Source organism: Rhizobium sp. CCGE 510, from assembly GCF_000292525.1.
Lineage (GTDB): Bacteria > Pseudomonadota > Alphaproteobacteria > Rhizobiales > Rhizobiaceae > Rhizobium.
On record NZ_AEYF01000048.1, the window covers coordinates 1 to 111820 of the forward strand.

A 111820-nucleotide genomic window follows, 5' to 3' on the forward strand; every position below is an offset into this window, starting at 1 on the left:
TTTGAAAGCGCCGGCTACCAGTCCTGCCGGGTTGGATGGACGACAATGTCGTTGATCGTGATCTCCGGGGGCTGATCAAGTGCATAGACCACAGCCTCCGCCACCGACGACGGCGGAATACCCTGCTTGTTGAGTTCTCCGGCGATCTTTCTGCCCGTGTCGTCATGAACCTTGTCGGCCCAACCGGTATCGATCACGCCAGGGCTGATCAGAGATACCTGGATCCCGCTTCCCACGCCCACCTCCTTTCTGAGGCTTTCGGTGATACCGCGTATGAAGAACTTCGTGGCTCCGTAAACACCAGCCGCCTCGCCGACATGAAGCCGGCGATAGAGCTCATATTCAGGATGCGGCCGGACCGGCGCTCCAACATCGACGGCAGCACGGCGGCGATCGCATGCAGATAGCCACGCAGATTGGTATCGATCATCTTGTTCCAATCGCCGACGGCGGCATCCTTCCAATAGGAAAAGAGCATGAGGCCGGCATTGTTGACCAATATATCCACCGGGCTGTACGTCGTTGTGGCGAACGCGACGAGCGTCTTGGTGCTTTCAAAGTCCGTCGCATCGGCAACCTGGTAGCTGGCAACACCTCCCGAGTCGGCTATTTCTTCGACAATCTGACTGAGGCGTTTCTGATTGCGGCCGGCAAGGACGACGCGCGCACCTTTTTCCGCCAATCCTCTGGCGGTCGCTGCTCCAATGCCCGAGGAAGCTCCTGTGACGATGGCGACCTTGTCTTTCAGATGTGACATGACGTGCTCCTTCACTGCGGTTGGGTCAGTTCGGCTTGCCGGGCGGCTTTGACAGGCTCGGGGGTTGTCCGGTTTTCCAACACCTGCCGCTTGGTTTCCTGGTCTCCGCCGACGACATGGTCGATGTCGTTCATGAGAGCCTCGAACCCCTGCTTCGCGACGAGCGTCTTGTCGTTTTTCTGTTGGCCACCGAGCTTCGTACCGCCCATTCCAGCGTTCGCGTGGAAGTCGCTATTGGTGGCGCCCGGAAGGAGTGCCGTCACCGTGACCCCGGTCGAGCGCAACTCCTCGCGCAGAGATTCCGCGAACATATAACCGAAGGCCTTCGAAAGGCCTTGTTCATCGCATCCTTGGTCAACTGCGCGGTTCGTCGCGCTGCAGGGATCAGTGGTATCGTCAACTTGAGTGCTGCCGCCTGCGCGAGGACTGGCGAGCGAATCCGTGCGCGGGAAGCACGACATGGCGGGACATTATGGGAAACGAATGCTCCGATAAGTGGTAGAGCGATGAATTTGGTTGCTCTCGCAGAAATCGAGGACCTCAAGGCAAGGCGGAGGTGCCTAAACGCATCGGCGAAATGCAGCAAATTTATTCTCCCTTGCAGATCACAGCTTTTCGGCCACGTCTCGCGGATAACGTCGGCGGGCTCAAATGGGGGTAGCTGGGGGCAGCGTCATTGCGGATGGCGATTGGACGCCGATTTCGATCACACTTCCCTGATTGCTCAATACTAGCGTCCGAACTACCGCCTCGGCAACAGCGCCAAAAAACAGCCTATTTGAAGCCATTGCTTTTTGGCTAACTTCGAAAATCTATGGTCTATCGTCTAACACGGAGGTGCGCTGCTCAGTTCAGTGCTTCACCAAGGTCTTTTGGCTGTGGTTTTTCCGGTCCAACCTATGCCGCCCGAATTAAAGTCATGCAAGTCACACGACGAAACAATCGGCTTTTCTACCTGACTATCCCGCTGGCAAAATTGTCATCTTCGTGCTACATATTGGGCCAATCTGCAGTGCGAAGGTGACAAATGCCTACACCTCATAACCCTCCGGCCGCTGTGCGGCGCGCGCTGCGCAAACTGGGCGCAGACATCCACGACGCACGTCGACGTCGCCGCCTGCCTATGGCGGTAGTAGCCGAACGTGCCTTCACCTCACGCTCAACGCTTCAAAAGATCGAGGCCGGCGACACCAATGTCAGCATCGGCATCTACGCAGGCGTCCTCCAGGCACTCGGCCTGCTAGTTGGGCTGAGCCAAGTCGCCGACATCAGTAACGACAGCGTCGGCCAATCTTTGGCCAGTGCGGAGTTGCCCAAGCACGCTCACCCAAAGCGATCGCCGGGATCGTCACGCGATGGCTGATTTTGAAGTTCATCTCGACCTTCACGGTCACACCCGTCCGATCGGACTGGCGCGAAGCAATCGCGTCCGTGGTGCCGAAACGATCGTGTTTGAGTATGACCGTGCCTGGCTACAGGACCCCGGCCGCTTCTCGCTGGAGCCCGCTCTAGCTCTGAGCCGGGGAGCGTTCGCCCCGCCCGCCGGCCTCGCAAACTTTGGCTCTATTGGTGACTCAGCACCCGATACGTGGGGCCGACGCCTCATGCAACGCTCGGAAAGGCGCATGGCTGAGCGCGATGGCCGGGCCGTTCGCACGCTGGCCCAAAGCGACTATCTGCTTGGGGTCGCCGACGAGACACGGCTCGGCGCGCTCCGGTTCCGCCGGGTTGGCGACGAGGAATTCCAGGCGCCGATCCGTGCCGGCGTTCCCGCCCTCATCGAGCTCGGCCGCCTACTGCAGATCACCGAACGTATTCTGCGCGATGAGGAAACCGACGAAGACCTCCAACTTATCTTCGCGCCTGGCTCCTCGCTTGGTGGAGCGCGTCCGAAGGTTTCTGTTATCGATCAACATGGCCATCTCTCGATCGCCAAGTTTCCTAAGGAAACCGACGACTACAGCGTGGAGACATGGGAAGAGGTCGCTCTGCAACTGGCTGAACAAGCCGGCATTGTCACGCCCCTCCACGAGCTCATCGACGTCGCCGGCAAGAAGGTCATGCTCTCGCGTCGCTTCGACCGTGATGGTGCTGTCCGGATCCCCTTCCTGTCCGCGATGGCGATGATGGGCGCAAAGGACGGCGAGCGTGGAAGCTATCCGGAGATCGTAGACGCCTTGGTCGAACACGGCGCGCAGGGAAAGACCGATGCGCACGCGCTTTATCGCCGCGTCGCCTTCAATGTGCTGATTTCCAACGTCGATGACCACCTGAGAAATCACGGCTTTCTGTGGCGCGGCAAAGCCGGCTGGTCGTTGTCCCCTGCCTATGACCTCAATCCAGTGCCTACTGACGTCAAGGCGCGCGTCCTGACGACCAACATAGGTCTTGATGAGGGCACCTGCTCCCTTGATCTGCTGGAAGAAACTGCCGGGTTCTTCGCCCTCACGCTCGCCCAGGCTCGCGCGATCATTAAGGAGGTCGCGACCTCCACAGCAAGGTGGCGCGAGACCGCAAAGGCGGTCGGTGCGCGGTCAGCCGAGATCAACCGTATGGCCAGTGCGTTCGAGCACGATGATTTGCAGCGAGCGCTAACTCTATGAAGAGAGCCTTACTCCAAAGTTTCGACCCGCCCTCGGCCAGCCCGATCACTGAACCAAACTGCGGCATCGTTGCGTTGCAAAGATCGGATGTCCGATAGTAGCCTTCCGATGGTGCCTCAGTCAGCGTCTAAACCAGCGAGCGGTGGTTGCGAGCCCCTGACGGATCCGCCTTTTGGTCCTCTTTATTGTTGCCTTTTCATTGTAGAGAGCCCAGGTGCGGCCTCTCAGTCACGGACCGCCAAGGCGCGGTCGCGGCCAGCCACTGTCGTGTGCGGGCTTCGGGATCGGGGTTGCGGGTGATATCGGTGACCACGGCAGCGGTATCGGCGCCGTTTTCCAGTACCAGCGGCGCGCGCTCGGCGGTGATCCCGCCGATGGCAACGAGCGGCATCGGTCCGACACGCCGCCGCCAGTTCGCAATGCGTTCGACGCCTTGTGGGGTCCATCTCATCTCTTTGAGCACCGTGGGCCAGACCGGTCCGAATGCCACGTAATCCGGACGGGCGGCCAGCGCCGTCTCTAGTTCCGCTATGTCGTGCGTGGAAAGGCCGAGCTTCAGGCCGGCGCGGCCGATTGCAGCCAGATCGGCTGCCGCCAGATCCTCCTGCCCGAGATGGATGAAATCGCATCCCTCATCGATCGCGAGCTTCCAGTAATCGTTGACGATCAATCGGCAGTCCGCTGCCGCGCAGGCGGCTTTCGCACGCCGGATCTCCTCGCGAAGCACCGGCTCTGGCCGGTCCTTGATGCGCAGCTGGACGAGTTTGACGCCGAGCGGCACGAGACGTTCGACCCAATCGGCGCTGTCGACGATGAGATAGAAGGGATCGAGCTTCATGAAAAGACGGCCTTTCCGATGACGGGAGTGGAAGGAACGGCCATGTCGCGCGGCTCCAGCGGCACGGCGCCATGCGCGATGCGGCCGGCATTGATGGCAAACGCGAAGGCCTCGGCCATGGCGGCGGGATCACCCGCGCCGGCAACGGCGGTGTTCAGAAGAACGGCATCATAGCCGTATTCCATGACGGCGGCGGCATGAGATGGGCGGCCGATGCCGGCATCAACGATGAGCGGCACATCCGGAAAATGTGCTCGGAATGCCCGCAGCGCCATCGGGTTCACCGCTCCCATGGCAGAGCCGATCGGCGCGCACCAAGGCATCAGGACGCGGCAGCCGGCGTCCAGCAGCCTTTCGGCGACGACAAGATCGTCGGTCGTATAGGGGAAGACGTGAAAGCCCTCGCCGGTCAGGATGCGTGCCGCCTCGACGAGGCCGAAAACATCGGGCTGCAGCGTATCGTGATGGCCGATCACTTCGAGCTTGATCCAGTCGGTGCGGAAAACATCGCGCGCCATCTTCGCCGTCAGCACAGCCTCCTGCACGCTGTGGCATCCGGCCGTGTTGGGAAGCACGCGCACACCAAGCTCGCGGATCAGCTCAAAGAAGGCGCCGCCCGCCTTGCCGCCGACGGCCTCGCGCCGAAGCGAAACAGTTACAATTTCGGTCTTCGATCGTCTCACTGCTTCCGCAAGCACGGCCGGAGACGGGTAGCGGGCGGTGCCAAGCAGCAGCCGGGAATGGACCTCGACGTTGTAAAGTTTCAGCATCTTAGCCTCCTTGCATCGGTGAGAGAATTTCAATTCGGTCGCGCTCGCCAAGCATGAAATCGACGCGATCCTCGCGGTGTACCAGTTCGCCGTTCACCGCGGTTGCGAGCCACCCGCCTTCGTAGTCCAGAGCGAGAAGCAGATCTGCGAGCGTCGCGGCCGCGACCTGTTGTTCCTCGCCATTGATGATGAAGGTCATGGCGCCCTCCTTTCCGTTTGTTCTGTTAGAAGAAGCCGCGCCACCTCTCCGGCCATGGCCGGCGCCAGCAAAAAGCCATGGCGATAGAGGCCGTTGACATGGAGGGTGTGTTTCTCCTGCGTCACGCGCGGTAGATTATCGGGATAAGCGGGCCGCACGCCTGCGCCTGTTTCCGTGACACGTGCCTCGCCGAAGGCGGGATGCATCGCATAGGCAGCATTCAGCAACTCCATCAGCGAACGCGCGGTAATCGGCCCCGCATCGTCACTTTCGATCATCGTCGCACCGACCATGAAGCAGTTCTTTTCGCGCGGCACGATATAGATCGGGTGGCGCGGATGCAGCAGGCGGACGGGGCGAGAAAGGCTGACCTCGCGCGTTTCGACGCAGAGCATCTCGCCTCGAACACCACGCAATTCGGGCAGTTGGCCAATCTGGGCGGCACCGGTGCAGTCGATCACCCGGTCATAATGGGCAACGTTCGCATTGCCCGTGACGCCGAACACGAGAAGCACGCGGGCGTTCTCCAGTCCTGCGGCAAGTCCCGAGAGCGCCTGCCGTGGATCGAGGTGCGCTTCCTGCCGGAAGAACAACGCCCTGCGGAAGCGGCCGGCGAGATCAGGCTCCAGAGCTGCGATCGCCGCCTCGTCCAGCCATTCCCATCCGCTTGTGCGGCGGGAAAAGCGGTCCAGCTCGGCGGTATCTCGCCCACCCGCGACCACCAGCGTTCCCCGGCGTTTGACGTGGCCGGGCAATGCTGCCTCCCACCAATCGGCGGCATTACGACCGAGCGTCAGCACCGGTTCCTCCGCACTTTCCCGTTCGCACCACGGGGCGAGCATGCCGCCGGCAAGGCCGGAGGCGCCGCCCCCGACCTTGTCGGCCAGCTCCGTAAGGGTGACGCGGAAGCCTTGGCGATAAAGCTGCCAGGCCACGGTGAGGCCGGCAACGCCGGCCCCCTTGACAAGAACGCGCATGGTCATCCTCCAATCGGTATTTTAGCGGCCTCTACGACCGACATGTAAAGATCGCCGCCCTGTCGGTATTTCGCCGCCATCGCGTCCAGCCCCTCCTTCTGCGCCTCGGCGCGGATGTTGTGCGATATGCGCATCGAGCAGAAATGCGCCACCTTGTGCGCTTCCTTCGGCAAGGTCTCGTCACGGTAGCTGCGGGCGGTGTCGGGATGGGAGGAATCATAGACGACGAAAGGCGGCTCGCCGGCGGTCGGATGGACGCTAATTTCGCGCGTCGGCACGCGGATATGACTGTGGATAACTCCCGGTATGGATCTTCCGCGACACTGGCAGCGGGCCGGTGGTGACGGTTGGGGTGAAGTTTTTTGCGGCAATGTCATAGTTTGAGGCTCCAAATTGAAAGTTGGAGACCCAGTCAGCCGGAATGATGAAAAGACGCCGGCATGGATTCCACGCGTGAATCCGAAGCCTTCGAGCGCTTGCACCGTCCCTACGCCAGTATGAACTGGATCAGGTTCAACGGGTCACTGCGCCACAACAAGCAACACCTTATTGTTCAGCAGTATCTCAGCCCCTTGCCGGGCCCCCCTGGTGAATGCCGCCATGAAAGACCGGAGCTGCCCTTCTGTCAAGCAAGGCCTAACGCATATTTTTCTTGCTCGTCAAGCATGACGGCTTCCCGTCTAAAATCGCCGTTGAAACCGGAAGTCTCTGTGCCTCAGCTAATTGCATTTCACAAGTGCGATATGCGCGCCGCAATAGGAACCTAACTGGCGGATATTCGCCACCTCCACCGAGGCGAGAAATGCCGGGCCCGCCCGTTCCTTAAGACAGGTTCCTTCGGCCCGCGAAGGTGCTTTTAGCTTTGTCGATTGCGCAGGCTCTCAGTGCGCGAGCGCTTCCGCCACCCGAATCCCACCGGCTGGATCCGAATTGACCCCACAAGCAGCGCGATCACGCCGTCCCCGACGATCCATTATGCGATCTTCCTCGTCCAAAACGTGAGCTCCATAGCAACAAGCCGGAGCGCTGGCCTCGAAATCTCTCGCCGTGCCACGACGTAGGAACGTCCTGAGCGGAAGCGAATGTCGACTGTCCTCTAGGTGTTTAGTCCCGGCATTTGATGGTGCATTATTTTCCTTGGCATGGAGGGAAGCACTATGGGCCAGGTTCTACACGGTAGCGCCACGACGACAGAGGCAATCCGTCGAGCAATACAAAATAGTGAAGAGAGTTTGAGAACGCTTTCGAAGCGATACGGGATCAACCAGAAAACCGTGGCGAAATGGAAGAAGCGGACATCGTTGGTCGACCTTCCTACAGGTCCGAAGGACCCACACTCGACGACCCTTTCCCTCGAAGAAGAGGCCGTCATCGTCGCCTTCCGCCGGCATACATTGCTGCCGCTCGATGATTGCCTCTACGCTCTTCAGCCGACCATCTCACATCTGACGCGTTCGTCGTTGCATAGGTGTTTGCAGCGCCACGGCATTTCACGTCTGCCGGAGGTCGGAGGCGACAAGGAGCCGAAGAAGAAGTTCAAAAGCTATCCGATCGGCTATTTCCACATCGATATTGCCGAGGTGCAGACGGCCGAGGGCAAGCTCTATCTCTTTGTAGCAATTGACCGAACATCCAAGTTCGCGTTCACAGAACTCTACACCAAAGCCGGCAAGATGAATGCCGCCCAGTTCTTGCGCAATCTGATCGCGGCAGTGCCCTACACCATTCACACCGTTTTGACCGATAATGGCATTCAATTCACCAACCGAGCTTGTGATCGAAATGCCTTCCAGCACATCTTCGACTGGGTCTGCGACGATCACAGCATCGAGCATCGCCTGACCAAGGTGAAGCACCCCTGGACCAACGGACAGGTCGAGCGGATGAACCGAACGATCAAGGAAGCGACCGTCAAGCGCTTCCACTACGACGATCATGCGCAATTGAAAAAACATCTGGCCGACTTTATCGACGCTTACAATTTCGGGCGCAGGCTCAAGACGCTAAAGGGCCTCACGCCTTACGAGTTCATCTGCAAACAATGGACTTTCGAGCCAGATCGATTCATCATCGATCCGATCCATCAAATGCCGGGACTAAACACCTAGAGCCAATATCGGTTTCTCGGGGGAAGCTTCATGCGGTCGAGGCCTCATTTTTTTGGATATGGTACGCGCGTTGTACTATCTTGGCGGGAAATCCGGAGAGGGGCATGCAATATGGCCAAAGGTTGGTGCTGTGAGCAGCACCTCGGCTGATCATCGGGGCTGCCGCAGTAGGCGCTTCGGGCGGTATAGCCATTGCAGATTTCGAAATTCCTGAACTGTAATCGCCGCGCTGTTTGAGGGCGTTATCATTGGCATGGCCGTTGAGCAGTTCCTAGCTACGATGAGCAAACAGGCTTGGCGGAAGAAAAACAGGTGGCGCTCGGAGGGAACGCGCTGGAATGAGCGTGCCGTACTCGGACCCTGGCTTAAGACACCAGCTGCGGAGCCATTACGGCCGGTCGACGCCGCGGATCAACTGCGTATCGTGATGCGCTCGAAGTTCACCATCCAGCCATTGCTGAACAAGAGCGGAGCCTGGGTAGGTTTCGCATTCGTAACGTTAGCACCTATTTCAAGCTGAGGCTGAACATCAATGATCAAGCGATGACGCGGAACGTTGCATCAGGACAGCGGTTACGCTGGTTCGCTGCCCAGGCGGTTGGTTCATCTGCTGGTTCTTAGCTCTCTACCGGTCGACTTTCTCCGCTGCTTCAAGCGAAAATTCGGCGCGCAATACCGCCTTCTGTGCTCGCGAAAAATCGGCGGCGGCTTGTTCTGCCCGCTCTTGCGCGGCGCGCCGGGCGTCTTTGCGCTGCGCAAGCGATCGGCCGGCATCGGCTTCATGGCTGCGCAATACGGATTGTCGCATCAACGCGTCCTGAAGCTTGGCGGCGGAGATAACGCCGCTCTTGCGCAATTCGTCGACGATAGGATTGCCTGCGGCCCGGCTTGCTGCGATGTCGAGCGCTTCGGAGGCTTTCGCTTCCCGCTCCCGCGCGTTTTCGGCGTCCGCCCGCGCCTCGGAGAGGCTGCGGGAAAGATTGTCCGCCCGCAGGCTGCGGATCTCCAGTAACTGCCTGAGAGACTTCAGCGCCTTCATATCAGCCGCTCAGGCACCGTTGTTCGTCGTCAGGATTTCCAGCTGGCCGCCCTTGATGACCTTGATGCTGTCGGCTTCCTGCCGGCTCAGCACGTCTTCGACGGCCTTGGTGAAGACGGCGGGGCCGCGCACCAGCACCAAGCCGCTGGCGGGATCTTCACGCAGTGCATCGTCCGGCAGTAGCGGGAACAGCGCGCGAATGGCGTTTTGCTCGGTCTTCCAGCTGCGGTCGCCGCGATCGAGGACAACGGTGGAGACCTCCTGCTTAGGCGCGATGATGATGCGGCTGCCGTCATAGGCGACGAAGAGATTGCTGGCATCGCCAAGCTTGACGAAGGCCTTGGCTCCGCTTTCTCGGACGGACCAGTGCTCGACCTTGCCGCTCAGCGTCCCGACTGTCGTGACCGGGATGCCAGACATGAAGGACAGCGTCTGGACGACATCGCCAAGCGGCAGGGAGACGACATCCAGGCGCACCTCCCGCTCGCCGGCGCCGGCTGATGGAGGAATGAAGACCAGCATTCCGATAGCGGCCATGTAAACAAAACGCGCAAACATCTGAGTTTACCTCACGATCCGGATGCCGCCCGACAACTAATGAACGAAGGAAATCAGGGGGCTGCGAAATCCAATCTATTAATGATTATCTGATCTACTGTTGCAGATCATCGGTCCGCTGGGAACAGGACGGATATCCATTTCGCGCAGTTGTTGTACATATTGCGAATTAATAACTTTTTAACATAAGCTATTGAATTCGATCCGGAATTCTGCAAGGTTTTGGCCGCCAAAACCATGCAAGGAGTTCAAGACATGGCTACCAGCACTAGTACTTCGACACTTGATGCGGGTATCGGCTCGGCGATTTCCGCCTTCAAGTCGGCCCAGAACGAAGCGACCGCGCAGAGCCTGCAGGTTGCAACTGAAATCACCAAGATCAACGGCGTCGCAAACGCCATCAAGAAGATCGGCCCAGGCTGATTGAAACAATGGCGCGACGGGTTCGCCCGTCTCGCTTCCCCGCTCTCGAAGACAATAAAAGCCGCTCGACGGACGGTTCGGGAACAAGATGGCTATGAATCTAGATCCCTCTTCGCCGACATTCAGAGGTAACGCCGGCAACGCTGCGTCAGGCCGCGGCGGACCGGTCTTGCGTATCACGCGCGCCGGGCGCAGCTCCATTCTGCCGTTGACGGCGGAGCGGCAGGTTGTCGGCGGCAGCGCCGATTGCGACCTGATCATCCTCGGCGCCAAACCGGAACCCGCCTTTGCCGTCAGTCTGCAGCGCTCCCGCGGCTCCGACGCGGTGTCGTTGACCGCGCTGCGGGATGACGTGGTGATCGATGGTCATTCCATCCCGCGTGATCGAACGATGAGCCTTACAAAGAGGCAGACCATCTCCTTCGACGGCACGGCCTGCGAACTCGAAGGTCTCGGCGCCGGGCGCGGGCGGTTCGCGCCACGCCGGATTGCGGCTGCCGGCCTTCTCGGGCTGGCGGCGATGCTTTTGCTGGCCGGCCTTTACAACAGCGACGCGCCGGCTCACGAAGGCCCGCCCGTCAGGGTTTCCGCCGCACCCGAACCGGCGCCGTCATCGGCGGCGATCGCTGCCGAAATCCGCCAGGCCATTCGTATGGCTCAGATTCCCCAAGATCTGAGCATCGTCGCCACCGCCGACGAAATTCGCATCGGCGAAGGATCGCGACCTCTCGGCCTGCCTGACAAGACGAAGCTGCGTAGCATCATCGCCTCGATGAGCCGGCGCGGTTCCGTTTCCATCGTCGATCTCACCGCCCTCTCTTCCGGTCTCGACGGCTTCGTCGCCGCCGCCGGCTATACGCCAGTCAGGTTCATCATCGGCTCCGACGGCCGCCGCTACGAGGAAGGCGATGTCGTTGCGAGCGGCTGGCGGATCAAGGAGATCGGCAACGACCAGATGATCGTTTCCCGCGACAGTGAGGACGATACGGTCAATTTCGTCTCCGCCGGCAATGCCGAACCGAAGCTCGCCGAAATTTCCAGCAGCGAACAAGAATAGGCGATGGCGTCGGAAGCCGGATCATGAAGGTAAGGTCATCCGCCATCGCCATGCTTGCGCGGCGCACCGATATGCTGCTTGCGGTGTTTTGCGCCTCCGTCGTGACGATGATGGTGCTGCCGCTTCCGACAATCGTTCTGGACGTGCTGATCGCCTTCAATCTCTCCTTCGCTTTCGTGGTGCTGATCACCACGACCTATCTGAAGAGCGTGCTTGAAATCTCGACCTTTCCCGCGGTCATTCTGATCGGCACGCTGTTCCGCCTGGCCTTGACGATTTCCTCGACGCGGCTCGTGCTGGCGGATGCCGATGCCGGCGAGATCATCATGGCCTTCGGCGATTTCGTCGTTGCGGGAAATGTCGTCGTCGGCCTGATCATATTTCTGATCGTGGCGCTGGTGCAGTTCATCGTGGTGACGAAGGGCGCCGAGCGTATCGCCGAGGTCGGCGCGCGTTTCACGCTCGATGCCATGCCGGGCAAGCAGCTCGCCATCGACAGCGACCTGCGCAACGGCCATATCACCACGGAAGCTGCGCAAAAGCGCCGGTCGCGTCTCGAACAGGAGAGCCAGTTCTTCGGCGCGATGGACGGCGCCATGCGCTTCGTCAAGGGCGATGCGGTCGCAGGATTGGTGATCGTCGCCGTCAATCTCATAGGCGGCCTGGCGATCGGTATCTTCCAGAAGGGGCTGAGCTTCGCCGAGGCTGCCCATCTCTATACGCTGCTGTCGATCGGCGACGGTCTGGTGTCGCAGATTCCGTCGATTCTGATGGCAGTCTCGGCCGGTATCGTCGTGACCCGCGTGTCCGATGACGGCAACGGCAGTCTCGGCAGCGATATCGGCCGCGAACTCTTCCGGGAGCCCCGCGCATTGGCGATTGCGGCGGCGCTGGCGATCTGCGCGGGCTTCGTCCCGGGATTTCCGACGAGCGTGCTCGCCGCGATCGGCCTGTGTCTGGCGGGCCTAGCCTTCATGATTCATCGCCGGCGCGCGGGCCCTGCCGCGGCCGGATCGGCGAATGCCGTGGAAAGCGCCAATTCCTATCCGCTCGACAGGGCGAAATATGGCGATCCCGTCATCGCCACCGTCGCGCTGGAAACGCTGGCGCGGCTTGAGGCGATGCGGCTCGGCGAAATGCTGGACGGGCGGATTCGCCTGGCGGCGCGCGCCGTCGGCGTCTCCGTGACAGTGCCGACGTTCAACGCCGATCCCCGCATGGCCGAGGATCTGATCCATCTTCAGGTCGAAAATGTGCCCGCCGGCCTCGTCAACTGCGGTCCTGAACGGACGGCCGAACAGATTGCCGACGACATCGTGCGCATCGTCCGCCGCCATATCGGCGCCCTGTTCAGCGTCGACGACGCGGCACAATGGCTGGGGAGCCTCGAACCGCGTCTCGGCAAACTGGCGATCGACGTCGCCACCCAGGTGCCGCTGATGCTGACGGTCGCGGTCGTCAGGCGCCTGCTGGATTCCGGCGTGACGCTTTCCCAGCCGCGCGGACTGCTGGAAGTGATGCTGCAGGCCGGCACCGATCACGCGCCGGATGCCGTGGCCGAAATGGCGCGCGCCGCGCTGGTCAAGCAGATCGCCTTCGGGCTTCTCGACCGGCGCGGATTGCTGCCGGCGCTGGTGCTTCCGGCCGAATGGGACCACTTCATCCGGTCCTATGATGCCGCTGGAGCGACCGAGAAGATCGAGATAGCCGAAAGACTGCGCCTGCTGGCCGAAAAAGCCAGGCAGGCTCTCGAGGACACCAACGAGCGGGGTTACGATCCCGTCATCATCGTGCCGGGCGAATGGCGCCTGCTCACCCAGACGCTGATGATCCACCACAACTGCCGCATTCCGGTGCTGGCGGCGGCGGAGATCGACAGGGATATAACGATCGAAACCGTCGGAGAGATCGGGCAAATCCGGAACGCTGCCAGCTCCAAACAGAGGCCAGGCTCATAGAGCAGGTGAAGTAGACGAGACCAACTGGGGTGAATGCAATGTGTGGCGTAGATGGACAAAGGCCCATAGACTTCGACAGAACGTCCCGTTTCGACCTTGAGTCCGGTTGCCTTGGCGGCAGCAATAGGGCCGACACGGATTTCACCGCCATCCGAACCCGCAAGGTTTCGCCCTTCGAAGATTTCTCCGGCAACCCGCCGATGCTGACTTCCTATGTGCCGAAGTCGCGGGAAACGTCGGAAAACGGCACTGAGTCCGATCCCAAGGATGTGCTGCGCAAGCACATCAACTGGCAGTCAGACTCCAAGAAGGTGGATCCATCCGACGAGAAACAGGCCACGACGGAAAAGCCGGACCTCTCGAAAGAGGGGAGCGTCATCGTGGTCAATGAGCCGATCGTCGTGGATGGAGGCGTGTTCGACGGCAAGGGGGCGACCTATACGGCCTCGTCCAAGCTCGGCGATGGCGGCCAGTCCGAAACCCAATCGCCGCTGTTCATTTTCAAGAACGGCGCGACGCTCAAGAATGTCAATCTCGGCGAGAATGGCACCGACGGCATTCACGTCTATGGCGGCCCGACGCTCGAAAACGTCAATTGGCAGAATGTCGGCGAGGATGCGCTGACGGTAAAAAGCGCCGGCGACGTCACCATCGATGGCGGGGCGTTCTCCAACGGCAGCAACGTCTTCCGCACCGACAGCTCGCTTGCCGGCGCGACGTTCCTGTCCGAGATCACGCTGGACGATGTGAAGAATTGTACGCGTGTGGGTGACAATCAATCGGGCGTTTGAGACGCCCGACGACTGGAACCGCAAATTGAGACCAAGCGGGCGCCTTAGGCTCCCGCTTTTTCATTGCCGGCCAGGCCCTTGCCTGCGCGGCGAGCTGCTACGCATTTCCGCGCCGATCTGCCGGCGCGCCGATTTCAGCTTCGGGTCGCCCTGAGTATCCTTGTATTCGCGCCGCGCCTCCGTCCTGGTCATCCGGTGTTCGTGCCTGAACAGCGCGCGCGAAATGCGGATATCGAAAAACGCCGCCGCCACCATGATGCCGGCGGCAATGACGAGGATCGAGCCGAGGAGATGGGCTGTCGTGGAGAGCGTGCATGCTTCTCCGCAAAGAGGCGACCAGAAGATGCTGTTGAGGAAATAGAGGATCGCACCGCCGCCGGCCGCCACAAGCAGGACAAACTTGACGAGCCCCTTGACGAACTCCGCGATGCTCGCGAGCGAAAAAAGCCTCTTGATGCCCTCGAACGGATTGAGCCGGTTAAAATCGAAGCTCATATGTTTGAACGATACGGGAAACCCCTGCCCGTCGAGGATCGCGACCAGGATGGTTGCGGCAAGACCCATGGCAAGCGGCAGCCAGATGAGATCGAGCAGCGCCACGCCGGTTTCGCTCAAGCCGACAGTGACGGCGTCGGAGGGGTCGGCCCGCGCGGCGGAGTGTAGGCCGGCATCGAAACTGCGAGTGAAATCCTCGAGGATATCAGGCAAGCCCCAGCTGACGTAGACGGCGATGGCCAGGACGGAGATCGCAACCGGGATTTCCTTCGAGCGGGGAACCTGGCCCTCGCGCCGAAGACGATCGAGCTTCACCCGGCTCGGCGGCAGGGTTTTTTCCTCGGTATCGTCATTTTTGGCCATCGGTCACCTCCAGCATGGCTTTGACCTCGTTGAATCCATCGATCCAGAGATCGTGGAAATAGCTGGAGATGAAGGCCGTGTAGATCACGAGGATGACCATGACCGCGAAGTTCTTGATGGCCGGCAGGCTGTCGTTCAGCGGGAATTGTTTGGACGAGCGGCCGACGAAGGCCAGCGATAATTCAAGCGCGCAGGTGACGATCATGAACGGGGCGGCGAGTAACCCGGCCGCTTTGCACAGCCGGCCGAAAACACCTGATATCATGTCGAGCGGATCGTCGGGGATAGTGGGCATGAGCTTGAAGAGCGGCCAGAGCTCGAAGGACTTATAGAAGATCGTGACCAGATCGATGATGCCGCCGGCGCTGACGAAAATCACCAGGGCGATCGACATCATCAGCGAGCCGAGCGGCGCGGTTTCCAGCGCGTTGATCTGGTCGAAGAGATTGGCGGCATTGGCGCCGCGATAGACATCGGTCATATCGCCCGCCGCCTGGGCCGCCCAGAAGGGAATGCCGAGCCCCATGCCGATCAGCGCCCCGAAGCAAAGCTCCTTCATCGAAAGGGCGGCCAGATCGAACCAGGACGTATCTCCGAGAGCCAGCACCGAATAGGCGAAGGCGACGGAGGGCGCCGAAAGGCCGATTGCCAGGCCGAAACGCAGAATGCCGACGATGCTAAACAGCGAGAAGATCGGGAAGATCAGCAGGATCCCGAGCGCACGGGCGGCGCCGAGCATGGCTGCGGCCGGTGCCGCGACCTCGATGCCGACGAGCGGAAGATGATCCGGCCCCATCCGCCTCGCCTCACTGAACCATGGTCGGGAAGTCGTTGAGGATATGAACAGAATGTTCGATCAGCGGCGTTGCCAGCACCCGACCGAACAGCAGCAGGGTGATGGAGATCACGAAAATCTTGACGATCTGCGCGATGGTCTGCTCCTGGATCTGCGTTGCCGCCTGGAAAATGGCGATGATCAGCCCGAGAAGCGCGGCCAGGCCCAGAATGGGGCCGGCCAAGGCGAAGGTCGCCATGACGGACATGCCGATTTCGGCTGCGACCTGGTCTTCACCCATGACGGCAGGCCTTTCGCGTGGGCGCGGCAGACACCCGATCCAGGGCTTTCGTGAAGGGGCGATGCTCACTGCGCATAGGACAGCACGAGACCTTCCAGCAATCGCCGCCAGCCGTCGATCGAGACGAACAGCAGCAGCTTCAGCGGTGTCGACACCACGGTCGGGGACATCATCTGCATGCCGAGCGCCACCAGAATGGCGGAAACGGCAAAGTCGATCATCAGAAAGGGCAGATAGATCAGAAATCCGATTTCGAAGGCCCGCGTCAGTTCCGAAACGAGGAAGCTCGGCGTCAGCACGGTGATGTCATCGGAGGCAACGGGGGTTGTCGGCGCGTTTGCCCAGATCTTCTGCGACGCTTGGACGAAAAAGTCGCGCACCTCGGCGTCGGAAAATTTTAGCATGAAATCCTTCAGCGGTGCCGCCACCTTGATCATGCCGTCCGCCATGCCACTGACCGTGCCGAAATCGCCGCTATGGGCGAGCAGCAATTGCCAGCTGTTTTGCAGCACCGGGTTCATCACGAAGGCCGAGAGCACGATGGCAATCGCAAAGACCAGGAGATTCGGCGGCGTCTGTTGGATGCCGATCGCATTACGCACAATCAGCAGGACGACCGAAATCTTGGTGAAGGAGGTCGCGATCACGGCAATAACCGGCAGCATCGAGAACGCCGCCATCGCCACGAGGCTCTGGGCAAGAGGAAAGCTCTGTTCCATCAGTCGTGCAGCGCCGTGACGCGAACGGCGCTCAATCCATCCACGGAGATGATTTCGCCCCGTCCGATAACGCGGCCTTGGGCGATGATATCGACGGCGTCCGACAATGGCCTGTCGAGGTTGAACACATAACCCTCGCCGATCGTCTCGAGTGTGCGCAGCGGCAACTCCAGCCGTCCTGCATCGAAGACCAGCTTGATCGGGATGCTGTCGACAGGCGACGGACGCGGCTCGCCCTGCAATTCCTGATCGACGGTTTCATTTGTCATGAAATGCCTCATTGGTCCGGTTGGCGTCGACAGGAGTGGTCCGGTGAGGACCGCGCCTTTGTCCGATCGCATGCAGGTTGCAAGGTAACGTTCACCCGTGATCGCGACCACGGTCTCCGGTGCCCCCCCGTCGATGACGATGCCGTCCCCCAACCGCAGGGATTTGATTTCACTGACCGACAGCACGGCATAACCGCGACGGATGCTGACCGCCGTCGTCAGGACATTGAGCGTGCGGCGCGGCAGGCGGCTTGCCCAGCCGACCAGGCCGGCAAGGGCGGTTTCATCGAAGCGGCCGCTCAAGGGCAGGCTCAAGCCGTTCCAGCCGATGTCGAAGCCGAAATTGCCGCTGACATCCGGCTGCGTCTCGGCGCCGATCTGCAGCAGCGACAGGCTCATGCTGATCCTATTCTCGATTGCCTCGAAAGCCTCGGCGAACAGGTGTTCGAGCACGGCCGCCTTTTCAGACGGCGACAGTTTTTCCCATAGGAGCAGCGGTTCCAGTCTTTCCGCCAGCAGCCGCAATGCGCCGGCCGACGCAATCAGCATCTGCTCCCGTTCACCGACGCGGCAGAGAATGCCGACCGGATCGGTGGTCCGCGCGGCTGCGATATCGGGGGCCAGCGGGCGAACGGAAAGCGTCTGCTCCCGGACCGGAATTTGCCAGGCGGCGCGCATCATCGTGCCGGAACTGGAAAAGAAGTTCCCGGCCATCGATGCGTGGGGCCATGCGGGCGCGGCGACATTCATCGGACAAGCTCATCGAGGGCTTCGACGATCGCGCCGAACGGCTGCGGCTTGCCCTGGCCGTCAAACAGGAAGCGCTGGATGAGGCCGTGTTTGGCGACGGCCTCGTCAACGGCGGCATCGCGCCCCTGGCGATATTCGCCGACGCGGATCAGCAGTTCCACTTCGTCATAGAGGGCAAGCAGGGCGCGCAGCCTGTCGGCTGCCTGGCGATGGCTCTCGCTCACCACCGCGCTCATCGTCCGGCTTCGGCTGGCCAGAACATCGATCGCCGGAAAATTGCCCGCCCGGGCAATCTTGTCGGAGAGCACGATATGGCCGTCCAGCAGCGACCTGGTTTCTTCGGCAATCGGATCGTCCTGCTCTTCGCCTTCGACGAGGACCGTATAGAAAGCCGTCATCGTGCCGTTTGCGCTGTTGCCGGCGCGCTCGAAGATCTGCGGCAAGACGGCGAATACGGAAGGCGGAAAGCCGCGCCGCACCGGCGGTTCGCCGGCAGCAAGCCCGACTTCGCGCAAGGCGCGGGCCATGCGGGTGATGCTGTCGATGACGAGCAGCACATGTTTTCCCTGCTCGCGAAAATATTCGGCGATCGCCGTTGCCGTCATCACCGCCTTGAACCGCTCCAGCGCCGGGCGATCGGATGTGGCGACAACCAGCGCCACATTCGAGGGGACGCCTTCCGGCATGTTGCCGGCAACGAATTCGCCGACCTCGCGTCCGCGTTCGCCGACCAGGGCGCAGACGATCACATCGGCCTTGTTGTTGGCGACGATCTGGGACACCAGCGTCGACTTGCCGGCGCCAGGCGCGCCGAAAATACCGATGCGCTGGCCCTGGCCGCAGGTCAGCAATCCGTCCAGGGCGGCAATCCCCGAGGTAAACGGCTGGCGGATGGGGCGCCGCGACAGAGGATCGACCGGCTGGCCGTAGAGCGGCTGCAGGAAACGCGCGTCCTCGCCGGCGGGGTTGGCGGAGGGACGCAGGATATTGCCGTGTGCGTCGACGATCGCGCCGAGCAGGAAACTGCCGACGGAGACGGCCGGTTCCCGGCCGGTCGGGACGATTTCCGTGCGCTGGGAGATGCCGCGGGTTTCGCCGTGAAGCGAGAGAAGCGCCGTCTCGCCGTCGATGCCGACGACATCGGCAAGGCCGATGCGACCTCGGCCCGGCTCATGCAGTTCACAAAGCTCGCCGATCCTGACCGAGGGGATGAGCGCCCGCACCAGCAGGCCCGAAACACTCTTTACGCGCCCGCTCTGCGGCCGCACGTCCGTTTGTTCGAGTCTCCGCTCCATCCGAAGCAACGCGTCAACCATGGACGAGGGCCTCGATCACTGTGGCGAGCTGGTCTTTCAAGCCGATCTGGCTGCGTCCCGCCGACGTCTCCAGAATAATCTCGCCGGCAGACATCAGCGGATCCGTCTCGATAGTGATGCGGTGATCGATATCCGCAATTGCCCGGGCGATCATGGCGGCATCGTCGGGGGCGACATGCAGGGCGATCTCCTGGGCCTCAGCGGTCTGGGATATGGCGTGGCGGACCAATCGCCTCGTGCGCTCGTCGGCCTCCATCGATCCGAGGATCAACCCGACCGATTTCAGAACCACCGCCTCGACCCAGCTGTCGAGATTGGCAATTTCCTGTTCGGCTTTTCCAAGCGAGGCGGCAAGCCGTGTGGCGGCATCGCGAACGCCCTGTTCGAACCCGTCGCGATAGCCGTTTTGGGCGGCCTGCTCGCTGGCGGCGGCAAGTGTCGCCTGGGATTGGGCGGCGTCCCGGTGGGCAGCCTCCAGAATCTGCGCCGCCTCTCTGATCTGGCCGAAATTCTCCGCCGGAATGATGCGGTCGTGGCGTGCAAATCCCGAGCTCATCGTCCGGCGCCTTCCTTCAAGGCGGCGACCTCGTCGACGGCTGCCGCCGCCAGGGCGAGCGCCGGGCCCTTTAGGAGGGAAGCCGAGCCGTTTTCAGCCATGTCGCGCCAGCCCGCCGACCGCCAAGCCGCCGAGATCCGGTATTCGTCTGCCAGAAGTGCCAGCATCGACCAGCCATCGGCCTCGATGACCTGCCTTGCCTGCTCGCTCAACAGAGCGAGCGGCGGCGTTGCCGCGGAAAGATTGATGTGGCCGAGAGCGAATGCGACCGCTTCGTCGCCGTAGGCGGCCCTGAGCCTCATAAGGGTCGGGCGATCGACCGCGGGGCAGAAGGCTGCGAGATGATAGGCGAGGCCCGCCCGGAGCGCGGCCGTTGCGCGTCCGTCCGTGGCCATGGAAGTCAGGCGGCGGGCGCCGTCGGCAAACGTGGCGGGATCGCCATGGGCTTCCGCTATCTCAGTGAAAAGCCGCCAATGCAGCCGCGGCGACAGGGTGGATCCATCGGCAAGGAGCGGCGCGATCCCATCCCATCGAGCGGCCGTCAGCATATCCGCGGAAAGCAGCGCTGCCTTGCGGATCCTCGCCGCATTCGAGATCGCCTCGCCGTCCGCACGCGGCGTGCGCATGCTCAGCGCTCCTTCCGCTGCGGAAACAGCAGCAGCAGGCATGCCCCGATGGCGAGGATAATGGCGCCGATCACGGCAAGATTGGGGCCTTTGAAAGCCGAGAGAGCGCTTTGCACCATCGAGAATGGCGCTGCGGCGGGTGCCGACGTCACCGGTGCCGCCGGGGCGGGCGCTGCCGCCGGAGCCGCCGGCGCACCGACCTCCGACCAGGGACTGACCACCACCGAAACATCTTCGTAAGAGAGATCACGGATGCTGTTGACCAGAACGGATCGGCTCTTCATGTCGATCTCGTTGAGATTGGCGCCGGGGCGATATTGCAGCACAGCGGCTGCCCTCGCCTTCTCCTTGATGGGCCCGCGGCCGTTCTCCTCCGGCAGCACCACATGCACGCGCGCCGTTGCCACGCCGTCAAGCCCCGAAAGCGTTTCGGCAAGCTGCTGCTCGATGGCGTAGCTCATCCGGGCTTTCTGTTCGTAAGGCGTCACGAGGAAGCCGTTGCCGGGAAAGAGTTCGGCGACATTTCCGAACGACTGACGCGGCAGCCCGGCGCCCGCCAGCAACTCGATCGCCCGGGCATGATCGGCTGATTCAGCGGCGATCGCATAGGTCCCGCCCTTTTCGCTCTTCATGGTGACGGAAATGCCGGCGCGTTCGAGCAGCACCTGGGCATCCAGCGCATCGCGCTGATCGAGCCCCGTGAGCACGTCCTGGCTGCAGGCGGCGAGGAACAGGCAGAGGGCAAGCATTGCGGCCTTCGGAAGGACTTTGCGCGCGGGCGAAGAGATCGATGATCTCGAAAGGGCCGATGTGATCATGATGTTCACTGGCCCTGCGTCAGCCGTTTGGATGACGACATCACCGACTGGGTGAGCGACGACAGCAGCGTCGTGCCGGTTGCGAATTGCTGTGATTTCTCCAGCCGGTCGATTGATGTCGTGATGTCTTCGATCTTCGGGCCGCTCTGATCCTTGTCCGCGGCAAATCGCACCAGCGGCGTCTCCGGCTGGCCGTTTCCGGCCACCGGCATGAAGAAAGCCGACAGCCGGTCGAGAATGCTGGAGGGCGTGGGATTGCCTTCCGGTGAATAGGAGGGCAGGATGGCGTCGGACTCAGGCGCGATCTTGCGGCCCTGGGAATTGGGAATGGAGGTGAGTTCGGTTGGCCGAATGCCAGCGAGATCCGCCGGCTGCAGCCCGATCCGCTCCGCCACGATCTCCGAGGTCTTCAGGACATTGCCCGTCGATACGCCATCGAAGGGCGGCGTGAAGGCGCGGCCGGAAAGTACTTCTCCACTCATTGCAATTCCTCAACTCGGTACATGTCAACTGCAAACGATGAACAGGAACGCTACTCGTCGCTGCCTTCGTCGATCGCCTCCTTGGCGAAATTGAAAAGCGAATTGTTCAGCATCAGGGTGTTGGAAATCATGCCCGGCAGAAATGCGTCCACAGCAGCGGAGAGAACCTCGCTCTCGCTGTTCGGATCGACCTTCTTCGTCGTGCTGCCGGTGGTGCCTGTGGAACCCGTCTTATCAGTCGTCAGCTCCACCGGGAAAGGGTTTGCAGGCGCCAGGTTCAGGTCGGAATTCACTGCATCTACGGCCATATGAGCACTTCCATCAAGGAATTATCAAAATGAATGCATGATTTGATATGGATAAAAAAACGGCTGGTCAATTGTTTAAACTTAACCGATGGTTAATTTCCAGAACGTACAGTCGGCTATGATAAATTTAGCGATCTTTATATTAAAATGGAACGTTTTATCCATAAAACGCAGCAGATATCCAGATTGCGCATGAAATTTATACTTAAATTTGTTCGAATGTTCACAGGCCCGACCGCCTCTACGCCAACGGGCCTGTGAACACTCAAATATTTGGTGTTGCGAAAGCGTCCCGGATCAGCCCACCGCCGTACCGCGGCGCTTCTCGACATCGGCGGTGATCGCGTCCCAGTTCTCAGGCGTAAGCTCGCGCTGTTCCGGGTCGCGGGGCGCGGGGGTGACGCCGCCCTTGGCGCCGACGATCGGCCCGGTCTTGGCGTAGATGCCGACCGTGTCGTTGACCGTGCGCTTGAGCATGTCGTTCATCATGTCGGTCTGCTTGTGGAAGGCCTTTTCCTGCTTGATGCTCTGGTAGATGGTAAAGCCTGACCAGGCCGCCCAGGACACTGCGCAAGCAACGGCAAAACCGAGCGAGAAGGCGCCGGAGACCAGGGCAACCGTTGCGCCCGTGCGCCCGAGGAAGGTGGAGTTCACCAGCATGTTGGCAACGCCTGCAATGCCTTCGATCGCGCCGACCGTGTCCGCTACCGTTCCGATACCCATGAAAATGAGATCGACCGGGTCGCCCTTGCCGCTCGTGAGCCCTTGCAGGAACTGGTAATATTCCACCGGCAGCCAGGCGACCCCGGCAACGGCGCCGACCGTCGTCCCGGTATTCTTGAAAAAGGCGGAGAGCACGCTGCGCTGTGCCCGCGCCAGCTCGTCGGAAACGCCGACGAGCGAGCCGATCCCATCCAGCAGCGAAAAATTCGAGGCTTTGATCGCCGAGCCGAGCGCACTGCCCATATGCGCCAGCGCACCAAGGGCGTGCAGAACGACGATGCCGATGCTGTCCCAGGTCGGGCTCGTCACGTTGAGGCCGGCATAGATGGACCGGGAGGCTGTGAGCACCGACATCACGCCGGAAGAGAGCGCCGCCTTGTATTTGACAGGATCGACCCCCGCTGGCACTGCCGTCGCAGTCTTGTCGATCAGCTTGGCAAGGTCGGCCTTGATGGTTTCGACGCTGCCGCCCGGGCGCATCGTCGCCCAAAGCGCGGTGAAGATCGTCGTGAAATTGGTCTTGTATTGCGCCATGGCCTCGGCATTGCCCTTGAACAGGGTTTCCGCCAGCGCATCAAGGCTCGGAGCGATGATCTTCTTGATCGCCTCTTCGGCTGTCTTGCCGTCGACCATGATCGGATCGATCACATCCGTGCCGGGCATCAGCGTCTTCATCAGCCCCGACATGGAAAGTTCCATGTCCTTCAGGCTGGATGTCAGATATTCGCTGTCTATATAGGGCAGATCGAGACTTTGGATGGTCTTGCTCCAGCCATTATCCTTGGTGGCGAACATGCGCTCGGCGATCCAGGCGTCGCCGCCGCTGCCGGCGAAGAAGCGTCCGTCGCCTGAGCCGTTGGCGGCAATGCCCTTGCCGGCAAGCCCGGTGCCGATCATGATCGCCGCCATGACGTCGTTGAACGAATAGCTGGCGAGATTGCTGGAGGGCAGCGGCGAGACGCTCTTGTCCCACTCAGCATTGGCCGACATCTTCGAGACAAGGCTGGCGCCCATGACGAGCCCTTCGAGCGCGGTCTGCACCGCATGGCGGTAGCCCCAGACCTCCTTGCCACCGGGGGCGGGCAGCTGCGAGGTGATGCGCTCCAGATTGCCGGCGAGATCGCCGATGCCGATTTCTCCGGCGCCTACCTTGTCGAGCAGCGGACCGAGAAGCGCCTTGACGTCGGCCTTGAACTGATCGCGCACCTCGGGGCTGTCTCCCCCGTAAAACTGGTTGGCCATCGCCTGGATGGTCGGGTTGAACAGGTGGGTGATGTTGTTGGGAACGGTGCTGCCGAATTCGGAAGCGGCAACCTTTTTCAAACCGTCGAGGTCGATCTTGAGATCGGGGAACAGGCTGCCGCCGAGCCCGAGCGACTGGTCGAAATCCACAACCGGCAGGATGGAGCCGAGCCCCTTCAGTTCCCGCTCGGTCTTGTTGCCGGCCAGTCCCATCCGGATCAGGCCATCGAGCGCCGTCGTCGGATCGGAGATCGTCGGCAGCACGTTCTTGTCGAAGAATTCGGCATAGGTCTTGTCGGCAATCGCCGAGCGCTGCTTCACGAAATCGTCGGGAAGCACCATGGAATAGAAGCCGAGGGCGGCATTATATTCCTTGAGAATGGTGGTGACGTCCTTGCCGGATTTCAGTCCGTCATTCAGCAGGCCGCCATTGACGATGTCGCGCTCAAAGGCATCCTCGACCTTCGTACGCAGGTCCTTCATCTTCTCGTCACGGGTGATCGTGTCGTTGATGATCTCGAAAGCGTCCTTGTTGGTATCGGCCGGCGCGACGCGATAACCGGAGAAGATCAGCTTGAAGGCCTTTAGCGCCTTCTCCGTCATCTGCGAGTTGACGTCGGGGTCCGAGCCCAGGATGGCGATCGACTTGTCGAGATCCTTCAGGATCTCCTGGTCGTTGTAGATGCCGCGCTGGTTGTCGCCGAGGCTGTCCTTGTATTGGCCGAAGGTCGCCTTGGTCTGAAGCAGATCGAGATACATGATCAGTTTCTGCTCGGCGGTGTAATTCTGAGGGTTTTTGACGACGTCGATGCTCTCGAAGGACTTGTCCTTGTCCTTCAGCCCTTCCATGAAGCCCTGATTGATCTCGCTCATGAAATCGGAATTGAAAAGGAGATCGATGACCGGCTGGATCGGTGCGGTAGGGCTGGAATCGCCATTCGACGTGGCGGCCTGCGAAACGAACTTCGGGCTACTCGTCTGCGCCGATGTGGAGGAGAGAATCGTCAGGCCCGCCGTCGTCGTCCCGTCAGAGGTAAAAGGCGATGCCTTCTTGACCGTGGTGCTCGCGGTCTTGCCCTGGCTTGTCGAATTTTCGGACTTCGGATCGGAATTGGCGTTTAGCCTGAGAAATGAAACCGTATCGATATCCGAAGATGCTGGTGCGATGGATGACATGCGTTCCCTTTGATTTTCTTGTCCGCTTTTCGAGGATGAGGTCGTTTACCTCACGTTAGGCATAAGATCGACCTTTGCGCGATAATTCAAGCCCGATCGCAACATCGCGGTTGCATAAATGCAGCAACCTCGCGCGGGGAAATTAAATCACATTTTTACCAGGCTCGCAGGGCATTTCCCAGGCTTTTCCGGGGTGGCGGTCATCGTTGCCGCCGACTATGCCTTTACCAGATGAATGACGGATCCGGCCGGAATTCGAGATGCACGGACTCGCCGGTGTAGCGCTCAAGCTTCTCGTTCAGCTGCTTTTCCATCTTGTCGAGCTTCTTCACGCCATTGGCCATATCCCACAGGCCAAGTGCCAGCCCGACGGCCGAGGCAACGAGGCCGGTGACCAGTCCGGCCGCCGCAAGGCCGGCTTTGGCGGCGTTGCTGAAGATGGTCACCACTTCCGGCGCCACCGTTTCGAGTCCGGAAAAGGCGCGGGACATGACGTTGGTCAGATAAAGCATCGCTTCGGAGAAACCGATAAGCGCGTTGCCGGTACCGGCTATGCCGCCGATGATTTCGAGCGCGCCCTTGGCGCGGTCGCCGTCCTTCATCGACCGCGACGCCAGATAGAAGCCGAGGCCGGCCATGGCGAGGCCGCCGGCGGCACCGAGAATCTTGCCCGCCGCTTCCATCGTCTTCGGCGAGAAGCTCATGGAGATCCCCTTGCCCCAGCTGCCCGGCTGATTGCCGAAGGCGCTGAACGGCTTGCCGGCAACGTCGAGGTTCTTGCCGAGACCCTCCATCGTCATGCCGACGATCTGCGTCGCCGAGCCGACCGCAGCGGCGATATCGGCCGGCGTCCACTTGCCGCCCACACCGAGGCCGCGCGCCACCAGCACGCTCGACATGCTGAGCATCTGGACCGCATGGACGAGGCCGGCCTTGTACACTTCGGCATCGATGCCAACAGGTGTGCGGGTCTGGCGCGGCAGGTCGAGCGAATCCTTGAAGGAGGCGACCGCGGCGTCGAGCTTCATGCCGCCGCGCACCATGCGCAGAACGCCGTCGACGTCGCGTGCTATGTCCTGCACCAGATTCTGTTTCAGCGTTTCGCCGCCATCTGCCGGGCCGTTTTTGCTGATGAAATCCTCGGCGAAGGTGTTTGCCAACTGGCTGATGGCGTCATTCGTTGCGCCGGGCACAAATGTGTCATCCGGACCCGACAGCAACTGCTCGAGATCGACACCCTGGCCGTCGCCGATATAATGTTCCTTGATGATGTTTGAGAAGGTGACGTTCGCGGCGTCGAGATGCGCGTCGATATAATCCTGGGGCAGGAGATCGACGAGCGTGTTGAGTTCGGAATAATAATCCTTCAGGGCATCTTCGAAGCTCTTGCCGGCGCTCAGCGCCCGGTCGATCGCCTTGCCGCCGCCGATATCGATCAGATAGGCGTCTTCGATGTTGGTGAGCAGATCGGAATTCTCCGGTTGCTGCAGATATTCCTTCATGCCGCTTGCGAAGATATGTGAGAGATGCTGCTGCGTCGCGGGATCGGCCGTCAGCTTTTCGATCCGCGCGTCGAGGTCCTTGCCGACGCGCTCGCCATCGGGCACGCTGTCGCCATACTGGTTCATATAGCCGTTGAACTGCTGTTTGATCTCGATGAGATCGTAGAGCAGCGTTGCCTTCTGTTCCGGCGCCAGCTGGTCGAGGTGGTCCATATTGTGGGGCGCTACGAAATCCCGGTTCACGTCCTTCACGGCGTCGCCGAGAATGCCGTATTTGAGTTCGTCGAGCTTCTTCAGCGTCGGCTCATAGGCGGTCGACGGAGCGTAACCGCGCAGCACCTTGCTTTCCAGGATGTCTTTCTCGTCGATCGGGCGCTCCACGACCGGCTCGATGGCATCCGAACCCGACATGACAAGGTCCATCTTCTTGAGGCTGGATGTCAGATAGTCGCTGTCGATATAAGGCAGATCGAGACTTTGGATGGTCTTGCTCCAGCCATTATCCTTGGTGGCGAACATGCGCTCGGCGATCCAGGCGTCGCCGCCGCTGCCGGCGAAGAAGCGTCCGTCGCCTGAGCCGTTGGCGGCAATGCCCTTGCCGGCCAGCCCGGTGCCGATCATGATCGCCGCCATGACGTCATTGAACGAATAGCTGGCGAGATTGCTGGAGGGCAGCGGCGAGAAACCGTCGAGGTCGATCTTGAGATCGGTGCCCGGGTCGGTTTCGGGCGTGCTCGCCTTTGCATCGACCAGGATCGCGGCGCCGCCGCGTTTGCTCGGCGTAAACCCGACGAAGCCCCGCGCAGCGGAGATGTCGAGTGCCTGCCCGTTGCCGCTCGGCGCGATCTTGCGTATTTCGCTGGCGTCGATGGTTTTTGCCGATGCAGAACGGCCGGTCACGTCTTTCTGGCCGAGGTCCACGACCAGGGTTTCGACCTCTTTCGATCCGCTGCCAACACGTTCCAACATGATTTCGTCACTCCTGATCGACGGCCGCACCCTGAGCGGAGGCCCCGAAAGCCTCGTTAGGTCAGAAGTTTTTCAGTGATGTGACAAACGGGACTATTCGGAGCGGCATACCCAACTCATCCCTCGCCGTGATGGGAATCGAACCGTTGAACCGTGATTTGGCAAAATGAGATCTTGATAGAACAGCTTGTGTCGAGATTATATGATTCTCTAGTTTCGACATGTGGGTCGTCATCCAACCTTTGTTTCATCATGTCATAACAGCGGTGGCAATCACCTCAGTGAAAGCCGAAAGCTGGTCAGCGTTTCCCGTAGGTTTCTCGCGAAATGTATGCGTTATCTCGAGGTAATGCCATTCCGCTTTTCCCGCGATTTTAGATATTATTTGGGGCGATGCCAGCGAGAGATTGGCCAGGCGCCTTTGCTTCGGCTGAAATCTGGTCTTGATCAATTCGAAAACATTATTGCCCTCGATGATCACCATCTACCAAATCGCCCAGGCACTTGGTGTGAGGTACATCGAGCTCTTTGCTCCAGATAATCAACCCTAGGCGCGATGTCTCAGATTGACAGGACCGATTGCTTTAGGCTAAGTGTCCTCAGTCCTAGGACAGAGGACACTGTTTATGAAGAGCCAAGATATCGTCGTCCTGCTAAAGCTGGTAAGCCTGCAAGACCAGGAACTCGCCAATGGCATCGATCGGTTGCGATCGGAATCCGTGGGGGGAGACCCATATTCCGTTCGGAACCTAGAGGCGCTACTCGGTATCAGCAAGACCGAAATAGCGCAGTCGATTAAGCGCAGTGTCGCATCAGGCATCGCGCGAAAAGACAATAGCAAGAACGAGCCTCGGCCAAGCCGAAGGAACCTGTTCGGCTTCATTACCACCGGGCTAAAGTTCGTCTTCCCCGCCCAAGTTGGGCCGATGCAGCGCGGCATACCGACCGCCTTCGCCGCACCTATGCTCACGGAACTCCTGATCAGCGGCGGGACGTACAACTACGTTTGGCCCTATGCCAACGGAAGGGAGATGGGGCAAGCGGTGGAGCCGCTCTTCAAGACCGTGCCGGACGCAATCCTGAAGGACGACGCACTCTATGAGTACCTCGCGTTGGTCGATGCGATCCGGCTCGGGAACCAGCGGGAAGTTGGTCTCGCGACCGACCACCTCAAGTCAAGGATCATGAGCAAATGACAGCGATCCGCGCTCAACTGCTGGAAATGATGAAAGCCGTTGCCTCGGCCCTTGGCGAAGACCTCCGCTCGCGCCTGGTCTTCGTTGGCGGATGCACGACCGCGCTATTCATCACTGATCCGGTCACGCTCGAGGATGTGCGTGCGACAGACGACATCGACCTGATCGTTGACCTGGCGGGCCTTGCCGCCTGGGCCCAGCTCCAGGAAGAGCTTCGACACCGGGGCTTCATGGAGGCTGCTGACGAGGAGGTGGTCTGCCGCATGCGTCTCGGCAAGCTTACGGTCGACTTCATGCCCGATGATCCGGCTATCCTCGGATTCGGAAATCGATGGTACTCGAGCGGAATCGAGACGGCGCAGCACTACCAGCTCTCGGAAGACCTCACGATCCGGATTCTGACGCCGCCAATGTTTCTTGCAACGAAGCTCGAGGCCTATGCCGGAAGGGGAAACGGCGACTTGATCATGAGCCGTGACGCGGAAGACATCCTCCTTATTGTCGACGGCAGGGAGGAGCTCCTTGCCGAGGTCACGGCGGCCGACAACGACGTTCGAGATTTCATCGCCGGACAGTTTCGTGCGCTCCTCGATCAAGGTGACTTCGACGATTTCCTCGATGGAAATATCCGCGGGCCCGCCGGTCGTGTAGAAATCGTCCGGGACAGGTTTGTCTCGATAAGCCATTGTGCGGATGGCCCGGCACAATGAAGATCGAAGCCCGATGGTTGAGCCAAAAAGGAACGCGCACCGACGACAATCGCGACCATGCGGGGATCGCGGAAAGACATGGCGAATTCCTTGCTATCCTGGCTGATGGCGCCACGCACGGCTCGAACAACGGGGGATATGCACGGGCAATCGTTGAAGCTGTCGCCGACTGGTTTGCCGGAACCGGCGATGCGTGGGGCCACGAGCTCACGCAAGCCAAGCTTCGGGAGATTCATCAAGCCCTTCGCAAATCGTTTCCAAGGGGTTCCGCCAGCGTTATCCTCTTTCACGTAATGGACACAGGCTCCTTGACGGTCCTCCACTCAGGAGACTGCCTGCTTGGCAGGCACGACGGCCAGGTACACTGGCAAGTCACGCCCCATACCCTTGCAAATGCCCTGGCGGACATGCCTCTCGATTCCATCGCAAAATCGCCCACGAGGCACCTTCTCACCCAGTGTTTTCGTTCCAGGGAGTTCATGGCCCCAGACGTCCTCGCAGAAGAGAAGGCCAGCGGCACGCTTCTTCTTGCCACCGATGGCTTTTGGGCGGAATTGACAGAACGCGAGCAGGAAGCCTTCCTTGACGGCGGCCAGTCAGCTGCTCCAGAGAGAGATGATCGCAGCGTGCTACGATTATGGCTTTCTACCGAGGGGCCGTCCGAAATCTTGCTGGACAATGGTGGATCGGCCAATTTTTACGTGCGGACTCAAGCGCCCCAGAAATAACCAAGGAGCAGTAAGCCATGGAAGACGGGACATTTGTGGGCGACACGCGGCCGAGCTACGAAGCAAGGATCCAAGCGATCTTCGATAGAATTGTCGCAGCGTCCAGCGTTAATCCTCCTCCCAATCTGGAGTTCACCGAGGCGCACTCATCGGATGCTTTTCAAGTGCAAGTCAAGCGAGGCCTCGGTGACTGGCACGGAATTGCCAGCCTCTGGGCCATGTCGCAGAGCGTCGGCCGCTTATATGCAGCGATGTTCAACGCCCGTCGCTCCGGTAGCGCAATCCGGCCCAGCCGCAGCTGCTTTTCGATCCGATGCCCAACCGCGTCGAACCCGCGCTGGCGCACACGCCTGATGTCGGAAAGTACGCGGCTCTATGTCGACGAAACCACGGCTGCGGTGCTGGATCCGGGGCGCGGCAAGACGAAAACTGGTTATCTCTGGGCTGTTTTGCGCGACGACCGCGGCTGGAACGGATCAGCGCCGCCGGGCGTGGTGTTCCATTATCGACCCGGGCGCGTAACGGCGAATATGCCGCAGAAATCCTCGATGGCTTCAATGGCACGATTCAAGTGGATGCCTATGGTGGCTACTCTCACCTCGCCACGCCCAAACGCACGGGTGGCTAGTCGTTGAGGTTGGGCCTTCTGCTGGGCAGCGGAAGCTTCCTGAAGAATGTTTCTACTTCCTCACGTTTGAGCCTGCGCCGAATGACGGCTTTCCCAGTAGGATCCGCCGCGTGAACCTTGAAAACGGACTTTGCAATATCGAGACCAACAACACTGACATGAGCTTCCATCATAAGCCTCCTGGTTGATACACCCTATCATCTCTCGCGGCTGGCTCCGGCGGAAGGGGGCGTCCATACCATCATGGCCGCAGACAGCTGATCAAGGCAAAGCCGAAGAAGGGTTCGCCCATCGTCGACGAGGCGCTGTTGCGCATCGCTGCTCCCGGCGGGGCCATCGGAACCCGTCTTCCGTCAATCGCTTCAGGATCATCACAAAACCGGACCGATCGAAGAACAACAACTTCATCCGGTCGCGGCGGCGATTGCAAAAGGCAAAGACCGCAGGCGCAAACGGGTCGAGCTCCATCACCTCCTGAACCAGGACCGCAAGGCTGTTGATGCCGGCGTGAAAGTCGATCGGCTCGCGGTGCAGGTAGACCTTGATATCAGCGCCCAGTCTAAACATGACCCAGAGCTCCGATGATTGTCCTCAATGCATCCGCATCACCGCATTCCAGCGTCAGCTTCACGCCGTTCGGCAGCAACGCGCTCACTTTGGAAGATCGAGACAAACGCGCCGTCTTCTCCAGTGATGCCGGTTGGTCTTCACCACACGCGACCGGCATATCCAGCGAGCAGGTCCCGACAGGCAGGCTGCAGTCTGCTACGACGACTGGGATAAACGCCGAGCTTGCAGATACCGCCGGCCATGCCAATGTCACGTCCCTCGTCGAGCGCAAGAGCCGCTATACCGTTCTCATCAAGAATCCGAGCCGGCACTCGCGCCCTTTCATTGACAAGATCATCAAAGCGTTTCTCCTTTGCCGGCCTTCGCGCGTCAAAGCTTCACCTACGTCGGTGGCAATCTGCTTTTCACGTGTGGCCTTCGAGCCGCTCATGAAAGCGGTGATAAAAGGCAATTTTGTCGGTGAGGCCTTCGAGCATGCTGCAAGCCACGACGCGGCGCCCATCGACATGGTGCTTGGGACAAGAGCCCAAACATGCAGGCAGCATGCGGCATCCACGACACCCACCGCTGTGGAAGGGGTTGAAGCGCTCAAACGGCATCTCAGTTGTCGTCACGTCTTGCAGTGTTCTATCCATGTCGTCCGGTAGAATACGCGCGAATGTCGACTCCGAGGTGCCCATAGCGGGGATGCACTTGCCAAGATTGCCGTGCGGATCAACCGTGAACGAGTTTCGTACAATCGCGGTACAAGGGTAGCGTTTTGACTGCGGCATGCCGAACACCATGTAACCCTCGGACTCGAGGAAGTGACGAAACGCTAACTCCTCTTCGGCGAACTCAGTGTTGGTGAAACAGTCGTGCGGAACGCAATCAACAAGACCTCGGCTAACATTGAGGAAACCGAGGCGGAAATCGATGCGAGGATCTGCGGGGTGGTAGCTTTTGAAGAGGCGGACCACGTATTTGGCCTCTTCAACATTGTCGCGATCCACATTGATGCGTATGGTGAGAGAGCCAGTAGCCTCGACGAGGTCCTGCAAGTGACAGGCCAGGAAGCGATAGTAGGCCTGCGCCTTTGATATGGGGACTTGGCGCCTCGCCGAATAGGTCTCGGGCATGCCATCGAGAGATATCTGCAGCGCCTTGACGCTGAGTTCGGCCAAGGCAGCCACCCTTTCCCGCGTTAGCAGGAGGCCGTTCGTCAGCATCTCAGCGTAGTACTCAATGCCACGCTCTGCGCAAATTGCCTTGAATTCCCGTGTCATGAAAGTTATCGCGGCGTAGGCGATTAGCGGCTCGCCGCCGAACCACTGGACGACAAGCTGGCGGCTGTCACCCAGTTTGCGACGGACGAATTCGATGATCGCCCTCTGGATCTTTGCGGACATGATCTTTGTCTTGGGCGTATTGCGTTGGAAGCAGTAACTACAACGCTGGTTGCAGGCCATAGTCGGTGCAATGGTCACAAATAAGCGTGATTCGTTTGCCTTACTGCGATGCAGCCGCTCCTCCTCTTCCTTGAACTCGTCTACTTCTGCGGGAACCACGAAGCCAAGAGCAGCCAGACACCCCACAAGCTCGCGGTCCAGCCCCATGTCTTCGTTCTCGAGGTAATCGAAACAACTTTGAACGATGGCCCATTTGGTTCTGTCCAATTCAAGCGTCTGGCCGTTTTTCGCGTTGAAGAGCAAAGTAGTGTTATCTGACTCGCAGAGCGGCACGTTGAAACTCGATGCTTTCCATTTCCGTGTCACAGTCATGCCTAGCGCTCCCTTTAGCTGAGCCGCACGCCCTGTTTGTCGTTAGAAGGACAAAGTGGGGGCGTCGTATGAACGGAGCCGTAGGAGAAATATGCGTCCCGGTAACACCGGCCCCTCTCCCACATGCACCTCTCAAAGGATGGACAGGTCTCGCAACATGACCCGCTAAACTGCCTGCGACTTGGGTAGATGAAGTTCAGCAGTCGGGAGCCGGTCCAGATTTCGCGCAACGATTGACGGCGGGCGTTGCCGACCAGGAACCGCTCTTCGTAGGCCATCTGCTCGCAGAGGAAGGCGCCGCCGTCAGGACCGATCCCCAGAGCATGCCACCCTCCGCCACAGCCAATCCGTTGCCTCCAGATCTCCTGCTTGCGCTCGGGCGTCAGCTCTCCCGTCGGCGCCGGGGCCTGCGACAGATTCTCGATTACTTTGATGTCCGGATATTCGGCTCGTATCGCCTCAAATTGGTTGGCAAGAGTCGCGTGATGTGCTCCAGTGACAAACAAATCGTCACTGTGGCGGTGAAACGAACGGGCATATCGCACGAAACTGAAAGTGCGGGCACCAAAAGGGTAGAAGAAATCAACGATTTTCTTCGGCTGATCCACGTTGATTCCGGTGATAACTGCCTTGATGATAGGCTGTATACCGAAAACCATAAAACTTTCGAAAGTCCGAGCTGCCATTTCCGTTCGGGGTATCTTGACATTTAACAGGCGCGAATTCAGGTCCTCGTCGGCAGCATCGAAGCTAAGCTGCACAGGGCGCTCAACCACCCCGTTGATCTTCTCCTTGAAACCGGCGTCGACTAGCCGCTCGACCGCGTCGCGATCCAGAAACGCTTTCGTCGAGAGGAGAAACAGCATCCTATGCTCGACCAAGAGATTGAGAAAGTCGATTCCATCCGGCCGTACGAAGGTATCACCATTGTCAGGCGAGCACATGCGCACCCCCATAGCGGCTGCCTCGTCGATCAGCTCGCGCCAACGCGCAAGATGCATTTCTTTGCCTCTCTTTATGCGTCGGTCGGCGTAGCAATAAAGGCAGTCGGTTTGACAGCGATGCGTGAACACTGTGTAGAGGTTAATGGGCGCCTTTAGACGAAACCGAGTCTTGACCCCCTCCATCACACGCGAATAGGCCCGTGGGTCGATGACGAAGCAGCGCGGATCGACGCGAATCGCCTTCGTAATCGGAGCATCGGCAATTTCCAGGACGCCGTGAGCACCGATACCCGCGGGCGATACGGTTGCGCGCACCAGAGCGTCGACACTGGAGAGTGTCTCGGCGAGGGTCCCGGCGTCGGCGTCGGGGAAGAGGTGATGGAAGAAGATTTCGATCTCGGAAAAACGCGAGGCACCGTCCAACAGCGACAGCGCCAATCCCTGGATCGGCGTTAAAAAATGGATGTGCGTGTTGATGTAGTCAAGAGGATAGAGAATTGGTCGATCGCCATCTTTAGTTAAGACAAAGTCGCGTCGCACTGCGACAAACTGATCTGACCCTATGGACAGCTGCGTCGTCATCCTGATCCGCCTCTCGAACTCTCCCAGAACTGCTTAGTTCTCCCTCACGGCGTACTGCCCGGACGCGCCTGCACACGGACAGTGCCAGACCACTGGCTCCGATTACCAGCAGATCATGCAGGGACAGACGGTGCAGCTACTGCAGCCGTTGGCGAGCGGCTCGCTTAACCCATCGTCTCGCAGGACGAGGTCTACTTTGAGGCCCTTCTTCTTGATCAGGTTCTGCATTTCCTGGACCAACTTTGCCGATTCGTACTGCTTAACCAGCCCTCCGATATCGACAGTTCGGCTTTCGCTACTATTTTTGGGATCTTCAAGCGTCTTCATTTCTACAATCTCCATCAGATGTGTGAATGAACTACGAATGCAGGAGGGAGGCTAACATTCTTCTGGCTGAAGATCTTTGATCTCAGTCAATGTTCCTGACGGTTTCTGCGGCTCTGTTGCAAAAAGTTTGGATTTCAAGGAAGTTCCCACTTTCTCCATTGTCAGGCGGTTTGAGTTTCGAGATCCGGGCGAGCAGAGCCACGGCTTCCGTCAATGCGCTCGGACCAATGCCGAAAGCCTGTTCAACGATACGAGCTTCTCCTCGAACGTCGCCGGTCAGGTTGAAAATCGCAGCCCGCCCCTTGCGCAGCGCCCGCATCACCTCGAAACCTTTGATGGTCGCATAGGCCGTTTTCAGTGTCTTGAACCCTCTGACCGGCCTGATCAATTGCTTGAGCTTACCGTGATCGGCCTCAACGATATTGTTCAGATATTTCAACTGCCGATGCAAAAGCTCTTCAGGGCATTTGCCTTCTGCCTTCAACTCTGAAATCGCAATGCCGTAGGTCGGTGCCTTGTCGGTGTTGATCACAGTCGGTTTTTCCCAGTCTTTCAATCCATTCAAAGCCTTGCCGAGAAAGCGTTTGGCCGCTTTGGTATTGAGAGTTGGCGAAAGATAGAAATCGATCGTGTTGCCGAATTTATCGACGGCCCGGTAAAGATACGTCCATTGGCCGCGGACTTTCACATAGGTTTCATCAACCCGCCAGCTTGTTGACTGTGGTCGGCGCCAATGCCAGCGCAGCCGCTTATCAATCTCTGGCGCGTATTTCTGGACCCACCGATAGATCGTGGAATGATCGACAGCGACACCTCGTTCACCCATCATTTGTTCAAGGTCGCGGTAGCTCACCCCATAGCGGCAATACCATCGAACCGCCCACAAAATCACTTCACCCTGAAAATGACGCCATTTGAAATCGCTCATCAAAAATCTCGCTGAAAATCACCAGCGCTCTTTCGGTGATCAACCGATTTTTTGCAACAGAGCCATCACGCCGGTAGCAATTGGCGAGAAAGCCGAAGTGGCGCATGCGGTGAAAGCCGTCTGGAAGGACATGCAGGAGAAAGCGCCGCATAAACTCGTTGGGATGAAGGCGCATGATCTTCTCACGGTCACGGCCGTTGCCACGATAATCCTTCCATCGGAAGGCGACATGGTCGCCATCGGCATGAACGATGCGGCTGTTTGCGATAGCAACGCGATGGGTGTATCGGCCAAGATAGGCGAGCACTTGACCCGGTCCGCCGAATGGCGGCCTTGAATAGACGACCCATTCGATGCTGCGGGTGCGGGCAAGATAGCTGGTGAACGTGTTGCTGTCGTTGAGATGAGTGAGTTCGTTGAAGAATTGCAGCTCACCCTGGGCGAAGGCTCCCGCCAGAGCAGTCAGAAAGAGCCGCCGAAACAGCCGTGACAGCACGCGAACGGGTAGAAAACAGCCCGATCGGCAATTGATCCACCTTGACCTGTCCGGCGAGAGACCTCCACCCGGTACGACGCAATGGACATGGGGATGGTGGGTCATCGCCTGGCCCTAGGGGTGAAGCACGGCGGTGACGCCGACCTCGGCGCCCAGCCATTTGGAATTGGCGGCGATCGTCTGCAGCGTCTCGGCCGAGATCCGCATCAGCAATGCATAGACGACCGCCTTGTTCTGGAAGGCGATCTCGGCGACGGCCGGAGGCAGGGTGAAGACCACATGGAAGTATGGGACCGGCAAGAGATCGGCGATGCGTGCGTCGACCCACTCTTTGCGAGCAGCCCCTGACACTTCGGGCAGTGGCGATTGCGGCAGGAGTTATAGGAGATGCGGGTCCTGCCGCACCCATCGCAGGCATCGACGTGTCCCCCGAGCGGGGTGTCCGGCAGGCTTCTATCGCGCCCATGACGCGTCGTTCGGCGCGGCCAAGATGACCGGCGTTCTCTCGCCTGTAGGAGCCTCCATGTCGTCGAAAGATGTCGGCGACTTCGAAGGTAGGGCGCAACCGATGACGATTCCGGCGGCGTCACCTCCAGCCGTAACCGATCGAGCGGGCTAGCGGTCGACCGGATCGTGTCGGTGGAAACCTGCGTATAGTGTGCCGTGCTCGACAGATGGGCATGGTCGAGCAGGACCTGGATGATCCGGATATCGGTGCCATTCTCCAGCAGGTGAGTGGCAAAGGAATGCCGCAACGTATGCACGGTAACGCGCTTTGAAAGGCCTGTTGCCGAAACCGCCGACCGACAGGCGGCGTTTAACACTGTCGGTTCAATCGGCTTGTCAGCATCACGCCCTGGAAAAAGGAATGTCATGGGGCGCGATAGACGCCAATAGCTGCGCAGGATCCCGAGCAGTTCGGTTGACAGCATAACGTATCGGGCTTTGGCGCCTTTACCATGGCGAACATGCATCACCATGCGGGAGCTGTCGATATCCTCGACCTTCAGTCCGCAGACCTCACCGACCCTCAGGCCAGCGGCATAAGCCGTGGTCAGCGCCACGCGTGCCTTCAGACTGGAGACCACCTCAAGAAATTGCACCACCTCGTCCGCCGACAGAATAATGGGAAGCTTCCGTGGGGCGCGCGCATAGGGGATCCGATCGGGGATACGTCCTGGCCAAGCGTGATCCCATAGAAAAATCGAAGAGCACACACGATCTGGTTTAACGATGCCCACGATATCCCAATTGACACCAGGTGAACCTGGAAGGTGTGGATATCGGCTGGGCCCAGCCGATCGGGCGATCGGCCGAAATAGCGGCTGAACTTCTGGACTGCATTGATATAGGATCGCTGGGTCGCCGGGGAGAGATTGCGGATCGTCATGTCCTCAATCATCCGGCGGCGAAGAGGGCTCATCTCAGCCATCGGGGCTCCTGTCTGAAGGGTGGGTTGCAACACCACCACCATCCTCTCAGTCAGGGCGCTCTCGTCAAAGGCGGCCGCAAGTCGCCGCGATCAGCGGCTTAGTTCAATCCCACGCGATTCCGATAAGCAATGAACCGCTCTAGAAGGGAGGAGCGTCCAGGAGCGACATTGTGTCCCGCGATTGGAGGCCGTGCAAAAAGTAGGCTCTGCGAATGGAATGTTGGTACTCGTGGTCCATTTCCAATCGGTGGCCACCTCGGACCAACAAAAATCGGGCTTTCGGATAGGCTGACACGATAGCTTTGCCTATTGCTGGAGAAAATACGACATCGTCCCTCGCTGCGATGACCAGCACCTCCCCTTGATAACTGTTTCGATCCAACTGCAAGTTCGGCAGGAGCGCATGCTGATGCATAAAATTCCACAGCATTTCCATGGACCACACGTACAGGGGGAGATCATAACCGTACGAGGTCTTCACACTCTGCAGATCGCTTCCAATTAGCTCGTACATCCGCACTTTCGCGGCATCGGCATTGGGCAGGCTTAGCATCGCGCGGCTGAGCGCCCAGTTCAGGCTCGGGTGCAGTTCATACCAAGCGTACGGCACAGGGTTGTGGTTTAGCTCTCCTCGAACGATTTTACCGATTTTTGCCAAGCCCGACCGTCCTTCCCGCCCGAGTTGGAAGAGCATATACGCCAAGCTTGGCCGAATGCCATCACGACTTGCAATCTCCGTCAGGAAGACAGCGTCTTTTGGATCGACCTCAGCGAAGTTGCGGGCGTAGGTCCAGCCATGCGTACGGGCCAAGTCCGGCGCTCCCGTGGTGACTAGCAATGCCCTAGTCACGTGTTCTCCATACCGGTGCAAGTACTGCTGGGCAAGCACGCCCGCGCCTGACGCTCCGAAAATCATGATACGCCCGTCAGACGAAAGCAGGTTGGCGGATACCATGTCCTGCCGCACGCGTTCTATATCTTCAACACGCTGCCAGGAGCCATAGAGGCGCATTGCACGGCCCAAGTCTAGCTTGCCGTTCGGATAGACCTCTGGGAACAGCGTCGGGTAATGGCCGCGATGGCCGATTAGCACATAGGACACACCCGGAAGCTGTTTATCGAAGAAAGAGAATTCCATTCCCGGGTATACCAACTCCATTTGTCCGTCTGTCAGAAAAAAAATTACAGGTCCTTTGGGGCTGAAGTTGGGGCTTAATAAATAGAACGCGCGAAAGTATTTACTGCTTGCATCTGTATAGTCCGTCGGAAGATTGAGATATCGATGGTGCGCATCCGGCGGCATGTCTGCATAGTGCGCATCCAGCGCGAGCCGCGCGTCCGCTGACTTTTGCGCTGCGCACCAACGCGTATAGCCTCCTATCCCACTTCCCGCGACAAAGAATAAAAGCATGACAAATGTGGTCCAAATCCATCGACGCGAATTTTTCATGATCGAACACGGCTTTGGTGAGAGTACGCCAGATTTAGGAGAATAGAACTCCGTCCTTAACTGCCCACTTAAACACTGTTCGGTGAACGAAATCAACAAAGCCTATACCGCGACGATCAGGTTGGAAACGCCGCATTGCCTCATTTGTGAATGTTCCTGATCCATTTGATCAGTGCCTGACAAGGTTGCGCGTTTCTGTGAAGTTGAAGAAATGCCCAAGTGCGCAGCTTTGCCATGCGGTTCCGCAGCGCAAATTCCGTGAAACTTGAAAGGTGGATTGATGATGCCATAGTCCCTGGCGTTACCTCGCTTGCTCGGTTCGCTCGCGTTCTTCGCCGTGACATTGACGCCGTCCGCAATGCTATCGATCTCGCGTGGGGCAATGGCCAAGCGGACAGTCATATCAACCGTTTGAAAACGACCAAACGTGCAATGTAAGGCAGAGCTGGTCCAGAGCTTCTCAGGCCACGGATAATGCCGCTCAAAAATGTCGAGCACCACACAAATTGAGCAAAAAAAACCAAGATAGGACAGTTGCCGTCCTTCCCCAGAGGGCATATGTGCCAAGATGATAGTTCATTAAGCCACCGAGTGGAGAGGAAGGCGGAATGTACGATATTGGATTGATCTGGGAGGCAATTTCTCAGGTTTATTGAAGCGCAACCGCCGTGCGTCGCCGCTATGGAGTCGTGCGGAAGCGCGCATTTCTCGGCGCGCGAGCTGGTGCACCGAGCAGCTTCATGAAGAGCGTGTTGGGCGAAATGAAAAACTGACCCCTAACGAAGCGAAGAACTGCCCCCCTCGTCTCAAGACGAGGAGTGATGGATGACGAGCACGATTTTATCGCATCCTGCATTGTCGCGAAGGATGCAGGACGGGGATATGCTTCAGGCGGATGAGCATCTGTGTTTGGTGTCAAGGTGGATTTGGTGTCCAGATGCGGTTTTTAGTGATGAGGGTATTTGCGAGCACGATGAGCTTTCTCATGACGGCGACGAGGACGACCTTATTGGGTTTTCCGGCCTTCTTCAGTCTTTCGGCGAAGTGCGCGAGGTCCGGGTTGTGACGGGAGGCGGAGAGGGCTGCCATGTAGATGGCGTTCCTGGGTGCAGGGCGTCCGCCCCTGATGGCGCGATGTCCGGCCCGCTCGCCACTTTCGCAGGCGAGCGGCGCAAGGCCGGCCAGCATGGCGGCCTGCTTGCCGGAGCAGGCGCCAAGTTCGCAAAGGCCAGCGATAAGGCTTGCGGCGGTGACGGCTCCGATGCCGGGAATGGAGATGAGGATGTCGAGGCGGCGGCGCATCTCGGGCTCGGTGCCGATGCTGCGCTCGATCTCGGCATCGAGTCTGGCGATATGGGTGTCGAGCGCGGCAAGCCGGCGCGTCGGTTCCTTGCGCAGGAAGGCGGTCGCGGCTGTCTTCATCCGGTTGGACAGGGCGGTGCGTTCGCTGGTGGCCGCAGCTCGGGCATTGACCAGTTCCTGCAGGGCTTCCAGGGCTTGGCCGGGCGGCGGGGTCTGTGCGGGCTTGAGGGCTTCTCCCATGATGGCCAAAAGCCGGGCATCGAGCCGATCGGTCTTGGCGAGGAAGCCGCAGGCTTTGGCAAACAGCCGGGCGCGCAGCGGATCGACGACCGACACGTAAAAGCCGTCGGCATGCAGCGAACGCAGAGCGGCGCGATGCAACTTGCCGGTCGCTTCCATGACGATATGCAGCGCCGCGCGCGGCATCTGGCCAAGCGCATCGAGCTCCCGCTTGAGGCGGCGCAGGCCGGCCGTGTCGTTGGCCACCCGAAAACTGCGGCCGAGAGGATGCAGATGAATATCCAGCCACTCTTTACAGACATCGACATCGATACCGACATAAACTGTCGCCATCGCGGTGCGTTCGGACGATACCTTGCCTTGCATACGGGACGTGCTCCCCACTATCTGTTCAGGACAAACGCGAAGGACGGGCGGACCAAGCTCATCCCCGGTTCAGGCCAAGGGGGTTACGGTCCCGCCCGTCCGACCCCTGGGGGATGGCCATCCCCCAGGGGTCGCACCCATCATCAATGGATGCGGTTTGAACATGCAAGGTGGTGGCGATGTTGCGGCTTCACGAACTTGGTTGGGGCGCCAAACGTCTATCGAAGGAGTTCGGATGCGCCCGCAATACGGTCCGCCGCTATCTTCGAGAAGGCGGAGTTGCACCGTTCAAACAGTCTGTTCGGCGCACGGCGTTCGACGGGCTTGATGATTGGCTTCGCGAGCGTTTTTTTCCGGCATGACGGCAATGCGGATGTAATCCGCCAGGAGTTGGCGAGCGAGCATGGAATCACCATCGGCCTGCGTTCAGTTGAGCTTCGAGTTCGGCAGTGGCGGCGAGAGCTAAAAGCAAAGTTAGCTTCTCGCTTTAAAGCCTGGCGCCAAATATTAGATTTCTGCCGACTAGCCGATTCCTAATGCACGCCTTGACAGGACTCGAACCGGCGGCTCACTCGGAAAACGCATTGTCCAACAGCGCCGAAACTTCCCGTAAATGGTCTGAAAAACCGGGACCGAGGCGGAATGCTTTTGTCCTCGGATAAGGCTCGGAAACAACGACTGAACCGATGATGCGGCCCGGTCTTGCCGCCATAACGACAACGCGGCTGGACAGGTAGATGCTCTCGGTGGTGTTGTGGGTCACCATGACAATCGTGCAGCCAGTCTCGCTCCAGATGCGCAGAAGATCGTCGTGCAATCGCGCCCGGGTGATCTCGTCGAGTGCGCCGAATGGCTCGTCCAGTAGGAGGAGTTGCGGCCTGGTAATCAGCGCGCGGGCGATTGAGACGCGCATCTTCATGCCACCCGAAAGTTCGCGGGGGTAAGCGTCCGCGAAGGTCTCGAGCCCGACCATGGTGAGACAACGAATAACCTCCGATGCCAGATCCACGGCGGAACCCCGCAAGGTCAGTGGTAAAGAGACATTTTCGGCGACCGTCGCCCACGGCATGAGACTTGGCTCCTGGAACACGAATCCGATCGAGCCAGTGCCGACAGCCTGTCGGCCATCGCCCGCCAATTCCACGCGACCTGCCGTGGCATTCACCAAACCCGCAAGAATATAGAGAGCCGTCGACTTGCCGCAGCCGGAGGGTCCGAGGAGACTGACAAACTCGCCCTTGCCGACTGCAAGGTCCATTCGGTCGATCGCCAGTGTGCCGTTCGGATAGCGCTTGGTCAGGCCCTCAAGCCGGGCAGCAATGACACCACCATTTTGCTTGCGCTGTTCAAGCATCATCTTTCAGCTCACTTTCGTGCCAATGACCGAGCAATATCGAGGACAGCCGGCTCATGACGTGCCAGAGCACAACCCCAAAACCTGCAAGCAGGAAAAGCGCTGCAAACATCCGGGGGACATCGAGCATCGTGCTGCTTTGGACGATCGTCCAGGCAAGGCCCGTCGAGGTGCCACTGCCGGCGACGAATTCCGCCACGACGGCGCCGATGACAGACAGTCCCGACGAAACGCGGGCGCCGGACAGAATGAAGGGCAATGCCGCCGGCAATTGCAGGCGCAGGAGCCGCTGCCAACGCGTGGCGCGATAAAGGGTGAAGACATTCTGCAGCCCGCGGTCGACGGATTTTATGCCGACGACGGTGGCCGAGAGCATCGGGAAGAAGGCAACCAGCCAGGACAGGATCAGCAGTGCAAGCCATACCCTGGAAAGCCCGGCCCAGATGATCACCAGCGGCGCAATCGCAATGATGGGCGTCACCTGCAGCGCCACTGCGTAGGGCCAGACGATCTTTTCCATCGTCTTGAACAGTGCGATCAGAATGCCGAGGGCGATCCCGCTGATGGTCGCGAGCGAAAAGGCGCTCAGCGTCACCAGTGCCGTGTTTCCCAGCGCGCGCATCAGCCCGCCGGCATTCGTCCACAGCGATTGGAAGATAACGCTCGGCGCTGGCAGAACATAAGGCGGGATACCCCGCCAGCGGACGAAGAGTTCCCAGGCGACGAGGAAAACCACGCGGGCGATCAGGGGTGCGAACCGGCCGAGCACAAGACACAGGGAAGCACGCTCCCTTGCGATAGTGTCGATGACAGCATGTCCTATGGCGTCGTTTTGTCGAGCGGGTATCGTCACAGCTTTGGCCTCTCTTTCCAACTCGGCAATGCCGCCTGGAGGATCCTTGCCACATCGAAAAGGCGCTCCTCCTCATGCCAGCGCGCCACAAACTGGATGCCGACGGGAATGCCCTCTGAAGTGAACCCGCAGGGCACCGATATGGCCGGGTGTCCGGTAAGATTGAAGGGATAGAGCGCTGCCGCCCAGGCGGCATAGTCTTCGCCATGGACTGGACAGCGCGCATCAGCGGGCCCGGGTGACCGCGTCAGGCTCGGCATGGCGATGACGTCTACATGCCGAAAGGCATGCTGCACGCGGCGGAACAGTGCCGTGCGAGCCTCTTGAGCCTGTGCGAGATCCGCAGCACTAAAGGACATGCCGAGGTCGACGATGTCTCTGAAGGTCTCACCCCACATTGATCGCGCGGAATCTTCTGCTTCACGGACCTTATCGTGGACTCTCTGCTCTTCTCACTCGCGCTTGCGGTCGGCCTGACGCCGGAGCTGCTGCCTGCGATCATCAGCGTGGCGCTCGCGCGCGGCGCCCGGACGATGTCGAAGTCTGGTGTGATCGTTCGCCGCCTAGATGCAATGGAGAACCTTGGCAGCATGGACGTGCTGTGCACGGACAAAACGGGGGCGCTCACCGAGGGCGTCATCCGCCTCGACACTTGTGTCGACCCGCAGGGCGTCGTCTCCCCTGAAGTGAGGCGGCTGGCGCTTCTCAATTCAGCGTTTCAATCGGGAATGAAGAATCCTCTCGACGACGCCGTGACGGCCACGATCGCGGCTGGAGAGGTTTCTTCCGACGCCCGCAAGCTCGCCGAGATCCCCTACGATTTCTCGCGCAAGCGTCTCTGCGTAATCGTCGGCGGACAGAACGGCCCGCCGTTGTTGATTTGCAAAGGAGCGGCCACCAACGTAATCGACGTCTGCCACCATCATGACCGAGGGTCGCCAGCTGCATTGGACGACCATGTCCGCAAACAGTTGGACGAAGTCTGCCGGCAGTGGGGAGAAGCACGCATGCGCGCGCGCAGCCGCCACCCGCCCCATATCAGAAGCAACTTCCAAGATCTCGCGGGAAGACGAATCCGGACTGTGCCTGCAAGGTTTTCGCTCTTCTCAGATCCGCCGAAGACCGACATTTCAGCCATAGTAGCAAGCCTCGCCGAACGAGGGGTGCGGCTCAAGGTGATATGGGAGACAACCGATATGTCGTCCGGCATCTCGCGCCGCATGAGCAACGACGCACTTTTCAGTCCCGCGGAAAAAACCGACCTGTTCGTCGAGATCGACCCAAATCAGAAGGAACGGATCGTGGCGGCCCTTCGCAAGGCCGGACACGTGGTCGGATATCTAGGAGACGGGATAAACGACGCGCCGGCCCTTCACGAGGCGGACGTCGGGATTTCGGTGGAGGGCGCGCCCATGTCGCCCGCGAAGCTGCCGACGCCGTCCTGATGCGGCACGATCTCGCCGTCCTTTCCAAAGGTGTTGACGACGGACGCAGGACCTTCCCCAACACGATGAAGTACATATCGATCGCGACCGGCGCCAACTTCGGCAACATGATTACGCGAAGTCTGAGAATCCTCATCCTGACCGCCTTCTATCGCATGCACCATGCCTTCGCTGACGTCACGCATGATAGCGACCTTCGCCTCGACCCGGCGATTGATCGCGGCCTGCAGCCATGAGATTTATCAGAAAGTTCATGGCGTACTTGTAGCGTAGATCTCCATGTTGGCGAAGAAGATCGCTCCAATGCAACATCGGGACGAACGCAATCTGCGGGGCGAAGGTGGCTGCGACGGCCATCATCATCAGCGGCTGGAGATAGAGCAGATAACCGCCTACGGTGACAAGGATGCCGATCTGGAGCAGCGGCTCGGAGATGCTGGTCCCAACGTTACCACGCCGCCGACGCCGCGGATGCTTTCCGCCGCCACCCTGGCCGCCGAGCATTCCAGCTCCGTCTCGACCTCTCCCCGCAGGGTCACGGCCCCGTTGGAGACGGTCGCATTGACCATGGGGAACCTTATTTCGAGCTCGGTTTCCAGGCGGCTACGAACGGCCGTCCCTAGGGCCTCGTCGCCGGAAGCAGTACACTGCCGTGGAACATCGAGAAGCGCTCGCATCAAGTCGTGACGGCTGATCATGCCGGCGAGTCTGCCGTCCTCGACGACAGGCAGGTGTTTGATGTCGTGGGCCTGCAGGAGTTCTGCGAGCTGGCTCGCGGTTGCGCTCGGGGCGCCGCTGACGACAGGCGTCGACATCACGTCCTTGACGCGCCAGCTTCGGGCCTTCACATAGTCCGCCAATGCATCTTCGCGGTCGCGCGTGTGCGGTACCGCCCGTCTCGCCCAGGATGACGCCACCCGGCGCAGCAGGTCTTTCCGGTGACGATGCCGGTGAGCCGCCCTTCGCCATCGATGACGGGCACCGCGCCGATCTTTCTGGCGTTGACGATCTCGACGGCTTCCCTGACGTTGTGCCTCGTCGAGCGTCCTCACGGGGGTCGCCATGATGTCTCTAGCAAGCATCGCGCTGTCTCCTTTTCGATCGGACAATTACGGAGCCAACACGTTGAGCGCATTGACGTGGATCAAGGCAGACACGAAGCCGCGGGAGGCATCCTTCGCGCGTCGTCGTCTCTGAAGCCTTCCGACGAAGTGCGGCGTCAGGCTCGCCCGCATTGCAACCTTATTGAGGATCAAAGCGTAGTTCGGTCTCGTCCTCGCGCGGCGTACCAAATTCTTCCCGCGCCGTCGCAAGGAGTCTTATGCAGCATTCCGTCAAGCTGGTATCCGTCGGTACCGCCGTTCCGCCACATGTCATCGACCATCGTGACGCGGCGCGAGCCTCGCACGCCGCGTTCTCATCGCGATTTGGCGATTTCGAAAAGCTGGCAAGGGTGTTCGAAACCTCGGGAATTCGGCGCCTGCCGTCCGGCCGATCGAGTGGTATCTCGAGACGTCGGGATGGCCCGAACGAAACCTCGCTCACATCGAGGGCGCGGGCGCAATGTTCGTCGCCGCCGCCAGCAAGGCTCTCGCGTCGGCGGGCCTTGCAGCAGGCGATGCCGACACGATCGCAACCGTCTCCTCGACTGGTATTGCGACACCTAGTCTGGAAGCGAGGGTAAGCCGAGAACTGGGCTTCCGGGACGATGTCGAACGGGTTCCCGTGTTTGGCCTCGGCTGTGCCGGCGGAGTCTCTGGGCTTTCAATCGCGTCACGGCTGGCGGCATCCCGGCCAGGCTCAGTCGTTCTGGTGGTCGCCGTCGAGACCTGCACGTTGGCATTTCGTATGGACAAGCTTACGAAGGCGAACATCGTGGCGACCGCCCTCTTCGGCGACGGGGCCGCCGCCTGCGTGGTGCGTGCCAGTGAAACCGGTCTGGCCGAGGCCGAACTTGCAGGCCAGCATACGTGGCCCGACACGCTAGACATCATGGGATGGAGCGTCGATCCGGACGGTCTGGGCGTGATCTTCGACCGTGCGATACCACCGTTCGCCGAAACTCATGTGCTGAAGGGCGTAATGTCCATACTCGCCCGATCAGATCTTACTCCTGCCGACGTTGACCGGTTTGCGTGCCACCCCGGAGCCTTGGAATCGGCGCTTAAACTAAACCAGGGAACCCTCGACCAGGAACGTGAGGTTCTCTCGGACTATGGGAACATGTCCTCGCCAACCGCGCTGTTCGTACTCGAGAAGCTTCTTGCGCAAGGACTACCCAGGAGAACTGTCCTGACGGCGATGGGACCGGGCTTCACCCTTAGCTGCTTCTCGTTGACGGCTGCAGCATGATCCGGCGATCATTCTCTACGACGTTTTGGGATCGCATCGTCTGCAGAGCGAAAAGGACTCGAAACAGGCTGAAGCTGACGCTGCAAAGGCTGCGCTTGCCGTTGGGACACCCCAAGTCGAAGGCGAGGTTGCCACCTCGCACTCGAATCCTCTCTCCTGCGTGCCAGCGTGCTGCGGCAGTATGCGGTGGCAGTCGCTACCCAAATCCGGTCATCGGTGGCGCTAGGAGGAGCGTGCCCAGCGCCAATTCTGGATTTCCGGCATGTCTTCTCCACGCTCCCGCACGAACGCCCGGTGCTCGTCGAGCTTTGCATACAGGTCTGCCACCACATCTGGCACCTTCTCGGCGAGATCGGGCACTCGCGCGATCGCCTCGGGAGCGAGATGATACCTGTCCAGCTCGTTCAATACGGTCATGTCGAACGGCGTCGTCGTAGCTCCCTCCTCCACGAACCCGCGCACGTGGATGTTGCCGTGATTGGTGCGCCGGTACGTCAACCGGTGGATGAGATAGGGATAGCCGTGGTAGGCGAAGGTGACCGGCCTGTCCTGCGTAAAGATACTATCGAACCGTGCATCATCGAGGCCATGAGGATGCACCTTCGGACCTTGCAGCGCGAGTAGATCGACGACGTTGACCGTCCTTATCTTGAGATCTGGTACCGCCGCGTGCAGCAGCATGACGGCCGCGAGGGTCTCCATAGTCGGCACGTCGCCCGCACATGCCATCACGACGTCCGGCGCGATTGTATTGTTTTCGAAGCTTGCCCAGTCCCAGACGCCAATGCCCTCTTCTGCTTCACCGCCTCGTCGATCGTAAGGTACTGGGACTCCGGCTGCTTGCCGGCAACGATCACGTTTACGCGGTCGTATGTCTTCAGGCAGTGATCGCCGACCCACAGGAGGGTATTGGCGTCCGGCGGTATGCTGCTAATCCTATCTCACTGCGGGCGTCGGTCACTGCTGGCCACAAAATGGATGACGAGTTTTCCCTGCCGTTGTCCCGCCTCCGCCCATGCGCGGGGTGCAAGTTCCCGTTGCGGTGGTCCAAGATCTGATCGCCTGCGCCTCCCACGTGAACCACGGGGGTCATCCGTCAACGCCGAACCACAGCCGTGCAGTTCAGCACTCATCTAGATACATCCGGCATGCCAGCAGTAATTTTCCGATGGCTGCTAGATGCCTGTCCCGTTGCGGCAAATCGAAATGCTCCTGTATCGTCACGGGATAAGCCCAAGGTATATGGACAAACAGGGCCTTCGCGGTCGACGCCACTTCGTCTAAGCGTCTAAGTACGCGGTAATAGATATAGTTACAGACGTAGTCGCCCGCGTTGTTCGACACGCAATAGGGGATGCCAGCCACCGCCAGCTGCGCTCCGACACGTTCAAGATTGACAGAGGTCCCGTATGCGCGGGGGCCGCCATCGACAATCGCGACTCCACTGCGAACCTCGCCGCGATTGTCCGCTACGCCACAATCGGCTACGTTGATGGCAAAGCGCTCAAGCTTAAGCCTATCTGTCGACACAGACAGGCCAAGCATTAGGATTAGATCTGCGTCCAGGGCGAGATCGAGGCTTCGCTCGAGCCAGTTGTCGACTCCCGCGTATGAAGTTGGAAGGACCGAAAACTCGATCAGATCGAACAGGTCGTTTGGGGGATGCCGTCTTAGGCTTTTCAAAATCTCTTCGGATGGGTTAAACGGAAGCCCGGCAAACGCGTCGAATCCGGTCACCAGCGCTTTCATTGCGGATCCCTCCGGAAACAATCTCTTCGCTCGACTGCTCGGTTCCCCCAATCCTTCGCCCATGTGGACCGTTGCAGCAGGCGGGCTCGCGCTCCCGCATCAAGGTCGAGTCGGGTGGCCTCGTGTTTCACACGGCTCAATCCGAGCCAGAAATCCCGCCGGAACTTAGGGCAGAGCATCAATGGTCTGACCGACCGGAAATAATCGTCCAGCTCTTGATCCGCGCAGGTGCATATATGCCCCTAACCTCCGCACGTGCAAGGAGTTCCAACATCTCTATCTGCAACTCAGGCGCCTGAATATTAAAGATGGCGTCCTCGATCTCCACAAATCGCACACCGGAGGCTATTCCGTCTACCGCGAGGAATATCCAGCCAAGCCTTGACCAAGGTAATTCGAATGCCGCAAAAGTGTTGCACGAAGTCGGCCTGCTCCCCCAAGGCGAGCCAAGCTGCCGCTTTGTCCGCGTTTCCGAGCAGCGCCCTATTCACGGCGATCGCATGCACCATTTCTGCGGTGCATGGCGCCGTCACCGCCCGGGGCTTGATCCATGCTCGTTCGTGGTACTGCACAGTCTTTTCATGGTCCTGCTCGATCGCTGATAGCTCTCCGCAGAGCGCCATGTAGAGAGACTCGTGTTCGTTATTCATGCAGAGTTTCTGCATCCCGCGAAGGAGTTCGCGAGCTTCATCCAGTCTCAGCTCGCAACAGGTCAACGCAGTCCACCATGACAGAGCGAGAGATGTCTATTCCCAGCCGGTCGTACATCTCGGATAGGCGGTAGAGAGGGATATGATCGTCGAATTTGGCGACCATGATATGGGCGAGCAATCCCGGTCCGGGCTTGCCGCGTTCGATCGGCAGGGTCGGCATCTGACCCGCTACCGTCGTCTCGCACTCCCTGCAGATCATGCGCTTTTGCGTTAGCCTTTTAGAAGACGAAAGGACATACTCAGATCGTGGCGTCAGGGAGACTACACTCTCGACGCGCGCGAGTTCCCGACCATGTTCGTAAATGAACATGGTTCCATGGACGTGGCCAGGGTCAAGGGCTGGGTGGTTCTGACTCAGACATGCGATATCGTGAACTTCGCTGAAGGACGCGATCTTGTTGCTGTTGCACCATTAGTCAAAGCCAAGCTGGGCTTGATGCAGGCCGTTGCCAAAGGCACGACGCCCGCTGCGGCCCAACTTGAGAACTCGCCGGGCGAGAACCTCGTTGTTGACCTGACGAAACTCTGTGCCGTCCAAAAGAAGGCCCTTGCAGGCATGAGACGCGCCATAGGCTTCAATAGCGATGAAACACGCTGCACGTTCGCTCAGACCTTGGAGTCGGTACGGCCGCTTCGCATTTCCCGACGCCCTGGATTGATGGACCCTTAATTGCGATCCGCAACCAATCGAAGGACAAGCATAAAAGGAATTCTGATTCTGGGCGAGTTTACAGATCGCTTCGTTGCATTCGAGTCTCAGCATCTCCTGATTTCAATACAAGAGGGGCTGAGATCCAGTTTCTTGCGGTGCTTGACGAAGAAGCACGGCTCGAGGCTACGACAACGGAGATAAAGAAGAACTCGACTCCGTCGCAGCGTCTTCGAAGTTCAATTGGCCGGAAGAATTTGAGCGCGCCGTTCCGCTTTTTAGGGTGTGACACCGGACTCCATTAGCGCTCGCGAGTGGTTTACCAGCCAGCAAATTGATCTTGATTTCCTCTCTCCCCTCAAAGATTCCTGAGCGGAGGCGGAAAACATGTGCCGCAATTACGCTTGATTCATTATGCGATCTTCGTGGCCTAAACCGGTGAACGCCATAGCAACCAGCCGGACGCTAGCCTCGGCAACTCTCGCCGTGCCAGAACCGTTGACCCCCTAGGTCAGTGGCGTAAGCATATTTATCGAACTGCCTTTGACACTAGGAATATACATTATGGAAAGCCGTTCGGCATGTCACCTGAGATGGTTCGCCATAATCGTCGAGATGAAAAAGTAAGAATGATCGTATCCTTCGCGTGTTCAGGGTCCCGTTCGCCGCTCCAAGTGAAAGCCCGCTTCAGCGATTTGTCGCGTCGGATGAAGGGATCAATCGCAAGATAGCCCCGCTTGATAGTCGGATGGCCACTCTTGCCGTGTCGGGATCGGGATCATCGCAGTGTCTCCAGCCCGCGCAGGATTCGCAGCAGCGCATCGACGTCGACGTCACGGTCGACAAGGACGCGCCGGCCGTTTGCGCTCCGCACCTCCATGCGACGGCTACCCACTACCGGAGTCGATGGAGCCGACACGGGCGTAGGCACGTCCGGTGTGATCAGCGCGGGCACGAAGCCCTCGATCCGATTGCTGCCAAGATTGCCGGCCTGCGCCAACTGCCGCCAGCGGTACAGTTGTGCGCGGGAAACCCCATGCTTCTGCGCCGTCGCGGAAACCTGGCGACCATCGCCAGAAAAGCCTTCCTCGAGAATTTTGAGCTTGGCCGCGGCGGTAAAGCGCCGCCGACGCCCTGGGTCGATGATTTCAAGCCGGCTCACCGGTGTCCGAAAACTGTCCATATGCCTGTCCATAGCGACAAAACGACAGATTCATCCTACGCGCGCAAGGCGGCGCATCCTCGGATGCTCACTTTTGTCCGGAAAGCTTGCCGTTTTGGCCGCATTGAACTCATCAAATAGGATTTGCGCCGCGCGGACGAGCACGCGGCGCTTTTATTCGGCAGGGAAAGCAGCTTCGTCTAAGCCTTTGGCCATATTCGATGAATTCTTGCTCCACAATCTCCGACGGGCCAGCGCCGGCAGGGCAGAGGAGATTAGTCCTTCAAGAGGCTTTTGTTCTCGGTCGTCGGCACGTACTGGAAAGTGTCTTGTCCTTGCTCAATGGCCGGTCCGGAGCCGCCTTCGTAAGCGAGGTTCCAGCTCGTAACTATCTCAGTGTTGTTGCCGTTGACCTGTGCGTAGCCGGTCCATCCGGTTGCGGAATTGCAGTTCTCCGTCGAATTGTTCCAGCCGACCGAAAATGCGATGAACGTCCCGTTTACCCTTCCTGTTAGCGGATAGGGCGAGTTCTGGCATCCGGTGCCCTGTGCTCTGTTTACATATTGGCCGGAGACATTTCCGAACGAGTCGACTTGAATGATCATCGTCGAGCCGGACTGGTTCTGCCAACTGCTGGAAGCCGGTGCGATGCTTGAAAAATCCTTGAAGTTGCTTGCATCGAAAGCAAGAGCTGAGGTTGCTACAGCAAACACAAGTGCTGCAACTGCAGTAGTACGGATCATGGTTTTTCCTCCTGATGTGCGCCGACCGTCGGCGATCGTACCGAAGGTTGCATATAATCTCGTAATAATCAATCAATCCGAGTAGCAATTTACCGGGTTGAGAAACCCGAAAGACGGGCCGCGCCTTGCGCGGCGCGGCCCGAGAACGAGCATCGGGAGTGAAGACTTACACCATGCAAATTACGAACGGGATAGCGCAACGCTAATATCTTGACCATCATTGAAACGGACAAACTGCATGGCCGCAACCCCGAGAGCTACCTCACGGACGTCCTAACCCAGATCAAAGATTCACCGGTAGATAGGCTTGAAGACCTGTTGCCGTGGAATATGCTCCCGACGGTCTCCACTGCGCAAAAGGCCGCCTGATGGCTCGTTCGATGCATATCTGCACGATCGAAGACGTCGCCACCATGACCGGCGAGAACCTCGAACTGCTCAGAGAGATCGTATCCATCCGAGCAGGGCCGCGGGATTTTGGGCGCCGCGCGTTGTCACCAAGCGCTCCGACCGAACGACGGCGTATGTCGTTGGCGAAGGCTCGGCCGAACTTCTCCGCCCACGGTCGGATCGTTTGATGCGAGACAATGATCCCGCGGCTGCCAGCATGTCCTCGACCATCCGTAGGCTGAGAGGAAAGCGGAAATACAGCCAAACGGCATGAGCGATCACCTCGGCGGGAAAGCGGATCACGGTGTGTCATAGCCCGTGATCGGACATCGAAATCCAATTTCCGTTAGTTTACGATGCCATCTCCTCACCTGACGGTTGGGTGTTGCCGCCCTCGAGTGGCGAAATCGCATTGCTTGACATTCCTATCAGGGCGTCTGACGTTCGCGTTGGCATGATGGGCGTTGGTGAAACCCCGCTGCGGCTTGAAGAGATCGAGGGCATCATCGAGGGGACGGATGTTTCCGAGCCGGTTCTCGATACGGTGGCGGATCGCCTGGCTGGAATCCTCACGCCCAGCACGGATATCCATGCCTCTGCAGATTACCGCAGGCATCTCTCAGGCGTCCTTGCCAAACGCTTCGCGCCGCCTGGAGCCGCGCGAACCACGAAAGGCTTCAAGCGAGATGAGTGAGAAGACGATCACCGTCAGCGTCAACGGAGCGTATATGACGCGCACGATCGAAGCACGAACGCTGCTGAGCGACTTCCTGCGCCAGGACCTTTGCCTGACCGGAACCCATGTCGGGTGCGAACATGGCGTTTGCGGTGCCTGCACCGTCATTCTCGATGGAAGGAGCGCACGCTCCTGTCTGACGCTTGCAGTGCAGGCGACGGGAGCGAAATCGAAACCATCGAAGGCCAGGGAAGCGTCGATAAACTCGGACGAATCCAAGAAGCGTTCCGCCAGCATCATGGCCTGCAATGCGGATTTTGTACGCCCGGTTTCATCGTGGCGATCATCGACCTTCTTCGCCACCATCCGCTGGAAACCGATGAGAAGATCAGGGAAGCGCTGTCGGGGAACATCTGTCGCTGTACGGGATATGAAAACATCGTCAATGCCGTCCGCGAACTGGCTAGGGAGAGAGGACCTCTGAGATGAAGATGCATTTTCTTGAAGGCGGCCGGCTCCGTATGCGCCGGTCCATCTACGTCCCCGGGGCACCGAAGGAAGAAGCGATCGAGTTGCCGGTTCACGCCACCCTGGTGCGCCATCCCCAAGGCAACGCGCTGTTCGACAGCGGATGCAGTCCGGAGGCCGCCATCGATCCAGGCGCGCGATGGGGCGGGTTAAGCAAGGTTATGACTCCGATCTTTTCACCAGAGCGGACGGTCGTTCATCAGTTGAAGACTCTTGCTCTAGATTCCGAGGACATAGATGTTGTGATCTGTTCACATCTCCATCCCGATCATTGCGGCTGCAACTCGTACTTTCGGCGCGCAACGATCCTCTGCCACGAAGCGGAGGCGCAGGCCGCCACGGCAAGCGATGCAGAAAATCAAGGCTATCTTCGAGGAGAATGGGACCAGCCCCAGGGTTTCCAGACCTTCAATGCGGAGCATGACGTCTTTGACGACGGGCGCATCGTCTTACTGCCCATGCCGGGTCATACCCCCGGAATGACCGTCGCCCGTGTCGAGCTGGAAAAAGATGGTTCATTTATACTCGCTTCAGATGCTGCGCCGCTCCAGGCGAACGTCGACACCGGTATCGCTCCAAGAAATACTTGGAACAACGAGCTGGCCGCAGAGGCACTCGCTTGCCTGAAAGCTCTTCGGGAGCGGGGAGCTACCATCATTTCCGGCCACGACGACGCGCAGTGGCAAGGGTTGCGAAAGGATGTGGAGTTCTACGAATGAGCCAGCAGGACCACTCCGTCCAGCTGCGGCCCAAACTTGTCGGCAAGCGGGTCAAGCGCACCGAAGATCCACGTCTGCTGACGGGTGTTGGTCAGTATGTCGATGACATGGCGCCGGCCCGTATGTTGCATATCGCACTGCGACGCTCCGACCAGCCACATGCCCGAATCTTGAACATCGATGTCGGCGATGCGTTCTCGGTGCCCGGCGTCGTCGCGATCTATGACGCGAGCGACCTGGAAGGAGAGATCAAACCTGCCATATCGACCTCGCGTATGCCTGGTTATTACGCCACCCCCCTATGGCCACTTGCACGCGGGAAGGTTCGATATGTAGGCGAGCCGGTCGTCGCCATTGTGGCGGAAAGCCGGTACGCGGCGGAAGACGCGCTTGAACATATCAGTATCAAGTACGAGCCACTGCCCTTCGCTATCAATGCGGTCAAGGACGATGCACCCCTCCTGCATGAGGAGGCAGGCACCAACACGATCATCCGCCGCGAGTTCAAGCGTGGCGACGTCGACGCGGCGTTCCAAGGATGCAGCGGTCACCGTGAAAGGCAAGTTCCGGATGACGCGGAAGACCGCGGCTGCCATGGAGAACCGGTCCTATCTCGCCGAATGGGAGAGCCGGAAACAATCGCTCACGCTACACGTCCTCCAATATTCCGGGCGTGATCCGCGATGTGCTTTCGGGTTGCCTCGGCCTCCCAGGAAACACGCATGCGCGTCGTCGCCCCCGATGTGGGAGGCAGCTTCGGCGGCAAGGGCTCGCTCTAAGGCGAAGAAATCCTTGTCTGTGCGCTGGCACGAAAGCTGAAGCGGCCGATCAAGTTCATCAGCGATCGACTGAAAGATCTTTCCGCGACCAGTCAGGCCTTCGACGAACTGATCGAGGCCGAGCTGGCGGTATCGTCCATACCGAAGCAAATCTGCCGAATAATATCGGCGGCTTTCGCGGCATGGGCGAAGGCGGCACGATCGGCGCGCCGGCGGCGATCGCAAGCGCCGTCTCGGACGCGCTTTCTCACCTCGGCGTGTCGGTAGAACGCTGCCAGTTACTCCAGAGCGCATTTTCCAGATGCTTCGCCATAAGAGACTGTTCCCCGATACGCCGGATTGACCCCGAACATCGCGTTTTTTGGAAATCCCTATGGGACAAGAGACCCTTCAAAGGTCAAATGGGTACCTCAGGATATAGTCGGTGTCCTTGGAGGAGATGGGCTTCTTGCACTCGGAGCAGACCACAATGGCGGAAAAATCCTGCCCGCAGGCCTTATGCCGAAGCCGCATCGGTGGCTTGCCATCTGAGAGCCACCTGTCTCACCAAGCCATCATGACGAGCATGGGCTTGTACAGATCGAGGCCGATTTCCGTAAAGCGATACTCGAAGCGTTCGCCCGCATTATAGGGAACTTTGCGCAATACCCCTGCCTGTACGAGCCGGGCGAGACGGTCCGCGAGAATGTTGGTCGCAATGCCGAGATTCTCCCGCATTTCCTCGAAGCGGCGAACACCGAACCAGCCTTCTCTCAGAATGAGGAAGCTCCAACGATCGCCAATGATCGCGAGCGTCCGCGCGACGGAGCATGGCCGCACTCTTTCCAAAAGTGTCGAATCTGAGATTCTGCGAGATGTCGGGCGCGTCTCGACCGGAGCATACCCCGCGCCCGGTCCGTCGCGAGGCGCAACTTCTTTAGCCGTGAAAGGTTCGAGACACTCGCAGCAGACAGTGATGGGATGGCATTCACACCCACAACTTTTATGAATCAACTGTAGCGGGGCTTCGTTGCCCCCTGTCAACCACTTGTCGCCGAACTCCATGAGCGAAAGCATCGTCGGAAAAAGATCTTTACCTCGGAGGGTTAGAAAATACTGTTGCCCCGGCTCGTTGGGCCGCTTTCCGGTGCTGAGGATCTCATTTGCCACAAGGCTCGAGAGTCGGGACGAAAGCGTTTGCCGTGGAATTCCCAAACGCTCTTGAAATTTGTCGAACCGACGCACACCGAAATAGGCTTCTCGAAGAATCAAGAAGTTCCAGGTCTCGAAAACAATTTCCATGGTTCGACGAACCGATGATTGCCGCTGCATTAACAGGGGTTTTTCAACATCGGGTGAGGACGCAATGTTCATGGGCAGCTTTATAAAATTGTTCATCGGACGAGGCCGAATTGATGATGGTTCACAATATAGAAAAGGCATCAGGTCTAATATTGAAAGCTTCGGACCCATAAGAAGCGGCGATCCGATCGCAGGCGATAAGTCAGAAAGAAGGTCTGCAGGTACTCACACAATAATCTTGTCATCAGGTGCGGCGTGACCGCATTAAACACCCGCGGCAACTGGCACTGACGCTCACGCCTTAGCCTCAAGGCGCCGGTGGGGCTCCGTCTGGGAAGACCTGCAGCACCGCTGGCGCTCGCGCTCTTGGGGAGGAAGGTCAACCAACCTAGACGTTGCATTAATCAGAGCGACGAACTCGCCGGTGAAACCAAGTCCGTAGGTGGCGACATACGTGCGATCGGCGCAAGGAACGCTGGTCATGCTGGCCGACATGCCTGGGTTTCAACAGCTGACATAAACTCGCTTATTGAGGCTTTCTTTGCTCATCGTTGTCGACCGATTATTGTCGCGACCTGCGGGAGCGTTCGCGGGAATCCCGTGATCCTTCCCAGGTCTCTCTTGGGCGAGGTCGCCAATCTTAAGGGCGACCTTGGAGCACGAAATATTATCCGAGGCTCCAATCTGCCGGTCGTAGAAGTCGATATCGGTCCCTCAGCATTGCACGATGTCGACACAATGGAAGCATTGGTCGCAGCTGGCGGTATCGTATCCTGATCCTCAGCAACAGCGAAAGTTGTTTGTCGCCACCTTGTCCCGGAACTCACGTATTGAGAACGAGGAGCCGAGGGACATCACAATAGCGGCGACGGCCAGATCTACGGCGCTTTGTCTATGCCAGATCCACGGACAATTGCACATCATAACCGACTTCGGCGGTAGAACATATGGCTCGCCAGCGGACAGTTCCGCATTGCCCAAAGATCTATATCATTTGCTAGATGAGTCCACAAAAGCTCACAGACAGGGCAACAGGATTCAGTCACATTGTCGGTATATTAATGAATTCCGAAAATCGAGAGCAAACCAATGTCCCGACCTCTTTCGCGTCCGCGCGACCGGATTTCCGTACTTCTGCTTGAAGGCATCAGTCAGAGCGCGGTGGACTACTTTTCGTCATCCGGCTACGTCAATCTCACGCATCTGCCGAAGGCTCTGGATGACAAGGATCTTAAAAGTCATATAGCCGAAGCACATATTGTGGGAATTCGCTCACGCACGTATCTGACAGAGGAAATCTTCAGATCGGCTAAGAAGCTCATGGCCGTCGGCTGTTTTTCTGTGGGGACAAATCAGGTCGATCTGGATGCGGCCCGCCGACGCGGGATACCCGTGTTCAACGCTCCCTATTCAAATACGCGCTCGGTCGCCGAGCTTGTGATCGGTGAGATCATCATGCTGACCAGGCGGATCTTCCCGCGTTCGGCTTCGGCTCATGAAGGCGGATGGGAAAAATCTGCCGTCGGCAGTCGTGAGGTGCGCGGGAAAACGCTGGGCATCGTTGGCTATGGCAATATCGGTTCGCAGCTTGGCGTTCTTGCGGAAAGTATGGGCATGAACGTGCGCTATTTCGATCCCTCGGACAAGCTTCGCCACGGCAATACAGAATCGATGGCGACGCTCGGGGCACTGCTCGAAATCTCAGATTATGTGACGATGCATGTTCCAGAGACCAGTTCAACGCGAAACATGATCACTGAGGCTGAACTGCGCCGAATGAAAAAGGGAGCCGTTTTTATCAACAATTCCCGCGGGACCGTGGTCGATCTTGAGGCGCTTGCGACGGTTTTGAAAGAAGGGCATCTCGCAGGCGCGGCTGTGGACGTGTTCCCGAAAGAGCCGGCATCCAATAAAGAACTTTTCAAGACGCCGCTACAGGGTTTGGACAATGTAATTCTGACGCCACATATTGGCGGCTCAACCGAAGAAGCCCAGGAGCGCATCGGAGGGGAAGTCTCAAGGAAGCTCGTCGAATATTCGGACGTCGGTTCGACGCTGGGCGCGGTCAATTTTCCCCAGGTTCAACTGCCTCCGCGACCGAACGGCACACGTTTCATCCATGTTCATGAAAATCGCCCTGGCATCTTGAACAGTTTGAATATGATTTTTTCGTCCCGCGGACTGAATATCGTCGGCGAATTCCTGCAGACCTACGGCGAGATGGGTTATGTGGTGATTGAGGCCGAGAGCATTGGCCAGAGAGCGGATGACATCCTTGATGAGATTCGCCAGATTCCGGGAACGATACGCGCTCGATTGCTTTACTGACCCGGTGGATTGTGCGTCATTTCACTTTGGCCTGAACGTTTGCGAATTCACGCCTTAGAGCCCGATTTAAAAGAAGTTGAGCGATAACAGGCAGTTGTGATTCCTATTGGTGCTAAATCAAATGAGGTTTCGATGAGCTGGACTGCTATCGCTCGCCGTGGGCATGACTGAGACGTGCTTCGTTTTCCAAGTGATTTGAAGGACCGGGAATGGGCGTTGATCAAACCGCTGATCCCGCCAGCGCGTCGTGTCGGGCGGCGTCGGACGATGAATATGCGCTCGGTCGTGGAGGCGATCCTCTATATCGCCTCGAGCGGCTGCCAATGGCGCATGCTGCCGGGCGATTTTCCGCCGGTTTCGACGATGCGCGGTTATTTTTATGCTTGGCGCGCGATCGGACTGTGGCAGAGCATCAACCAGCTTCTGGTGATGGCGGCGCGGGAAATCGAGGGACGGGAGGCGCAACCGACGGCAGGGATTATCGACAGCCAAAGCGTCAAGACCACGGAAAGCGGCGGAATATCCGGCTATGATGCAGGCAAGAAGATTAAGGGCCGCAAGCGTCAGATTGTCACCGATACGCTTGGATTTCTGATCTTCGTGTTCATCCATGCTGCCGACATACAGGATCGCGACGGCGCACCCCATGTCCTCAAGGCGATCCGCCGCCGTTTTCCGTGGCTGCGCCACATGTCACTGGCGGCGTGACTGCAACACCAAGGGCGACCAGTCCACCGGGCCCTTAAAGTGCATCCCTGACCGGAAACGTGTCTTAACCGTAGTGGTGAAGCCGCGCCTGATGCCGCCGGCTGTTCAAAAAGGGAAAGCACCAGCCCTACCGAAACCTCTTCTGGTATCTACTGCAATGGACTTGTAATCGACAACGGGCAGGCCTTTTAAACTATGTTCGACACGCCCAGACTAACGACTTTCAGCGGATCGTTGCCATGTATTATCTATGACAATTTCGTCATCGATATCGATATCGATATCGCATAACTCAATGCGCGAGCAGGATGAGTTGAAAATGTTTAGCTAACTGACTGAAGCGTTACGTGCCGCATCCCTCGAATTACATGGCACGGGCTCCAATGAACGTGCCCGGCCAGCCACATAACTGCTCGTCCGAAGGTTTCGACAGCTCGCCGGACGTTAGCGTGGTCAGGATGAGAAGCCCATGTGGGGTTCTCTTGAAAATGAAAATTGCCACCGGACTGTCCGGAAAACGGCGCATGGGTCGCTATAATCGCAGGGCGCTGATCGGACAGTAATGCAACTTCCAGCGTGGAGAAGCGTGTTGCCTGCAGCCAAACGTCATAATCCGGCTTCCCTTCGGAATATGACCTTTCCCGCGAACGCTCGGCAAGATAGTACTCGACACAGTACCCGTCGGCATTCTACTTAGTGACTGGCACGGTTGTTGCGTCGTCTCACGAAAGACAGCCGTTAACGAGAGGTCACGATGATTGACGTATGCTCGATGGGGATCGTGTTGTGCGGTGGGTACCTTCTTGCTGCATCCGCAGGCAGACTCGGCGGCGCTGAGAATGTCTTATCTGACTCGCCATTGTCCGCGGCTGATGTATCGAGTTTCGAGACTTTCATAGTTCGCAGCCCACCGACATCACTCAATCTGGATCCATTTTATGCCAAATATGCTGACGCAGCGGGCATACCTATTATTTCGTCAAACAAGGTTCCAGACACGGCACTATTGATCTCACGTGACATTGTCCTCTACATGTTGTCAGAACGCCGTGATGTCCGCGATGCTTTAATCCAGGCTGGAGCGCGGGTGGGCGTCATGGCAATTGACGAGACGACGACTGATATTCCCGAGCAGCGGGATTGGAAGAAGCCTCTTCCCGATGATCCACGTCTCACCCCTGACGAGCGGCGGGATTACGCCAACACGATCGGCAAGATGACTGCCCGAGACTACTGGGCACAAAGGGCGCGCGGCATGGGCGGGCTCTACACGACGGGAGCTGTGGAGAATTTGATGGGCGTGCCGGGCACGCGGTATTACGGCGGGAACATTCTTGTTCACGAATTCTCACATAATATTTTCTACGCGCTGCGCACGGTAGATCCTGATCTCGTTGCACGAGTTGAACGTGCCTATTCGCACGCCTACGAGAAAGGCCTCTGGGCGTGTTCCTATATGGAGAACAACGTCGATGAGTATTGGGCCGAGGGCACGCGATTTTGGTTCAATACGAACTTGGCTTACAGCCGAGGCAATCTCACCATTGCTACATCAGAAGAGTTCGAGGCTCACGATCCAAGCCTCTATAATATCATGGCCGAAGTCTACCGCCATGACCACCACATTCTGGCGGATGTCTATTACCGGCATTCGGCGAAGTCGCAGTAATGTCCTTTGGTATTGACTGCCGGCCTCATGCTGCAATCCCGCTGGAGACCCGAACTATCGCTGATCGTCCGTGATTTGTCAGAGCCAGCCATAAATTTGAGTTTCCGTTCAATTGAAGCGCCCATGTTGTTCCCACGGGTGCATACCAAGTACTTCGTGACCGCTGGAATTGGCTCCTTGTGCAACATCGAGACCAAAGGCGTAAACTTCTCCCCATGACGTCTGTCCCCTTGCTGGCGACACCGGCCGCGGCGCAAAGGGCGATGTCACCGGCTTGAACATGCCACGCCGAACCCATCCTGGTTTAGCGGTGCTGGAGATGATCAGTGTTGTTAAGCCGTTGAACGTTTCGTGGGCCTATTCTGGCGCATCTTCGAGGAGGCCGTCATAGACTTCCATGAGCGCGTTGTTGATAGCCTGTCCAAGAGCATGCTTCCCGGACTGCGTCTTCGGTTCCATCACGCGCGGCCTTGGCTAGATCAAAACCCTGTTTCGCCGACAATCTGCTTGGCGACCTCGATCGCCCAGTTACCAAAGCCATCCCGATTGTCTATATTGATGCATTCTTCCATTGTTCGTCTCATCTATCTATGCGGACCTATTTTGGTTCGGCCTGATCCTATGGGCTGCTTTTCTCTTGAGGGCGCGGATGGTTAGGGAAAACAACTGGATCAGCTCCGATCCGCTCCTTAACCGTCTGCAAATACCTAAACCCTCTGCTTTTCTGAAAATGCCTATTATTCTTTTTGGAATTGCTGCTGTCTCGCTTTTCGCGATTGTGGGAATTCTATTGCTCACAGTCGACGAGAAATGTGCTTACCTGCAGAGCAGTCTCAACACCTGCATGCCTCTTATGAAAGATTTCGCATTAAGATTTTTCCCGAAAGAGATATTGAAGCTATTCTCAATTCTCGTAACGACGGTCGTTTTTCTAGCGCTTACGGAGAGGATTTCTACCAAGATCTCCCTGTTTGCTTTGGTGTTCAAAAGCTTAGCGGTGGTCGCGCTGTCATCCTTTTTGTTTGCGCTTTACACGGTAGTCAACGACACATCAATTCCTTACGGAGCCACTAAAGCTCCGCCGCTGCCTGTCAGAACGGGCTTTCTGGCTACAGTGATCGCAGCGATAACTATATTTTGGCTAGTATTCATTCCATACTCGTCGCTGCGACAGCGAAAGCTCCTTTCACGCCGAAAGGGTGCCGACTCTGTAATTGTCTAAGCATTATTGATCAATGCCATCCGAATATGCTGATCACCTCTTACACCTTGATCACAACGCCTTCGACACACATCGCAAACTTTGGCATCGACAGTGCAGCTTTTTCTGACGTCGGTCGTGTGCCCGAAACCATGACCGCCTTGAACCAGTTCGAACTACCGACCCGTTGATTCTCAGCATCGAGAGCAAAGCCTGGCTCGTTGGCAAAGTGTCTGGCCATTCCTGCGCGCCATGGAGGTAAAATCTCCTGTTTCTGCAAAGTTGGAATGTCACACTCCCCGCGTCTGACTGGCGCCAGGGAGATGCAGATGGGATTGATTGCGATGAGCGAACGTGATCTGCAGCGGATCGAGGTTCTGTCGAAGGTGATCGCCGACCGGATGACGCTGGTGTCGGCGGCGCATGTGCTTAATCTGAGCGAGCGCTAGGTGCGGCGGCTGCTGGACCGGATCAGCACTGACGGTGCGGCGTCGATCCGGCACATGGCGATCGGCCGACCGCCGAACACCCGGATCAGCGATGGTGTTCGGGATCATGCGGCGACGCTTCAGCCTGGTGGATACCATTAGCGTTTGGAGTCGTGAAAATGCCGCCTGCAAAGGCGTCTGCCTATTTCGAACCTCTGGACGAGGGGTCTTATTACCGAGTCTTCCTAAGGCTTCGGAAAAGACAGGAGATCTTCGGACGATTGGAACGGAAAATTTCGCCCTCGTAATCTCGGCGCCTCCACACGATCAGCCTTGGACCTGACCGTATCCTCAGCGGAGCAGGTGACCAAAATCTCGCCGATCAGTTTCCATTGTGCTATGCGGCTTTCGCCGCCGCCTTGGCCTTTATGGATCGAGGCGGCCACCGGTAGACCTACTTGCGCAGATAGCTCTTCCTCCCACTGTCGGTCAGGCAATAGCGCCCTCCCCTCGGTCCCGTGCAATAGCTCCCTCCACGGCAGGAGCATTCTCGGGAGACGCTCGGCTCCATCTCCTCTGTGTCAGAACTCAACAGTCCGGCGGGGCCCATCGTCGCTTCGCAGGACTTCTTGCTGGCACTGACGGAGCCATCACGGCAAATGAAGGTCTCACCTTGGCAGTGATCGACGCCTCCCTTTCGTCCGCTGCAAGGAGTATTCCCGTGTGACGCCTGCACCGCCACGGACGCGACGAGAAAAAGGCTCGTGGTCGCGATCTTGGTCGCGCGGGTCCAGAACAATCCAACGTTTTGAAAACGATATTTTTGCGAAATCATATTAAAGTTACCCGCACCAAGGCCTTGGAGTTGGGGGGCAACCGGTCGCTCCGCATACAAAGGGAACGGCGAGGCCCTCACTGATCAAGATTTGCCCGACGTCGCGACCGTCAACCTCAAGCTTGCCGCAACTCCGACCGTAATTGCATTTCTTGGTCCCTTGGGTGCCGGGCTTACACGAACACGCGCAAGCTAACGTTGGTCGACGCCGCGTGGCCTACCAGTTCCCGCAGCCGCTCAGAGGCACGGTTCCCTAGCTTGGCCTCGTTTGAACACATCGGCTCGAACTTCTCCGGCGTATTGAAGCCAACTAACCTCACTCGTGTCCCATTGTTCAAACGTATTGTGTCTCCGTCGGTGATCGTGAAATTCGCTCTACCTTTTGAAGTCGGAGATGACACATTGGTCACGGTACTTGGTTCACTTGGAGTCTGAATATTGCCGACGTTGCCGCCGAAAAAGCTGGCGATCAAGCCGACGACGAGGATGCATCCGATTACAATCAGCAAGCTGTCTCGCCCCGCACCAGAGACTGAGCGAAAAGGATAGCGTGGGCGAAAGGGATTCCGGCTCCGGAAAGGATTTCTCGGGCGGAGCGGATTGCCGAGAGGGAAAGGATTGCGTCGGCGTGATGTTCGAAGGAGCGGCGCCCGTGGTGAATTTATTTCGCTCACAGGCTCTTGGCGCGGCTGACGTGGAAGTGTTCCGGCTTGAGAGATCACTTCGAATTTCGGCGACTGCTCGTGCGTGAGACGTTTCAGTATCGCGAATTGTTTTTCACTCACCTTTGTCCGGACCCCATAGCGGCCCAACTTCTCGCGCATGTCGCTTAGAAACTGTCGCTGCCATTCTGTTGCACGTCCATCCTGGAGTACCTCGCCAATGCGCCGCCGGAGGTACGCAATATCTTGCTCGCTCAGCATATCCTGCCCTGATGCGACCTAAACAGAGCAACTACGCTGGGGCGCATACGGCAGGCACAATCAAGGCTCACTGAGCACACGGGGCCCTCGACCCGTCGATCCCGGACGACTGCGCACGTTCGACAGAGGGGATCGTCGCGGCGTGGTCATCGATACGGGGTGTGAATGGTATGTGATGACGGACACCGGTCGCTCCGATAGGTATCAAGGATCAAACGAACCTTGACCGTCGGCCAGCGTGCGCTCGAGCGCACCAACACGATCGCGCAAGAAGCAGCAGACGAGGAACGTCGCCGCCGCGAGGAGAAGACCGACGGCTGCGCAGGCTTAGGCTCGCAGCGGCCGGGGCGACGCCGCAGAAGTAAACAGAGGGAATCCCAATCGCGATTCCACCTAAAATCATCCCGCTCTAGCGTTTTCGCGCATAATTCGCAGTTCAGCCTGACTCGCAATATCTGTTCTCCATTGCGATGTTCATACCTCGATGCAATCGTCAAGCAGCCCGATCTGTCAAAGCCGCGACTATCTCTTCCAGCGCAAATCTCAGGCCATCACTCAGCTTTCGATCTTTTTGCCAGATGACGACGTAGTGATATATTGCCCCTGGCTGAAATCGGCGGAACGCGACGCCGAAGTCAGCATATTCTCTCGCGATGATCTCGTTCGTAATCGAAACGCCGATCCCTGCCATGACATAGCCAATGTCGTGGCCATTCGCGTCATATTCCACGGCGATGTCAGGAGCGGTTCCCATATATCGAAGGGCATTGACGCTCATTTGATGAGAGGCAAATTGCGGGTCGATGTCGATGATCGCCTCGCTAGCAAGATCTTCCGCAGTGACAAGCTGCTGTGCCGCAAATCGATGGTTGGCCGGAAAAAGACATACGTTGGTGGCCGAGCCGACCGGCATCCAATCAAGGATGCGCTCGTCAAGAGGCAATCGGGAGATGCCAAGATCCGAGCGGCCGCTTAACACGTGATCTGCGATCTGCTGATACGTTCCTGTTTTCACCTGAACGGCGTAAGAGCGGCTTCTCTCCCGGATCCTTTTGACCACTCTCGGCAAGGTCGCGAAGGAGAAAGCGCTTGGCGCCGCGATGCCGATCATTCGCGTATCGTTGTTCCGCAGGAAGTCGATTGACGGTCCGATCCGATCAAGCCCGGCAAACGCCGCGTCGATTGTGCGCAGAAATTCCCATGCCTTGACGGTTGGAACCAGCCTGTTGTTTTCCCGGCGGAAGAGCGCGAAGCCGACGGTCTCCTCTAGCTGCTTGATGTTCTGGCTGACCGCCGGCTGGGTTATTCGCAACATCTGCGCTGCAAGCCTTTCCGAGCCGGCGCGCATGACCTCCCGCAATATTTGAAGGTGGCGGATCTTCACTCCGGAGTCGGTGATGTCCATGGCCGAAATCTCAATAGTGATAGAGCGACGCGCCTCATAAGTTGCGCTTATCAAAACTTCCTGAATCTTATAAATTGACGGCGCCAAGTCAAAGTATATTTTTGACATACGCCAAACTTAGAGCGCTGGTTAAGCTAATAAATCCAATCTACCCTCGGTTAAATCTCGGCAAACTCCTAGTATATTCCGGGAGAATACCTTTCCGATTTCGGTGCGCTCGCAAGCATATTGGAGGACTGCATTGTACGCATTTGTAGATCAATTTTTATCTGGATTGAAGAACACACTTTTAGTGTTTGCCTTGAGCTGCGCTTTCGGGACCCTATTAGGTTTGCTTATTGCCGTTCTCCGCAACTCGACCCGCAAGTCGGTTTCATCGTGCATGCGGGCCTACACGGGCATCATCCGGGGTGTTCCGGAACTTCTGATCATCCTCCTGACGTATTTCGGCGGAACCGCCTTTTTGAGCGCGATTGCCGGTGGCTACATCGAAATCAATGCATTTGCGGCCGGTGTCGCGGCATTGACCGTCGTGTTCAGTGGGTACGCAGCGGAAATATTCCGTGGTGCGATCAACGCGGTTGCACCAGGCCAACGCGAGGCTGCAGCGGCGCTCGGGCTTTCGAACTCGCAGATTTGGTTTCTGGTCATCATTCCCCAGATGATCCCGATCGCTCTGCCGGCATTCTGTAACCTTTGCATCTCCTTGATAAAGGATACATCGCTGATTTCCGTCGTCGGGCTGACGGACGTCATGCGCGTCGCCTATATAGGCGCTGGCTCACTGCGCGCTCCACTCCCCTTCTATCTCGCAGCGTCGGCAATCTACCTCGCCCTCACAAGCCTGTCCCTTCTTTCGTTCCGGCTATTGGAGCGCCGCTATTCGCTCCCGGCGATGAAAGGTTGAGGCGATGAGCACGACCATCGCGCTTGACGCGTTTCTCACCCTTCCCCGCGGCCTTCTTCTCACTCTGGTTCTTACATTCGCATCGCTTGCCGCAGGCTTCGCCATCTCGGTCCCGCTCGCCTTCCTACGGGCGTCATCAAATCCGTGGGCTTCCGCGCCCGTGCTGGCATATACCTATGCGTTTCGCGGTACGCCGCTGCTGGTTCAGCTTTTCTTGATTTACTATGGGATTGGTCAGCTTCCCCTCGTCCGCCAAAGCTTTCTATGGGCCGTGATGCGAGAGCCATTCTGGTGCGCCTTCATTGCTTTCACCCTGAACAGCGCCGCCCATACGACAGAAGTTCTGCGCGGCGGGATCCAGGCGGTCCCGTGTGGGCAGATTGAAGCGGCCAAAGCCTTGGGGCTATCCCGTTTCCACACTGCCCGTCTTATCGTGTTCCCTTTGACCCTGAGGATCGCTCTTCCCGCCTATGCAAATGAGGTGGTTGGAATGCTGAAGGCAAGCTCGCTTGCAAGCACCATCACGCTGCTTGAGGTGACCGGGCTCGCCCGACAGCTGGTGTCGGAGACATTCGCCCCATACGAGGTCTTCATTGCCGCGGGGGCTTTCTACCTGCTGCTTACCCTCTTGATCACGCAAGGTTTCCAGATGCTGGAGACGCGTTGGACGCCGACGGCTAACCGTCCATCGCCGGCGCAACCTGTACCTCGAAGAGCGAACGGAAAGCCGCCTCTCGCCTCGGCTGAAACTTGACGCCAGCCCACATCCCGGACGCCAACAATCAAACTCAGCAATGAAAGGAACATCGTTGTGAAACGAACACTTCTGCTTGCCCTGTCTCTTGTCGTCTGCGCCAACAATGCGGGGGCAATGGACAGGAAGACACTGACAATCGCCTCTGAAGGTGCTTCGCCGCCCTGGAATGCCATCACTCCCCAAGGGGAGCTCGCCGGCTTTGACATCGACGTCGGCCGCGATCTTTGCCGGAGGATGAAGTTCGAATGCACTTTCGTGCCTCAGGACTGGGACGGAATCATACCGGCGCTCACCGTTGGAAAGTTCGATGCCATCATGTCGGGGATGGCGATAACTGAGAAGCGGAAGAAATCGATCGCTTTTTCCAAGCCCTACGCCGGAGGTTTCAACCAACTCGTCATGCGCAAAGACCTCAATCTTCCGCCCACGGATACGTCGGCCGAGCTCGACCTCACAACTATCGACCCTGAAAAGCAGGCAATGATCGAGACGCTTAGAGCCGCTCTCAACGGCAGAACTCTAGGCGTGTTGCGATCATCGAATTCGGAAGCGGTGCTCAATGAACTGTTCGGAAAAGTCGCGACGATCAGGAGCTACGATTCCCAGGACAACATGCATCTCGATCTCGTAGCTGAGCGCATCGATGGCGGCCTTGCCGACTATTTCACCTGGAAGGCCTTTCTCGACAGCATGGATGGTGGGATTGCAACGCTCTACGGCCCGCAGCTCTCCGGTGGCCTGTGGGGCCCGGGGGTCGGGGTCGGACTTCGGCAAGACGACGGCGAACTCGTTGCGGCATTCGATAGTGCCATCGAGGCGGCCACGAGCGACGGAACCTTGAAGCAGCTGAGCGAGCAATGGTTCAAGATCGATGTTTCGCCGCAGACATCCAACTAGACACTGGCTCGAAGACACGCATTTCCCCCGAAGCCGCAGCGCGTGAGCAATCAGCAATCCCAAAGATCGAAGGTAGACCATATGTCCGCACCCTTTTCCATTGCTGTCACCGGCCAGTCGCTCATTCGTCATGATCTTCGAGCGATCGGCGATCCACGGCTCGCTGAAATCGCCGAGATTCTCAAAGCAAGCGATGTTGCCTTCACCAATCTCGAGACGACTATCTATGGTCGTCATGGTGGATGGCCGCTCAAAGGCAGCTATTTCGGCGCCGCAGCGCCGGATGTCTTAGCTGCGTTAAAGGAGCTCGGTTTCAATAGCCTGGCTCTGGCAAATAACCATGCTTTCGATCTTGGACCGCCGGGGATCCTGTCGACATTGGAGGAGGTTGCGGCGCACAATTTCCTGCATGCCGGCATCGGACACAACAAGCATCATGCTTCCACGGCACAGAAAATGACCTTCGGATCCCGAAATGTTGCGCTGATTGCCATGGATGCCGGGCCAGGCCCGTCTTTCATGTACGCCGAGGACGCAACTGAGGGCAGGATAGCAAGGCCCGGCATCAATAGTCTGAAAGTCTCCAGGGTATTCGACCTGGACGCGGGAACATTCGACCAGCTTCGCTCCATTCAGGAACGTCTTCTAAGTTCGCCCTTGGAGCGCGCGAATTATGCCCAGCCGGAGGATCCGCCTGATCTTCATGGCCAAGACGAAATCGATTTCTACGGAACCGTGTTTTGCAGATCAGATGAGACAGCTCGCCGCATCGTGGTGGACCGGCACAGCGCCTCGGCTCACCTTTCGGCGATTGCGGAAGAAGCGGGCCGCGACACATTCGTCATCGTGTATTTGCATCATCACCATTGGGAGCCGAACTGGCAGCAAGTCCCCGCCTGGGTCCGGGAATTTGCGCACGATTGCGTGAACGCGGGCGCAGGCCTCTTTGTCAGCCATGGCGCTCCGGTCCTTCAAGCGGTTGAGATATATCGGAATACGCCAATTTTCTACGGCCTTGGTAACTTCCTCTTCCATACGGAAAAGGACGAACAGCAATGGAGCCCGCCGGAAGTGTGGAGGAGCGTCATCGCTAGCTGCAATTTTGGATCTAGCGGACGGCTGGAAAATATACGCTTGCGTCCGATTGTGATCGGTGGAGCCGAGGCATTATCGAATCCTGCACACGATCGCCTCCCCTTCCCTGTGCTTGCCGATGGCAGAGTGGCGGCAGACATCCTTGACGATCTTGCCAACCGCAGTGCCGGTCTTGGCACTGTGGTTGACCGAGAGAAGAACGTCGGCCAGATCGCTTTTTAGATGCGGGATACACCCGCAGTGCGCGACGAGAACTTTACTAACCGCTGACCAATTTGCGGCCGCGCTCTTGTTGTCTTTTCATCGGGAAACCTCCTTGTGTTCTTCCATCTCTTCATCGACAATCGAGCTGACAAGGGCAACGACGCGGCTGCGCACACGCGGTGAAAGGAGCAAGACGTCGTCTATCAGACGCCGTCCCTCCGCCGTGGAAATGTAGGCAATCTTCTCATCGATCTCTGTTATTAATTGCTGGCCCTGAAGGGTTTCCGGATCTGGAAGGCCCTCGAAAAACCTCGAAACAGGGATCTTGAGGCAATTGGCAAGCTCGTAGAGCATCGAAGCGCTGACGCGGTTCTTGCCGCTTTCATATTTTTGCACCTGCTGCAAGCTCACCCCGATGCCGGCGCCAAGATCCCCTAGGGATACATTCGACTGCATTCGACGGATACGGATTTGCTGTCCGACATGCCGATCGACCGGATGCACCGACTCGCGTGCAACATTCGACAGTTCGGCTTGCGCCGGCCTCGAAGTCCGGACCTGGGCTGCTGCATAGCGCTTCATGGTGGACACCCCGATGGCGAGTTTCACGCGGTGCGCCCCCGCGGAATAACTCGCTCAACCCACTGATCGGGGAGTTAGAACACCGTACGAGACGGCCCTATGGCCTTTAGTTCCGAGGAACCTGGACATACGCCACAGGCTCCTCGACCGAAGGTCAAGGAGTGTGGTGCCGAATCGGCCGGCACCAACCGCTCGTAGGGGGTTCTAATCCCCAAGGCAGCGCGTACTGCCTCGCTGCGAAACCTAGTTGAAATCCGCCCGCCGCGCAACCGAATTCTTTACAAGATTCAATAGCTTCGCTTTACGCGCGGACATTTGTCTCAAGAGCGAGAAGTCACGCTTCGGGCGGTAAAGTGGTCAGAAAACCAAAGGAGGTGCGATCAGCGGAACGCCCATTGCGAGGATTGTCTGCCCACTCTCCCGGAGGAATAGGCCACCGCAAGCTCCGCCCATAGGGGGTCCTGGGTGAAGCTGGAAAAGGGCCCGCAAGCGTCGATAATGCTCATCTTGCCGAACTGCTCGATAAGCGTTTCAATTCCCCCACGGCTAAAAGCATTCAACAGCGAAAACGGCTCGCACGGCGAGGAGATGATGCGATGGCCCCAAACCCCCGGCCGTTCGTCCTTTGACAGTGCGTTGAGAAGCTGTGTGTCACGATGGTTGTTCCTCAACGCCTCGCAGAATGCCCAGCGCATCAACGGATAATAGATCGTATGCCGACTTCCACCCAGGACACGCACGCCAGGCAGGATCGACGTTACGATGAACATCAGCAGAAGGTTCGGAACGATCCGGCCAGTTCTCAGGGCCTCCACAAGACTTGGCGGCGAGAATTCAACACAGACATCATCTGTCGCCTTAGACCGGAGGACCCTGCCATCCAGCCAAAGTGGAAAAAGCCGCCCTTCAATGCAGCCCCAGAAAAAATGCGTCGAGTTTTTCAGCCAACCTCGCCAAGCCGTGTCAGCGAGTTGATCGATGCAATGAGTGAGGCGCATCGCGAATGCTCGGTCCTCGATCAACGAGACTCGCAGCCAGGACCGGCCATCGGAAAGGTGATCCGCGACCAGATCGGCAACGTCGGTATCGTCAAGCTGAAGAAAATCGACCTGGCTGTCAGAATACCGCTTCCAGAGGCAAAGATTTGCCGCTTTGATCGCCTCTGCCGCCGACTGGAATTCGCCGCGAGGCAAAAGGTCTCGCAAGCACGAAATTGCCTCCGAGTCGTGACCGGGCCTGTCGACGTTTTGAAGATGGAACCTGTAGCAGCCGTTTCTGCCAAGAATGCTGTAGGGGATCATTTTGCTGCGCGACAGCCCGAAGACATTGACTGCATCGCCATCGACGTGGAGCCAGGCCGGACCCTTGCGACCGCGTTCTACGAACTTCACTGTCGAGCAAGCGTAGGAGATATAGGATGTCCTGCCATGCGCGCGAAGTCCCATCAGGGAGAACAGATGGGTGTAAAATGCGTCAGGCTCGATCAACAGGTGGAGGTGGGGGCCACACTGCAGCACCGGAGCGACTTCGATTTCGGTTTGAAGGCGCGATGCGGCTTCTGCTGAATAACTCTGACGTTGCGCGACGGACGCCACGCGTGACCGCAATAAAGACATTGCCTGGCTTCGCGCGACGCACCCCGATCGATCCGATCCAACCGAGAAGGCCGCCTTTGCGTAGTCGTTCAGCGTTGCCTGCTCAAACTGACGCAACCAAGGGAATAATTCAAAAATGAGGGCCAACACCTCACCTTTTGAAACCAGGTCACTATTGGGCGACGTCTCCATCCTCAGACGAACCGCCTTTCCACCGGCGCTCCCCGATCCATGTTAAAGTGAAAGAAGAGCGCGACGGTCACCATCAGCGCCCCGAAGAGGCCGAAAATCCCGGAAGGTGGAATTGCGTCTCCGATGGTCCCGAAGATGCCATACGCAAGAAGCCCTATCGAAACACAGAACGTGTGGATCTGGCTTCGCGCCCGCCCCAACATGTCGATCGAAACAGTCGATTGAACCCGTACATCGATCAGGATCCGCGTGACATTGTAGCAGAAGCCAAGCAACACCATTTGAACGAGCGCGGACAAAAAGCTCTGGAAAACAGCAAAGCCCAACAGAACAATGCCAGCGAGCGCCGACTGGAAGAGGATGCTTTGTCGTCGCGAACGCGCCCTTCTGAGAAGAAGGGTTGAACAGCCCGCAATCGAACCGAGGGCCCACCCTGCCTCGAGATAACCGAACTCTAGCGCCGACCCCTTGAGTTCACGGGTGACATATGCGGCGCCCAACACACTCACAAGCATGCCCATCGCATAGGTCAGCGCATACATGACGGCGATGGTCTTCAGTGTGTGAACGGCGAAGGTCGTCGGCAACAGATCCATCCGACGAATGCTCTTTGCCTGCAAATCCGATCGAGAACGAGAAAGCGGCTGTCGGCCGAGCAGTGCCAGCAGCCCCAACAGTGATAGGCCGAAAAAGGCGCTGGGCAGGATCGACGTCAGATTCATCCCGATGGCGGTTAAGCTGTACCCGGTGACGATGGCGGCGATGAGATTGCCCGCCTGCATCGCAATATAAGACGCCGAGTTGAATGGAGTGAGGTTCTTAGGACGCACGATGTCTGGAATGATGGCCTGCAGCGCAGTCGAATAGGTTCTGTCGATGAACGCGAAGATGGTCCACGATAGGCAAAGAACACTAAGTGGGTCACCGAACGACAGACCAATGCCCGTTGAAAAAATGAGGATCAACCTGGATAAATCGCAAGCGATACAGACGAAGCGACGATCAAATCGATCAACTAGAACGCCGCCAACATTGCTGGTGAGCAACTCGGCGGCACTGCCGAGCGCCAAAAGGATGGCAAGAGTGCTCGCGCTCTTGCTGACATCTGTCGCAACCCATGCCGCCAGCACGAAGTAGACATTGCGGCCGGTGGCCGACGCCAGAACACAGAAGAGATAGATGCCGCGAGAGGCATAACACCCAATGCCGCTGCTTTCTGTTGCGCCCACTTCACCCACACTCCCTACTGGCAGGTTCATGCGGACATGCTATTCCTTCGAATAGCTGGCGGCTTTCACGAATTTGATATTATCTCCCGTTCAGAACCAGGCTATTCCTTCCAGAGCGCCCGGTACTCCGCGGGGGAAAATCCCGTCTCTCGGCGAAATCTGGTCGAGAGGTGGCTCCCGCTGGAGTAGCCACAGGCGATTGCGATCTCGGTCACACTGATCGCAGTCGTGCGGAGAAGGTCGGTCACGCGTTCAAGACGGCGATGGTTATAGAAGCCATAGGGCGTCGAGCCTTGCGACTGCTTGAAAGCGCGGGAAAAATGCTCGTAGGTCAATCCCGCCTCTTCAGCCAGAGCGCGCACGCTCGGAGGTCGATCGATGTGAGCTTCAATTCGCGCTATCACCCGCTTGAGAACCGTAGGCGACAATCCTCCTCGAGACAATCTGCCAGATGTGCCGGAACGGCGCTGCAGAAGTCCGAAGATAGACGCGAGATGCCCTTCAACGATCAGGCCCCCCATGGAATCGTCGTGTGAAAGTTCTCCGGCAATCTGCCGCGCCAAGCATTGGATTGGCAGATCTCTAAATCCAAGCTCCGGACGTAAGGTGCCTACGCGCGGCAGCTTAGTCGTGAGGTTGGAAAAAAAATCCTGCGTCACGGTTATCATAAGATAACAACCCTCAGCATCCCCTTCATCCCAACCGCTCCAATGGCAACCGGGGGGAATGTAAACAAGCGAGCCGTCTGGACGCGGACTGAACTCGACTCTTCGTCCGTCCAGAAAGTTTTCGCCGGATGCCGCCGTACCCCTTATGTTGAGGAAGATCAGGTGGTCATCCGCGACAACGTCGATAACCTGTCGCCCGAGACTGCGCCGGCGAACGACATCCGCGCGGGCATGGCTCCAATGGCCTTGCTGGTGAAGGATGATCTCCCCTTGTGACTTCTTCATCCTCTCGGGGTGAATTGATGGAATGATCCCCACTCGAAAGCTGCTCCCCTGAAAAACCGGTGTGGTAGCGACCCTACCTCACCCCAAGTTGTCGACAAGCCAGGCTTTAACCTCAGGTCGAATTTCATGTCAATTTCATGAAAACCAATCAAAATCGTGGATGCGAAAACATGACGTTCGCGATCATCTTCTGCCGACATCATCGCTGACGGCAACAATCTTTTAAGATGCGCGATTTCCTCCTGAAACCCGGAAAACGCGATGGTGCGAGAGAAAGGCAGGCTTTCGCATGCGTGAATTTGCCGACTTCATTGAGGAGTGCGACCGCGCCCCTCGTCTTAACGAGCTTACTGAGTTTTTTTCGACGACCGCATCCGGTGAGGCCGGAATGCCTATCCGTCCGCCTGAGCTCGATCGCCGCTTGTTCCCAGTGGACATGACGTTCAGGCGCTTTTCAGCCCTTCATCCGCTGCGCCAAGGTCCGTTTGATAAGCACTACTTGAGCAGCATACCCTACCGGCTCGAAGAAGAGTGCCGTTTAGGCAGCGCGATCCTCAAATACGCGCGGGCCAGAAAGGGTCAACTGCAGCTCTACACGCTAGGTACAGCCGAAGGGACGATGGCTCGTGTGATCGGCGAACTTGGTAATGGCAGGATAGAAACACTGTCCTGCAGTCCCAACGTCGAGAACCTCAGAAGCTTCTATGCCTATGGCGTTCCTCCTCACGCCATGTTTTTTCACGGACCATTTCATCATTTGACATCGCAAAGGGTCCAAGAAGACGTGGAGCTCCGAAAGTTTGGCAGCGGTTTCGATATCATCCTCGAGGACACGACTTTCCAGATGTATTCGCCAAATCGCTTCGATCAGATCCGTTTCGTCTCGCAGCATCTCAAGACCAACGGGCTCTTCATGTTCGTCGAGAAGTTCAGGCATGAAGACGACGAGGAATATCGGCGGCGGGAACGCCAGAAGGACCATAGCTTCAAAGCTCGCTTCTTCAGCGCGTCAGATATTCGCGCGAAGGAAGACACGGTGCTGACGCGAATGGATCGAAACGAAGTCACCCTTTCGGAGATGAGCGAAACACTAAGCCGGTTCTTTGGACACTCATTCGTCACCTGGAACAGCGGCAATTTCTACACGCTTGTCTCCAGCAACAGTCAGCAGAATCTCGACCTGTTCCTATCGAAGCTGTCCCCACCCGCGATTCCGGCAGAATATGTCTATGCGGACCTTCCTTACCGCCTTTACCCGGAATCCGAAGCACGGCGGCTATCGGGGCGATCCTGGACCCTTTAGCGACTCCTCATCGTCACCGTCGCGTGAGCGCAACTGCGTCACGTCTTCACGAGCCTCAACGGGAACAACGTTCGCGTCAGCAGAAAGCGCTCCATCACGTTGAGCAGCCCTCAGCGCTTTGCCATCTCGAAAAGCCTTTTTTCTTCAAACAGGCAGGAACAGCATGAAGAAATCGATTGGCGAAATCCGTCACTTCGTTGAGCTGAGCCCGCCGGGCAACGCGCATCTGGTCCTTCCACGAGGGCCATCAATCGCGGGTGAGGAAGATGTTCCAAAGGGCGTTCATGTCGCCGAAGCGTGTGTCGCTATCTCGCGCACGCAGCACGTTGCCGACAAGATCTGCACGCAAATCGAGGACTTCTACCAATCCCTCGTCTCCGTGGGACCTGACAGGTTTATAGCTTTCGAAGGTGGAGGCGCGATCATAAGGCCAACCAGTGAAAGCTTGTTCTTCAGGGTCTCAGCGCGAGACCTCGTCACATTCTGTGGCATCCGCGCGCTGTTGGAAGCAGGCTTGTTTCTGGCCACGTCCGTGTCCGAGGGGGCTATAGAGTGGCGTCACGCAGACGACACGCGATCTGGTGAGACCTGCAATCGCCTCCACAACGACCGCTGCGGAAGCGACGAACAATAGCTTCGTCCAACTTCGCCACCCAAAGGAAAATCGATCTCGGGACAATCAGGTCGTAGTGCTTTTCCAATCTACCAACCATTTCGTCACCCCGCTTTTCTTCGAGTCTCAGAGGTTGATGCCGCGAGCGCGGCTAGCAGCCCTTTGGCGCCGCTCCGCTATGATCTGCTCACTGCTCTGCAGACGGACAGTCTGCTGCAGGACCTTCAACCGCTCCTGCATCGCCGCGAAAGCTCGGCGCTGCGGTGGCGGCACGCGGTTGACAAGATCCTTGTCACCTCGGACGAGGGCATTGCGACCAAAGCGCTCGTCGAGCGCCCGGCTGACGGCCGCAAACTCCCGGCCAATGCCCTGCTCGAGGGAAGCGGCGGAAACACTCAGCTTCCTGCTGTCCTTCCTCACCTCGACCGTCAGGTGCGCCAACGCCTCTTCCGCAGCTTTCGAAAGAGCTGGAATGGCAACCGCCATGCGCCGCCGTTCGTCCGTGATAGCCTGGCGTTCGGAATCGAGGGCATTGAGGTAGGCCGCACCGAGCGCGCGCAGACGCGCTGCAGCTTCCGGCACGGTCCGCGTCGCCTCTTTCCGCTCTCGGCCAGAGGCCAGCATCCGGTCTACGAGACGGTCGGAACCGCGCAAGGCCGCGTAGGCCGCCGGGTCATTGGCCACAGCGGCAGCGATGCGATCGGCGGCAAAACCTTTCCCGAGCAAATCTTCGACCTTATCGACGAAGTCGGCTGGATCCCGCCATACCATGCCTGCCGCTTCGGCCAGCGCGGCGCGCCGCTGGCGATAGAGAGGCGAAGCAAGAGCACGAGATCGCGCCTCGTCGTCGACGGGGACCTTGAACTCGGTGACGGCGGCAAACATGGGCGGCATGACATCCTCCTTTCCTGGCTCTTTGCTCAAATCGGCACTCGCGCCGGCGACGACCTTCGAACGATCCCGACGTTCGGCGAGGTGCTGCTCGTCGGCAAAGCGCCGCACGGCGTCGAACAGCGGGGTCAGCTTTCCCCGCCGTTCATCCGTCAGGTCCTCCGGCATGCGCTCGACTATGTTGCGTTCAGCGATCACATCCGCCTTCGCGCTAAATGCGCTCCAGCCAAAGCGGGCCGTCAAAGCTTCGCTCACCGCCTTGATCTCCTGCACCACCGATCGATCTTTGGCGGTAAGCGCAAAGGCCGTCTTGTAGGCATCGTCCCCGCCCTGGCTGCGCACCGCCTCGATTTCCACAAGACGCGCCATGGCGCGTTCGGAGAGCGTCGGGATCGACAATGACATATGCGCGCGGCGCGTCTGCTCGCGCAGTTCGAACCGTTCGGCGTTCCTGCGGAACTCGGTCGCATGGGCACGGGCCATCGGAAGCAGTTCCTTCACGGCCGCGACAGCGAGATTGCGCTCTTCACGCGCCGCGCGTCCGTCGACGATCAGCTCGGAGCCACGCAGCCGGCCAAGCCGACCAGGGGCTGCCGCAAGGTCGTCGGCGAGCCTGCGGGGTGCGACTCCGATAACCGACGCCAGTGCATTCAGGGAGACGAGCGCTGCATCCGGATCCCGGTAGATCTTCTGCAGCAGCGGCCGCAGGATCACCTCCCGCTCTGTCCAGGCCGGCGACGCAAGCTGCGCCAACCGCGCATCCTCCTCGACGCTGCTGACAAAGGACGTGGCCGGCGGGATCAGATAGCGTGTTTCAGCAGCACTTGCGCCCGAGACGGAGTGGGATGCAGTTCGCGCGTCACTGGATGTCGCTTCGACCATCGTCTGGCTCCGTTCTTCATTGTAGGCGACCCGCCGTTCCCGCTCGATGGCAAAGCCGAGCGCCACGCTTGCCCTCTCCCAGAGCTTCGCCACCTGCTCCCTCTTTTCGGCAATCCACGCCCAGCGCCGGGTAAGGCTTTCCTCCATCTCGGCTGCGGCAAGCGAGAGATGATCGAGCCCGCGGCGCCGGGCGAAGTCGTTCGCGTGTGCGCGGTAACTGGCCTCGCTCTCAAAATCGAGCGTCGTCGTCTTGGCACCGGAGCGCGACAAGCGTTCGACGAGCGGATTGAAGAGTTCCGGCCGATGACTTTCCCGCTCGATGCGCTCCTGTCGTGCGCTAGCGGTCTCGACCTGACTGGCTGTCCAGACGTTGCGATCGACCTCCCTCTCCTCGTAATGCTTGTGACCTGTCTTCTCGTCGACTACGGCAATCTGGACCTTGACCCGCTCGACACCATCCTTTCTGAGCATCACGGTGTCGCCTTCCTGGATGCCGGCCTCCTCGAGTGCCTTCGGCAGGCTCACGCCCCAAAGCCGATGGACGGTTCCGTCGTCCGCCCTGACGTCGGCATAAGGGCTGTCGTCGGCATCCTCGTCATCAGGCCGGAATTTGGCTTCGCCGGTTTCGACAAGCTCGCCGGTGACACCCGCGGCATGATCGACACGCGGCTTGCGTCCCCATTCAGGTTTTGCCGCAAAATCTTCTTTGGCCGCATAAAGATCGACGCGGTCGCGATGCCTCGTCATCGACACATAGGTCAGATGCTGGTCCATCATCCCGGTTGCCAGCACGAAGGTGCGATCGACCGTGGCGCCCTGCGACTTGTGGATCGTTGCGGCATAGCCATGATCGACATTGCGATAGCTGTCCTCGCCGAAGACGACCTTGCTGCCATTGTCCAGACGCACCGACAGCAGAACCTCGTCGCGCTTGTCGCCGGTGGAGACGACGGTGCCGAGCATGCCGTTCTTCACATATTGTGGCCCGGCGTGTCTGTCCCGCGGCTCGAGGAAGCGAGCGTTCTCCAGGAAGATGATGCGGTCGCCGGCCCCAAATTCCCGTACGCCGCGCTCGCTCCGGAAGCTGCGGCTTTCACCGAGCGCTCCCTCTTGCGTCATCACCCCACGCAGCGCCTGGTTCAGCTTGCGGACATCGTCGTTGGTGTGGGCGAGCACCAGCAGTTCATCACCGCGAAGGCGACCATCGCGGCCCTCAGACGTTGATCGCTCTATCGCCTCTCTGCGCACAACCGCCCAGTCGGAGACGATCCGATCGATCGTTTCCTCGCGTGTCCCTGCCTCGACCAGATGGCCATGCCGGGCATAGGCGTCGAGGCCCTTCTCGACCTCGCCGCGGGCAAACAGCCGCGAGGCATCGCGTGCCCACGCCTCGCGCTGGCGGCGCACGCCGGCAAGCTCGGCAAAGCCGATGCGTTCGGTAATTGCCCGGAAGGCGGCACCGGCCTGGATCGGCTGCAGTTGCATCGCATCGCCGACCAGCACGACCTTCGCCTCAGCCTCCTCGGCAATCTTCAGCACACGGGCCATCTGCTGCGAGGCCACCATGCCGGCCTCATCGATCACCACCACGTCGCCGCGGTGCAGCGTCTCGCGTCCATTGGCCCAGGCCAGTTCCCAGGAGGCAAGTGTCCGCGACCGGATGCCGGAACTGTCTTGCAGTCCTTCCGCCGCCTTGCCGGCAAGGGCAGCGCCCATCACCCGGCGACCTTGGCTTTCCCACGCAACACGTGCGGCAGCAAGCAGCGTCGATTTGCCGGCGCCGGCAAGGCCGACGACGGCGGCAATGCCGCTGTCACCGGTGACATGACGCACAGCATCGACCTGCTCAGCATCGAGCCGGAACGGAGTTTTGGGATCGCTGCTCTCGACGCGTTCCATCGCCGCTTCCACATTCCGCCCGGAAACACCGAAGCCGCGACGCTCCGACAAAACCCGCGCCGACTGCGCCATGTCGTATTCGATGCGCAGCATCTCCCGTGTGGTGAACACGGCAGGCTCGGACACCTTCCCTGTCTCTGCTTCGATCTCCTGCGGCTTCAGTATGACCAACTGGTCCGACGCCATCAGCCGGGCACGGATGTTGGCAAAATCGGTGGGATCATCGACAGTGCGGAGCAGCGCCCGGGCAATATCTCTCTCGTCGAAGGTGGAGCGTTCATTGCCGAGCTGCTTCAGCAGAAGCTCCGGCTCGGCCAGCAGCCGGTCGGCCATCTCCTGGCGCCTGGCGAGATCGGCCGGCGCGAAGTAGAGCTCCTTGCCCTTTCTGGCCAGTGCCGCCTTTTCCGGTCCGAGATGTTTTTGCGCGATGCCGTCAAGGCCTTGTTCGGCATAAGACCGGCCGTCGAGGTGGATGTCATGGCCGGCAAGGGCCAGGTGCCGATTGGCCGCCTCCGCCCAGGCAATCTTCCACGCCTTCATTGTTTCCTTGTCGCCCGCCCAGACTTTATAGACGATCTTGCCGGTTGGGCGGTCCGGCGTGACGACACGCAGCGGCTTGCCACCCTCTCCCAGAACGGCCACTTTCTTCGCCCCGAACCCCTCCTCCGTCAGCGGCCGCAGCGTCGTCATCAGATGGATGTGCGGATTGCCGTCCTTGTCGTGATAAACCCAGTCGGCAATCAGCCCTTTCGACGTCAGAGTGTCGCGGACGAATTCGCGCACCAGCGCGATATTCTCCGCCCGTGTCAGCTCCTCCGGCAGTGCGATGATCAGTTCGCGGGCAAGCTGTGCATCTGCCCGCGTCTCGAAGGCGTCAACGGCATTCCAAAACACTTCGCTGGCCTTGCTGACGGACTGGCCCGATATCGCCGACCGCAGCCAATCCGGGATCTCATCCGGCAGCGCCACCTCCTCATGCATCAGTTCGCCCGCCCCGCCCCGATAGCTGAACGAGGTGCCGGCCAGTTCGTCCATCATCCGGGCGCGGTGCCGATAGGCGGCGGCCGAAACAATACTACGTCCGGCTCCTCTGCTGATCACCTGCGCTCTGACGAACATGATCGCCACTGACGTCTCCAGACCTTCCAAGCACGTCGCGGCAGCGACGTATATTGCGCCCTCAAACCGATCGGACCGTAGGGCCGATGCCGCTTTTCCGGTTGCACAGTAGCGCATTTTACTATTTTATTCTAGTTAGTATAATCGCACCTTCGACATCAAAACGGAAAAGGAGCCGGACATGGCCACCAAATCATCGATTTCCGATCTCGACGCCCAGATCGACAAGTTGCGCGAACGCAAACGCCTGCTGATCGTTAAATCGGCGGAGCGTTTTGCCCGCGCCGCAACGAAGTCCGGGCTGGCGGAAATGGAGATTGCCGACGACGAGGTCGATCGGATCGTCGAGGAGATCGCCGCGCGATTTCGCAAAGGGGAAAAGAAAGGCGCCACTGGCCCCGCTTCTCAAACGCGTCGACCAGCAGATAGCGGCGCTGCAGCGCAGGAGCAGGTTCCAAATGACGGCTGAGCGCAAGCGCGACACGCGCGAGAAGATCCTGCTCGGAGGGATCGTCAGCAAAGCCGGGCTATCGAAGGCAGATCGGGCGTTCCTGCTCGGCGGCCTGATGGAGATGGCAAGGCTCGTCCCAGGCTCCATCGAGCATCGGCGGCTAGGCTATATCGGCAAAGAGGCTTTCAAGGCTCCCTCGCTAACGAACGGTTCATCGCATCTCGAGGAGAAGGAAAGATGGGCCTAAGAGGGAAACCGCATCCGAGCCTGTTACTTGTTTTGGTGCCTATAGCCGTCACCACCATCACAATCTACATTGTTGGCTGGCGTTGGCCGGGGCTCGCCGCCGGCATGTCGGGAAAGACGGAATATTGGTTCCTGCGGGCAGCACCTGTGCCGCCTCTACTGTTCGGACCTCTTGCCGGACTTCTGACAGTGTGGGCCTTGCCGCTGCATCGGCGAAGGCCGGTCGCTATGGCAAGTCTTTTCTGTTTTCTCGGCGTTGCCGCCTTCTATGCGCTGCGCGAATTCGGCCGGCTTGCACCGCCAGTGCAGGCCCGGGTCGTTTCGTGGGATCGAGCGCTGTCCTATCTTGATATGGTCGCAGTCATCGCCGCCGTCGCCGGCTTCATGGCAGTGGCGGTGTCCGCCCGCATCTCCGTCGTCGTGCCAGATGAAATCAAACGTGCCCGGCGTGGAATATTTGGAGATGCCGATTGGTTGTCCATGGCGGCAGCGAGAAAACTGTTTCCGCCGGATGGGGAAATCGTGGTCGGTGAGCGCTATCGGGTCGACAAGGAAATCGTCCATGAGCTTCCCTTCGATGCAAACGATCGCAGCACATGGGGACAGGGCGGGAAGGCGCCATTGCTCACCTACAGACAGGACTTCGATTCCACCCATATGCTGTTTTTCGCGGGATCGGGCGGATACAAAACGACCAGCAACGTCGTGCCGACGGCGCTGCGTTATACCGGGCCCATGATCTGCCTCGATCCTTCCACTGAGGTCGCGCCCATGGTCCTCGAGCACCGCACCAATGCGCTCGGGCGGGAGGTCATGGTGCTCGATCCCACAAACCCAACCACGGGCTTCAACGTGCTCGACGGAATCGAGACGTCGAGCCAAAAGGAGGAGGATATTGTTGGCATCGCGCATATGCTGCTGTCGGAAAGCGTGCGCTTCGAATCCTCGACAGGCTCCTATTTCCAGAGCCAGGCGCACAATCTACTGACCGGGCTTCTGGCACACGTCATGCTGTCACCGGAATATGCCGGGCGGCGGAACCTGCGAAGCTTGCGGGAGATCGTTTCCGAGCCCGAGCCCTCGGTGCTCGCCATGCTGCGTGACATCCAGGAAAACTCGCAATCGGACTTCATCCGCGAAACGCTTGGCGTCTTCACCAACATGACCGAGCAGACCTTCAGCGGCGTCTATTCCACGGCATCGAAAGATACGCAGTGGCTCTCCCTCGACAATTATGCCGCTCTGGTCTGCGGCAAAACCTTCAAGTCGCGCGATATCGTCAGCGGCAGGAAAGACGTCTTTCTGAACATCCCGGCACCCATCCTGCGCTCCTATCCCGGAATCGGCCGCGTCATCATCGGTTCGCTGATCAATGCCATGATGCAGGCCGACGGCGCCTTCCGGCGCCGGGCGCTGTTCATGTTGGATGAGGTCGATCTTCTTGGCTACATGCGCGTGCTGGAGGAAGCGCGAGACCGCGGCCGCAAGTATGGAATATCGATGATGATGATGTATCAATCGGTTGGCCAGCTGGAACGGCATTTCGGAAAAGACGGCGCGACCTCATGGATCGAGGGCTGCGCCTTCGCGAGCTATGCCGCGATCAAGGCGCTCGACACCGCCCGCTCCGTCTCGGCCCAATGCGGCGAGATGACCGTCGAGGTCAAAGGCAGTTCACGCAACCTCGGTTGGGACAACCGGACCGGTGGCACGCGGAAATCCGAGAGCATCAGTTTCCAGCGGCGGCCGCTGATCATGCCGCATGAAATCACCCAGTCGATGCGCAAGGACGAGCAGATCATCGTCGTGCAGGGCCACAGCCCGATCCGCTGCGGACGCGCGATCTACTTCCGTCGCAAGGATATGGATGCGGCCGCCAAGGCAAACCGCTTCGTCAAGTCGATTACTTGAGGATCAATGCGACACCGTACCCTTGTCGCCGCAGATCAGCGGAATCGGCTGACTTCCGTGGCCGACTTGCGGCGGCTGATGAATTCGCGCAGCAGCGGCAGGAAGAAGGCCTTGCTGAAGCGGCCGGACGGCGGCTCGAGCTCGAGATAGAATGAATTGCCGACGATGTCGGTGTTGAATTCATCGAAGATGATCCAAAGTCTGCGATCGGCATCGAAGGCCGGCGCGGCGCTTTTCGATCACAGGCACTTCTACAGCAAAGCGCGACGCCCCCGGCTGCTTGGTGGTGATGGGAAAGAAGAGAACCAGATCCCCGTCCGGCCGCGGCATTCTTACGCCGACCGCGACCGGCCGCTCCTTGCGCCCTTCCGTCTCTCCGCGCTCGGCCTCCCGCGCCCACAGGTAGGGATAGCGTATGACGCTTGCGGTCTGGATCAGATCATTGCTCACTACCGACTTGCCTCATCCTCACCAGCATAGGTCTCAACGGCGTTTTCGAATTCAGCGAAGAATTCATCCGGCATGGTCTCGATCGTGCCGGCGGATCGACGGTCGGATTGTTTCATCAGCCGCTGATAATCCTCGATGTTAAGGAGGACGAGACGCGGCTTGTTACGCTGGGTGATGGTCACCGGATGGCGCAGGGCCTCCGCGATGATGTCTCCGGATTTGCGGGAGAGATCGCTGGTAGAATAGGATCCGCTTGACCTGGGCATTGGTGGTCCTCTATTGCTGCATTTACTGTTATATACAGCATTTCCAACAATGCTGCAAATCGCGTCTTTTGGCGGTTTCGCAGGAGGCTGCCATTCGAGAGGCGGCAGCCCGCCACCTCTCAGTATCTGAGCTGCTTTATGCAAAGGATTAGATGGCGCGTACTGCGTGGACCGGAATTCCCGTTTCCTGCGTGATGTTCTTTATGATCGGCGCCAGCGAGCCGAGCTCCTCCTCGGACAGCGCGATCAGTTCCGGATAGTCGGCTTCGACACCGTCATCATCCGCCGCCACCACGATGATCCAGCTGCTGCCATTGATGCGGTATTCAAACGAGTCGAAATCGAATTCGAGCGTACTCAGCAGATTGATGCTGAGTCGATTGAAAATCTCGGTCTCACCTTCAAGCCGATAGGCGGCGAACTCATCTTCGCCGGCGAAAACGCTTCGCTCCAATTCCATGATGACCTGGATCCGCGCAATCGCCGCTTCAAGTCCTTCAACCAGACGATCATGAAGCTCTCGCGAGAATTCGCTGTCGCAGCCGAAGCGATCTGCGAGGACGACGAGCCGGAAGCCGGCAAGCTTGGTGTAGAGCATGAGGTTCTGATCGGTTTTCATGATGTGATCTCCTTCGTTGATGACGGAGATCGGCCACTCTGTAGCAAAGAGGGGTCAGGGACCGCGGAACGCGGCTCGCAAGCGGGGGAACCGATTTTTCTGAGAAGCGCAGCGGCGGAAAAATTGGGGGAGACCGCGCCGTCCTTGACGCCGGATTTGCTGGAGTAAAATAGGACGGAAGAAAGAGAAGAGACCCGCGGGCCCGGAGGGACCGCGACCGTTTCCGGCGCGAGCCGGCGGGAGTGTCGAGGGATGAAATCCCTGACAGCCTGGCGGCCGGTCGATCCGGCCGCCAGGCTCGCGAATGCGGCAAGAAGCCTCCGTCAGAACGGAGGCTCGGCGTCGATGCGGCCATCCTGTTCGGCCCAGATCACCTCGCGTTCGGCCAGCGCCAGTTCGAGCTCGCTCTCGATCTGGCGGCGCTCGGCAGGATCGGCATTCCGCAGCTCTGCGCCCAGCAGTTCGATGATTTCGTCGATGCAAGTGGTCATTGTCGTCTCCTTGACGTTGTGAAAGACGAGCGTCCCGGTCATGGCGGGATGGAGGGGTCAAGGATTGCGGAGCAACCGGCGGAGCCGGCGAGTGGGGGAGCCGATTTTGTCGGAGCGGAGGGAACCGGAGCGGAGGCAAAATTGGGGGAACCGCTCGTCCTTGAGGCCTTCATTTCGCCATGGCACCCTCGGACGGACTGAGCACACTTCCCCTCTCGTATGGCACCAGAAAAGCCAGCAACGGGCTCGATGCCCGTTGTCGGCTGTTCGTAGGGAAGAATGAGAGCCCCGCCCTGTGGCGGAGCTCCTTGGGCTGGGATCAGGCCTCCCGCTTCGGGCGGTTCCAGATGAGGGCGTATTCCCCCTCCTTCTCGCTCGGCCAAAGTGCTGCGGTGATCGGGGCGTTGAAGCTCGGGTCGTCCAGCTTGACGGAGATGTATTCCTCGCCGTCGTTGGAGATTGCCTTCCAGCCTGCCCCGACCTCGACGCCGTTGCCGGCGGTGATGCGGAAGTCCGGGGCGTCGCGCGAGACGCGTTCGATGGGGTTCAGGCGCGCCTTCATGCTGACGGTGAGCGTGCGGACGTTGCCGACGATGGAGTTGTTGCCGTTGGTGGTGAATTCGCCGATGACTGCCATGATTTCGTTCCTTCCAGTTTGTTCGAGCCGCGCCCATCGCGGCCTCGATGGCGGTGTATGGACCGGCGGCGATCGACACCGCACCTTCGGGCCGGAACGAAGTGGAGGGCGGCCGGGAGCGGCTTTCTTGGGTCGCGAGGAATGCGAACGCAGTTCGCAGGGGAAGAAAGTTGCGGAAGGCCGTTGCGGGATGTCTATCGAGACGAACGGCGTCCTTCGGTCACACCAGATCCATCGAGGGCTGCGTGGGTGCGCCACGGCTTCAGAGGGGAAAGGCGTCGATCATGGCCGGAGTTTCAGCAGCGCGCTGAACGGCGAAAACAACAGCCTTGGCGTCATAGATATGAGCACTTCGGCCCGCGACATCGGTTCGCCAATTTTGTCGAGAGCTCGGCCGGCGTCCCCGTCCGTCTCATGTCTGCGATGACATCGCCAGTCGAAGCAGATTGATGGTCGCATCCAATTGAGGTGGTCCTCGAGCGCGCGGGCAACCCAATCGCCGGCCGGCCCCCTGCTCCGGTAGCGGTCGGGCCTGCGGCACTGAAAGGTTAGCCTTCGGGCGTCGGCCATTACTGGGCCGTGTAGAACGAAGGACGCAGCTTTCGTGACGACGGTGTGCCAGATCAGTTTGGTCGAGCTTCTAAAGTGCATTCCTGATCGGAAACATGTCTTCCCCGTAGTGGTGAAGTCTCGTGTGATGCCGTCGGCATAACCACCGCACCCTTAAAGGCTCGTCGTATTGATCATGATGGGCATCGACCGCTTCGACCCCGCAAACCTCACACGTCTGCTTTTCCAGCTCGCCTGCCTTCACGGCTCGTTGCACAGCGAGGTGAGCATCGTATTTGCCCGGATTGGCACGACGCCAATTCGCTTGCCGGGTATCGGTCTTCAGCATCGCCGCATCCTGCCTTACATAAGTCTGCGCTCTCGCCTGAGCTGTATCATGATTTCGCGTTTTGTTCCTTGGCTTTTGTCGCAGAACTCCCGACTTTCGCCGCAGCGCTACTCGCGGTTGGAACAAAGCTCCATATTGCCGCCGCCAGATTTTCGATCTGATGACTCCCAATTATCATGCTGATGACTTCTAATTATCATGATCGCTAGCGCCGAAACTTCAGGGTTGGAGAGTACCGTAGAGCAGAGTTCCGACAAGCGCCCCTTATACTAACGAATTTTCTATAGTATAATCCGCCGCACCTATGATACGCCTTCCTATGCGGCTTGATCAGCTTTGCAGGCAAGCGAGGGACAATGTGCGACAGTTTTTGATTGGCAACCAGGCGTTCGATGAAAGCTCCCCAGACTTTCAGGCGCATCTCGAACGCGCCTACGAACAGAAGCTCAGACCACTTTGCAGGTGTAGGGAAGCACCGGTACCGATGTATATCGCCCGGATGGATGGCCAGTTCCTGATCAAACGGATGCCGCTTTCAGGACGAGATCACGATCCCGGATGCCCATCCTACGAACCGCCATATGAGCTGTCGGGTCTTGGTCCATTGATCGGCAATGCCATCCAGATCGACGCAGCGACGGGCGCGGCTGTGCTGAAACTCGATTTCTCGCTGTCGAAACGAGGGAACCGATCGGCTTCAGCCTCGTCCTCGGAGCCGTCGGAAACGGTGCGAAGCAACCCCAAAAAGTTGTCGCTCAAGGCCATGCTCCATTATCTCTGGGAGACAGGGGAACTGACTGAGTGGACGTCACTCTGGGCCGGGAGACGCGGCTGGGGGCGCGTCCGCAGCAGCCTGCTGAGCGCCGCGCGACAGATGATTGTCCGTGGCGGTCCGCTGAGCGACATCCTTTTCGTCCCGGAGGTGTTTCATCAGGAGGACAAGGAAGGGATTTCCGCCAGGCGCGCAGCGATGTTGGCCGGCGCCCAGGCAACCGCTCCCGGTCCACGGAAACTGATGATGACCGTCGGAGAGGTGAAGGAGTTTGCGTCGGCACGCGACGGCCAGAAGTTACTGGTGCGCCACCTGCCCTTCCCGTTCATGCTCGATGAGGGTGCGTGGAAGCGGTTGAACGCCCGGTATGAAACCGAACTGGAGCTGTGGCGATCCAACGAGGAGTTTCATCTTGTCGTCATCGCCACGTTCGGCATTTCCGGAGCGGGGATCGCTTCGGTCGAGGAAATGGCGCTGACGGTAGTCAACGAGAACTGGATCCCGTTCGAAACCATCCATGAACAGCGCCTCCTGGAGCGGCTCTCCAGCCTGAAGCGAAGGAGCGTCAAAGGACTGCGGTTCGATCTTTCGCGCGACCAGCCGATTGCCTCCGCGACCTTACCGGAGGCACGGCCAGCGCCGATCGCCATGTTCATTGTTCCGACAACGGCCGACGAAGCCTATGAGGTTGCCCTGAATGAGATGATCGCCGCGAGAGCCGAGATGACGCCGTGGATCTGGCGTGTGGCCGACGGCGAAATGCCGCGGCTGCCATGATCCACACTAGCTTCCTTGGTCAGCGACGTAGGCGCCCCAAAAAGGATGGCCATCGCGCGGGCGTGACTGCGTGAAGCTATACCGATCAAATCGGCCCAGAGAACTCTCTGCCATTTCTGCATAGCTGCACTGCACAAAAAATGTTTTACCAAGCGGTCAAAATATGAGCATATTGCCTCCAGTTGATGCAGTCGATGGTTTTCCTCTCAGTGCCATCGTATCAGCTGTTCCCCTCTGGAGGTTATTGACCTTCACACCTTGATGGGCCCTGGTTTTCCAGCGGCCCTATTTTTCTGCATAGTTGGTGAGGCGGCCCCCTTTGCATTGCACGATCACATCGAAAGCGGAGCGCTTGCCGTTGGCGGGTAACCCACGCTTCAAGTTGGCGGGTCGAGCTTGTTCGCCGCGCGCTCCTATGGCACCCAGAAATCGGAGATGGAACGCGGAGGATATTTCAGTTATTGCAGTTATGAGCGACTTGCCCTATATACATGGTCAGAGGTGTTCGCCATGACCAGCCATGTTCTTCAATTTACCAAATTGTCGGATCGCGACCGCAAGGCCGTCGCGCCTATGCCAAATCTGGCGGAGGGCGACCAACTGGAACTACGGATTCGCCGTGAAGGTGGACAACTTCAAACCCTTTCTCTCCCAGCCTCGGCTCTCGCGCCTGTCGAAGCACTCCTCGATCATCTGTTGCGCGGCAAGCGTGTTGCCGTGCTCACGGAAGATCAGGAATTGAGCCCGACCGACGCCTCCACCATCCTCGGCATCTCACGTCCTCTCGTGGTGCTGCGCATGGATCGCGGCGATCTGCCCTTCCGCTATGTCGGCAAGCACCGCCGAGCCAAGTTGAAGGATGTTCTCGCGCTCAAGGCCAAGCTCGATGCTCGCCAGAAAAGCCTCGACGCGCTGGCCGAGGACACAGAGGATCTGATCGTCAATCATGGCCTCTAAGCCGCCTGTCGCGGTCTATGATGCCTGCGTCCTCTACCCTTTCCATTTGCGTAATGTCTTGGTCCAGTGTGCTTTCGACGGTCTCGTCGACGCACGCTGGACCGACGACATCCACGCCGAGTGGATTCGCAATCTGGCCATCGGCTCACCCGAGATACCCTTCTCCCGTCTGGAAGCGACCCGTGATCGGATCAAGGAAGTTTTGCCCGATGCCGATGTCGGCAACCACCGAATTCTCATCCCCGACCTCTCGCTACCGGATCCGGATGATCGTCATGTTTTAGCTGCAGCCATCGCCGGAAAGGCTTCTGTGATTGTCACGTGGAATCTCAAGGATTTCCCAGCCGCGGACCTTCGGCCTCATGGGGTGGCCTGCGTATCGCCAGACAATTTCCTCGTGGGCCTCCATTCCGCCTTTTCGAGCGCATTGATCGACAGCATCAGGCGCGCCCGGTTGAATTTACGGAAGACGGTGCCGGCGGTTCACGAATTCATTGATGCACTGGACCATCAGGGGCTCCGCGCGTTTTCAGTGGTCCTGCGTGAGAAGGCCGCACAATTGGACTGACGGTCGGGACCGACAGAATTGTTAGAGGCCCGGACGCAACCCGTTAAGCTCGATCCGACGAAGAGCGGCCGAGGTCAGTCGCGGCGTCTCGATAGTAGATCTCGCTCACCCGAAACCGGCCGTCGATCCGCTTGCATTGGATGATGATGTCGACCGCGATCGTCAACATCTCGCGGATGTCGTGCCGTTCGAGGTCCCCACCACCCTCCGACTCCTTGACCAGCAAAGTCAGCTGCTCAAAGGCGAGGCGGGCCGAGTCGGCATGGACCGTGGTGATGGAGCCAGGATGGCCGGAGTTGACATTGCGGATGTAGTAGAATGCCGTCCCGTCCCGCAGCTCCTGCAGCAAAATGCGGTCGGGCCGCATGCGCAGGCAGGATTCGAGCAGGTCCTTCGCGCCGACCTTGGCGAGCCCCTGCCCGCCTTTGGAGTAAAGGAGCCGAACATGGTTGGGCTGCGGGACCACCAGCTCGGGAGTGTCTTCGATCGAAATAATCCGCTCGCTTTGCGGAATGTGGCGGATCAGCGCTTTCGATAGAGTTGTTTTTCCCGACCCGGTGGCGCCGGAGATGATGATGTTCTTTCTTGCAAACACCGCCTCCCGGAGAAACGCTTTGTAGGCGCCAATGCGATAGTATTCCAACAGCCTTTGGTCCGATCGGCTCCCGTCGCCGTCGACCCGCAAAACGTCGGCGAACAATCCTCCATGATCGAGATCCTCAAGGGTCAGCGACACGGAGGACGGCTTGCGGATGGTGATGCTGACGGTTCCCTTCGTCGTTGCCGGCGGGATGATGATCTGGATCCGCTCATCATCCGGCAGGGTCGCCGACAGGATCGGCCGCGTCTCGTCGATCGATTGATCGGAGAAGCTCGCGACGGCGCGGGCGAGACGCATCAGCCGGTCGAACGAAAGTTCGGGCATCTCATAGGTCTGCCATCCGTCCCTACCCTCCGTGACGACCTGTCCCGGCCGGTTGACGATGACCTCATAGAGCGTCTTGTCGCGTAGGAAGCGTGATAGTGGCGAAAGCAGTTCGCGCACGACGCCGGAGACGGCAGCTTCAGTCATTGCCGAACCTATTTTGTCACGAGCTTCGAGGAGGGGCTGAAATCCCCAAGGACAGCACGGTCGTAGATGCGGTTGCGGGGCTCGGTCACACGAAGCCGGTAGACGCTGGAGAAATCGAGGTCGCGGGCGACGAAGATCGAAACCAGCTCGCCCTGATGTTTCATGAGCGTCGGCGGAATGTTGATCGATTGCTCGACGGCGATCGCCGCGGCCTGCTGACCGGCGCTGGTGGTGTTTTGCGCTTCGACGTCGCTGTCCTGCAGCCGGCTGCTGGCATAGGAACTGGCATCCCCGACGATCGACAAGAGCATTGCGCTGCCGAACCGCTCCCACCAATGGGTATCGACATAACCATCGATGCCGGTCCGGCCAAGCGCATCGGTTGCCGGCGATGCCAGAGTGATAATCACGCCTTTCGGCGTCTTCGCTCGGTTCCAAAGTACGAACAGACGCTTTTGTCCACGCCGAATGCCGCCGCGATATTCACCGACAATCTGCGTGCCTTTTTCCATCAACACCACGCGGCCGTTATCTGAGAGAACGTCCCGGTTGATGACGCAGCTCGTGAACCCCGGCTGATCGGAGGAGAGCGCGGTCTCGAGAACGCAAGGAATGGATGTCCCCATGGCGACGATGAAATCACGATTGCCCAGCGTGCCGGCGCGCGATCCCTGCAATTGCGTCGGCGTCAGCAGGCGGTTGAAGCGCTGGTCCTCATTTTCGCCCTGCGAGGCGAAGCCGCCGGGATTGGCGCCGAGCGGCACGTAATTCGAGGCCTGATCCGACGCCTCGCCCTGATCCTGCCGCCGCGTTGCCGGCGATTTCTCGCCGCCATAGGCGATGACCGGCGCACGGCGGGCAGCATCGAGCAGCTTGTCGCCGTCGGTCGGCGCCTGCTCGGCGGCGACAGGCGTCGGGAGCTGGACCTGCGTCGGTGTCGCCACCGGCTGCGGCTCCTTCGCCGGTTCGAAATCCGATGTCTGCCGGATGACAACGCGCTCCGGCTGGGCACCGTCTGACGGTTTGTCCTGCCCTCGCATCGACCAGAGAGCGAAGGCGACAAAGACGACGATCGCCAAGGCGACAGCGCCGCGTTTGAGGATCGGGTTGTTGTCGAGCCGGCCGCCGGTCGACGTCTTGGCCCGCTCGCCCGGGATCTGGGTAATCTCTTCCTCGGCCATGTCACCTCCTATTGCGCCGCGCCCGGCGGCACTTTGACGACGCGCTCGACCGATGGTGACGTCGTGTTGGTCTCGGGATTGATGCCGACGCGATCGTAGGCTTCGTTGAAGACGCAAAGCACGTCGTCGCCCCGGCGCAGTATGAACTTGCGGCTGATCGCGTGAACGAGGACGAGATTGCCGTCGACGGACTTCGGAACCAGGCTTTCGCTGCCGTCGGAGTTTTCCATATAGATCGCCGGCATTTCCTGATTGCCGGCAAAGGCGAAGGTGGTGACCTTGCCGTTGTCATAGACCGCTTGCGGTTCGAGCGCCTGGGATCCCTGCGCCGAATAACGCCAATTGCGCGGTCCATAGGCTTCGTGAAAGGCAAGCACGCGATCGGCCTCGCTGGCCTGCGCCGCCTGCGCGCGGACAGCTGCGTCCTGCCGGCGCCGCTCCGCTTCGTCCGTGGGGTAGCGGTATTTCACATAGAAATAGGTGTTCTGACCGGCTTCGACGCTGCCGTCGCGGACGGTGAGTTCCATCTGATAGCTGCGGGTCGAGCCGTCCCGTCGTGTCGTCACGACTGAGATATTCGTCACCGGCTGATTTTCCCTGGGCTTCAGGAACAGGATGTTGCCGGCCGGCGCCACTTCCCAAGCAACGCTGTTGCCAAGCGCCACATTAGCGACTTCCTCGTCGGCGGCGAATTCGATTTGCACCGAAGACCGCAGCGTGCCGACGACTTTGGTGATGTTATAGGGCTGGTAGTCGACGAAACGGATGCGGCTGTCCTGCGCGGCGCCGCGTGGCGTCTCGAGGGCGAGCGCTGCAGACGAAAACCCGGTGGCCAGGATGAGCGGAAGGAGAAAGTGCGGTCTCAATTGATGGCCTCCGGATCGGCGCGATATTCGCTGACGACGAAGCCGAGCGGATTGGTCAGCCGGTCGGTCGAGGACATCGGAGCGTTGGCATAGGAGAAGGTTAGGGTCGCAACCCAGTGCGTGGTGCGCACCTCGTCACCGCGGGTCACGGTCCTCATATAGCGGACGGATGCCACATTGGCGTTGATCAGCGAGATGGAAACAATGTTGATCCGCGACGTGGCGCTGCGGCCATAAATGTTCTGCGGGGAATCGGGATTGCTGCCGCGGTAGACTGCGGCAAATCGAGTCTGTTCCGGCTGCGTCGACAGCAAGGCGACGGTGCGGAAATTCTCCTCGCCCTCGCTCCAGACGTAGCCCTCGCGGGCGCGGACATATTTGGCCGCGAAATATTTGGTGACGGCCTCGTCGTAGGTGCCGGCGGTGGATGTCAGCGCCGAGACCACGTCAACAATGCCTGTGGAATTGTCGACACGCACGACGAAGGGCTCGACGGTTTTCAGAGGCGTGAGGCCGGCAATGGCAAATACCGAGACGCCGGCAAGGATGCTGGCGCAAACAGCGACGAACCAGGCGATGCGGGCGGAGCGCTCGACCTGGATCATCCGATCCTGATCGAACCGGCGGGCCTTGTCGAAGTAACTTTTGAGGTTATCCGTGGTCACCATGTCACCCGCCCTCGCATGGACGGTAGGAACCAGCGACATCGAACCGTGCGAAGGCGGCCGGTGTGATTGAAGATGGTTGCGGCACATAGGAGGCAGCGTGGCTTGTCGGCTCAGCGGGAACGGCCCCGGTCGCCGGCTGCTCGCCTCCACTGTCCTTCCACTGCCACATGGCGCGGTTCAGCGGCCGGCGGGAATAACCGTCACATTCGGGCAGCGGGTGGGAAATCGAACCGCAGCCTACGAGACCGGCGGTCAGCAAAAACGATAAAACGATACGGAGCATCCCTAAAACCTGTTCAATTGTCTGAAGCGTTGGTGGCCGTCATTCGGTCCGGCCTGGCGTCAGGCGGCGGCCAACGGAACGCGCGCCGCGGCCGACCGCTCTGACTGTGTGGGATGTAGCCCAGGCGAGCGTGCTTTCATGCGCATCGCGGGCGGCGCCGTAGCCGTAGGTGAGCGACGCCCCGCCCGCCGCAAGAGCCGAAGCAATGCCGGGCAGTTGGTAGAAGACGTAGAGAGCGGCAACGCAGATGGCGCAGAGCGCGATCGGCCGCATCAGCACGTCGCTATAGCTTTCGATCGCCGTAAACGTCGTGTCGATGCAGGTGATCAGCAGCGAGCCGATGGCAACGACCAGGACCTGAAGGATGACGAAATTGACGAGCTGGCCGATCCAGGATTCCGTGAACCGGCGGGTCGACTGGAACATGGCGAGCGCGATGAAGATCGGACCGATGGCCAGCACGATGGCAAGCGCCAGCCGGGCATAGAGCGAAACTATATAACCGATCGCCGCGACAAGAAAGCTTGCGCCGATAACCAGTAGGCCGCCCACGCCGGTGACGATATCGATAGGCCAGGAGCCCCGCGACCATATCTCTTTGGCGCATTTCTGGCCCTTATCAAGCAGGCTGTCGAATGTGGAGGCGCTCGGCGCTGCGCCGGAGTTCAGCGCCTGCGAGATCTCCCTTGGCAACGCATCGAAGAAGATGTTGGTGACATAGGTCTGATAGTCGCCGGCATTCCTGACCAGCATGACGATGATGGCGAGCTTTATCGCTCGGAAGGCGAATTCGAGGATCGGTTCCTGCACGGAGCCGCGAAGAACGAGATAGCCGTAGAGCACGACATAAAGCGTGAGTGCGGCCGTCAGCGGGCCGCTGACCCAGCTGGCGATATTTGAGGTGCCGGAGGAAATGAAGTTTTCCAGCGGTGTCTTGAACTGTCCGTCGACGAAGCTGAAGACCTGATACATCGTCAGCCTCCCAACGATTTGCCCATCCGCTCCAGCCGCAGCTTGCCGTCGGCTGCCTCGGCGTTGCGGCAATTGGGCGTATCGCGGAGTTCTCCGGGATTGTTACGGCATTCGCCGATAATCCTAGCGAGCAGAGCATCGTCCGCCATGAGCTCATCGACGGTGTAAATCTTATCCGCCTGTGGGGAGCAGGCCGCCAGAAAAAGCATGGCCGTGCCGGAAAGAAACCACCTCATTTGAGCGCCGCTCCCATCGTGTCCATGCGCTTGCGCCAGTCCTCAGCCTTGCGTTGGTCGTCGACCTGCACCTGGGCCTGCTGGACCATCTGCAGGCCCTGCATGCGCAGGACGTCGGTTTGCAGGAAGGCGGTCTCGGCCTGGAGGCGGGCCTGAAGATCGGCGATGTCCTTGGCGTCGGCCGCATCGGAGATTTTCTGGCGAAGTTCATCGATGCCGTCGATGCGCTTGGTCGCTGCATCGTAGATCTGCTGGCCGATACTCATCTGCCCGGCATTCTGGTTCTGGATGCGCGACAGCTCCTGCGCATAGAAATCGTCGGCTTCGGTGCGATAGCTGGAGTTGTCCTGTAGGAATTTCGAAGCGGAACTGCCGAAGACGCCGCTGCCAGAACCTTTGAACAGCCCCTCGATCGCGTTGAAGTCCTGCGGAAGCGCCTTGCGGATCGACGGATCGTTCAGCAGGTTGGCGACGTCAGCCATGTTGGTGATCTTGTTCAGCGAGCCATAGAGCTGCTGGGCCTGCTGGAGCTGCTGGTTCAAGGCGTCGAGCTGGGACTTCAGCTGCGTGATGCTCTCGATATGCTTGGCGATCGATGTCTGATCGATGACGGGAATGCCCTGGGCCGACGCCAGCACCGCCGACGCTAAAAAAGCGACTGATACAAACAAGTGCCGCGTCGTTCCTGTGCGGATCATGCTGTCTTCCTTCTCTGGTGAAACAAGGTGAGCCAGTCCTCCGGTCCCCCGCCGATCTCCAAACGGATAGCATCGGCAAGCTCGATATTGGCCGTCCGGCCGGAGAGGATGGCGAGTTCGTCGTCGAAGCCGTTGAGGTTCAGTTCGGCGACGACGCTGTTGTGCCCCTGCTTGACGATGAATCGGCGGCTCTCGACGGAGAGCTCGCGCGAGACGAGCTCGAATTCGCGCTCGGTCAGCTTGAAGCCGTCGACATAGTCGGCGCGGTCGCCGCGCGGGTTCGGAAGAAAGATCTGGGTCGGGCACTGCTCGATGATCGTGTGGGCGATCGGCGATACGATGGCGTCGCGCGGGCTCTGAGTCGCAAACAGCATGAGACCGTTCTGCTTGCGGATCGTCTTGAGCTTGTTCTGGGCGAGATCACGAAAACCTTCGTCCTGCAGCGCCTTCCAGAACTCGTCGATGACGATGATGATGCGACGCCCGTCGATCAGTTGCTCGATTCGATAGAACAGGTACGCCATCAACGGCGTGCGGATCTCCTCGTTGTCGAGGAAATCGGTCATGTCGTAGCCGATGAACCTGGCGCCGATGCCGATATCGTCGGCTTCGTTGTCGAAGACCCAACCAAGCGGCCCGCCTCTCTCCCACCGTCGGAGACGTGCGGCAATGCCCTCGGGATCGGTGTTGTTGAGGAAGGTGCGCAGGGCGCCGATGGAGCGACGCTCCACCGGCAGGTCCGCCACCCCGTCGATCGCCGAGGCGATGTCGCGCAACTCGGTGATCGATAATTCGCCAGATCCGGATCGGACAAGCTTGGCGATCCAACTGGTGAGGAATACTTTGTTTTCCGCAGTGAATTCCAGTGCTTTCAACGGCGCGCAGCCGGTGGCGACACCATTCCTCAGCGGCAGATAAGTACCGCCGGCCGCGCGTACGAAGAGATCCGCGCCGCGGTCCTTGTCGAAAAAGACCATATGCGGATCGTGCTTTTCGAGCTGCGACAGCATGAAGTTCAACAGCACTGTCTTGCCCGCACCCGACGGGCCGCAGACGAAAGTGTTGCCGAGGTCGCCGTGGTGAAAGTTGAAATAGAAGGGGGAGCCGGACGCGGTCTTGAGCATGGCGACGGCCGGTCCCCACTCGTTGCCGTCCTTCTGACCTGTCGGATAGGAGTGATAGGGAGCAAGGGCTGCGAAGTTGCGCGACGTGATCGCTCCCGAGCGCGCGCGATAGCGGAAATTGCCCGGCAATTGCGCCCACCAGGCGGCCTCGAGACCGAGATCCTCGCGGGCGACGACAGCGCCGCCGCTGGTGAGGTAGGCGCGCGCCTTCGCCATGTGATCGGTCAGTTCCTTGTCCGAGGGCGCGAAGACGGCAAGTGCAAGGTGATGCTCTCCGAGAACGAAGCGATTGGATTCGAGATCGTCCATCGCCTCGCCGAGTTCCTCGATCTGCGAAGCCGCCTTGTCGCCGGCGCTGACCATCTGGTTCTGCTTGCGGCCCATGATTGTTCGGGCATCGGGCTTTGAGGTGAAGGCGAAGGACTGCGTCAGGATGAGCTCGAAAGGTGCGGTCAGGATAGGATCGAGCATGCCGCTGCGCGTGGTCGCCGGATATTCCTTGAAGCCGAATATGCCGGCATAGCGGCTGTCGGCCTCGTGACGGATCTCGACGGTCTCGCGCCCGAAAATCACCCGGTCGGAATAGATCACCGAGGAAATTTGTCCCTCCGTCAACGGGATCGGTTCCCGCCGGCCGCCGACGATCTGGTGGAGCACTTCGCTCAGCTCGGAGAAAAGGATGCCGTCCTGTTCGTGGAGGGTGAGCAGCCGCGGCTCGAAGCGCTGCAGGCCGGCGACGACATCCGCCACGCGGTCACGCAGATGCTTCAGAGCCTGCCCGTCAAGCTCGGTATCGGATCGACGCGCCTTGCGCAGCCGGGAGAGAAGCTTGGCTGCCATTTCGGCCGGATCCCGGCCGGGATGCCAGACAAGGGTGAGGTAGAGATCGTTGCGAAACAGGTCCTCCCTCACCATCCGCTCGCGATATCGCGCATTCAGACCGGCGGAAAAGGGATTGGCGAAGTGTCCCTCGGGATAGGCATTGTCGCGGCGGCGTACCACATGCGTCCAGAGCGCCAGCCGCTCGTCGGCGATATTGCGATAGAGCGTGTTCAGGCTGCGGTGCAGGCCGTTGAGGTCTCTGACGTCTGATGTTTCGAAGGAAACGCCGTCGAGAGCGATCATTGTCATCAACGCTCGGGATTCGAGCGCAATGGTCGTCTCGTCGACATGCCTGACATAGGGAATGAAGGTCTCCGGCCCGAGCTCGCGCGACCGGAGCGTCGCAATGTTAGACAAAGCTGAGATCCCTTTCGTCATAGCGCCGGGTGAGCGTCAGAGGCGATAGCGTGGCGCCGCCCCAATAGGCGGCATTGCGGGAGCGGCCACGGGTTTCGATCCACGCAATCAGGATCCGAAACATATTGTGGTCGTGCTTGACGAGCGCGCGAAACAGGACATGGAAGACGATCCCGACCAGCGCGTAGGCGATCGATCCCGCAGTGATATAGAGGATGGTCGTCAGCATGATGTTGACGCCCATCGCCTCCATCGTCACGCCAGCGATCATTGCCGGGCGCGTGCAGGCGAGAAACAGCGTGTCGTCTTCGAGACTCGGAATGCTCGCCATAGCGCTCAATTCCCAACGATGGTGTTGACCAGCTCGGTGGCGCCGAAAATGCCGCCGATCCCGATAATCCAGAAGCCGGCCCGCCTCAAATCCATGTAGCCAAACATCCAGGCGATGCAGATGATGATGACGGCGATGACCGCCAGTAGGCGGGCGATATTGCCGGTCAGCATGTCGACGATGTTCTGCAAAACGGTTTCGATACCGGCGGCCTGGGCGAAGGCTGGCTCGACCAGGCAGATGACAATGGCGGCCGCCATGAGCGTGGATGCGGCAAGGGGGCGAAGAGGGGCTTTGGAGATCATTCACTTTGCTCCGATCGATCATTCTGGAAAACGAGAACCGAGGATTGCCGCCCTGAGCTGAACACATCCCAGGATGGAGCCTCGACGGTTTGGGAGGGTTGTAAAGGCGGTTCGGGAAGTGCTGGTACCACCTCATCCTGTGGCTGCCCGCCAGACCCGGCCTGGTCACCGCGTTCGCCAATGGTGAGCGAGGCAAGCGTCGGCGATAACTGCTTTGCTTCCTGGCGTACCTGCTCGTCATATTTGACCATGGCGCCGAGGGATGGATCATCGCGGCCATAATAGGACTGGAGCATCACCCTTTCGGCCTGAGCCGGGTCCCCCGCGCGTAATGCGGCGCGGTAGTATCCGTCGAGAAGCGTGGCCGTGGCCTTGAGGTTCCGGCAGGGATCGAAGGCGTCGGCGACGGATAGCTTCAGTTTCTGAAGGTGCTCGATGCCAATACCGCCAAGGCCGATCTGGATATCCTGGCGATCGGCAATCAGGGACGTGGCAACCTCGATCGCCTCGGCCTTCGATGCGGGTTGGGTGGCCAGCGGCGGGCCCGTGTTGATGCGGATGGCGAAGGGCTGAAACCGGCTTTCGAGGCTGACAACGCCGGCCAGCGTCTGCACCTGAACCATCGGCGCACAGGTTTGCGCGATTTCGACGAATGCAGCACCCATCGGTCAATACCAAACGCGCTGTTTACCGGCGCCGTCGATGGTGACATCGACATAGTGCGGCTGCGATCGCACATTCGGACGGCTTATCGGGAAGCCCGTGCATTGGCGGCGCCCGTCCACGCGCTGCCAATGTGGCGACAGGACCGAATTGTCGCGGGAAGTATCGTCGTTCCCATCCCAGCAGAGGCTGTTGCTCACCGGCTGCGGCGATGTCGACACGCAGGTTGCTTGCCGACCGCCGCGACCGCTATCAGTCGTGAGCTTGTACCCCGCATCGCAATAATAGGGTTCATAGCCCGGCCGCGAACTCTGAAAACCGACGCCACTGCATTTGGGGAACACATGCCCCTCGGCAAGCTCCCGCCACAGCTTCTGGATCGGCGGCCGGCATTCGGCATATTGCGTCGGCCCGCCGGGATTGGAAAGGCATAGGATAACCTGGCATCCCCAATCCTCGGCCAGCGCTTTGCTGCCGAAAATAAGATAGGGTGGCGCAACGAAGCAGACCGTAAGCAGTGAATTCAGGAGAAGGCTTTTCATGAACAGGATCCTTCGAGACGATGGCGCCCTATTGCGTTTCGGGAGACCCAATCTGCCTGCCCGCATTCATACTGTCGTATATAACATAGTTAAATGACATGACAAGCGCGATTAAAACGCAATGGCACAACCTTGCCTTCTCGGGACTCATTCTCCATGAGATCCTCGACCATCCGCTGGAGGACGAGACCCCGCAGGCGAGGCTGAAGCAGATCGGCATGATGACGATCCTCTATACGATGACTCAGGCCCATCAGAAGCTAACCCTCTCTAATATAATTGAGATTACGGAGCTGACACGCAGCGGTGTGAAGGAGACGGTCGACCTTTTGGTAAAGCGGGGAATGCTGGTGGAGACGATGGGGAAGAACTCCATGGGCCGGGGGACGGCGCGGCAATTCGAGATCTCTCAGGACCTCCTGAGCAAGCTGAGCTCTTTCCGTACCAGCCAGGAGGCGGGGTTAAACTGACTGATTTTCGCCTTTAATAGAGTGAGATGCGAATCATCTGGCAGTCCCGATCGTATGGTTGCCGGCAGCGATCAGGGATAATGGGGCAACCCGCCCGCAGGCGGGTTCCAATCAAACAATAAGAGTATCGGAGAAATCAGCATAGCGGCGCCGTCAGGCGGATTTCGGGAATTCTCGCCACGCTAAGGGCGGAACAAGGGCAGCCGCAGGAGCCTCAGCATAGCGGCCGGCAGGGAGGCGGGACCGACTGCCCACGCCCGTGCGTTCCGTTTGTCTGCAAAGTGTTTTGCACGCTGTAATCTACGCCCGCGCAAAAGCACGCCTCCTGATGAGAGGTAATTGACGACGATTTTGACAAGGCTGGAGCCTCGCCCGTTGTGGCTCGATTGAAATCCGCCATCTGCAGTTCGGATGTTCGCCGAAGGGTTTGTTGAGACCCCGGACATGGGCTCTGAGCCATCCGCCAAGCCGAAGGGCAAAAACTGTTGTGATTACGTCGCTAAAGACAAGCCATCGGTCGCCAGTTTTTTCTCCAATTCCCTATAGGCAGAGATAAGAGCGGCGATATTTTCAGGATTGCAAGCAGCGATAAATTCGCGATTTTCAGCGGCTTCCGACGAGTGCGATCTAACGTCGGCGATCGCTTTGAAATTTATATCCTGGTAGGGTGTTGTCGTCGCAACGCATCCACCGCCATAACTTTCGGAACCCTTAGATCCACGACCTTACCATGGTCCTGGAGTCGCGCTTTCAATAACGCGCTCTATTGCGGCGATGATTTTCGTAACATTCATTTCGCATCAGCTCCAATTCCGACCAAGCCATTTAAAACCGTAAGGCGTTAGCAAACGTGATCAGTGATTGGTTTTTGCGCCATCGCCGCTGACGGCAAGGCGCTCCGCTTCGGCTATCGCGGTTGCTTTGGTTTTGAAGGGACCGATATCATGCTCTTCAGTGTCGGGCAGCCATTCCGCGAGGAACCACCATCCGCCAGGGCGGTAGCTGGCACTGCTTCTCACCGAGCCGACCCCTTTTGCGAAGAACCAGCCGGAGTCGATTCCGTCCTGCTCCCACGAGATGTTCTGATCTGTCACGGCACACTCCACGTTCGTTCTTTTGTCGGGGGTAATAACTCGTCGTCGGCAATGCGCCGTGGGAAAGCTGCCTCCGAGAGGCGATTCCGGGTAAATTTTCTCAATTTTGTGGTGGCCATTGTCGGCGGCGTGCAGCACACGCTGGACGCGGACCGTGTAGGGATCTTCCGTGTACACAACGATGTAGTTTGCTCGCACAATCATTTCCCGCGTACCTTCGACCCGACCGGACCGGTAAAGTCGGGGATGCTCCGGCAGCTTCGCGGCTTTGGTCTCGATATCATCTTTCAACCTTTGCGCGGCGTCGGGATTGTCGTCTGAGATGTAATCGACAATCGCCAGCAGATCGGCTCGAGCTGCTTCCGACCATTCAAGCTCGGGCACGGCGCTTCCTGTCGATCAATGCTTGTGCCTCATCCATGACCTGCCGATGCGGCACGCCTGGCCGAGTATCGGCCAGAGCCTCGCGCACCTTGGCACGGAACCATTCGTCGTGGGCTTCCGGGTCGCTCGTCAGGCCGGCCGGCAATCCGCCCTCCTTGGCGACGCGGGTGAGGAAGATCCGCACGGCGTCCGAAACGGACAAGCCGAAATTGGCGAGCGTTTCAGTGGCGTCGGCCTTGAGCTTGTCGTCTACTCTAATGTGCAGCATGGATGTATGTGCGGCCATCGCCGTTTCTCCTGATCTCAACGTTCACGCATATATGTATCTCAATTGAGAGATATTCAAGAGTATGCCATACCTTGCCTTCGTTCCGGTGGAGTGTCGCCGCAGTTGCATGTTCACCGATCCGGAGTATCGCTCATTGCTCTCATCGCGCAATCACCCAGACGCTGATTCACCCATCTGCCGACATCGCGTTTGAGATAGCGAGCCGAGCATCTTGGCAGCTTTCCTCTCCTCCGTGCAAAGGAAGGCCGGGATCCGGCATCCATAGCGTCTCGATGACAATCGCCCCTCGGGCGAAACGGCTAATGGTATACCATTAGCCTATCCTGGGGGGGGCATCACAAACCAACTGGTCTGGACGCCGTGACCGAGGCGCCAATGCTGTTGCGAGTCGTCAGACAAAGCAACAGCGATCACAGGCTTGGCATGTGATCCGCGCAGGAGGAACAGCGCGGTGGCCAGAGCAGTTGGTTTGTGATGCTGAAGCGAGCCGTCGTCGCGAGCTGTCGGGATGTGCGTGACCGAAGGGAACGGGCATCGATGACATGCGAACGATGAGACGGCGAGCGCACCGCAGGAGAGGATGGACACCTGGAGCGGATGCCCGAAGCATGAGGATGTAGCGCAAGGTGTCCATCCTCTCCGTCGTATTTGAGAAAGTCGCGGCAGCGTCCGTCTACCGGCCCGAAAGGCCGGGCGGGTCTTAACCCGCTCCACAGGGAGAGGGGAGTTTGAGGGGAGAGGCGGCAAGTCTCTTCCCTCAAGATAGCACGCGGTTGTGTGCGTCAAGTTCAGCAAAATGGGGCAGTCATGAGACTGGTCATGCGGCGTTGCGGAGAGCGAGTTTTTTGTGCTCTCTGAGGTCGTCCATGTTGATGTAGCGGTTGGCCTCCATCCAGTTTTCATGGGTTTCGACGGCAAGCGCCCGGACTAGGCGCAAGCAGCTGTCGGTGTTGGGAAAAATACGCACGACATAGGTTCTGCGCCGGATCTCCTCGTTGAGGCGCTCGAGCATGGTGCTCTTGAGATGCTTGTGGTGAGTGCGCGGCAGGCGGAAGAAGGTGAGCGTCTGCTCGATGGCCTCCTCGACCCAGCCGGTGAGGCGCGGATATTTGCCGGACCATTTGCCCAGCCAGGCGGCAAGATCGGCCTTCGCCTCGTCGATGTCACGCCGGTCGTAGATCCATCGCAGTTCCTGCAGGCAATCGTCGCCGTGCTTGCGCGGCAGGTGGTCGAGCGCATTGCGCAGGAAGTGCACGTAGCAGCGCTGCCAGGCGGCTTCCGGAATGACTTCGCCGATCGCCGCGACCAGGCCGGCATGATCGTCGGAGACGACGAACTCGATACCCTTGAGGCCGCGGGCTTTCAACCCCAGTAGGAAGTCTTTCCAGGCCGAGCGGCTCTCGCGGCCGGCCATCTCGACGGAGAGGATCTGCCGCCGGCCATCCCAATCGATGCCGACGGCGATCAGCACCGCCTGGCTCCTGACGACGCCGGCCTCTCTGACCTTCTCATAGCGAGCGTCGACAATGAATAGGGAAAGGGCTCTTGAAGCGGGCGGCAGGCAAAGGCCTTCAGGCTTTCGTCGAGGCGCTTGTTGATTGCTGAGATCGATGACGCCGAGAAGGCGTGACCGCACAGTTCCTCGGTGATCGCCTTGACCTTGCGCGTCGACACTCCCTGCACATACATCTCCGCCAGCGTCGCCACCAGCGCCCGCTCCGAGCGCTGGTAGCGCTCGAATAGTTCAGTGGAGAAGTGCCCGGAGCGGTCCTGCGGCACCCTGAGCTCCAACTTGCCGACCCGCGTTATCAGCGTGCGGCCGTAATGGCCGGAGCGGTAGCCGAGCCGCTCGGGTGTGCGTTCGCCTTTCGCAGCTCCCAAAGCCTCGTCCATCTCGGCTTCAAGGACCTCCTGCATGACAGCACGGATCACCTCGTGCAGCCCATCGGGGTTCGAAAGCAAAATATCTTTGACGGCGCCAACGGCAGTCTTATCTTCAGTCTTGGTCATGGTGGCGTTCCTTCCAGGGAATCAGGTGACGTTGAACATCACCAGCCTGCCATGGCCGCCCCTCTCAGCGAAATTTGCAGAACCTTCCGCACACTACCTAGCACGCACGTTCGATACCAGGTGCCGTCAGTCACGAAGCGAGAACCGGGAGGCGGCAACTTCATTAGCGGTGGCCGCCGATCAATCGGGCCCGAGACCGCTGCAGGATCCGGTGCAGGCGAGAGATGGTAGGAGCCGCCTCTCGCCCTGCAACCTCAGTGGTAAATGACGCGCCCAACGCTGATGGCGACGCCTGTTTCCCATGCGATATCGCGGATGATAGCCGCGAGGGGACCGAGTTCGGTGTCGCTCAGAGGGACCGTTGTCGGATAGCGGATCTCGATGCCGTCGCAGTCTGCCGACAGTGCGCAATGCCATTCGCCGCCGTTCACCCGATATTCGTTGGTGTCGTAATCGATCTCCAGTTCATCGAGCAGGACGATTGTGCAGCCGGCGAGGATTTCCTCCTCGCCTTGAAGCTGGCACGATATCGTCCCCTCGGGATCGTCCACGGCCATCAACTCACGCTGCAGGGACATGGTGTGGCGCGCCGATTGGATCGCACCGTCGAGACCGGCCAGTAGCCGGTCGTGCAGCGTCTTTGAGAATTCATGCTCGCAAGCGATCCGGTTCGCGCTCACGAGAAGCTTGAAGCCGGCGAGCCGGGCATAAAGCATGAGAAAGTTGAAATCAGACATAATCAAGTCTCCTTTTCGTTCTGACGAAAAGGCGTCCGCATTGGCGACCCAAGGGGTCAAGGATCGCGATAGCGACCGCCAGCGGCGGCGAGCGGAGGAACCGATTTTTCCGTCGTGTCGCGTGAGCAGCGTGGCGGAAGAATTGGAGGGGTCGCGATGTCGTTGAGGACGCCGGGGCGAATGCGACAATGGGAAGTCAGAGAGAGATAGACCACGGCGCCGCCAGGCGGCGTGACCGTTTGCCGAGCGCAGCCGGCCTTGCGACCTTTCCATTTTCCCCGAGACCAGACAATCGCGCTGACGATGCGGCAGCCGCGAGAGGGGCGTCACCCGCATGGGCGGAGAGCGCTTGCGGGCTCCGTGAGCGGAGCTTATAGCACCGACCGCCGCAGGCGGCTCGCCCGGATCATGCTGCTCGACTACAACCCATCATCGTCATGAATCGATTGAGGGCGACCGATTCAAATATCTCGTTGGACGCCGAGCCTGCCCTGCACGATTCTGCTGCCATGATTGCGCAACGCTACCAGCTTTATGTCGAACGCACAGACGCCACCAAAAACATGGCCCGCTACTATGCCATGTCGATCGAGCCCACCCTCTTCGGCGAAACATGCCTGACACGGCGCTGGGGACGCATCGGTTCCGGCGGTCAGAGACTGGTGCATCATTTTCATCGAGAGGAGGAAGCAGTCGGGCTCTTCCTCGAACTTCTGAGAAAGAAACGGTCGCGCGGATACCGACCGAAACCGAACTCTCGGCAAAAAACCGTCGCCTGCTCGGCGGCGGATGGAGAGCCGCCAAACAGCATGGAAACCACCGATGATGAAGCAGAGCTTCGAGCCCGACGCGCCGGACGATCCGGCGCGTCAGGCCTTGCGACATGGCAAAAGCCTCCCTTAGAAGGGAGGCTCGGCGCTGATGCGTCCTTCCTGTTCCGCCGCGAAGACCTCCCTCTCGGCCAGCGCCAGTTCGAGTTCCGCCTCGATCTGGCGGCGCTCGTCAGGGTCCGCGTTCCGCAGTTCGGCCTGCAGTTCCACGATGGTCAGGTCCAGTTCGTTTGTCATTGTCGTCGTCTCCTTGACGTTTGTGAAAGACGAGCGCTCCGGTCATGGCGGGATGGAGGGGTCAAGGATCGCGTCAGCGACCGGCGGAGCCGGCGAGTGGGGGAGCCGATTTTGTCGGAGCGCAGGGAACCGAAGCGGAGGGAAAATTGGGGGAACCGCTCGTTCTTGAGGCCTTCGTGCCACCATGGCATCATCGGACGGACTGAGCAGACTTTCCCTTCCCGTATGGCACCCGAAAAGCCAAAGGCCGGCTCGATGCCGGCCTTTGGCTTCCTCATGCGGAGGATGGCCCCGCCTTGCGGCGGGGTCACTGGCCGGGATCAGGCTGCTTCGCGGTTCGGGCGGGACCAGACGAGGACGTAGTCGCCGTCAGCCTCAGTCGGCCACAGCGCCGCGTTGATCGGAGCATTGAAGCTCGGGTCGTCGAGCTTGAGCGAGATATAAGGCTCGCCGTTGCCCGAGATCGCCCTCCAGCCGGCTCCGACTTCTGCGCCGTTGGAGACGGCCCGGAAATCGGGAGCGTCGCGCGAGGTGCGCTCGATCGAGGTCGGGCGAACCTTCATGCCGACCGTGAGGGTTCGAACGTTGCCCTGAATGACGTTGCCGTTGGTGGTGAATTCGCCGATGACTGCCATGACTTGGTTCGTGCGCCAAGAGTGACGGCTGGAAACCGTCACGCGCACTTGTTGCCCCTGCGGGGTGGGAGACCCCGACGCCAACGTGCCGCAAGCACGGGGGGTGAAGCAGACGGGTGAGGTAAGCCGGGTGCCTTCGGCGAGCCATAAATCAGCAGAACCCGTCAAAGTCGGACGACCAGGGACTTCCGCCCGTGGCCGGTCCGGCAAGCATGCCTGCTATGGGAAGAGTGATCGAACCGATGTCTGACGCCTCGTTGCAACATGGAACCTGCCAAACCGGAAGTGGGCAGGTCGGTCGAAAGACCGGAGTAGCGCCGATCTCCGTTGAATCACCGGAGATCAGGGGCGTGCGCTATCGCGCACGTCAGCCAGCGGCCCAGCTTGCGGTGGCCGATGGTCGGAGTTCTCACGGGGTAGAGTCGGTCCCTAAGGCAGGCGAAGGGACATCAGGTGAACTTGGGAACCTTGCCGTGTTCTCTCCCGCCGGACGGCGCGAGATGATCGAGGCGACCGATGATCGGTACGGCAGGGGGCGGAGTCTTCGTAGTAGTCCGAGGACGGGAAAGCCGTCCACATGGCGAAGGGAGACAGTGAGTGAAGCAAGCCGGCAGGAGGTGGGCCGATGAAGCCCGATGCGGTGAACACCGTGTTCGTCCTCGACATGCAGCGCAAACTTCACAGGTGGAGTGTCGCGGACGCCAACAAGGTGTTCGCGGATCTGTTCAACATCGTATGCGACCGCAGGACGCTCTCGGAAAGTTGGCGACGATTGTCCCGTAACAAGGGCAGTCGAACACCAGGAACCGATGGCGTCACGCGGAAAACGGTCGAAGAGTGGCCGGGCGGCGCTACGCAGTTCATCGAAGATATTCGAAACGAGCTGCGCGGCGGCACCTATCGGCCCGAGCCTGTCCGGCAAAGGCTGATCCCCAAACCGGGCAAACCCGGCAAGGTGCGTCCACTCGGCATTCCGACGCTCAGAGACCGACTGGTACAAATGGCTTTGAAGCTCGTGCTGGAACCGATCTTCGAGGCGGACTTCTATCCGTCCTCATACGGTTTCCGGCCCGGCAGGAGCACCCATGATGCGCTGGCGAACATCCAGCGTCATTTGCACCCCACACCCAGCGGCACCTCCGAGTACCGCTTCGTGATTGAAGGGGACATCAAGGGCTGCTTCGATGCCGTCAATCATCACGTGCTGATGGAGCGCGTACGCCGCCGTATTGGGGATCGTAATGTCCTCAGGCTCGTACTCGCCTTCCTGAAAGCTGGTGTCATGATCGAGGGTTCCGTCCATCACCCTGTCACGGGTACCCCGCAGGGCGGCATCATCTCGCCGTTGCTGGCCAACGTCTATCTGGCTGCCATCGACGAGAGATATGGACGGTGGTCGATGCGTCCTCGCGAGCGTCCGCAGAATGCAGCCGACCGGCGGCTCTATGACCGCCGGAGAAACAGGCCGACATTCTTCGCCGTGCGTTATGCCGACGACTTCGTCGTGCTGACGGATGGGACACTCAAGGACGCCGAAGCCGAAAAGCTGGCGCTGGCGCAGTTCCTCAAGCAGGAATTGCGAATGGAGCTATCGATGGAAAAGACCAGGATCACGCAGGTCGGGGAAGGCTTCGACTTCCTCGGCTACCGGGTGGTGCAGACCAAAGCGCGCCGCACCGGTCGTATGGTCGGCAATCTCTTCATACCGAAGAGCAAGCTGAAGGATCTGCGCCACAAGATCAAGGTCAGGGTGAAGGAGACACCGACAGGTCAATCCCTTGCCTATCTCATCGAGAGCCTCAACCCGGTCATCACCGGCTGGCGAAATTATTACCGCTACGCCACATGGGCTACGCGGGAGTTCTCCGGTCTGGATTGGTGGTTGTGGGAGCTCATCGGGCGCTGGTTGCGCAAGAAGCATCGGAAGGCAACATGGCGTGAGCTATGTCGCCGCTTCCGTCCAACAGCGCCCGACAGCCGCTGGCGATGGGTCGACGGACCGAAATCGCTGCGGTTCTTCCGGGAGGGCGGGTCAACCCGCTTCCCGTTCCGGGGCACACGCATACCGAACGGATGGAACGATCCCGACGAGAAGTTCCGAAAAGGAGCTGATCGCTTCTGGGCATCGTTCAACACCCTCATGTCCGTGTGAGGGCCACCCGTGGCGATCGCCACGCACGGAGAGCCGGTAGCTTGGAAACTTGCACGTCCGGTTCGGCGAGAGGGGCGCAGAAACCACCTGCCGCGAGGCAGGCAGGCGCTGTGCTCCTACTCTACCTTTCGTTGCCCGGGCCGCGCCCACCGCGGCCTCGATGGCGGTGTAAAAACCGGTGGCGATCGCCACCGCACCCGCAGGGCTGGAACAGAGTGAAAGGCGGCTGGACAGGGCTATTTTGCTTGGCGATGCAAAGGCGGGCTTGCCCCGCCGGCGGAAAATAGTCCGGGCCGGCCGTTGCGGTCAGGCGGTCGAGACGCAGTCGCCCCCCGGTCACACCAGATCCATCGAGGTCTGCGCGGGTGCGCCGATGTTCAGACGATAAGGAACCTGGCAGAGCGCGAGACCATCTGCGATCACTCACCCGCGAAAGCAACGTCATTCCAGGCGGGTTCGTTGCACACCACAGCAGATCCGGGCGCCTGCCTTGTCGAGGCCTTTGCCGATGTTTCCGTTTCCGATCGCTCTTTCCGGCACTGAGTCCTCACCGGGATAGGGCGACCTCAAAGTAGATCGGCAAGCTTCTCGGTCATGCCCACCAGCCGTGTGCTTGCCCTCCAGTCAACGGGCGCGGCTCCGCGGAAAGTGACGAGACCCCTTCATCTGATCTGGCTACCAGCTCTGCTGATGGGTTCCCCGGCCTTGTCTCAAGGCGGGGTCATCCCGCACCCTCATCGGCTGCGGGCGATCCGCCCGCGACGGGCGGCAAGGACCGGTCGCAGCGCCTCGGCGACAGTGCCGCCTGGCACTCGCGATGTTGTTGCCGAGACCGTCATCGCGTTTGCGCGGCGGTCTCCCAAAGGTTCGCTATTTTCTGTCAGCAACGAAGCGGCTCATTCCTCCTCCCGCCGAGCGCGGTGGCGGCATAGACGACACGCTCCGCTGCCCTGATACTGCCAGTCTGGCGAGCGGCTTCCGCCCAGACGGAAATCGGAAGGAGACCGGTGAACAGAAGGTCTCGCTCGATGCCCATGCCCAAGGGCAAGCGGATCGACGACATTTCGCGGAGAGAAAAACTACCGAGTTCGGGATAGCCAAGATCGGCAAGCCCGAACATCGTGTCGCCGTCCTCGTCAAGCTCGGTTGCCAGCCAGACGCCGTCGCCGAATGGATTGAAGAACTTCACCACCGGCACGTGATCCGCGCCACGGTTGCGACCATTTATCAGTAGCGTCGCGCGGATTTCAAGCGTCAGGAGGCGCATGTGTGCCTCCCATCGTCCGACGTAATGGAGCGCGTATCCGTTGGTCTGGGCGAGAACCGGACAACCAGCGGCGTGTGGGGAGATTGCGTTCCGACCATCATGCTGCTTCCCGCTCTTCGGTTACGGCCGGCTGCAGGCTGTGCAGAAAGGCGACGGCGCGCTGGGCATGGGCAGCCGCCTGAAAAATCGCCCGTTTGTCATCGGAAAGCACTTTCAGCCAACTTGCCAGGTACGAGGCATGATCGGGACGCGGCTCCAGTTCCGGAACGATCCCGAGATCGGCGCAAACGAGGCAACTGCCAATTTCGGCAATGAGCTCTTCTCTGGCTCGTTCGGTTTTGTCCTTCGAGTAACGGCTGAGATCTCGTCCGACACGATCTGGACGAGCGGTCCAATGAAGAGATTCGTGCGCTAAAACAGCAACATAAGAAGCCGCGTCGCGGAAACTTTCGAACACAGGCATCTGGATGAAGTCGCCGGCCGGAGCGTAGTAGGCTTGCGAGCCGCCATGCCGGATCACCGCGCGCGTATTGGCGAAGAAGCGGTCGGCGTGCTCGATCCGTTCGACAGGATCGATAACCCGCGGCGACCCGTGATAATACTGCTCCGGCAGCCCGTCGATCTGCTCAACGTTGAAGACACTATACGTTTTGAGGAACGGGACATCCCGCTCGACTTCGTCGCCGGCGGCGTCGGTCTCCATCCTGGTGAAGCGGCTGGCATAGACCACTGTGGCTCCGCCCTCCCCCTTTCGCACATGCGCCCCAAGTTCTGATGCTTGCCGGAAAGTCATCCAGATCGGAGCGGTAAAGCCACACGCCACACCCTCCGACCATAAGAGCAGCACGTTCATGCCGCTATATGGTTCGCCATTGTGGCGTAGCGGACGGCTGATCCGGCCGGCCGTGTTGGCCGAATTCCATGGCTGCACCCATGGGCGCACGCCCTTTTCGAGATCGGCGACGATGCGCTCGGTGATGCGCGTGTAGATGTCGATGCGATCGTTTCTTTCCTTGCCTGTCATTTTCGGTAACCTCCATTCTGGAGGCCGCGCCCATCGCGGCCCCGTCACGAGGTCCGAAGCCGGGGATGTCAGGCAGCAGGCGCACCCGAAGGGCCGTAACGCAAGTGGAGGACGGCGCAGCAGTTGCGCGTGTTGCCGGCCCCGGCAGGACCACCGTCCGGGACGGGCCGCAGGGGCGACCACGATCCTTCCTTCCCCCTTCCTTTTCCTTTCGTCGTCGACGGCGATCCCGCGCCATGCCAACAGGCCGGTTTCGCGCGAAACCGGCCTGTTCAACGTGATCGGAGAAGTGGTAGGTGGCGGGGCCGAAGCCCCGGCGATGGCGGCTACCCG

Annotated in this window: 101 protein-coding genes, 25 pseudogenes and 1 riboswitch (1 of these 127 cut by a window edge); of the genes and pseudogenes, 43 read left to right on the plus strand and 83 right to left on the minus strand. The window is 59.2% G+C overall.

Translation table 11 applies throughout. The annotated features are described in order from the left end of the window. Nucleotides 1–14 precede the first annotated feature (14 nt). A pseudogene (locus tag RCCGE510_RS28305) lies at nucleotides 15–757 on the minus strand (SDR family oxidoreductase). An 11-nt stretch (nucleotides 758–768) separates the two neighbouring features. Then, nucleotides 769–1086 (minus strand): annotated as a pseudogene (locus RCCGE510_RS28310) (oxidoreductase); the annotation flags it as partial. A 698-nt stretch (nucleotides 1087–1784) separates the two neighbouring features. On the opposite strand from RCCGE510_RS28310, the gene RCCGE510_RS28315 reads away from it, so the two are divergent. Further along, nucleotides 1785–2120 (plus strand): helix-turn-helix transcriptional regulator, encoded by a 336-nt coding sequence (locus tag RCCGE510_RS28315; protein WP_007635986.1) that lies wholly within the window; start codon nucleotides 1785–1787, stop codon nucleotides 2118–2120. After that, a complete protein-coding gene (locus RCCGE510_RS28320) occupies nucleotides 2113–3360 on the plus strand; it encodes a type II toxin-antitoxin system HipA family toxin (protein ID WP_007635987.1) in 1248 nt (415 codons plus the stop codon). The genes RCCGE510_RS28315 and RCCGE510_RS28320 overlap by 8 nt, the downstream gene beginning before the upstream one ends. Before the next feature lie 196 nt (nucleotides 3361–3556). Here the strand turns inward: RCCGE510_RS28320 and RCCGE510_RS28325 are convergent, their stop codons facing one another. From RCCGE510_RS28325 to RCCGE510_RS28345, 5 genes and pseudogenes are all read right to left on the minus strand, one after another. Further along, on the minus strand, nucleotides 3557–4198 hold the full coding sequence (locus RCCGE510_RS28325) for a thiamine phosphate synthase (protein WP_007635988.1): 642 nt from the start codon (nucleotides 4196–4198) through the stop codon (nucleotides 3557–3559). Next, complete coding sequence (locus tag RCCGE510_RS28330; RefSeq protein WP_007635989.1) at nucleotides 4195–4968, minus strand: thiazole synthase; 774 nt, start codon at nucleotides 4966–4968, stop codon at nucleotides 4195–4197. The genes RCCGE510_RS28325 and RCCGE510_RS28330 overlap by 4 nt, the downstream gene beginning before the upstream one ends. Before the next feature lies 1 nt (nucleotide 4969). Continuing rightward, nucleotides 4970–5167 carry a sulfur carrier protein ThiS gene (thiS, locus tag RCCGE510_RS28335; RefSeq protein ID WP_007635990.1) on the minus strand — a complete coding sequence of 66 codons (198 nt, stop codon included), beginning with the start codon at nucleotides 5165–5167 and terminating at the stop codon, nucleotides 4970–4972. Then, on the minus strand, nucleotides 5164–6144 hold the full coding sequence (gene thiO, locus RCCGE510_RS28340) for a glycine oxidase ThiO (protein ID WP_007635991.1): 981 nt from the start codon (nucleotides 6142–6144) through the stop codon (nucleotides 5164–5166). The genes thiS and thiO overlap by 4 nt, the downstream gene beginning before the upstream one ends. 2 nt (nucleotides 6145–6146) lie before the next feature. After that, nucleotides 6147–6350: pseudogene (locus RCCGE510_RS28345) on the minus strand (phosphomethylpyrimidine synthase ThiC); the annotation flags it as partial. 260 nt (nucleotides 6351–6610) lie between these two features. Then, a riboswitch (TPP riboswitch) is annotated at nucleotides 6611–6741 on the minus strand. 560 nt (nucleotides 6742–7301) lie between these two features. Here RCCGE510_RS28345 and RCCGE510_RS28350 point away from each other — a divergent pair. Continuing rightward, entirely contained in the window at nucleotides 7302–8252 is a 951-nt protein-coding gene (locus RCCGE510_RS28350) for an IS481-like element ISRel12 family transposase (protein WP_081525798.1), read from the plus strand. 625 nt (nucleotides 8253–8877) lie between these two features. Here the strand turns inward: RCCGE510_RS28350 and RCCGE510_RS28360 are convergent. Further along, on the minus strand, nucleotides 8878–9291 hold the full coding sequence (locus RCCGE510_RS28360) for a hypothetical protein (protein WP_007635997.1): 414 nt from the start codon (nucleotides 9289–9291) through the stop codon (nucleotides 8878–8880). A gap of 9 nt (nucleotides 9292–9300) precedes the next feature. Next, complete coding sequence (locus RCCGE510_RS28365) at nucleotides 9301–9849, minus strand: hypothetical protein (protein ID WP_007635999.1); 549 nt, start codon at nucleotides 9847–9849, stop codon at nucleotides 9301–9303. Between the two features lie 255 nt (nucleotides 9850–10104). Between RCCGE510_RS28365 and RCCGE510_RS35285 the strand changes: the two genes are divergently transcribed. The 4 genes from RCCGE510_RS35285 (at nucleotide 10105) to RCCGE510_RS28380 (ending at nucleotide 14078) form a co-directional block, all read left to right on the plus strand. Then, on the plus strand, nucleotides 10105–10272 hold the full coding sequence (locus RCCGE510_RS35285) for a hypothetical protein (RefSeq protein WP_007636000.1): 168 nt from the start codon (nucleotides 10105–10107) through the stop codon (nucleotides 10270–10272). Between the two features lie 88 nt (nucleotides 10273–10360). After that, a complete protein-coding gene (locus RCCGE510_RS28370; RefSeq protein ID WP_037080118.1) occupies nucleotides 10361–11329 on the plus strand; it encodes a hypothetical protein in 969 nt (322 codons plus the stop codon). Nucleotides 11330–11352: 23 nt separating this feature from the next. Continuing rightward, on the plus strand, nucleotides 11353–13287 hold the full coding sequence (locus tag RCCGE510_RS28375) for a flagellar biosynthesis protein FlhA (protein ID WP_037080120.1): 1935 nt from the start codon (nucleotides 11353–11355) through the stop codon (nucleotides 13285–13287). 38 nt (nucleotides 13288–13325) lie between these two features. Beyond that, the gene (locus RCCGE510_RS28380; RefSeq protein ID WP_007636008.1) at nucleotides 13326–14078 is read left to right on the plus strand and encodes a pectate lyase; all 753 of its coding nucleotides are present in this window, start codon (nucleotides 13326–13328) and stop codon (nucleotides 14076–14078) included. Between the two features lie 60 nt (nucleotides 14079–14138). Here RCCGE510_RS28380 and RCCGE510_RS28385 read toward each other — a convergent pair whose 3' ends face one another. The 14 genes from RCCGE510_RS28385 to RCCGE510_RS28450 form a co-directional block, all read right to left on the minus strand. Continuing rightward, entirely contained in the window at nucleotides 14139–14936 is a 798-nt protein-coding gene (locus RCCGE510_RS28385; protein WP_007636010.1) for an EscU/YscU/HrcU family type III secretion system export apparatus switch protein, read from the minus strand. Next, entirely contained in the window at nucleotides 14923–15732 is an 810-nt protein-coding gene (locus tag RCCGE510_RS28390) for a flagellar biosynthetic protein FliR (RefSeq protein WP_007636012.1), read from the minus strand. The genes RCCGE510_RS28385 and RCCGE510_RS28390 overlap by 14 nt, the downstream gene beginning before the upstream one ends. 10 nt (nucleotides 15733–15742) lie before the next feature. Then, nucleotides 15743–16012 (minus strand): flagellar biosynthetic protein FliQ, encoded by a 270-nt coding sequence (locus RCCGE510_RS28395; RefSeq protein ID WP_004672590.1) that lies wholly within the window; start codon nucleotides 16010–16012, stop codon nucleotides 15743–15745. A gap of 65 nt (nucleotides 16013–16077) precedes the next feature. Then, nucleotides 16078–16731, minus strand: coding sequence for a type III secretion system export apparatus subunit SctR (gene sctR / locus RCCGE510_RS28400; RefSeq protein WP_007636018.1), 654 nt, complete (start codon nucleotides 16729–16731; stop codon nucleotides 16078–16080). Further along, on the minus strand, nucleotides 16731–17750 hold the full coding sequence (locus RCCGE510_RS28405) for a FliM/FliN family flagellar motor switch protein (protein WP_007636026.1): 1020 nt from the start codon (nucleotides 17748–17750) through the stop codon (nucleotides 16731–16733). Before RCCGE510_RS28405 ends, sctR begins: the two co-directional genes overlap by 1 nt. Further along, on the minus strand, nucleotides 17747–19066 hold the full coding sequence (locus RCCGE510_RS28410) for a FliI/YscN family ATPase (protein WP_037080128.1): 1320 nt from the start codon (nucleotides 19064–19066) through the stop codon (nucleotides 17747–17749). Before RCCGE510_RS28410 ends, RCCGE510_RS28405 begins: the two co-directional genes overlap by 4 nt. Then, entirely contained in the window at nucleotides 19059–19622 is a 564-nt protein-coding gene (gene sctL / locus RCCGE510_RS28415; RefSeq protein ID WP_007636029.1) for a type III secretion system stator protein SctL, read from the minus strand. The genes RCCGE510_RS28410 and sctL overlap by 8 nt, the downstream gene beginning before the upstream one ends. Beyond that, the gene (locus RCCGE510_RS28420; RefSeq protein ID WP_007636030.1) at nucleotides 19619–20248 is read right to left on the minus strand and encodes a hypothetical protein; all 630 of its coding nucleotides are present in this window, start codon (nucleotides 20246–20248) and stop codon (nucleotides 19619–19621) included. Before RCCGE510_RS28420 ends, sctL begins: the two co-directional genes overlap by 4 nt. Before the next feature lie 2 nt (nucleotides 20249–20250). Next, the gene (gene sctJ, locus RCCGE510_RS28425) at nucleotides 20251–21066 is read right to left on the minus strand and encodes a type III secretion inner membrane ring lipoprotein SctJ (protein WP_192815361.1); all 816 of its coding nucleotides are present in this window, start codon (nucleotides 21064–21066) and stop codon (nucleotides 20251–20253) included. A gap of 5 nt (nucleotides 21067–21071) precedes the next feature. Continuing rightward, nucleotides 21072–21548: a hypothetical protein gene (locus RCCGE510_RS28430; protein WP_007636032.1), complete on the minus strand. Its 477-nt coding sequence runs from the start codon at nucleotides 21546–21548 to the stop codon at nucleotides 21072–21074. 50 nt (nucleotides 21549–21598) lie between these two features. After that, complete coding sequence (locus RCCGE510_RS28435; RefSeq protein WP_007636033.1) at nucleotides 21599–21856, minus strand: hypothetical protein; 258 nt, start codon at nucleotides 21854–21856, stop codon at nucleotides 21599–21601. 297 nt (nucleotides 21857–22153) lie between these two features. Then, complete coding sequence (locus RCCGE510_RS28440; RefSeq protein ID WP_007636034.1) at nucleotides 22154–24997, minus strand: hypothetical protein; 2844 nt, start codon at nucleotides 24995–24997, stop codon at nucleotides 22154–22156. Between the two features lie 224 nt (nucleotides 24998–25221). Continuing rightward, nucleotides 25222–27468 carry a hypothetical protein gene (locus RCCGE510_RS28445; protein WP_007636035.1) on the minus strand — a complete coding sequence of 749 codons (2247 nt, stop codon included), beginning with the start codon at nucleotides 27466–27468 and terminating at the stop codon, nucleotides 25222–25224. 250 nt (nucleotides 27469–27718) lie between these two features. Continuing rightward, a complete protein-coding gene (locus RCCGE510_RS28450; RefSeq protein ID WP_007636036.1) occupies nucleotides 27719–27952 on the minus strand; it encodes a hypothetical protein in 234 nt (77 codons plus the stop codon). A gap of 142 nt (nucleotides 27953–28094) precedes the next feature. Here RCCGE510_RS28450 and RCCGE510_RS28455 point away from each other — a divergent pair, with 142 nt between their 5' ends. The 4 genes and pseudogenes from RCCGE510_RS28455 to RCCGE510_RS33855 all read left to right on the plus strand — a co-directional run. Next, the gene (locus RCCGE510_RS28455; RefSeq protein ID WP_007636037.1) at nucleotides 28095–28664 is read left to right on the plus strand and encodes a hypothetical protein; all 570 of its coding nucleotides are present in this window, start codon (nucleotides 28095–28097) and stop codon (nucleotides 28662–28664) included. Beyond that, nucleotides 28661–29374, plus strand: a complete 714-nt coding sequence (locus tag RCCGE510_RS28460) for a nucleotidyl transferase AbiEii/AbiGii toxin family protein (RefSeq protein WP_007636038.1) — start codon at nucleotides 28661–28663, stop codon at nucleotides 29372–29374. Before RCCGE510_RS28455 ends, RCCGE510_RS28460 begins: the two co-directional genes overlap by 4 nt. Further along, the gene (locus tag RCCGE510_RS28465; protein WP_007636041.1) at nucleotides 29371–30102 is read left to right on the plus strand and encodes a protein phosphatase 2C domain-containing protein; all 732 of its coding nucleotides are present in this window, start codon (nucleotides 29371–29373) and stop codon (nucleotides 30100–30102) included. Before RCCGE510_RS28460 ends, RCCGE510_RS28465 begins: the two co-directional genes overlap by 4 nt. A gap of 347 nt (nucleotides 30103–30449) precedes the next feature. Beyond that, nucleotides 30450–30727: pseudogene (locus tag RCCGE510_RS33855) on the plus strand (transposase); the annotation flags it as partial. 378 nt (nucleotides 30728–31105) lie between these two features. Here the strand turns inward: RCCGE510_RS33855 and tnpB are convergent. Then, a pseudogene (tnpB, locus tag RCCGE510_RS35710) lies at nucleotides 31106–31297 on the minus strand (IS66 family insertion sequence element accessory protein TnpB); the annotation flags it as partial. A 239-nt stretch (nucleotides 31298–31536) separates the two neighbouring features. Here tnpB and RCCGE510_RS34895 point away from each other — a divergent pair. Then, nucleotides 31537–31682 (plus strand): annotated as a pseudogene (locus tag RCCGE510_RS34895) (IS30 family transposase); the annotation flags it as partial. A 22-nt stretch (nucleotides 31683–31704) separates the two neighbouring features. Here the strand turns inward: RCCGE510_RS34895 and RCCGE510_RS28485 are convergent. From RCCGE510_RS28485 to RCCGE510_RS28515, 7 genes and pseudogenes are all read right to left on the minus strand, one after another. Then, on the minus strand, nucleotides 31705–33060 hold the full coding sequence (locus tag RCCGE510_RS28485) for a radical SAM protein (RefSeq protein ID WP_037080131.1): 1356 nt from the start codon (nucleotides 33058–33060) through the stop codon (nucleotides 31705–31707). A gap of 14 nt (nucleotides 33061–33074) precedes the next feature. Further along, a complete protein-coding gene (locus RCCGE510_RS28490) occupies nucleotides 33075–34586 on the minus strand; it encodes a radical SAM protein (RefSeq protein WP_007636053.1) in 1512 nt (503 codons plus the stop codon). A 102-nt stretch (nucleotides 34587–34688) separates the two neighbouring features. Further along, the gene (locus tag RCCGE510_RS28495) at nucleotides 34689–34913 is read right to left on the minus strand and encodes a hypothetical protein (RefSeq protein ID WP_007636054.1); all 225 of its coding nucleotides are present in this window, start codon (nucleotides 34911–34913) and stop codon (nucleotides 34689–34691) included. Between the two features lie 190 nt (nucleotides 34914–35103). Beyond that, a pseudogene (locus RCCGE510_RS28500) lies at nucleotides 35104–35841 on the minus strand (IS6 family transposase); the annotation flags it as partial. A gap of 79 nt (nucleotides 35842–35920) precedes the next feature. Next, nucleotides 35921–36902 (minus strand): annotated as a pseudogene (locus RCCGE510_RS35715) (IS91 family transposase); the annotation flags it as partial. Between the two features lie 13 nt (nucleotides 36903–36915). Further along, a pseudogene (locus RCCGE510_RS28510) lies at nucleotides 36916–37769 on the minus strand (site-specific integrase); the annotation flags it as partial. 139 nt (nucleotides 37770–37908) lie between these two features. Continuing rightward, nucleotides 37909–39219 (minus strand): hypothetical protein, encoded by a 1311-nt coding sequence (locus RCCGE510_RS28515; RefSeq protein ID WP_240539700.1) that lies wholly within the window; start codon nucleotides 39217–39219, stop codon nucleotides 37909–37911. A gap of 264 nt (nucleotides 39220–39483) precedes the next feature. Between RCCGE510_RS28515 and RCCGE510_RS35720 the strand changes: the two are divergent. Continuing rightward, nucleotides 39484–39657 (plus strand): annotated as a pseudogene (locus RCCGE510_RS35720) (ISL3 family transposase); the annotation flags it as partial. Between the two features lie 477 nt (nucleotides 39658–40134). Here RCCGE510_RS35720 and RCCGE510_RS28525 read toward each other — a convergent pair. Further along, complete coding sequence (locus RCCGE510_RS28525; RefSeq protein ID WP_007636062.1) at nucleotides 40135–41127, minus strand: IS110 family transposase; 993 nt, start codon at nucleotides 41125–41127, stop codon at nucleotides 40135–40137. A 167-nt stretch (nucleotides 41128–41294) separates the two neighbouring features. Between RCCGE510_RS28525 and RCCGE510_RS33870 the strand changes: the two are divergent. Then, nucleotides 41295–41598: pseudogene (locus RCCGE510_RS33870) on the plus strand (IS21 family transposase); the annotation flags it as partial. Nucleotides 41599–41695: 97 nt separating this feature from the next. Here RCCGE510_RS33870 and RCCGE510_RS28530 read toward each other — a convergent pair. From RCCGE510_RS28530 to RCCGE510_RS28540, 3 genes are read right to left on the minus strand one after another with little or no spacing between them, the layout of a single operon-like run. Continuing rightward, nucleotides 41696–42484, minus strand: coding sequence for an ABC transporter ATP-binding protein (locus RCCGE510_RS28530; protein ID WP_157179954.1), 789 nt, complete (start codon nucleotides 42482–42484; stop codon nucleotides 41696–41698). Then, nucleotides 42474–43334 (minus strand): ABC transporter permease, encoded by an 861-nt coding sequence (locus tag RCCGE510_RS28535; RefSeq protein WP_240539701.1) that lies wholly within the window; start codon nucleotides 43332–43334, stop codon nucleotides 42474–42476. The genes RCCGE510_RS28530 and RCCGE510_RS28535 overlap by 11 nt, the downstream gene beginning before the upstream one ends. After that, the gene (locus RCCGE510_RS28540; protein ID WP_007636067.1) at nucleotides 43331–43732 is read right to left on the minus strand and encodes an amidase family protein; all 402 of its coding nucleotides are present in this window, start codon (nucleotides 43730–43732) and stop codon (nucleotides 43331–43333) included. The genes RCCGE510_RS28535 and RCCGE510_RS28540 overlap by 4 nt, the downstream gene beginning before the upstream one ends. Before the next feature lie 36 nt (nucleotides 43733–43768). On the opposite strand from RCCGE510_RS28540, the gene RCCGE510_RS28545 reads away from it, so the two are divergent. Next, a complete protein-coding gene (locus RCCGE510_RS28545) occupies nucleotides 43769–44779 on the plus strand; it encodes an HAD family hydrolase (protein WP_240539702.1) in 1011 nt (336 codons plus the stop codon). After that, on the plus strand, nucleotides 44779–45015 hold the full coding sequence (locus RCCGE510_RS35725) for a hypothetical protein (protein WP_240539703.1): 237 nt from the start codon (nucleotides 44779–44781) through the stop codon (nucleotides 45013–45015). Before RCCGE510_RS28545 ends, RCCGE510_RS35725 begins: the two co-directional genes overlap by 1 nt. Before the next feature lie 156 nt (nucleotides 45016–45171). Here the strand turns inward: RCCGE510_RS35725 and RCCGE510_RS35300 are convergent, their stop codons facing one another. Then, entirely contained in the window at nucleotides 45172–45627 is a 456-nt protein-coding gene (locus RCCGE510_RS35300) for a CBS domain-containing protein (protein WP_192815364.1), read from the minus strand. 473 nt (nucleotides 45628–46100) lie between these two features. Between RCCGE510_RS35300 and RCCGE510_RS28560 the strand changes: the two are divergent. Beyond that, a pseudogene (locus RCCGE510_RS28560) lies at nucleotides 46101–47131 on the plus strand (type III polyketide synthase). 222 nt (nucleotides 47132–47353) lie between these two features. On the opposite strand, the pseudogene RCCGE510_RS28565 reads toward RCCGE510_RS28560, so the two are convergent. The 4 genes and pseudogenes from RCCGE510_RS28565 to RCCGE510_RS28580 form a co-directional block, all read right to left on the minus strand. Then, a pseudogene (locus RCCGE510_RS28565) lies at nucleotides 47354–48057 on the minus strand (phosphoketolase); the annotation flags it as partial. Between the two features lie 196 nt (nucleotides 48058–48253). Then, complete coding sequence (locus tag RCCGE510_RS28570; protein ID WP_007636071.1) at nucleotides 48254–48880, minus strand: pyroglutamyl-peptidase I; 627 nt, start codon at nucleotides 48878–48880, stop codon at nucleotides 48254–48256. Between the two features lie 302 nt (nucleotides 48881–49182). Beyond that, nucleotides 49183–49530, minus strand: a complete 348-nt coding sequence (locus RCCGE510_RS28575; RefSeq protein WP_007636072.1) for a hypothetical protein — start codon at nucleotides 49528–49530, stop codon at nucleotides 49183–49185. 76 nt (nucleotides 49531–49606) lie between these two features. Further along, nucleotides 49607–49801: pseudogene (locus tag RCCGE510_RS28580) on the minus strand (transposase); the annotation flags it as partial. 84 nt (nucleotides 49802–49885) lie between these two features. On the opposite strand from RCCGE510_RS28580, the gene RCCGE510_RS28585 reads away from it, so the two are divergent. Next, entirely contained in the window at nucleotides 49886–50263 is a 378-nt protein-coding gene (locus RCCGE510_RS28585; protein ID WP_037080138.1) for a hypothetical protein, read from the plus strand. A gap of 757 nt (nucleotides 50264–51020) precedes the next feature. Here the strand turns inward: RCCGE510_RS28585 and RCCGE510_RS28590 are convergent. Together RCCGE510_RS28590 and RCCGE510_RS28595 are read right to left on the minus strand one after the other, a co-directional pair. Next, nucleotides 51021–51425, minus strand: coding sequence for a transposase (locus RCCGE510_RS28590; RefSeq protein ID WP_037080141.1), 405 nt, complete (start codon nucleotides 51423–51425; stop codon nucleotides 51021–51023). Between the two features lie 254 nt (nucleotides 51426–51679). Further along, nucleotides 51680–52147: an avidin/streptavidin family protein gene (locus tag RCCGE510_RS28595; RefSeq protein WP_007636079.1), complete on the minus strand. Its 468-nt coding sequence runs from the start codon at nucleotides 52145–52147 to the stop codon at nucleotides 51680–51682. Nucleotides 52148–52330: 183 nt separating this feature from the next. Here RCCGE510_RS28595 and RCCGE510_RS28600 point away from each other — a divergent pair. Then, nucleotides 52331–52516: pseudogene (locus tag RCCGE510_RS28600) on the plus strand (transposase domain-containing protein); the annotation flags it as partial. A 163-nt stretch (nucleotides 52517–52679) separates the two neighbouring features. Here the strand turns inward: RCCGE510_RS28600 and RCCGE510_RS33885 are convergent. Continuing rightward, nucleotides 52680–52840, minus strand: a pseudogene (locus RCCGE510_RS33885) (IS6 family transposase); the annotation flags it as partial. A gap of 154 nt (nucleotides 52841–52994) precedes the next feature. Here RCCGE510_RS33885 and RCCGE510_RS33890 point away from each other — a divergent pair. The 4 genes and pseudogenes from RCCGE510_RS33890 to RCCGE510_RS34555 all read left to right on the plus strand — a co-directional run. After that, nucleotides 52995–53231, plus strand: a complete 237-nt coding sequence (locus tag RCCGE510_RS33890) for a hypothetical protein (protein WP_240539717.1) — start codon at nucleotides 52995–52997, stop codon at nucleotides 53229–53231. Continuing rightward, nucleotides 53224–53702, plus strand: a pseudogene (locus RCCGE510_RS33900) ((2Fe-2S)-binding protein). The gene RCCGE510_RS33890 and the pseudogene RCCGE510_RS33900 overlap by 8 nt, the downstream one beginning before the upstream one ends. Then, nucleotides 53699–54460: an N-acyl homoserine lactonase family protein gene (locus RCCGE510_RS28615; protein WP_007636088.1), complete on the plus strand. Its 762-nt coding sequence runs from the start codon at nucleotides 53699–53701 to the stop codon at nucleotides 54458–54460. The pseudogene RCCGE510_RS33900 and the gene RCCGE510_RS28615 overlap by 4 nt, the downstream one beginning before the upstream one ends. Beyond that, nucleotides 54457–55374 (plus strand): annotated as a pseudogene (locus RCCGE510_RS34555) (molybdopterin cofactor-binding domain-containing protein); the annotation flags it as partial. The gene RCCGE510_RS28615 and the pseudogene RCCGE510_RS34555, both read left to right, overlap by 4 nt. 408 nt (nucleotides 55375–55782) lie before the next feature. On the opposite strand, the gene RCCGE510_RS28625 reads toward RCCGE510_RS34555, so the two are convergent. After that, complete coding sequence (locus RCCGE510_RS28625; protein ID WP_192815365.1) at nucleotides 55783–56592, minus strand: helix-turn-helix domain-containing protein; 810 nt, start codon at nucleotides 56590–56592, stop codon at nucleotides 55783–55785. 1017 nt (nucleotides 56593–57609) lie between these two features. Between RCCGE510_RS28625 and serA the strand changes: the two genes are divergently transcribed. From serA to RCCGE510_RS28645, 3 genes and pseudogenes are all read left to right on the plus strand, one after another. After that, nucleotides 57610–58848, plus strand: coding sequence for a phosphoglycerate dehydrogenase (gene serA / locus RCCGE510_RS28635; protein ID WP_007636094.1), 1239 nt, complete (start codon nucleotides 57610–57612; stop codon nucleotides 58846–58848). A gap of 174 nt (nucleotides 58849–59022) precedes the next feature. Next, nucleotides 59023–59538: pseudogene (locus tag RCCGE510_RS28640) on the plus strand (IS5 family transposase); the annotation flags it as partial. A 772-nt stretch (nucleotides 59539–60310) separates the two neighbouring features. Further along, nucleotides 60311–61225, plus strand: a complete 915-nt coding sequence (locus RCCGE510_RS28645) for a hypothetical protein (protein ID WP_007636098.1) — start codon at nucleotides 60311–60313, stop codon at nucleotides 61223–61225. 357 nt (nucleotides 61226–61582) lie between these two features. On the opposite strand, the pseudogene RCCGE510_RS35730 reads toward RCCGE510_RS28645, so the two are convergent. Further along, nucleotides 61583–61797 (minus strand): annotated as a pseudogene (locus RCCGE510_RS35730) (hypothetical protein). Between the two features lie 77 nt (nucleotides 61798–61874). On the opposite strand from RCCGE510_RS35730, the gene RCCGE510_RS28655 reads away from it, so the two are divergent. Beyond that, nucleotides 61875–62447, plus strand: a complete 573-nt coding sequence (locus RCCGE510_RS28655) for a hypothetical protein (protein WP_157179955.1) — start codon at nucleotides 61875–61877, stop codon at nucleotides 62445–62447. A 40-nt stretch (nucleotides 62448–62487) separates the two neighbouring features. Here RCCGE510_RS28655 and RCCGE510_RS28660 read toward each other — a convergent pair whose 3' ends face one another. Continuing rightward, the gene (locus RCCGE510_RS28660) at nucleotides 62488–62667 is read right to left on the minus strand and encodes a hypothetical protein (RefSeq protein WP_037080152.1); all 180 of its coding nucleotides are present in this window, start codon (nucleotides 62665–62667) and stop codon (nucleotides 62488–62490) included. A gap of 88 nt (nucleotides 62668–62755) precedes the next feature. Here RCCGE510_RS28660 and RCCGE510_RS28665 point away from each other — a divergent pair. Then, nucleotides 62756–62995 (plus strand): annotated as a pseudogene (locus RCCGE510_RS28665) (helix-turn-helix domain-containing protein); the annotation flags it as partial. A 313-nt stretch (nucleotides 62996–63308) separates the two neighbouring features. Here the strand turns inward: RCCGE510_RS28665 and RCCGE510_RS35735 are convergent. The 3 genes from RCCGE510_RS35735 to RCCGE510_RS28680 all read right to left on the minus strand — a co-directional run bounded on the left by RCCGE510_RS35735 (nucleotide 63309) and on the right by RCCGE510_RS28680 (nucleotide 66017). Next, nucleotides 63309–63629, minus strand: a complete 321-nt coding sequence (locus tag RCCGE510_RS35735) for a hypothetical protein (protein WP_116275685.1) — start codon at nucleotides 63627–63629, stop codon at nucleotides 63309–63311. Between the two features lie 233 nt (nucleotides 63630–63862). Then, nucleotides 63863–64198, minus strand: coding sequence for a hypothetical protein (locus RCCGE510_RS35305; protein WP_052029510.1), 336 nt, complete (start codon nucleotides 64196–64198; stop codon nucleotides 63863–63865). A 907-nt stretch (nucleotides 64199–65105) separates the two neighbouring features. Continuing rightward, nucleotides 65106–66017 (minus strand): LysR family transcriptional regulator, encoded by a 912-nt coding sequence (locus RCCGE510_RS28680; protein WP_007636110.1) that lies wholly within the window; start codon nucleotides 66015–66017, stop codon nucleotides 65106–65108. Between the two features lie 241 nt (nucleotides 66018–66258). Here RCCGE510_RS28680 and RCCGE510_RS28685 point away from each other — a divergent pair, with 241 nt between their 5' ends. The 4 genes from RCCGE510_RS28685 to RCCGE510_RS28700 all read left to right on the plus strand — a co-directional run bounded on the left by RCCGE510_RS28685 (nucleotide 66259) and on the right by RCCGE510_RS28700 (nucleotide 69895). Then, nucleotides 66259–66924: an ABC transporter permease subunit gene (locus tag RCCGE510_RS28685; RefSeq protein ID WP_037080154.1), complete on the plus strand. Its 666-nt coding sequence runs from the start codon at nucleotides 66259–66261 to the stop codon at nucleotides 66922–66924. Between the two features lie 4 nt (nucleotides 66925–66928). Continuing rightward, nucleotides 66929–67678: an ABC transporter permease gene (locus RCCGE510_RS28690; protein WP_007636113.1), complete on the plus strand. Its 750-nt coding sequence runs from the start codon at nucleotides 66929–66931 to the stop codon at nucleotides 67676–67678. 57 nt (nucleotides 67679–67735) lie between these two features. Then, the gene (locus RCCGE510_RS28695; RefSeq protein WP_007636116.1) at nucleotides 67736–68578 is read left to right on the plus strand and encodes a transporter substrate-binding domain-containing protein; all 843 of its coding nucleotides are present in this window, start codon (nucleotides 67736–67738) and stop codon (nucleotides 68576–68578) included. 81 nt (nucleotides 68579–68659) lie between these two features. Further along, nucleotides 68660–69895 (plus strand): CapA family protein, encoded by a 1236-nt coding sequence (locus tag RCCGE510_RS28700; RefSeq protein WP_007636118.1) that lies wholly within the window; start codon nucleotides 68660–68662, stop codon nucleotides 69893–69895. 78 nt (nucleotides 69896–69973) lie between these two features. Here the strand turns inward: RCCGE510_RS28700 and RCCGE510_RS28705 are convergent, their stop codons facing one another. The 4 genes from RCCGE510_RS28705 to RCCGE510_RS28720 form a co-directional block, all read right to left on the minus strand. After that, on the minus strand, nucleotides 69974–70459 hold the full coding sequence (locus RCCGE510_RS28705) for a helix-turn-helix transcriptional regulator (RefSeq protein ID WP_037080157.1): 486 nt from the start codon (nucleotides 70457–70459) through the stop codon (nucleotides 69974–69976). A 380-nt stretch (nucleotides 70460–70839) separates the two neighbouring features. Then, a complete protein-coding gene (locus RCCGE510_RS28710; RefSeq protein WP_007636122.1) occupies nucleotides 70840–72246 on the minus strand; it encodes a hypothetical protein in 1407 nt (468 codons plus the stop codon). A 2-nt stretch (nucleotides 72247–72248) separates the two neighbouring features. Then, entirely contained in the window at nucleotides 72249–73505 is a 1257-nt protein-coding gene (locus tag RCCGE510_RS28715) for an MFS transporter (RefSeq protein ID WP_007636123.1), read from the minus strand. Between the two features lie 71 nt (nucleotides 73506–73576). Then, nucleotides 73577–74428 carry an AraC family transcriptional regulator gene (locus tag RCCGE510_RS28720; RefSeq protein WP_240539704.1) on the minus strand — a complete coding sequence of 284 codons (852 nt, stop codon included), beginning with the start codon at nucleotides 74426–74428 and terminating at the stop codon, nucleotides 73577–73579. A gap of 289 nt (nucleotides 74429–74717) precedes the next feature. Here RCCGE510_RS28720 and RCCGE510_RS28725 point away from each other — a divergent pair, with 289 nt between their 5' ends. After that, a complete protein-coding gene (locus tag RCCGE510_RS28725; protein ID WP_007636127.1) occupies nucleotides 74718–75731 on the plus strand; it encodes a class I SAM-dependent methyltransferase in 1014 nt (337 codons plus the stop codon). Nucleotides 75732–75894: 163 nt separating this feature from the next. Next, a complete protein-coding gene (locus tag RCCGE510_RS28730; protein WP_007636129.1) occupies nucleotides 75895–76365 on the plus strand; it encodes a hypothetical protein in 471 nt (156 codons plus the stop codon). 105 nt (nucleotides 76366–76470) lie between these two features. Here the strand turns inward: RCCGE510_RS28730 and traA are convergent, their stop codons facing one another. After that, nucleotides 76471–81144, minus strand: coding sequence for a Ti-type conjugative transfer relaxase TraA (gene traA / locus RCCGE510_RS28735; protein ID WP_007636131.1), 4674 nt, complete (start codon nucleotides 81142–81144; stop codon nucleotides 76471–76473). A 172-nt stretch (nucleotides 81145–81316) separates the two neighbouring features. Between traA and RCCGE510_RS28740 the strand changes: the two genes are divergently transcribed. From RCCGE510_RS28740 to traG, 3 genes are read left to right on the plus strand one after another with little or no spacing between them, the layout of a single operon-like run. Next, nucleotides 81317–81604, plus strand: a complete 288-nt coding sequence (locus RCCGE510_RS28740; protein ID WP_007636139.1) for a TraC family protein — start codon at nucleotides 81317–81319, stop codon at nucleotides 81602–81604. After that, on the plus strand, nucleotides 81594–81833 hold the full coding sequence (locus RCCGE510_RS28745; RefSeq protein WP_007636148.1) for a conjugal transfer protein TraD: 240 nt from the start codon (nucleotides 81594–81596) through the stop codon (nucleotides 81831–81833). The genes RCCGE510_RS28740 and RCCGE510_RS28745 overlap by 11 nt, the downstream gene beginning before the upstream one ends. Then, nucleotides 81824–83743 (plus strand): Ti-type conjugative transfer system protein TraG, encoded by a 1920-nt coding sequence (traG, locus tag RCCGE510_RS28750; protein WP_007636149.1) that lies wholly within the window; start codon nucleotides 81824–81826, stop codon nucleotides 83741–83743. Before RCCGE510_RS28745 ends, traG begins: the two co-directional genes overlap by 10 nt. A 35-nt stretch (nucleotides 83744–83778) precedes the next feature. Here traG and RCCGE510_RS28755 read toward each other — a convergent pair. The 6 genes and pseudogenes from RCCGE510_RS28755 to RCCGE510_RS33930 form a co-directional block, all read right to left on the minus strand. After that, nucleotides 83779–84193: pseudogene (locus RCCGE510_RS28755) on the minus strand (hypothetical protein). Next, the gene (locus RCCGE510_RS28760; RefSeq protein ID WP_007636151.1) at nucleotides 84193–84459 is read right to left on the minus strand and encodes a type II toxin-antitoxin system prevent-host-death family antitoxin; all 267 of its coding nucleotides are present in this window, start codon (nucleotides 84457–84459) and stop codon (nucleotides 84193–84195) included. The pseudogene RCCGE510_RS28755 and the gene RCCGE510_RS28760 overlap by 1 nt, the downstream one beginning before the upstream one ends. A gap of 148 nt (nucleotides 84460–84607) precedes the next feature. Then, entirely contained in the window at nucleotides 84608–85078 is a 471-nt protein-coding gene (locus RCCGE510_RS28765; protein WP_007636152.1) for a hypothetical protein, read from the minus strand. A gap of 323 nt (nucleotides 85079–85401) precedes the next feature. Further along, on the minus strand, nucleotides 85402–85569 hold the full coding sequence (locus RCCGE510_RS35310; protein WP_164841435.1) for a hypothetical protein: 168 nt from the start codon (nucleotides 85567–85569) through the stop codon (nucleotides 85402–85404). 319 nt (nucleotides 85570–85888) lie between these two features. Continuing rightward, complete coding sequence (locus RCCGE510_RS28775) at nucleotides 85889–86206, minus strand: DUF736 domain-containing protein (RefSeq protein WP_007636154.1); 318 nt, start codon at nucleotides 86204–86206, stop codon at nucleotides 85889–85891. Nucleotides 86207–86846: 640 nt separating this feature from the next. Beyond that, nucleotides 86847–87104, minus strand: coding sequence for a hypothetical protein (locus RCCGE510_RS33930; protein ID WP_037080160.1), 258 nt, complete (start codon nucleotides 87102–87104; stop codon nucleotides 86847–86849). A gap of 358 nt (nucleotides 87105–87462) precedes the next feature. Between RCCGE510_RS33930 and RCCGE510_RS28790 the strand changes: the two genes are divergently transcribed. The 3 genes from RCCGE510_RS28790 (at nucleotide 87463) to RCCGE510_RS28800 (ending at nucleotide 90178) form a co-directional block, all read left to right on the plus strand. Beyond that, on the plus strand, nucleotides 87463–88653 hold the full coding sequence (locus tag RCCGE510_RS28790) for a DUF1173 domain-containing protein (RefSeq protein ID WP_007636159.1): 1191 nt from the start codon (nucleotides 87463–87465) through the stop codon (nucleotides 88651–88653). Nucleotides 88654–89088: 435 nt separating this feature from the next. Next, nucleotides 89089–89610, plus strand: coding sequence for an excisionase (locus RCCGE510_RS28795; RefSeq protein ID WP_037080293.1), 522 nt, complete (start codon nucleotides 89089–89091; stop codon nucleotides 89608–89610). Beyond that, complete coding sequence (locus tag RCCGE510_RS28800; protein WP_007636163.1) at nucleotides 89600–90178, plus strand: PIN domain-containing protein; 579 nt, start codon at nucleotides 89600–89602, stop codon at nucleotides 90176–90178. The genes RCCGE510_RS28795 and RCCGE510_RS28800 overlap by 11 nt, the downstream gene beginning before the upstream one ends. Nucleotides 90179–90221: 43 nt before the next feature. Here the strand turns inward: RCCGE510_RS28800 and virB11 are convergent, their stop codons facing one another. The 13 genes from virB11 to RCCGE510_RS28860 are packed head-to-tail and all read right to left on the minus strand — an operon-like array spanning nucleotide 90222 to nucleotide 100358. Next, the gene (gene virB11 / locus RCCGE510_RS28805) at nucleotides 90222–91250 is read right to left on the minus strand and encodes a P-type DNA transfer ATPase VirB11 (protein WP_007636165.1); all 1029 of its coding nucleotides are present in this window, start codon (nucleotides 91248–91250) and stop codon (nucleotides 90222–90224) included. Between the two features lie 8 nt (nucleotides 91251–91258). After that, nucleotides 91259–92431, minus strand: coding sequence for a type IV secretion system protein VirB10 (virB10, locus tag RCCGE510_RS28810; RefSeq protein ID WP_007636166.1), 1173 nt, complete (start codon nucleotides 92429–92431; stop codon nucleotides 91259–91261). An 8-nt stretch (nucleotides 92432–92439) separates the two neighbouring features. Beyond that, a complete protein-coding gene (gene virB9 / locus RCCGE510_RS28815) occupies nucleotides 92440–93297 on the minus strand; it encodes a P-type conjugative transfer protein VirB9 (RefSeq protein ID WP_007636174.1) in 858 nt (285 codons plus the stop codon). After that, nucleotides 93294–93965, minus strand: a complete 672-nt coding sequence (locus RCCGE510_RS28820) for a virB8 family protein (protein WP_007636176.1) — start codon at nucleotides 93963–93965, stop codon at nucleotides 93294–93296. Before RCCGE510_RS28820 ends, virB9 begins: the two co-directional genes overlap by 4 nt. 1 nt (nucleotide 93966) lies before the next feature. Continuing rightward, nucleotides 93967–94248: a hypothetical protein gene (locus RCCGE510_RS35740; protein ID WP_081525799.1), complete on the minus strand. Its 282-nt coding sequence runs from the start codon at nucleotides 94246–94248 to the stop codon at nucleotides 93967–93969. Between the two features lie 39 nt (nucleotides 94249–94287). After that, a complete protein-coding gene (locus RCCGE510_RS28825; protein ID WP_007636177.1) occupies nucleotides 94288–95220 on the minus strand; it encodes a type IV secretion system protein in 933 nt (310 codons plus the stop codon). A 2-nt stretch (nucleotides 95221–95222) separates the two neighbouring features. Next, entirely contained in the window at nucleotides 95223–95456 is a 234-nt protein-coding gene (locus RCCGE510_RS28830; protein ID WP_007636178.1) for an EexN family lipoprotein, read from the minus strand. Then, nucleotides 95453–96154, minus strand: coding sequence for a P-type DNA transfer protein VirB5 (gene virB5 / locus RCCGE510_RS28835; protein WP_007636183.1), 702 nt, complete (start codon nucleotides 96152–96154; stop codon nucleotides 95453–95455). Before virB5 ends, RCCGE510_RS28830 begins: the two co-directional genes overlap by 4 nt. Further along, nucleotides 96151–98517, minus strand: coding sequence for a VirB4 family type IV secretion system protein (locus RCCGE510_RS28840; RefSeq protein WP_007636185.1), 2367 nt, complete (start codon nucleotides 98515–98517; stop codon nucleotides 96151–96153). Before RCCGE510_RS28840 ends, virB5 begins: the two co-directional genes overlap by 4 nt. After that, nucleotides 98510–98848 carry a type IV secretion system protein VirB3 gene (locus RCCGE510_RS28845; RefSeq protein WP_007636187.1) on the minus strand — a complete coding sequence of 113 codons (339 nt, stop codon included), beginning with the start codon at nucleotides 98846–98848 and terminating at the stop codon, nucleotides 98510–98512. Before RCCGE510_RS28845 ends, RCCGE510_RS28840 begins: the two co-directional genes overlap by 8 nt. A gap of 5 nt (nucleotides 98849–98853) precedes the next feature. Next, entirely contained in the window at nucleotides 98854–99153 is a 300-nt protein-coding gene (locus RCCGE510_RS28850) for a TrbC/VirB2 family protein (protein WP_007636189.1), read from the minus strand. Then, nucleotides 99150–99818, minus strand: coding sequence for a transglycosylase SLT domain-containing protein (locus RCCGE510_RS28855; RefSeq protein WP_007636191.1), 669 nt, complete (start codon nucleotides 99816–99818; stop codon nucleotides 99150–99152). The genes RCCGE510_RS28850 and RCCGE510_RS28855 overlap by 4 nt, the downstream gene beginning before the upstream one ends. 3 nt (nucleotides 99819–99821) lie before the next feature. Next, nucleotides 99822–100358 carry a hypothetical protein gene (locus tag RCCGE510_RS28860; protein WP_007636192.1) on the minus strand — a complete coding sequence of 179 codons (537 nt, stop codon included), beginning with the start codon at nucleotides 100356–100358 and terminating at the stop codon, nucleotides 99822–99824. Between the two features lie 98 nt (nucleotides 100359–100456). On the opposite strand from RCCGE510_RS28860, the gene RCCGE510_RS28865 reads away from it, so the two are divergent. Further along, nucleotides 100457–100828: a hypothetical protein gene (locus tag RCCGE510_RS28865; protein WP_007636193.1), complete on the plus strand. Its 372-nt coding sequence runs from the start codon at nucleotides 100457–100459 to the stop codon at nucleotides 100826–100828. Between the two features lie 854 nt (nucleotides 100829–101682). On the opposite strand, the gene RCCGE510_RS34910 is transcribed toward RCCGE510_RS28865, so the two are convergent. The 5 genes and pseudogenes from RCCGE510_RS34910 to RCCGE510_RS28890 form a co-directional block, all read right to left on the minus strand. Continuing rightward, nucleotides 101683–101922, minus strand: a complete 240-nt coding sequence (locus tag RCCGE510_RS34910; RefSeq protein ID WP_037080298.1) for a hypothetical protein — start codon at nucleotides 101920–101922, stop codon at nucleotides 101683–101685. A gap of 100 nt (nucleotides 101923–102022) precedes the next feature. Continuing rightward, a pseudogene (locus tag RCCGE510_RS34915) lies at nucleotides 102023–102306 on the minus strand (type II toxin-antitoxin system RelE/ParE family toxin). Next, nucleotides 102293–102592 carry a type II toxin-antitoxin system RelB/DinJ family antitoxin gene (locus tag RCCGE510_RS28880; RefSeq protein ID WP_007636195.1) on the minus strand — a complete coding sequence of 100 codons (300 nt, stop codon included), beginning with the start codon at nucleotides 102590–102592 and terminating at the stop codon, nucleotides 102293–102295. Before RCCGE510_RS28880 ends, RCCGE510_RS34915 begins: the two are co-directional and overlap by 14 nt. Before the next feature lie 820 nt (nucleotides 102593–103412). Continuing rightward, a pseudogene (locus RCCGE510_RS28885) lies at nucleotides 103413–104605 on the minus strand (IS256 family transposase). 254 nt (nucleotides 104606–104859) lie between these two features. Beyond that, a complete protein-coding gene (locus RCCGE510_RS28890; protein ID WP_007636198.1) occupies nucleotides 104860–105342 on the minus strand; it encodes a hypothetical protein in 483 nt (160 codons plus the stop codon). Between the two features lie 581 nt (nucleotides 105343–105923). Between RCCGE510_RS28890 and RCCGE510_RS36080 the strand changes: the two are divergent. Further along, a pseudogene (locus tag RCCGE510_RS36080) lies at nucleotides 105924–106037 on the plus strand (WGR domain-containing protein); the annotation flags it as partial. A gap of 204 nt (nucleotides 106038–106241) precedes the next feature. Here the strand turns inward: RCCGE510_RS36080 and RCCGE510_RS35315 are convergent. Together RCCGE510_RS35315 and RCCGE510_RS28900 are read right to left on the minus strand one after the other, a co-directional pair. Then, nucleotides 106242–106409 (minus strand): hypothetical protein, encoded by a 168-nt coding sequence (locus tag RCCGE510_RS35315; protein WP_007636199.1) that lies wholly within the window; start codon nucleotides 106407–106409, stop codon nucleotides 106242–106244. A gap of 320 nt (nucleotides 106410–106729) precedes the next feature. Continuing rightward, nucleotides 106730–107044, minus strand: a complete 315-nt coding sequence (locus tag RCCGE510_RS28900; RefSeq protein WP_007636201.1) for a DUF736 family protein — start codon at nucleotides 107042–107044, stop codon at nucleotides 106730–106732. A 625-nt stretch (nucleotides 107045–107669) separates the two neighbouring features. Between RCCGE510_RS28900 and ltrA the strand changes: the two genes are divergently transcribed. Then, entirely contained in the window at nucleotides 107670–109196 is a 1527-nt protein-coding gene (gene ltrA / locus RCCGE510_RS28905; RefSeq protein WP_007636202.1) for a group II intron reverse transcriptase/maturase, read from the plus strand. 880 nt (nucleotides 109197–110076) lie between these two features. Here ltrA and RCCGE510_RS28910 read toward each other — a convergent pair. The 3 genes from RCCGE510_RS28910 to RCCGE510_RS28920 form a co-directional block, all read right to left on the minus strand. Further along, nucleotides 110077–110463, minus strand: a complete 387-nt coding sequence (locus tag RCCGE510_RS28910; RefSeq protein ID WP_007636203.1) for a DUF2958 domain-containing protein — start codon at nucleotides 110461–110463, stop codon at nucleotides 110077–110079. Between the two features lie 97 nt (nucleotides 110464–110560). Then, nucleotides 110561–111487 carry a zincin-like metallopeptidase domain-containing protein gene (locus tag RCCGE510_RS28915; protein WP_007636204.1) on the minus strand — a complete coding sequence of 309 codons (927 nt, stop codon included), beginning with the start codon at nucleotides 111485–111487 and terminating at the stop codon, nucleotides 110561–110563. Between the two features lie 326 nt (nucleotides 111488–111813). After that, a protein-coding gene (locus RCCGE510_RS28920) for a hypothetical protein (protein WP_007636205.1) crosses the window boundary here: on the minus strand, nucleotides 111814–111820 show its final stretch. It continues 581 nt past the right edge of the window; 7 of the gene's 588 nt are visible here — the last part of the coding sequence; its start codon lies off the right edge, out of view — the gene reads right to left on this strand; the stop codon is at nucleotides 111814–111816.

Coding starts and splice junctions, on each gene's coding strand:
- RCCGE510_RS28660 (WP_037080152.1), bottom strand. CDS start 62,667: ATGGCCAGACACTTTGCCAACGAGCCAGGCTTTGCTCTCGATGCTGAG.
- RCCGE510_RS28370 (WP_037080118.1), top strand. CDS start 10,361: ATGGCTATGAATCTAGATCCCTCTTCGCCGACATTCAGAGGTAACGCC.
- RCCGE510_RS28570 (WP_007636071.1), bottom strand. CDS start 48,880: ATGAAAGCGCTGGTGACCGGATTCGACGCGTTTGCCGGGCTTCCGTTT.
- RCCGE510_RS28420 (WP_007636030.1), bottom strand. CDS start 20,248: ATGCGCACGCCGCGTGCGGACGGCGAGGCGATCTCGAATGCGGCGAGG.
- RCCGE510_RS28485 (WP_037080131.1), bottom strand. CDS start 33,060: ATGACTGTGACACGGAAATGGAAAGCATCGAGTTTCAACGTGCCGCTC.
- RCCGE510_RS28715 (WP_007636123.1), bottom strand. CDS start 73,505: ATGAACCTGCCAGTAGGGAGTGTGGGTGAAGTGGGCGCAACAGAAAGC.
- RCCGE510_RS28760 (WP_007636151.1), bottom strand. CDS start 84,459: ATGCCCAGGTCAAGCGGATCCTATTCTACCAGCGATCTCTCCCGCAAA.
- RCCGE510_RS28525 (WP_007636062.1), bottom strand. CDS start 41,127: ATGCAAGGCAAGGTATCGTCCGAACGCACCGCGATGGCGACAGTTTAT.
- RCCGE510_RS28845 (WP_007636187.1), bottom strand. CDS start 98,848: ATGGCGAGCATTCCGAGTCTCGAAGACGACACGCTGTTTCTCGCCTGC.
- RCCGE510_RS28590 (WP_037080141.1), bottom strand. CDS start 51,425: ATGGACAGTTTTCGGACACCGGTGAGCCGGCTTGAAATCATCGACCCA.
- RCCGE510_RS28850 (WP_007636189.1), bottom strand. CDS start 99,153: ATGATCTCCAAAGCCCCTCTTCGCCCCCTTGCCGCATCCACGCTCATG.
- RCCGE510_RS28440 (WP_007636034.1), bottom strand. CDS start 24,997: ATGTCATCCATCGCACCAGCATCTTCGGATATCGATACGGTTTCATTT.
- RCCGE510_RS28745 (WP_007636148.1), top strand. CDS start 81,594: ATGACGGCTGAGCGCAAGCGCGACACGCGCGAGAAGATCCTGCTCGGA.
- RCCGE510_RS28460 (WP_007636038.1), top strand. CDS start 28,661: ATGACAGCGATCCGCGCTCAACTGCTGGAAATGATGAAAGCCGTTGCC.
- RCCGE510_RS28830 (WP_007636178.1), bottom strand. CDS start 95,456: ATGAGGTGGTTTCTTTCCGGCACGGCCATGCTTTTTCTGGCGGCCTGC.
- RCCGE510_RS28465 (WP_007636041.1), top strand. CDS start 29,371: ATGAAGATCGAAGCCCGATGGTTGAGCCAAAAAGGAACGCGCACCGAC.
- RCCGE510_RS28800 (WP_007636163.1), top strand. CDS start 89,600: ATGGCCTCTAAGCCGCCTGTCGCGGTCTATGATGCCTGCGTCCTCTAC.
- RCCGE510_RS28825 (WP_007636177.1), bottom strand. CDS start 95,220: ATGTATCAGGTCTTCAGCTTCGTCGACGGACAGTTCAAGACACCGCTG.
- RCCGE510_RS35315 (WP_007636199.1), bottom strand. CDS start 106,409: ATGACAAACGAACTGGACCTGACCATCGTGGAACTGCAGGCCGAACTG.
- RCCGE510_RS35285 (WP_007636000.1), top strand. CDS start 10,105: ATGGCTACCAGCACTAGTACTTCGACACTTGATGCGGGTATCGGCTCG.
- RCCGE510_RS28530 (WP_157179954.1), bottom strand. CDS start 42,484: ATGATGCTTGAACAGCGCAAGCAAAATGGTGGTGTCATTGCTGCCCGG.
- RCCGE510_RS28540 (WP_007636067.1), bottom strand. CDS start 43,732: ATGTGGGGTGAGACCTTCAGAGACATCGTCGACCTCGGCATGTCCTTT.
- RCCGE510_RS28725 (WP_007636127.1), top strand. CDS start 74,718: ATGCGTGAATTTGCCGACTTCATTGAGGAGTGCGACCGCGCCCCTCGT.
- virB11 (WP_007636165.1), bottom strand. CDS start 91,250: ATGACTGAAGCTGCCGTCTCCGGCGTCGTGCGCGAACTGCTTTCGCCA.
- RCCGE510_RS28450 (WP_007636036.1), bottom strand. CDS start 27,952: ATGGTGATCATCGAGGGCAATAATGTTTTCGAATTGATCAAGACCAGA.
- RCCGE510_RS28430 (WP_007636032.1), bottom strand. CDS start 21,548: ATGAGTGGAGAAGTACTTTCCGGCCGCGCCTTCACGCCGCCCTTCGAT.
- RCCGE510_RS28855 (WP_007636191.1), bottom strand. CDS start 99,818: ATGGGTGCTGCATTCGTCGAAATCGCGCAAACCTGTGCGCCGATGGTT.
- ltrA (WP_007636202.1), top strand. CDS start 107,670: ATGAAGCCCGATGCGGTGAACACCGTGTTCGTCCTCGACATGCAGCGC.
- RCCGE510_RS28625 (WP_192815365.1), bottom strand. CDS start 56,592: ATGAACATTGCGTCCTCACCCGATGTTGAAAAACCCCTGTTAATGCAG.
- thiS (WP_007635990.1), bottom strand. CDS start 5,167: ATGACCTTCATCATCAATGGCGAGGAACAACAGGTCGCGGCCGCGACG.
- RCCGE510_RS28380 (WP_007636008.1), top strand. CDS start 13,326: ATGTGTGGCGTAGATGGACAAAGGCCCATAGACTTCGACAGAACGTCC.
- RCCGE510_RS28860 (WP_007636192.1), bottom strand. CDS start 100,358: ATGAAAAGCCTTCTCCTGAATTCACTGCTTACGGTCTGCTTCGTTGCG.
- RCCGE510_RS28775 (WP_007636154.1), bottom strand. CDS start 86,206: ATGGCAGTCATCGGCGAATTCACCACCAACGGCAACAACTCCATCGTC.
- RCCGE510_RS28575 (WP_007636072.1), bottom strand. CDS start 49,530: ATGAATAACGAACACGAGTCTCTCTACATGGCGCTCTGCGGAGAGCTA.
- RCCGE510_RS28585 (WP_037080138.1), top strand. CDS start 49,886: ATGTTCGTAAATGAACATGGTTCCATGGACGTGGCCAGGGTCAAGGGC.
- RCCGE510_RS28495 (WP_007636054.1), bottom strand. CDS start 34,913: ATGAAGACGCTTGAAGATCCCAAAAATAGTAGCGAAAGCCGAACTGTC.
- RCCGE510_RS28445 (WP_007636035.1), bottom strand. CDS start 27,468: ATGTTGGAACGTGTTGGCAGCGGATCGAAAGAGGTCGAAACCCTGGTC.
- RCCGE510_RS28515 (WP_240539700.1), bottom strand. CDS start 39,219: ATGAAAAATTCGCGTCGATGGATTTGGACCACATTTGTCATGCTTTTA.
- RCCGE510_RS35725 (WP_240539703.1), top strand. CDS start 44,779: ATGCGGCACGATCTCGCCGTCCTTTCCAAAGGTGTTGACGACGGACGC.
- RCCGE510_RS28330 (WP_007635989.1), bottom strand. CDS start 4,968: ATGCTGAAACTTTACAACGTCGAGGTCCATTCCCGGCTGCTGCTTGGC.
- RCCGE510_RS28795 (WP_037080293.1), top strand. CDS start 89,089: ATGGAACGCGGAGGATATTTCAGTTATTGCAGTTATGAGCGACTTGCC.
- RCCGE510_RS28880 (WP_007636195.1), bottom strand. CDS start 102,592: ATGGCCGCACATACATCCATGCTGCACATTAGAGTAGACGACAAGCTC.
- virB10 (WP_007636166.1), bottom strand. CDS start 92,431: ATGGCCGAGGAAGAGATTACCCAGATCCCGGGCGAGCGGGCCAAGACG.
- RCCGE510_RS28700 (WP_007636118.1), top strand. CDS start 68,660: ATGTCCGCACCCTTTTCCATTGCTGTCACCGGCCAGTCGCTCATTCGT.
- thiO (WP_007635991.1), bottom strand. CDS start 6,144: ATGCGCGTTCTTGTCAAGGGGGCCGGCGTTGCCGGCCTCACCGTGGCC.
- RCCGE510_RS35310 (WP_164841435.1), bottom strand. CDS start 85,569: ATGACCACTTGCATCGACGAAATCATCGAACTGCTGGGCGCAGAGCTG.
- RCCGE510_RS28350 (WP_081525798.1), top strand. CDS start 7,302: ATGGGCCAGGTTCTACACGGTAGCGCCACGACGACAGAGGCAATCCGT.
- RCCGE510_RS28405 (WP_007636026.1), bottom strand. CDS start 17,750: ATGAATGTCGCCGCGCCCGCATGGCCCCACGCATCGATGGCCGGGAAC.
- RCCGE510_RS35740 (WP_081525799.1), bottom strand. CDS start 94,248: ATGCTCCGTATCGTTTTATCGTTTTTGCTGACCGCCGGTCTCGTAGGC.
- RCCGE510_RS28360 (WP_007635997.1), bottom strand. CDS start 9,291: ATGAAGGCGCTGAAGTCTCTCAGGCAGTTACTGGAGATCCGCAGCCTG.
- RCCGE510_RS28740 (WP_007636139.1), top strand. CDS start 81,317: ATGGCCACCAAATCATCGATTTCCGATCTCGACGCCCAGATCGACAAG.
- RCCGE510_RS28385 (WP_007636010.1), bottom strand. CDS start 14,936: ATGGCCAAAAATGACGATACCGAGGAAAAAACCCTGCCGCCGAGCCGG.
- RCCGE510_RS28595 (WP_007636079.1), bottom strand. CDS start 52,147: ATGATCCGTACTACTGCAGTTGCAGCACTTGTGTTTGCTGTAGCAACC.
- RCCGE510_RS28705 (WP_037080157.1), bottom strand. CDS start 70,459: ATGAAGCGCTATGCAGCAGCCCAGGTCCGGACTTCGAGGCCGGCGCAA.
- RCCGE510_RS28645 (WP_007636098.1), top strand. CDS start 60,311: ATGATTGACGTATGCTCGATGGGGATCGTGTTGTGCGGTGGGTACCTT.
- RCCGE510_RS28435 (WP_007636033.1), bottom strand. CDS start 21,856: ATGGCCGTAGATGCAGTGAATTCCGACCTGAACCTGGCGCCTGCAAAC.
- RCCGE510_RS28730 (WP_007636129.1), top strand. CDS start 75,895: ATGAAGAAATCGATTGGCGAAATCCGTCACTTCGTTGAGCTGAGCCCG.
- RCCGE510_RS28315 (WP_007635986.1), top strand. CDS start 1,785: ATGCCTACACCTCATAACCCTCCGGCCGCTGTGCGGCGCGCGCTGCGC.
- RCCGE510_RS28490 (WP_007636053.1), bottom strand. CDS start 34,586: ATGACGACGCAGCTGTCCATAGGGTCAGATCAGTTTGTCGCAGTGCGA.
- RCCGE510_RS28915 (WP_007636204.1), bottom strand. CDS start 111,487: ATGACAGGCAAGGAAAGAAACGATCGCATCGACATCTACACGCGCATC.
- RCCGE510_RS28455 (WP_007636037.1), top strand. CDS start 28,095: ATGAAGAGCCAAGATATCGTCGTCCTGCTAAAGCTGGTAAGCCTGCAA.
- RCCGE510_RS28325 (WP_007635988.1), bottom strand. CDS start 4,198: ATGAAGCTCGATCCCTTCTATCTCATCGTCGACAGCGCCGATTGGGTC.
- RCCGE510_RS28890 (WP_007636198.1), bottom strand. CDS start 105,342: ATGTCTGATTTCAACTTTCTCATGCTTTATGCCCGGCTCGCCGGCTTC.
- RCCGE510_RS33930 (WP_037080160.1), bottom strand. CDS start 87,104: ATGCTGAAGACCGATACCCGGCAAGCGAATTGGCGTCGTGCCAATCCG.
- traG (WP_007636149.1), top strand. CDS start 81,824: ATGGGCCTAAGAGGGAAACCGCATCCGAGCCTGTTACTTGTTTTGGTG.
- RCCGE510_RS28395 (WP_004672590.1), bottom strand. CDS start 16,012: ATGGGTGAAGACCAGGTCGCAGCCGAAATCGGCATGTCCGTCATGGCG.
- virB5 (WP_007636183.1), bottom strand. CDS start 96,154: ATGATCCGCACAGGAACGACGCGGCACTTGTTTGTATCAGTCGCTTTT.
- RCCGE510_RS28900 (WP_007636201.1), bottom strand. CDS start 107,044: ATGGCAGTCATCGGCGAATTCACCACCAACGGCAACGTCATTCAGGGC.
- RCCGE510_RS28375 (WP_037080120.1), top strand. CDS start 11,353: ATGAAGGTAAGGTCATCCGCCATCGCCATGCTTGCGCGGCGCACCGAT.
- RCCGE510_RS28410 (WP_037080128.1), bottom strand. CDS start 19,066: ATGGTTGACGCGTTGCTTCGGATGGAGCGGAGACTCGAACAAACGGAC.
- RCCGE510_RS28765 (WP_007636152.1), bottom strand. CDS start 85,078: ATGAAAACCGATCAGAACCTCATGCTCTACACCAAGCTTGCCGGCTTC.
- RCCGE510_RS28320 (WP_007635987.1), top strand. CDS start 2,113: ATGGCTGATTTTGAAGTTCATCTCGACCTTCACGGTCACACCCGTCCG.
- RCCGE510_RS28710 (WP_007636122.1), bottom strand. CDS start 72,246: ATGGAGACGTCGCCCAATAGTGACCTGGTTTCAAAAGGTGAGGTGTTG.
- RCCGE510_RS28690 (WP_007636113.1), top strand. CDS start 66,929: ATGAGCACGACCATCGCGCTTGACGCGTTTCTCACCCTTCCCCGCGGC.
- RCCGE510_RS28720 (WP_240539704.1), bottom strand. CDS start 74,428: ATGAAGAAGTCACAAGGGGAGATCATCCTTCACCAGCAAGGCCATTGG.
- sctJ (WP_192815361.1), bottom strand. CDS start 21,066: ATGATCACATCGGCCCTTTCGAGATCATCGATCTCTTCGCCCGCGCGC.
- RCCGE510_RS33890 (WP_240539717.1), top strand. CDS start 52,995: ATGGGCGTTGGTGAAACCCCGCTGCGGCTTGAAGAGATCGAGGGCATC.
- RCCGE510_RS28865 (WP_007636193.1), top strand. CDS start 100,457: ATGACAAGCGCGATTAAAACGCAATGGCACAACCTTGCCTTCTCGGGA.
- RCCGE510_RS28680 (WP_007636110.1), bottom strand. CDS start 66,017: ATGGACATCACCGACTCCGGAGTGAAGATCCGCCACCTTCAAATATTG.
- sctL (WP_007636029.1), bottom strand. CDS start 19,622: ATGAGCTCGGGATTTGCACGCCACGACCGCATCATTCCGGCGGAGAAT.
- serA (WP_007636094.1), top strand. CDS start 57,610: ATGTCCCGACCTCTTTCGCGTCCGCGCGACCGGATTTCCGTACTTCTG.
- RCCGE510_RS28390 (WP_007636012.1), bottom strand. CDS start 15,732: ATGGGGCCGGATCATCTTCCGCTCGTCGGCATCGAGGTCGCGGCACCG.
- RCCGE510_RS28820 (WP_007636176.1), bottom strand. CDS start 93,965: ATGGTGACCACGGATAACCTCAAAAGTTACTTCGACAAGGCCCGCCGG.
- RCCGE510_RS28615 (WP_007636088.1), top strand. CDS start 53,699: ATGAAGATGCATTTTCTTGAAGGCGGCCGGCTCCGTATGCGCCGGTCC.
- RCCGE510_RS28365 (WP_007635999.1), bottom strand. CDS start 9,849: ATGTTTGCGCGTTTTGTTTACATGGCCGCTATCGGAATGCTGGTCTTC.
- RCCGE510_RS28655 (WP_157179955.1), top strand. CDS start 61,875: ATGGTTAGGGAAAACAACTGGATCAGCTCCGATCCGCTCCTTAACCGT.
- RCCGE510_RS28910 (WP_007636203.1), bottom strand. CDS start 110,463: ATGCGCCTCCTGACGCTTGAAATCCGCGCGACGCTACTGATAAATGGT.
- sctR (WP_007636018.1), bottom strand. CDS start 16,731: ATGGAACAGAGCTTTCCTCTTGCCCAGAGCCTCGTGGCGATGGCGGCG.